Below are 84,487 nucleotides of genomic sequence, written 5' to 3'. Positions count from 1 at the left end.
GGCCGCGTCGAACCGGCGCCCAACCCATTCGCCCCGGAGAATGTGTAAACGATCTCTCCGGTATCAGCTGTAAACCATGTCCCCGGTATGGACCCAGTGGTATTTGGCGCACCCGACAGGATTCGAACCTGTGACCTCTGCCTTCGGAGCTGGTCTAAGGACCTATCCGAATTGCACGATAGGGCACGCCAGAGCACGCTAACTAACTGAAATGGATTGATTTTCAGAATCGGAGCTCCGAAGTCTCTATCCGTGAATACGCCTTGATTTCCGCCCGTGTGCTTGCGTGGTGCTTACTCGAAATCGGGGCTTCCGAGGGACGGGAGCATGACCAAACTGACCAAACGGTTCGTAGAGGCCGTCGGGCCGCAGAGCAAAGGTCACGTCGTCTGGGACGACGAATTGCCGGGCTTCGGTCTTCGCGTCTATCCCTCCGGCAAGCGCAGCTACATCGTCCAGTACCGGTCTCGCGGCCGTTCACGTCGCTACACGATCGGTACTCATGGCGTCTGGACACCCGAGACCGCCCGCCGCGAAGCCAAGGCCCTGCTCGGACAGGTTGCCCATGGCGGGGATCCCGCTGAAGAGCGCGAGGAGGACCGCAAGGCGCTGACCATCAAGCAGCTATGTGAGCAGTATATCGCCGAAATGGAAGCCGGCCTCATCCTAGGGAAAGGCGGCAGGCCGAAGAAGGACACCACCATCGCCACCGATGTCGGCCGTATCCGCAGGCACATCATTCCTCCTCTCGGGACGCGGCGTGTGCGGGACATCACCAAGCCGGACATGAACAACCTGATGAAGGACATCATCGCCGGCAAGACACGCGTGACCATGAAGACCGAAAAGCTGCGCGGAAAGGCCATCGTTCGGGGTGGCCGTGGCACTGCGATACGGACGATGGGTCTGCTTGGTGGCATCTTCTCATACGCAGTCGAGGCTGGGGTGATCGAGCACAATCCCACGCATGGCCTCCGCAAGCCGAAATACCAGGTTCGCGACCGTCGCCTTAGCGAAGCTGAGTATCGTACTTTGGGAGACATCCTTCGACAGGCTCAGCAAAGTGACCGCTACAGGATACATGCCGAGATCCTCAGGCTGATTACGCTGACCGGCTGCCGGCGCGGAGAAATCGTCAACCTCAAATGGAGCGAGGTCGATCTTGAGGGGAGCTGTCTGCGGCTGGTTGACAGCAAGGAAGGCTCCTCGGTTCGCCCGGTCGGCCTGCCGGTCGTGGAATTTCTGGAGAAGGAACGACCGCACAGAACCGGAACCTACGTCTTTCCCGGCCAGGGCATCGACAACGCGGTCGGGAATTTTCCGCAGAGCTGGAAAAAGCTATTCAAGGACACCCCACTCTGGGATGTGACCCCCCATGTGCTTCGGCACAGTTTCGCGAGCATCGCCAATGACTTGGGCTTCACCGAGATCACGATCGCAGCGCTGATTGGCCACGCCAAGGGATCGGTCACGAGCAAATATGTCCATACCCTCGACTCCACGCTGATTATGGCCGCCGACACCGTGTCCGGCTACGTGAAGGCTCTGCTTGAAGGGGCCGAGTTCAGGCGGAACACCTACACGCTGGATCGGCAATCCCGCAAAAGCGCTATCGATCAAATGCTTATCAGTTCAAGACCCGCGAGGTAGACAACCTACCCATAGCTTCGTGGCCACCCGATCTCTGGCCATTTCTGGATGGCATGTGACATGACTGTTCGCAGCGGGGACGGAGCTCAATTTACAGCTTTATCCATTCAACGAAGTCAGATTGCCGCTTCTGAACGGTCATGAGCGCATCTTTCACAACCGATGGCCGCCCTGACACGTTGATGACCAATGTATCCATCGCTCGGGTCAGGGGGATCATCATCCACTGCGCAGCGAAAGCTGCAGCAAGATCCTGCTTGGTTTCAAACAGCCCGCCAAGGTCAGGAGGTGATGCCAGCCATTGATCGTATTTGTAGTCATAGAAATCATCAAAGGCGTAGTTGATCACGGTCCAGCCTTCGAGCCCGCGGCAGGAGTCGTATTGCACGATCCGCAGAGCGTCGCGCTCAGTTGGATAAATTTCCCGGACGTCGGACGATGATGCGTCCCAGACGGCGCCTCCGTTCTGTCGAATAGCCCGTCCCGGAACCGAATAGGTATCTTCTGCATCGTGGACTACCAATGATGGCGGAACGCATGCGAGCAGATCGACAGGATAGTTTCCGAGTTCCGCAGCTTCCTTGAATATCTGATTCAACAACGCAGTTTGACTGGCCATGTCACCCTCAACGATGATGACCCGTCCTCCATTGGCGTCTGGATTTGGTTCGAGGTCCCAGTCCTGAAGGCCGAGGGAATCAGCACAATCGGCTACGAAATGAGCGAGATTTGCCTTCATTCTCAAGCACCGACGCAACCGACGGGGCCGCAACTTCTCTCGTGCAAGTCCCGATGACCAATCCGCTACGGATGCCCGCACATACTGATCGACTCCGTCGGCCACAACAATGCGTTCAGGTTGATAGACTGCCCGTAGGATATCGATTTCATTGGATGGCCAATCCTGCCCTTCATCGACGAAGATTGCGTCCCAGGCGAAATCGTCGGCGTTGTTCTGAAGGACGCTCTCAAGGTCATCACGGGAAAGCGCTCCGCTACGGATGTAGTCCAAGAGAGTTTCCTTGTGCTCCTCATAACGCTCCAAAAAGCTATCGTAAGTCTTGATGATGCCGAGTTCATGCATCAGGCGGCCGACGAACGCATGCACCGTTTCAATCCGAATGCCACCTTTCTCGATCTGGTGAGGTACACCGAGCAGTGCCATCGTGCGTCTCATGTCGGCGACAAGTGCTTTGTTGTAGGTCAGCACGAGCGACCGCATCCGATTACTATCATATGCACGATACGCCATCTGAAGAAGGATGACGGTCTTCCCAACGCCGCCCCTGCCACGGACTACGATTTGCTTATGTGTTAGGTCATCGAGCCATGCGTCGGGCAGTGCAGCCTTAACAATGCGATCCATGCGCCGCCGGTCGAGCGGCGTGGGCTCCATGGTCTGAAGCAAAGTGGTCTCCGGCGAGAAGATTGAAGCGAAGACCTCCTCCGAGCCAAAGCTGAGCGTTACGCGGCGGTTATTATTCGCCGGAGACGACACCTGTCCCAAAATGTTCAGAATGCGTTCGAAGCTCGCATCGATGCCGAAACAGTTGTGCGGCCGTTTGGGTAGGTCGGGTTCACGCAGCCCGGAAAAGAAAATCAGATCCTGGAGATAGATCTTCGGCACACCGTTCCGTGCAAGGTACTTCTTGAGTTCGAATACCTGCTGCCGGGTCTTTTCGGTCACGCACTCCCAGCCTCTGGGATACTTTACCGAAGCAACCTTGTCGTCGAACCTGACACCCGTCGCGTCGTGTGATTTGGCCTCAATGACAAGGGCGAAGCTTCGCACCGAAGCGCGCCGAGGAACGAAAGGCTCACCCTCACGGGGATAGAATTTGAACTCAATGTCAAACTCGCGTGGCTCGGAGAACTGCCCCACCACAAAAAGGTCGATGTCTTCGATCGGATGTCCGTAAAGCTTGAGCCCAACAAAGATCTTCACATGATCGTCGGGATTCTGGCTGAGATCGGGCCATACGGCAAGCAATTGCTTACGCAAATGCAGTGCTGCCTCGTATTCCTTCCCTTCGCCGACGCCAACCAGTTCTATCATCTACTTCAACCGGTGATCTGCTGGTAGATGGTGCGCGTTGCCGTTGGAAGGTTCCCCCGTATGACGAGTTCATTCTCGACAATCACCTGGTACTCAGTGCCGCTGTCGCGAAATTCAGCTATCGCCGGATCAGCGGGATGACCTGTCGTCAAAGGCCCCGAAAGCGCAATGACGAACTTCCGACCTTTGCATTCAGCAAGAATTGGAGCCGTTACTGACTTCCCATTCCCATAGGCGATTTTTGGCCCAGCCTCGAATGTCGCCATCCCCTCGTCGCGCCGGAGGAGATCGTTCAGCAACAAGGCTGTAGACCGCTTGAGGCGTTCAGCACTGAATCCGGGATTCTGTCCTGTCAGCAGATATTCCAGCAGTTCGGCGCCCACATGCCTGTCGAGCAGGCGATGTTCGAATTTGTTCTTGAAGCTCCGCAAACACCGGTAGCACGAAGCGTCACAGTCCTCGGGGCAGGTTTTCAGCAACTGGAGTGCGCGCTGGAACAGCTCAAGTCCGCGATCTGCAAACTGACTCGCAAAGCCCGCGCCGCCAGGAAGCGTGTCATAGAGAAAGATCTCTGCTTCCAACCCGCTCTTGCCCGCAGGAGTGAGCGCAGGTCGATATTCGGCCATCAGTTCGCCAGGCTCGATCTCCAGTATCTGGCATGCCGCCTTGGCAAGTGCTTCGCTGACAGTTCGCAGCGCGACATCCGTTGAGTAGTGCCCCGGCTTCAGTTTGAGCGGTGCGGCCACGCGCATTGAGAACAGCGCGATGTCCGTGATGAAATCGGTCCCAAGCACTAGGTGGCGTGTCGGTCCAATGCCATCACACATGAGTTTGTCGTCATCATCCGGATAAGGCTTGCGGTGGGGCGCCGCCAGGATCGGCGAAGGGGTGTTGCTCGCTTCTATTCGGCCGCATTTGACACAGTAGTTGTATCCTTCTTGCTGCGGACCCGTATTCGACACCAGGAGATGCCGCCGAGTTTTCAGGCTACGGATACGCTCATTGGCTTCGGACCAGCCCTCATCGTCTCCCGGCGTTCCCATCGTCAATTTCGCTCGGGTGGCGTAGCTGGTTTCCGGAATTTCGTCGGGAGACGTCATTTCCTCGACGCCGATTGGGTGAGCAAACCCCGGCGGCCGCATCCAGTAGCGAGCGGGCCCAAATGTGTTTTCGCCACCGCACGCCTCGCAATCAGTCGTGTCATTGCGGACGATTTCACCCGCTTCGAACGTCCTCGCGAAACCACAGTCGCTGCATTCCATGTAGAGACGTTTGCTCTCCCAAGCGTGGAAGCGGTCGTCCTTCATGACCGAATAGATGGCCCCCGAAGTGTAGCACTTGCCCGCAATCCAGACCTGTTTGTCCGGCGCATATTGGGAAAGCGCTATCGGCAAGCCCTGTGAGGGCGCGAATTTCATGATGTGTCTGTGGCGGGACGACCGGTCGCGGTCGAATACGTGGAAGGTCGCAACATCAGTCGGAAATGCGTACCGAGGGAGCTTCCCGCAGTAAAGGAGGCGGTCCAGCATCTTGCCGGGGCTGGAAGCCTGCTGCGGGTGTTCTTCTCCTTCCTCAGCTGCTTCTTCGTCACCGGCGGTATCGTCGTCGTCGTCATCGTCGGTCTCGTCCTCTTCACCGGGACCAGGGGCGATGGCCTCGTCCACAGCTTGAAGGCAATCACTGACGAACTCACCGAGGAGAAGAGCCCGATCGTCTCCGGATAGCTGCTCAGGAATCCACCCGGCTATGCGGGTACGCAACGTCTCCTCATTGTCGGCGAGCCATGCCGCGAAGTCGTCCCGATTCAAGAGTGAATCCGCCTTTCGAAAGCCGGAAACGCTTCCCAGGACTGAAAACAGATCGTGTGGCTGGTCCGGGTCGATGATCGGAAGGCGATCCTGGTGATAGTTCTGCAGGAGGAACGCGCGGATGTGACGGCGCACGATCTCAGGGTTGTCCAATGTCAGTTTCGGGTCGACGACATCACCCCGGATCATCTCGTCAGGTTGGGAGAAATAGTGCTCATCATGGCTGTCTGCGCTCCCAAACGCGACGACTGTTGCTACAGCATTGCCGCGGCGACCTGCACGGCCTGCCCGCTGCTGATAGTTGGCACGCCCGGGCGGCATGTTTCGCAGGGCCACGCCTGACAAGGCTCCGAGGTCGATACCGACTTCCATAGTCGTCGTGCTGGACAAAATGTCGATTGCGGTGGAACGCCCTCCAAGACCGCTCCCACTCAGCGCGATATCCTGGAACAAGAGCTCATTTTCTTCCGCCTTGGAGAACACATCCTCGTTTTGCGGCGCGTTGAGCTGGGCAGTGTGTTCAGCGGCAATGAGAGCCATCGGCTGCCGCGGCGGGTCCTCAAGGGCCTGCGTAACCGGTTTGCGATAAAAACCTTTGCGCGCAAGAAAGACTGGGTCGGCATCTGGATCAAGGGCGGAGACGGTATCACTTCCGCAGTCAAGGCAGCTTTCAATGCCGGGGATAGGACGATGGACCGATTTGCAACTTGAGCAATGCACCCAGGCGCCATCAAACTGGAGCGAAAGCTCGCTGCCGTTCAGGCAACGATACCCACTCTCCACTGATTGCGTGAACCACTTGAGCAGTTCCGGCGACCAGCTATCCCAAAAGACCTTCCTGGCGGCCTTATCGTCGATGACGGATTCAATCGCCTTGATCTTGGCTTTTGGGTTTCGCGGCTTGACCCGAAATCCTTCTGATGGCGGCCGATTAATCCAAGTGCCCGGCATCTGCGCAAGCCTGAAGCCGTTGTTGTTCCAGCACCGTAACCAGTAGCGCGCGATCGCAAGTTTGGCCTCATCGGTCTCAGCGAATCCCGGTATCGGCGGCAAGCCCAATATCTTCTTTGTGTGGCGATCGCTTTCTTTCAACGTTGCGAGCGCCAGGGGCTCCATCCCCCAAAACCTGTCGGTCAAGGTCGTCAGCATGCTGCTAAGCAGCGACTCCGGCGGACGGTGAGCCCGAATTTCCAACAACAAGCTCAACAAGGTCGACGGATCTTCCAGGTCATCCCGGCGGACCGCCTCGTCTACAACTTCTTCAGCATCAAAGTTTTCCCCGCCCCGCATTTCCGGACGCAGGCGCACGTTCAGGCGTTTGGAGGCCAGCAACACACCAAAATATAGGTCGTCGAGGTTCAGGTGCGGGCGAATTGCATCCTGTTCCTTGAGCCAATTGAAGCCGCTGATGATCAGGGGGCGGAGAGAATCTCGCTCGGAATACATCTGCAGATTGGGTGCGAGGCGAGCTGCCACTTGTCGGGAGTCGGAGAAGGCGAGCACTTTGCGGCCGCGCAGAGGAGCAAATGGTGTCGCTTCCTGCGGCCCTGGAGGCTGAATTTGGATTTGTCGAGCGAGTAACGCCTGAAAGGGCTGGTCACCCTTGGTTTGATGGTCTTGCACATAACTGCGCCCAAAGCGTGCCGTCTTGCCGCAAACCGCACACGGAGTGAACTGACCACGTGACTCGAAGCTGTTGTCGTTCTCATTCTCGTCGTCGGCGGTATCGTTGAGCCGATCCTGACGGATGAAGACCGTTCGCATGCGCGGTCCGGGTGTGAGCGGATTCAGTTGCCCTGTTTCCAGATCGTAGTCGGCTGGTTCAGCGCTATCGTCGTGCGCAGGCTGCTCAAGAAGCAAGTCGATGGGTAGCAACGGGCTAGTCTCGCCACTTGCCATGCGCAACTGCTCTCCCGGTTCGGACCAGAGAGCGCGCGGTGAATCGACGTCGTCGGTATAGGCTCGAGCGTAAGCGGTTCCGCAGTTGCGGCAGGTGAACAACTCAAGGACCCGGGCACCACACCCGCATTCTTCCGACGGTTGCGAGTACATCTTCCCGCAGATGCCATCACGTTGATCCTCGGAGAGCTCGCTGCAGTCTGGATCCATACAAACCCAAAGGCCAGGCAAGCCCCGAAAGAAGTTGTGTATGCGGCAGGGCAGCAATCCGGGTAGATTCGGCTCCGGCCTCGCAACGCTACCGAGCGCCATCAGGACAGTAACGGCTTCATCGGCGGTTTTGGCCGGAACATCGCCGGCAAACAGAAAAGTGCCAAGCTCGGCGATGGGCCGGGCTTCCTTCATCGTCGCATTAATTAGTGCGCACATTGCAGGGAACGATTTCAACGCATCGAAGAGCCCACGCTCTGTCGATTCCGCACCCGTAACGCCTCGGTAGTCGAGCAACGGCGTAATCAATGCCAGCTTGGCATCGTCAGAATCCGCCTCGTAGAATGCATTCAGATCAATCCCGGAAAGGGCTTCGGCGTCCTCCAGCGTTCCCTTCCCGGCACCTTCCTTGAGATCGAGTGTGCCTTCGATTGGAACGAAGGTATCAGCCGGGACGCCGGAGAGCTGCGATCCAAACGCGGGGGCATAATCAGCATCTTTGAAACTCGCTGTCGCGCAGATAATCCGGAAACGGTCTTCCGGGACACCGATCCGGTCCCGCAACCGTCTTAGCAGCAAACCCACTTCTGCGCCGGCGGCACCGCGGTAGAGGTGCGCTTCGTCGAGCACTACCAGAAAGGTCTCGTTCGGGTTGTCAGCAAGCCACTCACGTGTCCTGTCAAAGATTGCTCGCTCAATCGGCCGCATGAGCATGTATTCGAGCATCGAGTAGTTCGTGACGAGCAGGTCAGGCGGCGCGGCATGGACTTCGTGTCGCGTCAGAAGTTCGGAGTCGTCAGGTAGCGTAACCGCCCTGACGAACTCTCCCGTCTTCCGGTCTTGCCAGGCGCTGCCCTTTTGCCCGAACCAGGCTTCAAGATCGGGTTTTGCTGGCCATTTGCCGCGATCCTTCAAGGCGGCCAGCAACTCAACAGCTTGTGCTTTTTCTTCGGCATCGTCGCTGTCCGCACGCCTGAGCACGTCGACGTAGAAGCTGTCGAAGGATTGTAGTCGCGACGAATCCTTCTTCGACGTGCGAATGCCTGCATACGGGGTCCGGCTCGTATATCGGGCAAATCGAGGTGGGCGGCCACACCACTCCTTGAAGGAATTGACGAGGCGCGGGTCGCCCAGCAAGGCGCGAAGTCGTCCCAACTGGTCGTTTACGAGCGCATTCATCGGATACATGATCAGCGCCCGCATCGCGGGCTGCTCAGCGAAGACACTGGGACGCGTTTGCGCCTCCTGCGCAAACTTGCCCAGGATCGGAAGAAGGAAAGATTCCGTCTTTCCCGAACCTGTCCCGGTCATGATGACCAGATTCTTTCCGTCGATGAGATTGTGACGAAGCGACTCGGCCTGGTGCTTGTACGGAGGATCGTAGATCAACCGCGGAAGGCCTTCGCTCGGAGAACTCAATCGTGAAAAGAGCGTCTGCGCCGCCGACGGCAGTCCGACCATTGAGCCGAATGTATTGCCCGTTTGGTATTTTGGCGTCGATTCGAGATAAGGGACGCGATGAATGACACCGTCACGTTCAAGAAGGTGTTGCCGCTGCGCAATCAGCGACGGGGCACTGATGTGGTATGTTGCCTCGATATAGTCGCTCAGCGAGCCGTGCAGATTTTCTATAGTTTCCTTAATTGTCTGCATACTTGTCCCCCTCCTGCATTCTTACGCGTCCGTCGGCACCAACCACAAGTTTTCCTGAAGGTTTTTTTCTTCTTCAGCAGCTTCTGCCACGGGAATCTCATACGCGAACAAGCTGCGGCTGTGTGGACGTTCGTGACCGAGAATCATAAGCCGGCGCTGCGCCCAGAGTGGCAGCGGCGAAAAGAATTCGAAGCGGACACCGGCATCTGTGATGCTGCGCCGATATTGCTGTGGATGTCCCGCAATGCGGTCAATCGCCATCTGTAAGTGCCACGCGGCATCGCATCCGCGCCAACGAAAGTGCCTGGGAGGCAAGTCGATGATCCGCTTCAACGTGCCATTGACAAGTTCTGCGAAGCTCCAGAGCGGCGCGCCGAACTCCTGCGGCCGGCGTGCGACGAATGTTCCGGTCTGCCCACGCGGTGCGCCCCATCGACCGCGATAGTAGGTCACCTTGGTGTCTAGATCGAGTATCTCGAGACCGGATACCGGCCCACATGTTGGCTGAGAGCTCAGTTGATTTTCGAAACGTTGGATCAACTGTTCCGGGGTCTGCGTCTTGGGCGATCGGAGCCACACGGACTCAGACAATTGATGTAGTCCGTGCGCGATCAACTGCTCGATCAGATCCTCGCCAGACTCGGGTGCGATAAACTGCGTCACGTGGGAGCGGACCACGCGCCGCGCCAGGTGTTCCGGCAAGAAGATGTCCTGATCGGGGGCGATTCCGGTCAAGAAGATGCTTCCGGTACGGCGAACCACAAAAGCTGGCGGCGCCGCGAATACCCAGGTTCCTTTAACGTCTGGGTCATCGGTCGCGACATCGGATAGCTCCAACAAGTCACCGGCGACGATCATGGCCTCGGTCAGATTGTCCAGCCGATCGGCGAGTGCTCCGAAGTCCGGCTGCAAGTATGCAAGGCTTTCCATGAGGGCGGCGCGAAGCGCGGTCCTTGAACATGGACAGTGTATCCCTGCTGCACGCCGCAGGAGGCCCGCCAACAGAATGTCGTCAAGCCCAGAAGACTCGATCCCCATGCCAAGCGACGTACGGCAGCAGTCCAAAACCTCATCCGGAGTGAGTTCAGTGATCGTCATTCCCACCTCGGCAGTAATTCTATGGGCCGATTTTCCAGGCACGCATGACTGAGCGCGACGATCCGGGCTCCGCGCAGCAACAGAGGTTTCGCCAGAATGCGTTTGAGAAGGTCCGGCAGCCTGTCACGGTAGAGGCGCGGCACCTCGTGCGGACGGCTGGCTATATCGACTGCCAGGGAGCAAAGCGCTAGGTCGGAACAAACGCCATAGCGTGCGGCCAAATCGGCATACCAGCCCACGATCGCCTTTCTTCCACCTTCGATGCTCAGAGCATCACGACGCAGCACGGACGGAAAACCTCCCCTGTAATCAAGCAACGATTGCAAATGATCGAAACCCTTTTCACAATCGCTGCTTCGCATGAAAGCGGCCTCGGCTCGGCCCCAATCTCGACCGGCCAAGGCCCCATAAAGGCGAGTGGTCAGGCCAACCACGACCTGGCGCCGCCGTGCGTTGGCAAGGAAGCCCGCAAGCCGCGCTGACCTCCAGTAGCCCAATATCCGCATATGCTTGATGATGGATTTGGGGCTGTCGGCAATACGGGCGTAGACAGGATGAACACCTAAGCCTTCCAAGCCGCTACCGGATAGCCCGGTGCTGACGATGACCAAGTCCCGGAACTTGCCGTGTTGGACGATAAACAGCCCGCCTGGCGACTGGACATCGAACCCGGCAAGGGCTTCTCCAGCATCGAGGCGCTCGATCCTGGTTGGTGTCTCCATGCTGAAAAAGCGGCATTTCGGTTCCGCGTCTTCTTGCCCTGTATCGTCGACAAGGCGAAGCGCAACGGCTTCGCCTTGATGGCGCAAGACCCAGCGGACCGGCAGTGCATCGTGGTCGAAGCGGACGACGAACCGCCCAAGTTCCTGCCCCTCGATTGTGAGAAGGCCGGAAGCGGCCTCAAGGTATCGCCACTCCGCGTGTTGCCGCTGCAGGAATTCCTGGAACCGCCTTTCCCAAATTTCTGGAAGAATCGGCAGGTCGACTGGTGGGCAGACCTGGGCGCTGTAAATCTCCTCGCCTTTGGCATCCTCAAGGCTCACATGCGGGGTAACCTGTCGACCTTCGGGACCGAAAACCGTTAGGTCCAACTCATTCTCCCAAAACACGTCCAACGTGGCGTCATGCGGATTGCTGGTGACCACAAGGCCTACATGCGAGGTCGTTCCGGGTATCCATGGTTCAGGTTCGCGTATTCTTAGTTCCAGAAAACCTTCATGCGAGGTCCGCGCCGTTTCATCCAGGGCCGCACTTCGGTGCGCTTTGACGTTGAGGCGATATGTCCCCGCGGCCAATTGCGGTAGTTGAATAAAGGTTGGCTGTCCCGGCTTTCCGGCCGAAAAGGTCGCGGTCGCGTCATCATCGAGCGTGACACGATAGGAATCCACGGGATAATCGGGAACGATCCCGATACACGGTTTTTCGGTCGTCAGCCATTCGCTTCGCCCTTCTCCATCCCAGTTCCGGCCGGGCAAACCGGCAGGCCAGACACGGATGGTTCTGGCAATTTCGAGATTTCGTATCCGCAGCCATTGAATATATGCGTCGGACACATCGGAAGGCACCGAAACTCGGATGGCGCGGATATCGCTGCATTCGATGACGCAGCCTGCCATGCCATCTTGCAGGTCTTCAAATTCATCGGGCGACGCCAAGATGTAATCATAACCGGGTCGCATCAAACGGCTGGCAATTTCGCGGGCGATGCCGTCAGCGCCAATCCGGAAGAGCCAGATCGGACCCGGGCTCATCCGGCATTCGCTCTCAAGAAGATGATCGACGACTCCATTCGAGGACTCAAAACTGACCAACGGCCTGGACGGGTCGGGCCAAGCCTTGAGAACCGCACGGCGGTTGCCAGACAGGACCCAGCCCGCCGGCCGCCTGACATCATCGCCGTTCAACTTCGAGCGGGTCTGCCGAAGAAACTGCTGGATACCCGGATTGAGAGCGGCAATTGACTTGAAATTGGGGACGTCGATCACGAGCGTCCAACGCCCGTCGCCGGCATATCGCAGCAGCAGATCGGGCCGAACATCAGGCCTCGCTTCTTGCAGCCTTCGCTCGACTGAATCCTGGCTGTCGCTCATGGTTCGAGGTGCGGTGCCTCGACCAATGCCCTTGAAGCGGTCAGCCACAACGCGACTTGCCTCTCTGAGCCAACCGCGGGCGTGTCGCATCTGCTCGAGATCGGCAACGATTCGATCGAGCGTAGCGGGCAGAAGAGGCTCTTCGCCTTCACGCGGATCCTGGTGCAGAAGCGCAAGGACGATACGGCCGACCAACTCCTCTTGCTGGAGAAACTGCTCGAAACGAGTCGATGCGTAGTAGACATTACTCGCGATCAGACGGCCAATTACGGCAGGCTCGATCGTCGTCAGTCGCGCAAGCGTGAAGCGCAGATCATACAATGTCCGAGCAAATTGCTGCTGCAGATAGCGGGGCAAGACAGCATGGGTGATCGGCCAGGCGATTATGCTGAAGTGCGACGCCCACGGTCCGGAAGGAACTACGCCATTGTAGGTTGACTGGAATTTCGAGAACCACGCCGTAACCCGGTACCGGTCTCGGGAATCCCAGCCGGGTGTAACATCCTCGAAAGACTGCCAATATTCACCGCCTTCGTAAGTATACCCCCTCTCTGCCGCATAGATTGTCCAGAGCAACCAGTGTGGAGCCAGTCTCAGTCCGGTGTTCAGGCGTGCCCGTAGCTGCTCGGCAATCTTCTCCAATTCACCATCATCCAGACCGTGCTCCAGAGCAAAGATAGGAAAGCCGGACGCCGCGCGACGCTCTGCAAGCGCCGCAAAATGCTGCTCCATTCGCTCCTGCCATTGGTCCAAAGGCACAGCCATGACCAACTATGACCCCGAGGCCGTTTCCTTGAACAGATCAGAGCTTTTTAGCTGGTTGCGGAGCATGCGGGTCTGATTCCCAAAGAGATCGACAATGTCGTTTGAGTTCCAGTTCTTGAATTCAGGCATGCGCTCGGCCCGAGGCACCATCCACCGCTCGAGCGCCAACTCGGATATTTCTTTGGCTGAAAGGAGTTCTCCGACGTCAGGCTTCCCCTTGCCGGTGTGCAATATCTTGGCAGCGTTCTTGGCGAGTTCACAAATGAAGACCTCGCGCTGAATTCCGTGTCGCAACATGTCTTCTTTGAAACCGAGCGCTGAAAGTGCTGCCCTTGTAGTTCGCAAACGCCAGTTTGGCCCTTGGCCAAAACGGTGCTGGTCTGCATAGGTGTGGTCGATATCGCGCAGGTAGTCGCGCAATTCCGCGAATAACCGATCCGGTATGTGAAAATGCCCCCATCCTCCCGTGTAACCGATGGATTTCAGATACTGCTGCCCCCCAAGCTTTAAACGATTGTAGACCGACGATCGGCCCATTGAAGACGATGTGGTAACAGCGAGCAGTCGCGCGCTTTTTTCCTCTTTCGAGATTATTCCGGTGGAACCGCCATAGGTGCGCGCAAAATCGTCGTATAAGTCCCGGCTCCGAAGCAAGCAGGCAACGAGTTTCCCGCCCAGCAATTCGTTGTAGGGGGGTATGGCTCCAAGAACGTAAGCATCCATCACGTTGACGAGACGGGCGCTTCTGTCATGGGCGTCCCAGCCAATGAGCCTGTCCCTAACCGCGAGGTTGAATACCGGATCCCCGATGGCAATGAGACCCATCAGCTTACCGTTGCTTTCATCCCAAACGAGATATCGCATCCTCCTGCCGAAGCCATTTGAAACTGGAACCGACCATGTCAGCGACGCGAGGCGAAAGAGGTCGCCTTGCGGAGTCCCCGCTGATACGCGCTCGAGTACCGGCGATATTCTAGTGGGCTCAACTTCCTTGCCAGACGCAAAATGCGTCAACAGCTTCTCGGCCTTGGCGGCAATGAACTCGCGGTTTACCTGGAGCCGCTCTTGCCGTTGCGCGCGGTGTAGCGTGCGAACAATGTCCTTTCCGGACCCTTGAATGCGAAGCGCACCCTCATCAGACTTCTCGAAACCCAGTGCGTGCAGATGTCGGCGCAGCTTTCGTTTAATGTGGGCTTCACGTGAAGCAATGCTAACGACATTTCCCTTGCTTTTTGACATTCAGTTATGCCCCCTGTTTCCAATGTCTTTTGTCTCGTACATATCACGGCATTTCAAAAATCCAGTTTCCCGGCCCGTGAAGCATGCGGCAAGAGGAAGATGGCAAGGTCTTCAACGACAGCCGGTAAATCTACTGAATCCAAGTCTATATCCTCAACGAAAGCTCGCCACTGCTGTTGCTTCTGTGCATCCGTCGCAAATTCCAGCGTAAGCGCATCAGGCAACTCAGTCGGGATCACCGTCTCGCGCCGCGCGAAGGTTGCGGCGATCGCGCGAGCGAGCCTATCATCATCGAAGGTGAACGACCGGCTCAAAACCCAGATATCGTAGTAGTCCTTCATCCGACTGTTGGCACGCCCCAGCGCCACCATCGCCTGGAACTTCTCAGCAATGACCGTCTCCCGCGCATAGGCGCGCAGTCTCGGCGCGGGGAGATCGAGCATTACGGGATAGTCGACGACTTCCGCCCCAGGCTCCAGCGCATCGCCAAAGCCGATGTCGATCGTGAGGTTGATCCGGGCGCCGCCGACCGAAGCGATCGCACGCAGCCGGAGACCGCCATAGTCGAGCTCCTCGCGAATGCGATCGACACGCAGCGTGTCCGGATCGAACACGACGCCGTCTTCGGCGTCCTGAGCGAGGATGTCCCGGAATGTCGCCAGCATCGCGGCTTCGCTCGGGTCACCAAAACCCAGCAGATCGAGATCGCGCGTCCCGCGGTGCGGATCGTCGAACCAACTCATCATCAGCATGGCGCCTTTCAGCACGAAGCGGTCGGCATGGGGTGACTGGCTGAGCCGGAACAGGAGGCGCTCCAGCGCGAAGCGCGTGAGCACCAGATCGAAGCTCTGTCCGTTCGCCTTGGATAGGTTGAGGAGCCGCGCGCGCACCGAGGCGCCAATATTTTTCATCTCCTTAGCCATTGGCGGTCAGCGCCTCCAGATAGGGGCGGATCACCGTGCCGACCCCGCCTGTATCAGCAGCCCTGGCGATGTCGGCCGGCGTGGCTTTACGTTGACGCAGGGCTTCCTGCAGGCCCTCAAGCGCGACAGGAAGACCGATCTTGCCGCGATGCCGGAAGCAGTCAGCAACGGTCTTCGCCACACCAAATATCTTGACCGATACGCCTTCAATCACATGCGTCTCGACGCTTTCAGCAAGCAAATCGTCCGAGAAACGCAGCACACGGATCGGCATATCGCTCGGTTTCGGCGTCCAGTCGTTCCGACCGATCGCCATCCACACCTTCTTGGGAAGCTGATCCGTGAGGCCATGAAAGGCGAGTGCCGAGACGAGGCAAATCACGCCCTTGGGAAAACGCTTGGCCGCTTCGGCGAGGCTATGGTTTGCGTCGAGCTCTGCGTCAGGAAGCTGGTAGAGCCCGCGCGCTAGGCGGATAACCTCGCCATCCTTTTCCATACGGCTGACGGTTGCGGCGGTCACGCCGGCATCCCTGAGTTCCGCTAGGCGCAGAATCCCACGCGCCGCGAGGAGATCGCGGGCTATCTCGCGCTGGGGCCGGGCCTGAGGCATAGATACATACTCTCGCACTTCAACATCCATAGTGCGAGGTTTTGTATCACGTGGGGCCGTAAAGGAAAAGACCAACGAGGTTGTTGGATCGGCTGATGGGAAGCCACCGCGCCGCTGGCTGGAAGCGTATGGACCGCGACGTGGAAAGCCCCGGGAGGGGAAGGCCTTCCCCTGCGGCCGAGCCTGTAGTCTTGCCCGACCCCTTCTGCGGGGACACCCCCCAGGCTGTGCTAAAACCCACCAATCGTGCGAGCGCAGCGAATGATTTTGCCCGCTCTATGGAATATGAGCGTTTGGCTGCTTAAGACCTCTTTGTCGTCATCGGCTATGAGATCGCAAAATCCCGAAAGCTGCCGTTGAGCCGCTGCGGCTGACCGCTGCTTGGCCCTTGTTGGTCCGCCTCGGAGGAACTATTCCGCACCCAAGTCGGACAGCCTCGGCATGTCAGCCTGCTCCTTCCCTTAATGCCTCTGCGATCAGCAGAGCAAGCTCCCCAGGCGGCTGGATACCGGAGATACGCTGATCGCATCCCCATGCCCATCCATCATCCCAACGTCGGATCGGTGAAGCTGGCTTGCACTTCACTCAATAGGTGATGCTAGTCAGAACCACGTAAAGGATCGTGGCGGCCATCCGGGCGAGCAGCCTGACGAGTACCACGCGCTGAAGGTGGGGCGGCTGCGCAAGCTGGAAGCGCTCGGCCTGGCCGATCAGGTCGGTCCCGGCCAATGGATGATCGATGACAACGCCGAGGCGACGCTACGTGAACTCGGCGCGCGCGGCGACATCATCAAGCGCATGCACCGGGCGCTGACCGAGCGCGGCATCGGGCGCGGATCGGCGGATTACGTGCTGGCCGCCGAAAGTCTCGACACGCCGATCGTCGGCCGCCTGGTCGAACGTGGACTCGACGACGAACTGAAGGCCACAGCCTATGCCGTGGTCGACGGCATTGACGGACGGAGCCATCACATCAAACTCGCCGATCTCGATGCCGCCGGCGACAGCGCGCCGGGCTCGATCGTCGAACTGCGCGCCTATGACGATTCCCGCGGCCGGCGCCGCGTCGTGCTCGCGGTGCGTTCCGATCTCGACATCGAACGGCAGGTGACCGCATCGGGGGCGACCTGGCTCGACCGGCAGAACATCGCGCGCGACCCCGCGGCACTGTCAGAAGGCGGCTTCGGCGCGGAAGTTCGCCAAGCCCTGGATCGGCGCGCGGATCACCTGATCGAGGAGGGCTTTGCTGAACGAGAGGGCCGACGCATCATCTTTAGCCGCAATCTACTCGGCACGCTCCGCCAGCGCGAAGTGGAAACGTTGGGCGAGAAAATTGCAGCGCAGACAGGGCAGCCGTTCCAGCGCGCAGGTAGCGGTGAGTATGTCGCCGGCACCTATTGCAAACGCCTGTCGCTCACCTCTGGACGCTTCGCCATGATTGACGACGGCCTCGGCTTCCAACTCGTGCCCTGGACGCCCTCGCTCGAAAAACATCTGGGCCGCCATGTCTCTGGCGTCGCGCGCGGGGACGGTGGGATCGATTGGAGCTTCGGCCGCAAGCGGGGCCTGGGGCGCTGAACTTTGTCAGTGGGTGTAACTAGACCGTTGGCGAAGGACAGCTTCGAGCCCAAGGACGTCCTGCGTTGCCGTGTCGGCTTTTGTAAGCGCTGCGACATCGGACTATTGTTTCGCTAACCCTTTGCAGCGCGGTGCGACGAGTCCATCGTGGGAGCCGATTATGTTGAAAGCGACCGAAGAAGAGATCGAGGAAGTCCGGGAATACTTCGAATGGCAGGCGCCTGACCTCGAAGTGACGTTTATGCAGAAGGTCTACTCGGAGGCCGTTCTGAACACGCGCCACGACGTGTGGGACATCCACACCAACAAGGATCGCTGGTGGGTCATCACGGGCGGCACAAACCTCTATTCTCAAGAGCAGTTCCCCAACATGGACCTTGCTCTGACCTTCCATATTGGCCTGATCCTCCGCATCCCGCGCACGGCTGAGCAGCAGACAGACGATCTACGTATCATCCCGTTCGGTCCCATCTTCGAGAAGATCGAAGAAGCCGGCATCGCCGTGACACAGGCGCACAACCTCGCGGGCTATCAGGCTGTCGGTGTCCGCTGCCGGGAGACGCTACTCGAATTAATCGGCGCCGCGCAGGACGCGGCAACGTGGACCGACACACCGCCGCAGCGCGCGAACTTCCGCGAGTGGGCGGAGATCATCTGCAACGATCTTCTGCCAGGCGACTCCAACAAGGAGCGTCGCGGGGCGCTCAAGGGTGCGCTTGAGTCCGCATGGACCTTTTCCAACTGGCTGACGCACTCAAAGTCGGCCACCTGGATTGATGCAGACATGGCGCACTCGTTGGCCCAACACGCCACCGGTATGGCAATGTCGTTGATCCTTCGTGCGCTGCGCGGTGTGCCTGTGGAGTGCCCGAAATGCGGCTCACCACACCTCGAGCCCGAACAGGGCGAGAACACCGCGGCACCTGGGGTCCTCTGGGAACGCCCGCGGTGCGCCGACTGCGGATGGACCGGCAGGCCGATTCCAATCGTCGACCTCGAAGAGGGACAGCTGATCATCACACGTGAGGGTGAAGAAACCGACGCGTGCAGCATAATGACGGTGCCGCTGCGCACAGTCCTCAAGCCGGGCGATGCCACAATCCCGGCGCTGAAGAAAATAGAGTCCGGGCCACCGGGCCCCGTCGTCTATTTCGCCTATGGGTCCAACATGTCGACCGCCCGGCTGCGCGAACGCATGCCGAGCTGCAAACCGCTCGGCATCGCGACCTTGCCGAGTCATTCGCTCCGTTTTCACAAGCGTAGTGTGGACAACTCCGGTAAGTGCAACGCGTTTGCCAGCGGGAACGACGATAGCGTGATCGGAGTCCTGTTCAGCTTTGATCCTGCCGAGCGAGCGAAGCTAGATAAGGCCGAGGGCTTTGGCAGCGGTTACGAGCACGCAATGGTCGCGGTCATCAATGACAAAGGTCGCAGGCGGAAAGTCCTTACCTATCTCGCCAGCTCGGACTATGTCGACGACAACCTCAAGCCCTATGGTTGGTACAAGGACTTCGTCCTTGCTGGTGCCAGGGAACACGGCCTGCCGCGGGAGTATATTGCCGAATGCATCGAGTCTGTTGAGGCGATCAAAGATCCCAAGAAGGCACGAGAAAAGAAGCAGCGGGCCACGCTCGTAGGTCCCCCGCGGTGAGACTCTGTCGGCGCGAGTTGCCTGTTGAGACTGCGGATCAATCTCCGCTACTGGCGCGGAGCGGGAATACTCCTAGTCTGTCCAAAAACACCGCTTCGTACGGCGTCGCATCCAGCCAATGACGGTTTCGCACATAGTCAGCCCGCCGTTCTCTGACCGTTAGGCACCGTTTTTACGACTGGAGAAATAACGGGCTTGCCGACCCCGTTCATGGTCCCCAACGTACCTATATTTTCTTGGTAAATGTGCCATGTCGGGTACGAAAATTCTCTGGGGTCAGATCGTCATCGTCTTCACGATCGTCCTCACTACCACCTGGGCGGCGACGCAGTGGACAGCTTGGCGCCTTGGCTTCCAGCCCCAGCTAGGTGCACCTTGGTTCGAGTTCGCGGGATGGCCGATCTACTATCCGCCCGCCTTCTTGTGGTGGTGGTACTTCTACGATGCCTATGCACCACCGATCTTCATCGAGGGCGCGGTCATCGCGGCTTCCGGCGGTTTCATTTCAATCGCAGTGGCGATCCTCATGTCCGTCTGGCGCGCACGCGAGGCGCAGAGTGTCGACACTTATGGATCGGCGCGTTGGGCGAAGCCAGATGAGGTGAGGGCCGCCGGCCTGCTCGGACCCGACGGTGTCGTTCTCGGCAAGCTCAGGAACGACTATCTCCGCCATGAGGGGCCGGAGCATGTCCTGTGCTTCGCACCGACCCGTTCGGGCAAGGGCGTCGGTCTCGTCATCCCCTCGCTTCTGACCTGGCCGGGCTCGGCGATCGTCCATGACATCAAGGGGGAGAACTGGCAGCTCACCGCCGGCTTTCGTTCCCGGCATGGCCGCGTGCTGCTGTTCGACCCGACCGATCCGAAATCGTCGGCCTACAATCCGTTGCTCGAGGTTCGCCGCGGCGAGTGGGAGGTGCGCGACGTCCAGAACATCGCCGATATTCTTGTCGATCCCGAAGGCTCCCTCGAGAAACGCAATCACTGGGAGAAGACCAGTCACGCGCTCCTGGTCGGCGCCATCCTCCATGTTCTCTATGCCGAGGAGGACAAAACGCTCGCCGGCGTCGCCGCCTTCCTGTCCGATCCGAAGCGCCCGATTGAATCCACGCTCGCCGCTATGATGAAGACCGCGCATCTCGGCGGAGCCGGTCCACATCCGGTCATCGCCAGTGCAGCGCGCGAGCTCCTCAACAAGTCGGACAACGAACGCAGTGGCGTGCTCTCCACCGCTATGTCGTTCCTCGGCCTTTATCGCGATCCGATCGTCGCCAAGGTCACCCGGCGCTGCGATTGGCGCATCACCGATATGGTCGGCGGCAAACACCCGACGACGCTCTACCTCGTCGTGCCGCCTTCTGACATCAATCGGACCAAGCCACTGATCCGTCTGATCCTTAATCAGATCGGCCGGCGACTGACCGAGGACCTGCAGAAGAAAAGTGACCGGCACCGCTTACTGCTCATGCTCGACGAATTTCCGGCACTCGGACGCCTCGACTTCTTCGAGAGTGCTCTGGCCTTTATGGCGGGCTACGGCCTCAAGAGCTTCCTTATCGCGCAATCGCTGAACCAGATCGAGAAGGCCTACGGTCCGAACAACTCGATCCTCGACAACTGCCATGTCCGCGTCAGCTTCGCCACCAACGACGAGCGCACGGCAAAGCGCGTGTCTGACGCACTCGGTACTGCGACGGAAATGAGGGCGATGAAGAACTATGCCGGGCACCGTTTATCGCCCTGGCTCGGACACTTGATGGTCTCGCGTTCGGAAACCGCCCGTCAACTGCTGACGCCCGGCGAGGTCATGCAGCTCTCACCCACCGACGAGATTGTTTTGGTTGCCGGCATGCCGCCGATCCGGGCGAAGAAGGCGCGCTACTACGAGGATCCGCGCTTCTGCGAACGCATCCTGCCGCCCCCGTCCAAGATTACCGCAACCAAGGCCAGAGGTGATGACTGGTCCACGCTGCCATTGCCACCGAAGCCAGCACACGCGGCAGGAGCCACCTGCAACGCGACCGAGGAGGAAGATTCGACTGATTCCGAACGGCGATACCAACCTGAACTCAGCCGCACTCGACCCTTCGAGCGAAAAGAGCCGATCCAAAACGAGTTCGAGATCGATCCCATCGACGATGATCACGAGGAAACCGCGCGCAACAGCCGGATGACACGGGTCATGCAACGCGTGGCGCGGCAGATCTCGATGGACCCCAAGGACGGAATGGAACTTTAGACCATGGCTGGCCGTAGGAAGAAGACACAGATCTCCGTCTATCTCGATCCGGACGTCATGACGATGCTCCTGGAATATGCCGCGCGCCGCGAGCAGTCCCAGTCGATGATCGCGGAGGCAGCCATCGCTTCCTTCCTGTCGCCGGACGATGCCGAGAGGCGCGAGGCCGCCATCGCAAAGCGGCTAGATCAGATTGATCGCCGCATGATTCGTCTGGAGCGTGACGTCGGCATCTCCGTCGAGACATTGGCCATCTTCGTTCGGTTCTGGCTGGCGACGACGCCGGCGTTGCCGGAGCCGGCAGCACTCGCCGCCCGTGCGAAGGCCAGCGATCGTTACGAGGCGTTCATTACAGCATTGGGACGTCGTCTCGCAAAAGGACCGAAGCTCAGGCAGGAGATTCCTGAGGACATTGACGGATCTGGGAGTTGAACCCTGTTGCCCACCCTTACTTAGCATTGCATGTTCAATAAATCTGCGCCGCCATGGCATTGTTGAACTGGAGCATGTGCAAAATGGGTATGCGTTTTTAGATTTATGACTTGAAACGTCTAGAGGCGCTTCGGGCTAGATTGGTGTGCCCGCCAAATTCTCATCCTTGACATTTTCGCATGGCGTAGACCCGTTTTTGGGGTTGGACAACATTCAAATGGAATTCCCTGGATGCTATCGTCCAACTCCAATGCCAGCCGCATCGCCGGGCTCATGCGCCGCGCCTCTGGGATGCTATCACGCTATGTGCGTGGCAAATTCGATTGTTCTAGGTCTCGGCAAAATTGGTTGCAGAGCCTCAAGCAGGAAGTTGATTGGCTTGCCGCACTTCCGATTAGCAGTTGGGAGGATATTATCGTGCTGAACATAGAAAAAGCCCGGGCCGATACGCCGAGTTGCGAAAACGTTTTGCATTTCAACAACGCGGGCTCGTCTCTGATGCCCACTCCTGTGTTCGACGCACTGCAGCGGGTTTTGCGCGACGAAAACTCCGTGGGAGGCTACGAGGCCGAACGGTGGGCTGAAGAGGATCTCGCTGCGTTCTATACTGAGTTTGCCGCGCTTTTGAATGCTTCGTCAGACGAAATCGCTTACGTCGAAAACGCGACCCGAGCATGGGATATGGCGTTTTATGGCCTCAACCTGAAAGTAGGCGATCGCGTCATTACGCACGCTTCGGAATATGCCTCGAACTACCTTGCTCTTCTCCAGCAGTCGAAGAGAGTTGGTTTCGAGATCGACCTCGCACCCTCGGATGAGTATGGGCAGATCGATGTCGAGGCGTTGGATCGAATGATCCGTCCAAGCACGAGGCTCATCGCGATCACGCACGTGCCTACGCAGGGCGGATTGGTCAACCCTGCCGTAGCTGTAGGAAGTATCGCCAAAAAGCACGGCGTTCGTTATCTGCTCGACGCCTGCCAATCCGTCGGACAGCTCGAAGTGGACGTAAAGGCCATCGGTTGCGACATGTTGTCTGGCACCGGGCGAAAATTCCTGCGCGGACCTCGTGGAACCGGCTTCCTTTATGTGCGCAAAGAAATCATCAACGAGATTGATCCTCCATTTATCGACCTTTTGTCGGCCACCTGGACAGAAGCAAACGGGTACACGTTCGCAGACGGCGCGAAACGCTTTGAGAATTGGGAAAGCTATGTCGCGGGCCGGGTCGGTCTCATGGCGGCTGTTCGCTACGCGCGCGGCGTGGGCCTGAAGAACATTGAGATGCGCGTCGGCAAGCTAGCGCAGGAGTTGCGTGATGCGCTTGCTGACACGCGCGGCGTGACAGTTCATGACCTAGGCCAGAAGAAATGTGGGATCGTTACGTTCAGCAAGGACGGCGTTGAACCCGCAGACATGGCTGAGGAGCTTCGACGCCGAGGAATAAATGTATCCGTCTCGGCGATGCCCTACGCACGACTAGACTTCGAAGACAGAGGGCTAGCCTCCTTGGTCAGAGCGTCAGTGCATTACTTCAACACGGAAGCTGAGGTGGCCCGATTCACAGAAGTCGTGGCAACCATTGGCCGATGAGACGCTTCGACGGATGACACGGCATGCCGTTACTTCCACAACACGGTTCAATTCTGCTCTCGCGGGAGCAGAGAATGGGACAGCCGCCGTTTTCCTGTATTTGTACGCTACGCCACGCCGCCGCTAATTCTTTGTTGAATCAGCCCTAGATCAGGCTCTTTTAATCATCCCCGCATGGGGAACGTCTGTTCGTCCCCGTTGGAATCGGGGATCGGATGGCAGCCTCACATCGCAATTCGGAAGGGATCGCACGCGGCGCGCGAATGCTGCGCACCGCGCTCGGTCCGGCTATCGCGACATTCCTGGAAGATCCCGCCGTTGTCGAGGTGATGCTGAACCCGGACGGGCGGCTCTGGATCGACCGCCTCTCCGAGGGATTGTCGGACACCGGCGAGCGCCTTTCGTCAGAGGATGGCGAGCGGATCATCCGCCTGGTCGCCCACCATGTCGGCGCAGAAGTTCATACCGGCAGCCCCCGCGTCTCGGCGGAGCTACCTGGAACGGGGGAGCGGTTCGAGGGACTTCTGCCGCCAGTCGTGGCTGCGCCGGCTTTCGCGATCCGCAAGCCGGCCGTCGCGGTGTTCACCCTCGATGACTATGTTGCCGCCGGCATCATGACGGTCGCGCAGGCATCGGCGTTGCGGTTCGGCGTCGCCGCGCGCGCCAACATCCTTGTTGCCGGCGGCACTTCCACTGGTAAGACGACGCTGACCAATGCTCTCCTGGCTGAGGTCGCGAAGACATCCGACCGCGTCGTCATCATCGAGGATACGCGCGAACTGCAATGCGCCGCGCCAAACCTCGTCGCCATGCGGACGAAAGACGGCGTCGCGTCGCTCTCCGACCTCGTCCGTTCGTCGCTGCGCTTGCGGCCCGACCGCATTCCCATTGGCGAGGTTCGCGGCAGCGAGGCGCTCGATCTCCTTAAAGCATGGGGCACCGGCCATCCCGGTGGGGTGGGTACGATCCATGCGGGCACGGCGCTGGGTGCGCTGCGCCGTCTTGAGCAACTCATCCAGGAAGCCGTCGTCACCGTCCCGCGCGCCTTGATCGCGGAAACGATCGATCTTGTGGCCGTGCTGTCAGGGCGCGGCTCGGCCCGCCGCCTGTCCGAACTCGCCCGTGTTGAAGGTCTCGGCCTCGATGGCGATTACCGCGTCGTGACCGCTGTCGAGGCTCCCGACACAGCTCTTTCCATCCCAGCCGCAAAGGAACGCTTCCATGAACCAGACCCTGCATAACGCCCGCCAGAGACTGGCGACCGCAATGTCGCTTGCTGTCATGACGTTGATGATGGCGCCCGCTGCACACGCTTCCGGCTCATCGATGCCCTGGGAGGCACCGCTTCAGTCGATCCTCGAATCCATCGAGGGTCCGGTCGCCAAGATCATCGCCGTCATCATCATTATCATCACCGGCCTGACCCTTGCTTTCGGCGACACGTCCGGCGGGTTCCGGCGCCTGATCCAGATCGTGTTCGGCCTGTCGATCGCCTTCGCGGCGAGTTCCTTCTTTCTGTCTTTCTTCTCCTTCGGCGGCGGGGCACTGGTCTGATGGCTGTCACCTCCGACCAGGGCGGCGAACTGCTCGGCTTTTCGGTGCCGGTTCACCGGGCGCTGACCGAGCCGATCCTGCTGGGTGGTGCGCCGCGCGCCATCGCGATCATGAACGGAACCCTCGCCGGCGCGGTGGGACTCGGCCTGCGGCTCTGGCTCGTGGGCATCGCGATCTGGGCGATCGGACATGTCGCCGCAGTCTGGGCCGCCAAGCGTGATCCGCTTTTCGCCGAGGTCGCGCGGCATCACCGCTACGGACTGCAAGGCGACAGACCGCCCTGGCGGCCGGTCTCGGTCTTCGACGACGGGCGGCGGGTCTATATCGTCTTCCCCGTTGGGATCGTGCAGGGCGAGATGCCGCCACTCTTCGTGCTCGGCTGGGATGGGGAGCCGGAAATCGTCAACAGCCGCATCTACCGAAACATCCTGATCGTGGACCGCATCTTTGCGGCCGCCGAGTTGCGCCTCGGCAGCGAAGACCGCCAGCAGACCGTCAGGATTGTGCGAACCGACGGGAGGCCAGGATCATGAGCGATGCCGACGACAACAGGGAAGATGGCGTCCCACTCGAAGCGATGCCGGACGATACCGCCGAACCAATGCGGTTGAGGGGAAATCCGCCGCGCGTGACTCGGCTTTCACGGCGTGTCCTGGCCGGCCTCGGCCTCGTCGCCGCCCTCGGTGTCGGTGGTGCTTTGATCTATGCGCTCCAGACGCCCGAAAATGGCGCGGACAGCGACGAGCTTTACTCGACCGAGAACCGCAACACCGCGGATGGATTGAATGAGTTGCCTAGCGACTACACCGGTCCAGTGCTCGGTCCACCACTGCCCGGCGATCTCGGCCGTCCGATCCTCGATGCTCAGGAACGCGGCCAACCCGTTCCGCCGCCGGCCATCAATACGCCGGCCGTCGATCCGGAGGAGCAGCGGCGCATGGCCGAGGAAGAGGCCGCGCGCACCAGTCAGGTCTTCTTCCAGTCCGCGCCGACTGCGGCGCGAGAGACATCGACACCATCGATCACCGGGCTAAATCTCGGCCACCAACCGGGCGCGGCACAAAACAGCGATCTCGCCTTCCTCAACGGTCCCGTGGACCGGCGCACCGTAGCGCCCGACCGTGTGATGGCGCCGGCATCGCCCTACGTGCTGCAGGCCGGGTCCGTCATTCCGGCCGCGCTCATCACTGGCATTCGCTCCGATCTCCCTGGCCAGATTACGGCGCAAGTCACCCAGCATATCTACGACAGTCCAACGGGAAACACGCTCCTGGTTCCGCAGGGTACGCGCATTATCGGCGAATACAGCAACGACGTCGATTTCGGCGATCGGCGTGTGCTCCTGGTTTGGAACCGGCTGATCTTCCCCAACGGCCGCTCCATCGTTCTCGAACGCCAGCCGGGCGCCGACACGAGAGGATTTGCCGGCCTTGAGGATGGGGTCAACTACCACTGGTGGGATCTCGCCAAGGCAGCTGGTCTCTCCACGCTGCTTTCGGTCGGGGCGGAACTGACGATGGATGATGACGAACGCCTGATCCAGGCGATCCGCAACGGTGCTCAGGACACGATCAACGATGCCGGCCAGCAGATCGTCCAGCGCCAGCTGCAAGTCAGACCGACGCTCACCATCCGGCCGGGCTTCCCGGTGCGCGTCATCGTCACCCGCGATCTCATTCTCGAACCCTATGGAGGCTGACTGTGGTGAAGCTGAAGCTTGGTCCCTTGCCAGACGACAAACCCGTTAAGGTCACCCTTGAGCTCCCGGCCAGCCTGCATCGGGAGCTTGTCGCTTATGCCGATATTCTCGGTCATGAGACGGGGCAGCCGCCCGGCGATCCGTTACGATTGATCGTTCCGATGCTCCAGCGCTTCATGGCGACGGATCGTGCCTTCCAGCGGCTTAGGCGTTCACATCGTGCAGGCGTCTAATGCCAAGTGTCGGCGCAGCCCAATCCGATGTGCCCGGTCTCGCGTGCCCGGACATCATGTGCGCGATGCTGAGAAGCCGGCGTAGCGCTGGATTGTCATTTTGGGCCGACCAAACTGCACTGAACGGAATGACATCGTGTGCGTCCGATAGGGGCCTCAGAACAAGGTCTGGCAACCCGACGGACGCCCAGGCAGCCGAGACAAGGGTAATTCCCTGACCAAGACTCACGAGGTTCATAAGGGTTTCACGACCCGCATTCTTGATCTCGATATTTGGGCGAACGCCACATGTCGATGCACGACGGACGATGTAGTTCTGCACCTCCATTCCAGGAGCGAAGCGACTTACAATAAAACGCTCTTTGCGCAGATCGTCCCAGTCCAGGCAATGGCGCCCGGCGAGATGATGGTCCTTCCAGAGCGCGACATGAACGCGCTCTCGCCAAATCTCAGCACATTCGCAATAGGGAGCGCGTTCGGTTCCCGTAAGAAACGCCACGTCGAGCGCATGCTTCTGGATGGCGGCAAGATGGCTATCACGGCTTCCGTCGTGAACATCGATCTCAACGCCGGGATTGAGCTTGCGATAACCATGAAGCAGCGACCGAAGAAAGCCGCCCGCCAGTGAGGTTAGAACTCCGACTTGAACGATGCCGGTTTCCGCCCGACCAGCAGCTGCGGCTGTGCGTTGAGCCGTTTCGAGTTGTTCGCATGCCGGGAGCACAGCGGACAGAAATCGCTCACCTGCCGCCGTTAGACGGGCGCCCGACCGGTGTCGTACGAAGAGGGAAACCCCGAGTTCGTCTTCAAGCCGGCTAATCGCCCGGCTCACGCTGGACTGTCGTACGCGCAAGACCGTGGCGGCCTCACGGAAGCTCCGCCTGTTTGCTGCTACGATGAAACAGCGCAGATTTGCGTTCTCAAGGCTCATGTCTTCGGATCTGCCGGTCTTGCAATCGCATTAGCACTAATGTAATTGGGTGTCTATGAGTTCGAAAGTGAAACCCGGTTTGGGCGAATTGCTCCGCTACGTCGGCGAGTTGGTCGATCAGGGCGCAGAGGAGCATTACCGCGACATCGGCCTCCAATACCGCCCACGGTACACCCCCGTTCTTCGCGCGATGAGTGCGGGCGCCGAAACGGTGACCGACATAACTGCGCGCAGTACCCTCACGCAGGGCGCGATCAGCCAGACAGTTTCGCTGATGCTGAAAGACGGCATTCTGGCACGTCACCAGTTGGACGACGGGCGCAAGACCGGACTGCACCTGACCCGAACAGGGAAGGATTTGCTGAAGAGACTTGAGCCCCACTGGGCGGTTACGTTTTCGGCCATTGGAGATCTGGAGGCGGAGGTTGGGCATCCGCTTCTTCAGGTTCTCACCGACACCGCGCAAGCGCTCGAGCGACAAGGTTTTGGGGCACGACTCAAAGAGGCCGCCAACCACCAAAAGGATGCCCAATGATGGCTGAACCGAAATCCGCAAGGAACTGGTTTGATCGCGACGGCCGCAGCTATGCTTCGTTCAGACCGGAATATCCGGCTTCCCTGTCCCGTTTCTTGGCGGAGGCGGCACCCGATACGTCGAGAGCCGTAGACGTCGGCTGCGGCACTGGGCAGCTCACCCATCAGCTCGCAGACTTCTTCCAATCCGTGATGGGTGTGGATCCGAGCACTGAACAGATCGGCAACGCCCTGCCTCATGACCGTGTCGAGTATGTTTGCGCACCTGCCGAGAACCTACCGCTGCCCGATTGCAGCGTTACCCTTATTACCGCTGCACAATCCGCCCATTGGTTCGACCTTGCGGATTTCTACGACGAGGTCCGCCGGGTAGCCGTGAACGGGGCTGTGATTGCCTTGGTAAGCTACGGAGTGCCGCGCTTGGCTCCGTCCGACCTGGACGCACGCTTTAGGCGCTTCTATTGGGAAGAAATCGCTTGCTACTGGCCGCCGGAGCGCAAGCTCGTCGAGTCAGGCTATGCCGATCTCGAATTTCCGTTTGAGGAACGACCGACTCCCGGAATGGAAATCGACCGGGCTTGGGATCTGAGCGATTTTCTCGGTTACCTCTCGACATGGTCCGCTGTGCACCGGGTCAATGAGGCTGGCCGAGACGATATCCTCGAAGCTTTTGTGCACGATCTTCACCTCATCTGGGGAGATCGAAGGCGACCCGTGATTTGGCCGATCAACATGCGCGTGGGGATCACATGAACGAGTTCAAAGAGTGCTTGCCACTTGAAGTGGGGGTAGGAGCACGAGAGCGACTCACAGTTGCTCCTTTCCACACCGTGCCGGAGTTGGATGACACTTGGCCCGGCTTTCGCGACATGCCTCCGGTTCTTGCCACCGCGATGATGATCGGCTTCGTTGAACAAACCTGTATCGAAGCGCTTCGTCCTTATCTCCGGCCCCAGCAACGAACCGTCGGCACGCACGTCAACGTCAGCCACCTCGCGCCCACGCCCGTTGGCATGAGCTTTGTGGCTGATGTCAAACTCGTGGAGATCAACAGCAACTCGCTGTTTTTCACGGTCTCTTGCCGAGACGAGGCCGGCTTGATCGGTGAGGGGACCCACACCCGCGCCATTATAGACCTTCAGCGCTTCGCTCAGCGCGCGAACGAAAAGCGCGAACGCTGGAAATACGCGAAAGCCACACGTTCAATTTGACGTTCAGCATCCGCGATTGGACCGGGTCGCTGGCAGGAAACCGCCAAGGGGCATCACATGTTTGAGGGATTTCGGAATGAAGTCGTGCGCGTGGACGGCGTTGACATTGCCTGCGTGATTGGCGGCGACGGCCCTCCAGTTCTTCTGTTGCACGGATTTCCGCAATCAAAGGAGATGTGGGCGAGAGTGGCCCCAAAACTCGCTGCCAATTTCACCGTGGTTTGTTCCGACCTGCGCGGCTACGGCGCATCCTCCAAGCCACACGGCCTTCCCGACAACTCCAACTACAGTTTTCGCGCCATGGCAGACGATCAGGTCGGATTGATGGAGCAACTCGGCATAGAGCGATTCCATTTGATCGGACACGACCGTGGCGGGAGAACGGGGCATCGCATGGCACTCGACCATCCGGACAAGATCCTTTCGTTGGCGGTGCTTGACATCGTGCCAACATTGGCGATGTTCATGGACACAAATCACCGTGTCGCAGGCGCATACTGGCACTGGTACTTCCTCTCGCAGCCCGAGCCGTTTCCCGAGCGGGTAATCGGCGCCAATCCTGATTTCTTCTACGAAACCTGCCTGGTCGGCTGGGGCGCAACGCGCATCGGCGACTTCGATGATGAGATGCTTGCCGCATACCGACGCTCATGGCGGGACCCCCATATGATCCACGGGTCCTGTTCTGATTATCGAGCCGCCGCAACAGTCGACTTGGCGCTGGATCAAGCCGATATCAATCGCAAGATCGGCTGCCCCACCTTGGTCTTCTTTGGTGCTGCCGGCCAGATGGCGCATCTCTTCGATATCCCAGGCGAATGGCGAAAGCGGTGCGAAAATGTTGCGGAAGCTTCGCTGCCCGGGGGGCATTTCTTCGTGGATCAGTATCCCGATGAGACTGCTGACGTACTGATGGATTTCCTCGCCACGGTGGCAGTTTGACCTGGCTGCGACACCCGCGGCGGCATCCTGGGCGCAGGAAGATGGACTGCCGCAGCTGGGCAGGACAGCCCTGGCCGAGCTGGCTAACCAACGTTCGGATACAGCTTTTTCGATGGGGATGGAGTTTCCCGACAACCGCCACCTTGGCCGATAACTCCTACAACAACAGGCAATTCGCCTGTCGATGGATGGGTGCTGGCATAGCGATCGACGGTCTGGTTGCCCCAACAGCGAGGCAACCATGAATTATCTGATCATTTTCATCGGTGCAGGCTTTGGTGGCATGGCGCGCCACGCCATCAACGTCACCGCCCAGCGGCTGTTCATCCCCGGAATTTTTCCCTTCAGCACGCTGTTCATAAACGTTGTTGGCTCATGCCTGATGGGTGTTGTGGTGGGGTACTTCGCAGCGCGTACCGGCTTGCCCCAACAAGCCCGCCTTTTCCTCACTACCGGTGTTCTCGGAGGCTTTACCACCTTTTCCGCCTTTTCAATGGAGACGACGATGCTGATCGAGCGCGGGCTTTGGTTCCTGGCAGGTCTGTACGTCTTTACATCAGTGGCTCTCTCGCTCGGGGCCTTGCTCGGAGCGATTGCCATCACGCGCCACAACCTGGTTTAAAACGCAGCCCGATCGGTGAATGTCCGCCGATAGCCTAAAAACTTGCGAACAGGGCCGCAAAGATCGCCGACACATAAAGGCCGACCGCAAAGTAGAAGTGAGGCAGGAAACTGAAACACCGTGGAGTCTAAGGCTTGGGCAGGTGCGACGCAGCTTATGGCGGTGGCTGCCGGGGGCTCTGAGCTGGTGCCGCTTGATGAGGCAGTTGGCGGCTAAGCTAAGACAGATCGAGTTGTTTCTCCGCCGCCGCCAGTTGCCCCGTCAATTCAGTCCTTTCACAGGCATCGTCGGGCGTCCTGCCGCCGAATGCGGACGCCGCCGATTGTAGTAGTCGACCCTGGAACCGATGCCGTGCGGGCTCTGCTTCCCGTCTCGATTGCGCTTAGGCAGAGCAGTGAATAGACGACGTTCAGTGGTGACAAGTTAGCACCTTTGGCTCTGCTGACACCATTTGGCAACAGACCATGTCATTGTGCCGTTCGCAAACCCGATGGAGATTGTCTCATGCAGAACATACCAATTATTCCTCCCGGCTATGCCTCGGTTGCACCTTGGATCATCGGCAAAGATACGGTCCGGCTGATGAGTTTTCTCTCGGAAGCTTTTGATGCAGAGGATCTCGGCAGCTTCCAAAACCCGGATGGGAGCATCGGCCATGCCGAAATGCGCATCGGCAATACGATCATTCTAATGTTCGACATGCGTGATTGGCCGCCAACCCCAGCATTCCTTCGCCTGTTCGTCGAGGACGCTGAGGAGCTGTTCAAACGAGCGGTCGCCGCCGGCGCGCAGCCAATTACCCAAGTGACGCACCTGGCCTTCGGGGACAAGGTGGGTCGCGTTCGCGATCCCTACGGAAATGTCTGGTGGCTGCAGCAACGGGTTGAGAACGTTTCCGATGAGGAAATTGGGCAGCGCTGGTCCGACCCGAAGTGGTCGACAGCCATGGACTACCTGCAGACAAGCCTGCGGAAGCTTTATCAGTAGAGTACGACATGACCCTCTCAATGGACTTGGCTAGTCCACCCAAGCACGAGTCTCACATCACATTTCCGAGGAAGTGGAAGCCATGAAGGCGTTAAATGGATTGGCACTGGCCACCCTGGTCTGCCTCCTTACTACCTACTCTGCTACAGCCGAACCCGTGGTGATTGGTGGCGACTCGCCGCCGGGCCTTCCGCGCAACGGCCCCGATCAGCCGTCGAGCGCCCCGCCTGACAATCTGCAACGTGGCGAGCGGGTCGTTGGCGGTGCAGGGCAGGGACGCGTCGCCGAACGCGTGACGGAATCGGAAGCGATCGCCGCACTTGCGGAGGAACTGGATCGGCAGACGGCGGCCGACATGTTCGCTGGCGCTGTGATGGTCTCCAGAGACGGGGAGACGATATTTGCGAAGGCCAAAGGTTGCGCTGACATCGAAAGGCAGATCCCCAATGATGTCGACACGGCTTTCGGCATCGGTTCGATGGGCAAGATGTTCACCGGGACCGCCATTCTACAATTGGTGCAGGCCGGCCGGGTTAGCCTCGACGATCCGCTTTCAGCATACCTCCCGGATTATCCGAACGAGGCGATGGCCGCGGCAACCATCCATCAGTTGCTGACTCATACGGCGGGAGCTGGAAACATCTTCGGGCCGGATGAAATCGAGCTCTTCAACGCCAATCGCGAGGACCTGACGGAACCGGAAGACTTCATCGCCCTGTTCGGCGAACGCTCCCCCCGCTTCGAACCGGGGAGCAGTTGGGAATACAGCAACTACGGCTTCATCCTGCTCGGACGCATCATCGAGACAGTAAGCGGGGAAAGCTACTTCGACTATGTCCGCAAGCACATCTTTCAGCCGGCGGGCATGAACTCGACGGACAATTACCCGGTAAGCGAACTGCCGCCGAAAACCGCGATCGGCTACACCCGCGTTCCGCCCGGCGAGAGGCTGAGCGGGCACCCTGTTGGCGGGCAACTGCCGCCGTTGCGGCCGAACACCGATTCCTTGCCATATCGAGGTGGACCAGCAGGTGGCGGGTACTCGACTGTCGGCGATCTCATCCGCTTCGCCACAGCGCTCAGAGAAAATAAGCTGCTGGATGAAGAGCACACAGAGCTTTTAATCGCCGGCAAGGTCGCTTCGATGGGTTCTTCCAGATATGCCTACGGCTTTAGCGACGAGCTTTCGGGGGATGGTGTGAGGGTGGTCGGCCACAATGGTGGCGCCCCGGGCATCTATGGACAGCTGCTGATTTTTCCGGACTCCGGCTACGTGGTCGCCGTGCTTGCCAACCGGGATCCGCAAGGCGCAATTGGTGTGATCCAGTCCATCTCATCTCGTCTACCGGCGAAATGATCGGCGACAGAGCGTTCTCTCGAACGGTTATTCAAGCTGTTCCGCTTGAGTTTGCGCTCTCGGACGACGACGCGGCATTTGATAGCGCCGCGCCTTTATGAATCAACCATGCCGCGCCGGTGAAGCCCGCGCGGCGCCTGACGTCACCGACACGCGACAACAGCGCGTCGTCGACAAAACCGAAACCGGCGACGCAGCGACGTTGATCAATGTTGCCCAACGCATTAGAGGTGCAGTCGGCGCGATTGCGGTGGTGGCTGTCATTGAGCAGGTCGACATCTCGACCCCAGGGTCGGCATACCAAGTTGCGTTTGGGATGCTGGTTGTCGTTTCAGCCTGCGCACTGATCTCTGCAACAAATATGGCAGCGTCAAAACAGGAATAGGCGAGCTGTGCGCCCATCTCTATCCGCGCCCGTTCCGGGAATGGAATTGCGGAAGGCTGGCGAACACCTCGTCTCAGTTGATGCCAAACTCGCAGGAGAGCCGTTGCAGGACATTTCGGGGTTGAACTACGAAAAGCAGCGGATCCTGGCAACGGATTTAGCGGCCTTCCTGAACGAACTGCACTCGATCCCGACCGCCATGGGCTGCTTCGTCCCCTAAATGAGGAATGGAGGTTGCCAAAGAGTTGCCGCGGAACGATGCAGTAACGGAAACATCAATATGGATTCTTGCTCAGGCCGCGCTCACCTCTTTGCCGGAAGGCTTGGACGAGCAGTGTCACAGTAGTTGCACCGAGAGCCAGATCCTGTTTCTACTTGGAAGTATGTTGGAAGAAGAACGTGTTTTGACCCAAGCCCCAATGGCCTGGAAGGAAAAGCTGGCCAGCTACACCTGGACCCAGCAAACAGTCGGCGGCTCGGAAGCGGCGGTATTCCGCGTTGAGGCACCAGGCAGACGGGTTCTGTTCGTGAAAACCGAGCCAGCCGGCTTGTTGAGCGAACTACAAGAAGAGGCAGCGCGGCTGCGCTGGCTGTCAACGACCGGCCTGCCCTGCGCACAGGTGCTTGCTGAGGTCCACCAACAGGAGCGGGATTGGCTGCTGCTGAGCGCGGTGCCCGGCGAAAACCTGCTTTCGGCCTCGATGGGTGCGGAGGAGAAAGTGGCGATGATGGCCGCCGTCTTGCGCCAGCTTCATCAACTCGACCCGACGACCTGCCCGTTTGATCATAGAGCAGAGCACCGCATCGAGCTGGCACGGGCGCGAATGGAGGCCGGCCTGGTAGATCAGGATGATCTCGATGATGAGCATCAGGGTCTTGGGCCGACTGAGCTGTTTGCACGGCTGCAAGCCCGCAAGCCGCTTCGTGAGAACTTGGTAGTCACGCACGGCGACGCTTGTCTGCCAAATGTTATGGTAGAGAGCGGCCGCTTCTCCGGCGTCATCGATTGCGGCCGCCTGGGGTTAGCAGACCGCTGTCAGGATTTAGCATTGACCACACGGGACATCGCCGAGGAGCTCGGTCGCGAATGGGTCAAGCCGTTCCTCGGTCACTATGGCATCAGCGATTTTGATTCCGACCGAGCGGCCTTCTACCGGCTACTTGATGAATTCTACTGAGCACGCACCAGCCGGAGCTTGGGAAACAACCGCTTTGGCTCCCAGGAAGTTGACAGAACACGACGTCGATTAGCCCCCAATGAGCACACGCAGAACCGACACGCCGAAGATGGCGGCTACCGCCGAGATCATCAGCGTGCGCTCGCACAGCGCGTCGGGGTCGCGGACGAAGAGGTTCGTATGGCGAAGTCGGAATAAACCGCGAATGTTAGTCGCAGCATTCAGCATTGAACGCGGGCGTTCGACGTTCATAGTTCTGTTTTAAGTGGCGCACCCGACAGGATTCGAACCTGTGGCCTTCGCCTTCGGAGGGCGACGCTCTATCCAGCTGAGCTACGGGTGCTTACCGGGTCGCAACTGCTTACGCAGTGCTTACGTGAACTTTTCGCGAGTTGAAAGATCAGAATGACGACCTCGCAAATCCTTGTTCTTACAACCTTTTTTCGTCTCCTCTTTGTCGCCAACCCCCTTGACATCAGCCTTCGGAGGGCAGCGCTCTATCCAGCTGAGCTACGGGTGCCCGGGCCGCGCTGCGGCGGCCGACCGCGCCTACATAACCGAAGGCGGGGGTGGCATCAACGGACAATTCCGCCGCGCCGGGCGGCCCGGTCGCGGCGCGCGGCGGGAACGGCATCGGCTGCAAACGGACGCCGCGTCGCCGGGTGCGTCAGCGTCGCCGGGTCAAGCGGGAACCGGTCGGCGCTGCGGATACGCGTCAGAGGATGCCTCGGAGCCGACCGCCGCGTCGCCGAATGTGGCAGGGCGCGCCAGCGTTGCCGGGTCAAGCGGGAGCCGGTCGGCGCTGCGGATATGCGTCAGAGGATGCCTCAGCCGACCGCCACGTCGCCGGGTGTGGCAGGGTGCGCCAGCGTCGCCGGGTGAAGCGGGAGCCGGTCGGCGCTCTTAAGCCGGTCGGCGCTCCGGATACGCGCCGGGCGCTGCCTCGCAGCCGGCCGCCGCGCCTGCGAAAGGCGGGACGGCGCCGGGGCGCGGCGGGGTCTGGTCGACGCGGCGCACGGGTCCTGTCTCCCCGGGCCGCATCGTGGTGCGGAAGGGCGGCGAGCCGGCTTGGCGCGCGGCGCTCGGGCGCCCGTCGGGCATTTGCGTCTGCGCCGGCGCGCGCGGCCGCCGGCATGCCGGGCGGCGGCCTTACGTAGCGTTAAGGCGATGGCAAGAAAGGCCGGACTAACGTTGCGTCACGCACGCATGGCGCCGCGCAGCGGCGCCGCTTGGGGATGTGGCGATGCAGAACCTGGACACGACGCCGTCGGCGGGCGACGGCGGGCTGGCGGCGCTCGCCGGGGCGCTGGCGCGCATGGGGCGGTATGTCGACGACCTGCGCGAGCGCGTCCGACTGCTCGAGGCGGTGATCGAGAACTTTCCCGGCGGCATCTCGCTCTACGACAAGGACCTGCGCATGGTGCTGTGCAACGCGCAGCAGAAGGCGCTGCTCGACTACCCCGACGCGCTGTTCGCCGACGGCTATCCGACGCTCGAGGCGCTGTTCCGCTTCAACGCGCAGCGCGGCGAATACGGCCCGGGCGACGTCGAGGCGCATGTGCGCCGCCGCCTGGCGCTGGCGCGCCAGCGCAGGCCGCACGCCTACGAACGCACGCGGCCGAACGGCACGGTGGTCGAGGTGCGCGGCGTGCCGCTGGCCGGCGGCGGCTTCGTGACCACCTATCTCGACGTCACCGAGCAGCGCCGCAACCAGGCGCTGATCGCGCACATGGCGCATCACGATCCGCTGACCGACCTGCCCAACCGGCTGCTGTTCGCCGACCGGCTGAAGAGCGCCGTCGCGCTCGCCCGGCGCGGCGCGGCGATGGCGGTGCACTATCTCGACATCGACGACTTCAAGCCGGTCAATGACGGCCTCGGCCACAAGGCCGGCGACGAGCTGCTCGTCGGCCTGGCCCGGCGCATGCGCGCCGCGGTGCGCGAAAGCGACACGCTGGCGCGCATCGGCGGCGACGAGTTCGCCATCGTGCAGACCGGCATCCGCGCCGGGCAGGACGCCGGCGTGCTGGCCGGCCGCATCCTGGAGCGGCTTGCCGCGCCGTTCCGTCTCGCCGGCCGCCAGGTGCGCGTCGGCGTGTCGATCGGCATCGCGCTGGCGCCGCGCGACGGGCTCGATTGCGACACGCTGCTCGCCCGCGCCGACGCCGCCCTCTACGCCGCCAAGGGCTCCGGCCGCGGCCGCTTCGCCTTCTTCGCGCCGCAGACGGCGTAGCGCCGGCCGCACGTCCCGCAAGACCGCAGACCGGCTCCGGCGCCGCGTTCCGGCGCGGTTGCGCCCGGCGAACCGGTTGCCGCTTTGCCGCCAGACCGCCGGCGCGGGCTCCGTTACTCCGCCGCCGCCAGCATCTTGCGGTAGCGCGACAGCATGGCGCGCAGCGCGGCCGGCCGCACCGGCTTGTTGAGCACCGGCATGTCGAGCGCCTCGGCGCGCGCGCGCACCTCGTTGGACCGGTCGGCGGTGATCAGCACCGCCGGCACCTCGCGGCCGTAGCGCGCGCGCAGCGCCGCCACCACGGCGATGCCGTTCTCGCCGTCGAGATGGTAGTCGGCGAGGATCACGTCGGGCGGCGTCTCGGGCGGCCTGGCGCCGCCGCGCAGCCCGGCCATGGCGACGACGGTGCAGCCCCAGTCCTGCAGCAGGAGCCGCATGCCCTCCAGGATGCGCCGGTCGTTGTCGATGCACAGCACCGTCAGCCCGTCGAGCAGCACGCTGCGCCCGGCCGCCGCGCGCGCCTCGCCGGCCTGGTCGGCCTGGCCGGCGGCGCTGACCGGCAGCACCACGGAGAAGCGCGTGCCGCGGCCGCGCAGCGAGGCGATCTGGATCTCCAGCCTGAGCACGCGGGCGATGCGGTCGACGATCGACAGGCCGAGGCCCAGCCCCTCGGCCTCGCGCGCGCCCTCGTCGAGGCGGGTGAACTCGCGGAAGACGGTCGACAGCTTGTCCTCGGCGATGCCGATGCCGGTGTCGAAGACCTGCAGCTCGACCAGCCGGCCGCGCCGCCGCGCGCCGATCAGGATGCGGCCGGAGCGGGTGTACTTGATGGCGTTCGACACCAGGTTCTGCACCAGCCGGCGGAACAGGTTGCGGTCGGTGCGCACGGTCAGCGAGGACGGCACGATGGTCAGCGTCAGCCCCTTCTCCGCGGCGAGCGGCTGGAAGTCGGTGCCGATCTGGCGCATCAGCGCGTCGAGCCGGAAGACGCTCGCCGACGGTTTCAGCGCGCCGGTGTCGAGGCGCGAGATGTCGAGCACCGCGCCGAGGATGGTCTCCACCGAATCGAGCGCCGATTCGATGTTGGCGACGCCGTCGCGCACCGGTCCCTGGTCGGTCTTCTCCATCAGCGAGGAGCAGTAGAGCCGTGCGGCGTTGAGCGGCTGCAGGATGTCGTGGCCGGCCGCCGCCAGGAAGCGCGTCTTGCCGAGATTGGCCTCCTCGGCCAGCATCTGCGCCTGGGCGAGCTCCTCGTTGACGCGCGTCAGCTCGGCGGTGCGCCAGGCCACCCGCTGCTCCAGCGTCTCGTTGACGCGCTTGAGCGCCATGTCGGCCGCCACCCGCTGGGTGATGTCGGTGTAGGTCGCCACGATGCCGCCGTCGGGCATCGGGTTGGAGCGCAGCTCGATGATGCGGCCGGAGGTGTGCAGCTCGATCTGCCACGGCGAGCCGAAGCTCGTCAGCCGGTCGAGCGTGGTCACGTCGGCCTCGCGCGGCAGGTCGCCGCGCGCGATCAGGTGCTCGACGATGTGGTCGAGCGACACGCCCACCTGGCCCATCTCGTCGGGCAGGTCGAACAGCGCCCGGTACTGCCGGTTCCAGCAGATCAGCCGGAAGTCCTTGTCGAAGACGGTGATGCCCTGCTCCATCTGGTCGAGCGCCGTCTGCAGCAGGTCGCGGTTGTGCTGCAGCGCCTCCGAGGCGTCGTCGAGCAGGCGCATGGCATCGCGCGAGGACGAATCGTTGCGCTGGAACAGCAGCGACAGGATGAGCCGCGCCGACGACGAGCCGACGGCGCTCGCCAAGAGCTGCTCGGAGTAGCGGATCACCGCCATGCCGGCCTGCTCCTTGCCGTCGAGCGGCCGGCCGTGCGTCTTCTCGAAGGTGACGAAGGAGCGCTCGGTGCGCTCGGCGCCGAGATAGCGCGAGATCGCCTCCTTCAGGTCGTCCACCGTCACCGCGGTGCGGAAGCGCCTGAGATTGGGGATCGGCCCGGCGTCACGCGGCACGAAGATCGCCGCCTGGATGCGCTCCAGCGGCCGGGCGGCGCGTGACAGCGAGCCGAACACGAAGAACAGCGTGTTGAGCGCCAGGCTCCACAGCACGCCGTGGTTGAACGGCTCGGCCACGGTGCCGAACAGCGCCTGCGGGCGCAGCGCGGCGAGCCCGAACGGCCCGTCGGCGATGATGCCGGTGTCGGCCGGCGCCAGCGACGGGAACAGAAGCGTGTAGCCCCACAAGACGAAGCCCGCGCACATGCCGAGCACCGCGCCGCGGCCGTTCGCCCCGCGCCACACCAGGCCGCCGAAGAAGGCGGGCGCGAACTGGGCGATGGCGGCGAACGAGATCAGCCCGATCGCCGCCAGCCGCGTGTTGTTGGTCGTCTCGCGGTAGTAGAGGAAGGCGGCGAACAGGATCAGGAAGATCGCCGCCCGGCGGATGTTGAGGATGACGTTCGACCAGTCCTCCTTCTCGCGGCTGTCGGGCCGCAGCAGCCGGCGCACGAACAGCGGGATCACCAGGTCGTTGGAGATCATGATCGACAGCGCCACGCTGGCCACGATCACCATGGCGGTGGCCGCCGACAGGCCGCCGACGAAGGCCAGGATGGCGAGCAGGTCGTGGCCCTGGAACAGCGGCACCGAAAGCACGTAGAGGTCGGCGTTGGTGCGCGGGCCGACGAAGGCCAGTCCGGCGAAGGCGATCGGCACGACGAACAGGTTGATGAGCACGAGATAGAGCGGGAACAGCGTCGAGGCGGTCTTCAGCTCGTCCTCGCCGCGGTTCTCCACGATGGTGACGTAGAACTGCCGCGGCAGCATGATGATGGCGAAGGCGCTCAGCGTCGTCAGCACCACCCAGGTGGCGAGCGAGGTCGAGTGGTTGAAGGCCTGCTGCACGGCCTCGCTGGCGGCGACCGTGCGCACCAGGTCGAGCGGGCTGCCGAACAGGAAGAAGCTGACCGCGATGCCGGTCGCCAGGAAGGCGGCGAGCTTGACGATCGATTCCACCGCCACCGCCAGCACCAGGCCGTCCTGGTGCTCCGTGGCGTCGGCGTGGCGCGTGCCGAACAGCACGGCGAACAGCGCCAGAAGCATCGCCACGACCAGCGAGATGTCGCCGATCGCCAGCCCGGTGGTCGAGGCCGCGCCGCTGTAGTGCTCGACCATCAGGCTGACGGAATCGGAGATCGCCTTGAGCTGCAGCGCGATGTAGGGGATCGTGCCGAAGGTGGCGATCAGCGTGGCGATCGAGGCGACGGCGAAGCTCTTGCCGTAGCGCGCCGCCAGGAAGTCGGCGATCGAGGTGATCTTCTCCGATTTCGCCAGCCGCACGATGCGCCTGAGCATCGGCCGGGCGAAGACGAAGACGAGCACCGGGCCGATGTAGATCGCCAGGAACTCGAAGCCGCGCTCCGAGGCGAGCCCGACCGAGCCGAAGAAGGTCCAGGAGGTGCAGTAGATCGCCAGGCTGAGCGCGTAGATCAGCGGCCGGGTGCGCGCGGCGTGGCCGCGGGCGGCGCGCCGGTCGCCGATGCTGGCGATGGCGAACAGCATCGTCACATAGGCGATGGCCAGAATCGCGATGCTCCAGCCCTGCACGACGCCGGACCCTCCGCTGGCGGCTCCGGCAGCGCGCGGACCCGCGACAGAACGCGCGGGCCGGCCATGCGCCGGCCGCCGTTCACCGCGAGGCAAGCACAGCCGGCGGGGGGTGTCCAATGCTTCTTTGGGCGAAGACGGCGCCGGCGAGGAGGCGGTCCGGCGGCGACGCGAAAGGCGATTTGCCGGGCCGGCGTCTCTGCTAAGGTGCCGGTCGGGCGCGGCGCGCCGCAGGGCGCGGCCGCCGGTCGTCCGTCGGAGGGAAACTCAGCATGCTCAAGGAATTCCAGGAGTTCGTCGCGCGCGGCAACGTCATGGACCTGGCCGTCGGCGTCATCATCGGCGGCGCCTTCGGGCTGATCGTGACGTCGCTGGTCGACGACATCATCATGCCGATCGTCGGCGCCATCTTCGGTGGCCTCGATTTTTCCAACTACTTCGTGGCGCTGGCGCCGGAGGTGACGGCGACGACGCTCGAGGCGGCGCGCGAGCAGGGTGCCGTGCTCGCCTATGGCAGCTTCCTCACGGTGCTGCTCAACTTCCTGATCCTCGCCTGGATCATCTTCCTTATGGTGCGCGCGGTGAACAATCTGCGCCGCCGCGTGGTGCAGGAGAAGACCGAGGCGCCGACCGAGCCGCCGGCGCCGCCGGCCGACGTCAAGCTGCTGACGGAGATCCGCGACCTGCTGGCCACCCGCCCCGGCGCGGCATGAGCGAGGCGCCGGGCGCGCGGCTTCTGGCGGCGCTGCGGGCAGAGGCGCGCGCCGCGCCCGAAAGCGGCATCGTGGCGGTGGTCAACCACGCCCGCGGCCGCGACGGGCTGATTCCGCTGTGGGTCGGCGAGGGCGACAGCCCGACGCCGGCCTTCATCGTGCGCGCGGCGAGCCGGGCGCTCGAGGCCGGCGAGACCTTCTACACCTGGCAGCGCGGCGTGCCGGAGCTGCGCCGCGCGCTCGCCGACTACCACGCCCGCCACTTCGGCCGGCCGTTCGTGCCCGAGCGTTTCATCGTCACCGGCGGCGGCATGCAGGCGATCCGCCTGGCGCTCGAGGCGGTGGCCGGCGCCGGCGACGAGATCGTCTACCTGTCGCCGGCCTGGCCGAACTTCCCGGCCGCCTTCGCCATTGCCGGCGGCCGGCCCGTCGCGGTCGGCCTGGAGCGCGGCGCGGCCGGCTGGCGGCTCGATCCCGACCGCCTCGCCGCGGCGATCACGCCGCGCACGCGGGCGCTGTTCGTCAACACGCCGTCCAACCCGACCGGCTGGACCGCCGACCGCGCCACGCTCGCGGCGATCCTGACGCTCGCCCGCCGGCACGGCCTGTGGATCATCGCCGACGAGATCTACAGCCGCTTCGTCTACGACGCGCCGCGCGCCGCCTCCTTTCACGACATCGCTGACGACGACGACCGCATCCTCCACGTCAACAGCTTCTCCAAGAACTGGGCGATGACCGGCTGGCGCGTCGGCTGGCTGGAGGTCCATCCGGCCCTGCAGCAGGTGTTCGAGAACCTGGTGCAGTACGCCACCTCGGGCGTCGCCGCCTTCATGCAGCGCGGCGCGGTCGCCGCGCTCGACGAGGGCGACGGCTTCGTCGACGCGCAGGTGGCGCGGGCGGGCGAGGGCCGCGACCGCGTCTGCGCCATCCTCCAGGCGACGGGGCGCGTGCGGCTGGCGCCGCCGGCCGGCGCCTTCTACCTGTTCTTCTCGATCGACGGGGTGGCCGACACGCGCGCTGCCGCGCTGCGCATCGTCGACGAGACCGGCGTCGGCCTGGCGCCCGGCACCGCCTTCGGCCCCGGCGGCGAGGCCTGCTTCCGGCTGTGCTTCAACCGCCGCATCGACCAGCTCGAGGCCGCCGCGCACCGCCTCGCCGCGTGGCTCGGAGACGGCTAGACCGTTTCCAGGCGACGCGGAAACCGGTTCGCCGTCCGCAAGCGCGTCGAGACAACGGCCCGGAGCCGATCTGCGATGCCGCGAGACGCAGATCGGCTCCGGGTCCGCACGCCACAAAGGTTAATGCGGATGTCTCCGTTCCGGCCTAGCGTCGCCGGATGGAGGAGGCGGCGATGCACCAGCTCAGGACCAAGGCGACCACCGAGCAGATCATCGAGCGGGTGGTCATGCAGCGCAGACCCGGCGATCTGCTGTCGATGCGGGCGGCCGTGCGCCGCGTCCGCAGCGAGCTTCCCGCCTGCGAACTGACCGACGCCGAGCTGGTCGAGCCGATCGCCCGGCGCGCCTTGCTGCGCGGTTGCAGCATCAGCTTCGACCTCGAGGCGGGCGGCAACGGGTTCGCGGCGCCGCTGGAGTCGTGACCGCCGATGGTCTAGGGTCGGCCGGGCGCAGCAGGGAAGGGAGACCGAGGCTGCAAACCATGCACCGACCGAGCCCGCTTGTCCGCAAGCTGTCGCACGGCGCGCGCCTGTCGCGCGAGGACTGCGAACGGCTCGCGGCTGTCGAGCGCGACCGCCGGATCGTCGCACCGCGGACCGACCTGATCATCGAGGGCGAAGAGCCCGAGCACGTGCATCTGGTGGTGAGCGGCTACGCCTGCCGCTACAAGACGCTCGACGACGGCTCGCGCTCGATCATGGCGCTGCTCGTGCCCGGCGACTTCTGCGACCTGCACGTCGCCATCCTGGGCCGCATGGACCATTCGATCGCCACCGTGTCGGAATGCGAGATCGTCCGCATCGCGCGGCCGACCATCGAGCGTCTGACCGAGCGCTATCCGACGGTCACCCGGGCGCTCTGGTGGGCGACGCTGGTCGACGAGGCGGTGCTGCGCGAATGGCTCGTCAACATGGGCCGGCGCAAGACCAACCAGCAGATCGCGCACCTGTTCTGCGAGCTCTACGTGCGCATGCGCACCGTCGGGTGCACCGACGGGAACAGCTTCGCCTTTCCGCTGACGCAGGACGAGCTGGCCGACACGCTCGGCATCTCGACGGTCCATCTCAACCGCAGCCTGCAGAAGCTGCGCGAGGACGGTCTCGTCGAATTCCAGGGGCGCGTTGTCACCGTGCCCGATCTCGACCGGCTGAGCCGCTACGCCGGCTTCACGGCGAACTACCTTCACCTGCGCGTCCTGCCCGACGAGCCGCCGGTGGCCGACGAACGGCCGCGCGGCCGGTGCGGCCCCCGATAGCGCCGGCCCTGCGGGCACGACCGGCGATGCGAGGTGGCTGATGCCACGCTTCTATTTCGACATCAACGACGGCCGGCGCGAGACGCACGACGCCGTCGGCCTGCGCTGCGACAGCCGCGACGCGCTGCTCGGCGCCGCGGTCTCGGTGCTGCCGGAGGTGGCGAGCGAGGAACTGCCGGACAACATGCGCCGCGTGTTCACGGTGAAGGTGCGCAACGCCGCGGGCCGCTACGTGCTCTACGCCTCGCTCAGCCTGGCGGCCGACTGGCTGGACGAATCCGCCGAGGCGACGGGCTTCGCTCCGCCCGAGACGTGAAGGGTCGCGCGCTTCGCGGTGCGGCCTCAGCCGCCCGATTTGGCGACGATCAGCGGCACCACGCGGTCGGAGCGCACCACCGGCGGCGCCTCGCTGCCCTGGAAGGGGATGCCGAGCGTCTGCCACGTCTCCATCAGCGCGTCGCGCAGGCCGTTGATCAGCGCGTCGCCGTGGAACGGCGTCGGCGTGATGCGCAGCCGCTCCGTGCCGCGCGGCACGGTCGGATAGTTGATCGGCTGGATGTAGATGCCGTGCACGGTGAGCAGCCGGTCGCTGGCGCGCTTGCACAGCTCGGGATCGCCGACCAGCAGCGGCACGATGTGCGTCTGCGACAGCATCACCGGCAGGCCGGCTTCGTCGAGCACGTCCTTGGTGCGCTGCGCCTGGCGCTGGTGCTTGCGGCGTTCGGCCTGCGAGCGCTTCAGGTGGCGGATCGAGGCGGTCGCGGCACCGGCGATCGCCGGCGGCAGCGCCGTGGTGAAGATGAAGCCCGGCGCGTAGGAGCGCACCGCATCGACCACCGAGCGCGCGCCGGCGATGTAGCCGCCCAGCGTGCCGAACGCCTTGGCGAGCGTGCCCTCGATCACGTCGATGCGCTCGGCCAGCCCCTCGCGCTCGGTGATGCCGCCGCCGCGCTCGCCGTACATGCCGACGGCGTGCACCTCGTCGATGTAGGTCATCGCGTTGTAGCGCTCGGCCAGGTCGGCGATCGCGGCGATCGGCGCGATGTCGCCGTCCATCGAGTAGACGGACTCGAAGACGATCAGCTTGGCGCGCTCGCGGCCGGCCGCCCTGAGCAGGCTTTCCAGATGCGCCATGTCGTTGTGGCGGAAGATCTTCTTCTCCGCGCCCGAGCGCCGCACCCCCTCGATCATCGAGGCATGGTTGAGCTCGTCCGACAGCACCAGGCAGTCGGGCAGGAGCCGCGCGATGGTCGAGATCGACGCCTCGTTGGACACGAAGCCGGAGGTGAAGACGAGCGCGGCCTCCTTGCCGTGCAGGTCGGCGAGCTCGAGTTCCAGCTCGACCAGCGGATGGTTGGTGCCCGAGATGTTGCGCGTGCCGCCGGCGCCCGAGCCCATGCGCGAGGCGGTGTTGCGCATCGCGGCGACGACGTCGGGATGCTGACCCATGCCGAGATAGTCGTTGGAGCACCACACGACGATCTCCTTCGCCGTGCCGTCGGCCCGCCAGATGGCGCGCGGAAACGCGCCGGCGATGCGCTCGAGGTCGGCGAACACCCGGTAGCGCCGCTCCGCGTGGAGCTGGTCGATCGCCTCGTCGAAGAACCGCTGGTAGTTCATGTCGTCCAATCCGCCTTTCCGCGCATGCACATGGGTGCGGGCCGGCCCGAAGTCCACGCCGGCGGGCCGCCGGCCGCACCCTTTCGGCGAGCGGACCACAAAGCGGCCGCGCGCGATTTGATCCACCGCAAGGGCGCGGCCGGCCGGCGGCATTTTTTTCGCGCGGAACGCGAAGGACGCAGGCTCAGCGGCGCGTGCGCGGCAGCGCCGGAGCGGCCTCGTCCGGACGGGCGGGAAGCGCGGCGGTCTCCGCCGCCGGCGCCTCGCGCGCCATCATGTCGGCGAGCTGGCGCGCCGCCTCGACGATCTGCCGCCGGCGCGCCGCCGGCAGCAGGAAGAAGCGCCCGGCGAACGGGTCGCCCAGCGCCTCCGGCGCGCGCGCCACGACGGCGCGGCCGCGCGCCGTCAACCGGGTGTGCACCACGCGCCGGTCGCTCAGCGAGCGGTAGCGGTCGATCAGGCCGCGCTCCTCGAGATTGTCGAGCACGGTGACCACCGTCGCCGGGCTGAGGTCGGCATGCGCCGACAGCGCCGTCGTCGTCACCTCGCCGAGCGCGGCGATGGCGCGCAGGATGAAGAGCTGCGGCGCCGTCAGCCCGACGGTCTTGACCAGCGTGCGCGACTGCAGGTCGCTGGCGCGCACGATGCGGCGGATCGCCTTTTCCACCGCGCGCAGCTCGTCCTGCGGGAACGGATCGTCCTGCCTGGCGTTGTCGTCCCGTGCACTCATGACGACCATGAAAGATTTGACATCAAAACATTAGAACTATAACTAGTTTGCGTGGCCGCGCAACACGCAAATCGCGTTTCGTGCCGGCCGGCGAACGGGATCGACGAAAAAGGATCGACAAAGGAGGGGCTGCCGCTTTCGATGTGCGGAATCTGCGGAGAAGTGAGGTTCGACGGCAGCCAGCCTTCGCCGGCGGTGCTGGCGGCGATGATGGATGCGATGGCGCCGCGCGGACCGGACGGCGCGGGCGCCGTGCTGCACGGCCCGGCCGCCTTCGGCCACCGGCGGCTCAAGATCATCGACCTGTCGGAAAAATCGCGCCAGCCGATGGTCGATTCCGAGCTCGGCCTGACCATCGCCTTCAACGGCTGCATCTACAACTATCCCGAGCTGCGCGCCGAGCTGGAGGAGAAGGGCTACCGCTTCTTCTCGACCGGCGACACCGAGGTCATCCTCAAGGCGTGGCACGCCTGGGGCGAGCAGGCGCTCGGCCGGCTGCACGGCATGTTCGCCTTCGTGCTGCAGGAGCGCGAGTCCGGCCGCGTGGTGATGGCGCGCGACCGCTTCGGCATCAAGCCGCTCTATCTCGCCGAGACGCCGCAGGCGATCCGTTTCGCCTCGTCGCTGCCGGCACTGGTCAAGGCCGGCGGCGTCGACACCGGGATCGACCGTGAGGCGCTGCACACCTACATGACCTTCCACGCCGTGGTGCCGCCGCCGCGCACCATCCTGAAGGGCGTGCGCAAGCTGCCGCCGGCGACCATCCGCATCATCGAGGCCGACGGCCGCCAGCGCGACACGGTCTACTGGGACCCGCCCTTCGCGCGCGATCCGGCGCTCGCCGCGCTGTCGCCCGACGAGTGGCGTGACCGCGTGCTCGACGCGTTGCGGCTCGCCGTCAAGCGGCGCATGGTCGCCGACGTGCCGGTCGGCGTGCTGCTGTCGGGCGGCGTCGATTCCAGCCTCATCGTCGGGCTTCTGGCCGAGGCCGGCCAGAGCGGCCTGATGACCTTCTCCGTCGGCTTCGAGGAGGCGCACGGCGAGAAGGGCGACGAGTTCGACTATTCCGACCTGGTCGCCAAGCGCTTCGGCACCGATCACCACAAGATCTTCGTGCCCTCCGACCAGCTCATGGATGCGCTGCCGGGCACCTTCGCGGCGATGTCGGAGCCGATGGTCTCCTACGACAATGTCGGCTTCTATCTCCTGTCGAAGGAGGTCTCCAAGCACATCAAGGTGGTGCAGTCGGGGCAGGGCGCCGACGAGGTGTTCGGCGGCTACCACTGGTATCCGCCGCTGATGAGCTCGAACGACGTGGTGTCCGACTATGCCCGCGTCTTCTTCGACCGGTCGCACGAGACGCTGAAGACGCAGCTCGCCGACGCGTGGATCGCCGACCGCGACGTCAGCCGCGAGCTGGTCGCCGAGCGCCTGCACCGGCCGGGTGCCGACACGCCGGTGGATGCCGCGCTGCGGCTCGATTCCACCGTCATGCTGGTCGACGACCCGGTCAAGCGCGTCGACAACATGACGATGGCCTGGGGGCTGGAGGCGCGCGTGCCGTTCCTCGATCACGAGCTGGTCGAGCTCGCCGCCCGCATCCCGCCGGAGGAAAAGCTCAAGCAGGGCGGCAAGGGCGTGCTCAAGGAGGCCGCCCGCCTGGTGGTGCCGCACGAGGTGATCGACCGCAAGAAGGGCTACTTCCCCGTGCCGCAGCTCAAATATGTCGGCGGGCCGTATCTCGACATGGTGCGCGATGCGCTGTCCTCGGCGCCGGCGCGCGAGCGCGGCCTGTTCCGGCAGGACTATCTCGACCGGCTGTTCGCCGCGCCCGCCGACCACATCACCCCGCTGCGCGGCTCGGAGCTGTGGCAGGTGGGGCTGCTGGAGATGTGGCTGCAGACGCACGGGATCTGAGCACGAAAGGGCTACGGCCATGGCACGACACGACGACGCCGGCGCGCGCGCCAAGGGCCGCGGCGACAGGGCGATCCGCCATCGCCTGCAGCGCCTGCGCAGCGAATCCATGAAGCCGACCATCGGCGCGCCGCACGAGCGCCCCGACAGCGAGCAGCCGAAGGCGGTGTCGCTCGATCTCGGCTGGGGGCGGCTGCTGTTCGCCCAGACCTTCGAGGACAACGTCTCGATCGCCGAGGCGCTGCACGAGGAGGGACCGCAGCGCCGCGACATCGCCTTCTACATCCGCGACCCGCACGTGCTGCTGTCGCTCGCCCCGCAGGAGCTGTTCCTCGATCCCTCGCACACCTACCGGCTCGATCTCGCCACCTACCGGCCGAGCCGGCGCCAGCCGCGCGGCTTCTTCATCCGCCGGCTGACCTCCGAGGCCGACGCCGAGGCGGTCAACGCCATCTACGCCCAGCGCGGCATGGTGACCGTGCGGCCCGACTTCTTCTGGTCGAAGCGCGACAGCCGCGCCATCACCTATTTCGTCGCCGAGGACGACGCGACGGGCGACATCGTCGGCACCGTCACCGGCGTCGACCACCGGCGCGTCTTCAACGATCCCGAGAACGGCACCTCCCTGTGGTGCCTGGCCGTCGATCCGCAGTGCAGCCACCCCGGCGTCGGCGAACTGCTGGTGCGCCGGCTGGCCGAGCACTTCAAGGCGCGCGGCGCCTCCTATCTCGACCTGTCGGTGCTGCACGACAACCGCCAGGCGATCGCGCTCTACGAGAAGATCGGCTTCCACCGGGTGCCGGTGTTCGCGGTCAAGCGCAAGAACCCGATCAACGAGAAGCTGTTCACCCATCCGCCGCAGGACTACGACCGGCTCAACCCTTATGCCCGCATCATCGTCGACGAGGCGCACCGGCGCGGCGTCGCCGTCGACGTCACCGACGCGGAGGGCGGCTTCTTCCGCCTGTCCTTCGGCGGCCGCTCGATCCACTGCCGCGAGAGCCTGTCGGAGCTCACCTCGGCCGTTGCCATGTCGATCTGCGACGACAAGGCGGTGACCCGCCGCATGGTCGAGCGCGCCGGCATCGCGGTGCCCGAGCAGCTCGAGGCGGGCGACGACCGGGCCGCGCTCGCCGGCTTCCTCGACAAGCACGGCCGCGTCGTCGTCAAGCCGGCGCGCGGCGAGCAGGGCCGCGGCGTCTCGGTCGGCCTCGAGACGGTCGACGAGGTCGAGGCGGCGATCGCCGAGGCGCGCCGCATCTCCGACCGCGTGCTGCTGGAAGCCTGCTTCGAGGGCGAGGATCTGCGCCTGGTGGTGATCGACTATCGCGTGGTGGCGGCCGCCGTGCGCCGCCCGCCGCGCGTCGTCGGCGACGGCCGCGGCACGATCGAGGAGCTGATCGCCCACCTGTCGCGCCGGCGCGCCGCGGCGACCGGCGGCGAGAGCCGCATTCCCGTCGACGACGAGACGCGGCGCTGCCTGTCGGCGGCCGGCTGGGCGCTCGACGACGTGCCGCCGGCCAACGAGGAGGTGGTGGTGCGCAAGACGGCCAACCTGCACACCGGCGGCTCGATCCACGACGTCACCGAGGTCACCCACGCGCGGCTGATCGAGGCGGCCTGCGCGGCCGCCCGGGCGATCGACATCCCGGTCGTCGGCATCGACCTGATGGTGCGCTCGCCGCGCGAGCCGGACTACGTCTTCATCGAGGCGAACGAGCGGCCGGGCCTGGCCAACCACGAGCCGCAGCCGACCGCAGAGCGCTTCGTCGACCTGCTGTTCCCGCGTTCGGGCCAGCAGTCGGCGGCGCGCGCGCTGGCACCGCGAGGGGGAAAGTGAGCAGACTCAGAATCGACGTCGACTATCTGCGCGAGCAGCTTCGCGCGCTGCTTTCGATCGACAGCCCGACCGGCTACACCGACACGATCGTGCGGCACTGCACGCAGGAGCTGGAGCGGCTCGGGCTGGAGCCGGAGCTGACGCGCCGCGGCGCGATCCGCGCGGTGTGGCGCGGCGAGCGGCGCGAGGCCGCCCGCGCCATCATCGCGCATCTCGACACGCTCGGCGCCCAGGTCAAGAACGTCCGCGACAACGGCCGCCTCGAGCTGGTGCCGGTCGGCCACTGGTCGGCTCGCTTCGCCGAGGGCGCGCGGGTGACGATCTACACCGAGAAGGGCAGCTACCGCGGCACCATCCTGCCGCTCAAGGCCTCCGGCCACACCTTCAACGACGCCGTCGACGAGATGGACGTCGGCTGGGAGCATGTCGAGGTGCGCATCGACGCGATCACCTGGAACCGCGCCGACACGCGCGCGCTGGGCATCGAGATCGGCGACTTCGTGGCGGTCGACCCGCAGCCCGAGTTCCTCGACAACGGCTTCATCAACGCCCGCCACCTCGACGACAAGGCCGGCGTCGCCATCGCGCTCGCCGCGCTGCAGGCGATGCGCCGCGAGAAGGCGGTCACCCCGGTCGACACCTACTGGCTGTTCACCATCGCCGAGGAGGTCGGCGTCGGCGCGGCCTCGATCGTCACGCCGGAGATCGCCTCCATGGTGACCATCGACAACGGCACCTCGGCGCCCGGCCAGAACTCCTCGGAGTTCGGCGTCACCGTCGCCATGGCCGACCAGGCGGGACCGTTCGACTACCACCTGACCAAGAAGCTGGTCGACCTGTGCCGCGACGAGGACATCCGCTACCAGAAGGACGTCTTCCGCTACTACCGCTCCGACTCCGCCTCCGCCATCGAGGCCGGCCACGACATCCGCACGGCGCTGATCGCCTTCGGCGTCGACGCCTCGCACGGCTACGAGCGCATCCACACCCATGCGCTGCGCTCGGTCGCCGAGCTGGTGACGGCCTATGTGACGAGCCCGCTGGAGATCGAGCGCGACGTGGAGGAGCTGTCGGACCTGGAGGGTTTCACCGAGCAGCCGACCGAGGCGGCCGAGCAGCCCGAGCGGCCGGCGCGGCTGCCCGATCCGCGCTGAGCCGCCCCGTCTCAGGCCTCGGCCGGCGCGAGCCGGAACGGCGTCCCCTCATAGGCGTCGCAGCCGCGGCCGATGGCCGCGATCGCCGCCATCATGCGGCCGCCGCGGCCGAGCCTTTCGTCGGCGAGCGCAACGAGCCGTGCGTTGGGCGTGGCCGACGGCGCCAGTCGGCGCAGCGTCTCGGCCAGGTCGCGTTCGCAGCACTGCGGCGCCAGTGCGGCGGCGAGGATGTAGGCGGCCGCCGGCGAGCGGCTGATGCCGGCATAGCAGTGCACCACCACCGGCCGCCGCCGGTCCCAGCCGCGCGCGAAGCCGAGCAGCCGGTCGACATGCGCCTGCGCCGGCGCCGTCATGCCGTCGCGCGCCTCGGCGATGTCGTGCATGGTGAGCGCCAGGTGGTCGGCAGGCGCAATAACCTCTGGCCGCGGCACCGCCATGCCTGCGGTCGTCAGCGAGATCAGGTGCCCGGCGCCGCTGCGGCGCACCGTCTCGTCGAGCCGCGACAGCGGGCAGACATGGATCATCGCGCATCCCCCCGGGCCGCCGGCGCCGCGCCGCGCCATCCGGCAAGGCCGGCATCGAGCCGCGCCAGCCCGGCCGCCGAGCCCGGCAGGCCGATGCGCAGCGCCCCCGGCAGCCGTTCGAAGGCGCGCAGCAGGATGCCGCGGCGGCCGAGATGGGCGTGCAGCCGGGCCGCCTGCGGCGTCGCCACGAAGCGGTAGAGGCTGGTGCCGCCGGCGACCGCGAGGCCGTGCGCGCGAAGCCGGGCGTCGAGCGCCGCCGCCTCCGTGGCGAGCCGCCGCCGCATCGCCGCCTGCCAGGCCCGGTCGGCGAGCGCCTCGCCGCCGATGGCGAGTGCGGCGCCCGACACCGCCCACGGGCCGAGCTCGTCCGCCAGCCGGCCGGCGCGCGCCGGTGCGGCGAGCGCGAAGCCGAGCCGCACGCCGGCCAGGCCGAAGAACTTGCCGAACGAGCGCAAGACGACGACCGGCGCCGCGTCGAGCGCCCCGGCCAGGCTCGCCGCGGCGGGCGCGACGTCCATGAACGCCTCGTCGACGACGAGGAGGCCGCCGCGCCTCGCCACCGCCTCGGCGATCGCCATCAGCCGGCCGCGCGGCAATAGCCGGCCGTCCGGATTGTTCGGGTTGACGACGACGGCGAGGTCGGCCGTCGCCAGCGCCTGCGGGTCGTCGGTCTCGACCACCGCGTGACCGGCGAGCGCGGCGGCGCGGCGGTGCTCGGCATAGGTCGGGCCGAGGATGACGGCGCGGCCGGGCCGCACCAGCCGGGCGACCTGCGGCAGCAGGATCTGCGTGCCCGGCGCGGCCGCCACATGGGCCGGCGAGGGGGCGCCGTAGAGGGCCGCCGCCGTCGCCGCCAGGCGCTGCGTCGCCTCCGCGTCCGGCAGCCGCGTCAGCGCGCTGGCGGCGAGCGGCGAATGCGGATAGGAATGCGGGTTGATGCCCGTCGACAGGTCGAGGAAGGGGCGCGGCGCGGCGGCGAAGTCGCGCGCGGCCCGGCCGAGATCGCCGCCGTGATCGGTCACCGGCCGGGCATCGTTGCAGTCAGTTCGCGCCATGGCCTTCCCGCTCGCCTTCCTCTCGCTGCTCGTTGAACGCCTCGTCGGCTACCCGCCGGCGCTGTTCGGCGCGATCGGCCATCCGGTCACCTGGATGGGCCGGCTGCTCGCCGCGCTCGACGGCGGCCTCAACCGCGCGGCCGACACGCCCGGCCGGCGCCGCGCGATGGGCGCGGTCGCGCTGGCGCTGCTGCTCGCCGCCGCCATGGCCGGCGGCCTCGTCCTCGCCGCCCTCTTCGCCGCGCTGCCGGCCGCCCTCGGCCTCGCCGGCGCCGCTCTCGCCGGCTCCAGCCTGCTCGCCCAGCGCAGCCTCTACGCGCATGTCGAGGCCGTCGCCGCCGCGCTCGAGACCGGCGGGCTTGCCGCCGGGCGCCGCGCCGTGGCCGCGATCGTCGGCCGCGACCCCGAGGCGCTCGACGAGGCCGGCGTGGCGCGCGCCGCCATCGAGAGCCTGGCCGAGAACTTCTCCGACGGCGTCGTCGCGCCGGCGCTGTGGCTCGGCCTCGGCGGGCTCGCCGGCGGCGCCGCCTACAAGGCGCTCAACACCGCCGACAGCATGATCGGCCACCGCACGCCGCGCCACGCCGCCTTCGGCTGGGCCGCCGCGCGGCTCGACGATCTCGCCAACCTGCCGGCCTCGCGGCTGTCGGCGCTGCTTCTCGTCGCCGCCGCCCGGCTCGCCCGGGACGGCGACGCCGACGCGGCGTGGCAGGCGGTGCGGCGCGACGCCGGCCGCCACCGCTCGCCCAATGCCGGCTGGCCGGAGGCCGCCATGGCCGGCGCGCTCGGCCTGGCGCTCGCCGGGCCGCGCAGCTACCACGGCATGCCGGTCGAGGACGCCGTGATGGGCGTGGGCGGCCGGCGCCGGGCCGATGCCGCCGACATCCGCCGCGCGCTTCATCTGTGCCGTCTCGCCGGCTGGCTGCTGGTCGGCCTGTTCGCGCTCATCGCGGCGGCCCTTGCGTGAGGGCGAGCAGGCCGTCGAGGTCGAGATGCGCGGCGACATGCGCGGCCAGCGCGTCGAGCGCTGCCTCGACGCCGGCCTCGTGGTCGAGCCCGCCGGCCGCGCCGCCCAGCCTCGCGATCCAGGCCGCGCGCTGGCGGTCGTCGGCGAACAGGCCGTGCACATAGGTCCCGGCCACCAGCCCGTCGGCCGACACCGCGCCGTCGGCGGCGCCGTCGGCGAGCCGGGCGAAGGGGCGCGCCGCGTCCGGCCCGCGCGTGTCGCCGACATGCATCTCGTAGCCGCTCAGGGCGACGCCGTCATGGCTCGTGCCGCGCACCGCGACCAGCCGCTTGGCGCCGGTCAGCCGCGTGTCGACCGAAAGCAGGCCGAGCCCCTCGACGCGCCCCGGCGGCCCCTCGATGCCGTCGGGATCGGCGATCGAGCGGCCGAGCATCTGGTAGCCGCCGCACAGCCCGAGCACGCGGCCGCCGCGCCGCACATGCGCGGTGATGTCGATGTCGAAGCCGGCCGCGCGCAGCGCCGCCAGGTCGGCGATCGTCGCCTTCGATCCCGGCAGCAGCACAAGGTCGGCGTCGCCCGGCAGGGCGCGCCCCGGCCGCACGCGCTCGACCCGGACGTCGGGCTCGGCGTCGAGCGGGTCGAGATCGTCGAAATTGGCGATGTGCGGCAGCACCGGCACGGCGATCCTCACGCGGGCGCCGGGCTTCTGCGCATCCGGCCGGGCGAGCGCCAGCGCGTCCTCGGCCGGCAGCCGCGCGACGTCGGGCAGGAAGGGCAGCAGGCCGATGGCGCGCCAGCCGGTCAGCGCCGCGATGCGCGTCATGCCGTCGGCGAACAGCGCCGGGTCGCCGCGGAACTTGTTGACGACGAAGCCCCTGACGAGCGCCGCGTCGGCCGGGTCGAGAACCGTCCGGGTGCCGACCAGGCTGGCGATCACGCCGCCGCGGTCGATGTCGCCGACGAGCACGACCGGCGTGTCCGTCGCCCGGGCGAAGCCCATATTGGCGATGTCGGCGGCGCGCAGGTTGACCTCGGCCGCGCTGCCGGCGCCCTCGACGATGACCAGATCCGCGTCGCGGCCGATCCGCGCGAAGCTGTCGAGCACGGGGGGCATCAGGTCTGGCTTGCGTGCCTGGTACTCGGCCGCCCGGGCGGTGCCGACGACGCGGCCCTGCACGACGATCTGCGCGCCGGTCTCGCTCTGCGGCTTGAGCAGCACCGGGTTCATGTCGACACAGGCCGGCACGCGCGCGGCGCGCGCCTGCAGCGCCTGGGCACGGCCGATCTCGCCGCCGTCGGCGGTCACCGCGGCGTTGTTCGACATGTTCTGCGGCTTGAACGGCCGCACGGCCAGGCCGCGGTCGGCGAAGGCGCGCGCCAGCCCGGCGACGAGCAGCGACTTGCCGACGTCGGAACCGGTGCCCTGGATCATCAGCGCGCGCGGTTTCCGCCGCATGACCTAGAACTCGATGCCCTGCTGCGCCTTCACGCCGGCGGCGAAATGGTGCTTGGCCGCACCGATCTCGCTCACCAGGTCGGCCGCCTCGACGAGCGCCGGCTTGGCGTTGCGGCCGGTGACGACGACGTGCAGCCCCGGCCGCCGCGCGACGAGCGCGGCGACCACCGCGTCGAGGTCGAGATAGCCGTAGCGCAGCGCGATGTTGAGCTCGTCGAGCACGACGAGGGCGATGCGCGGGTCGGCCATCAGCGCCTGCGCCCGGTCCCAGGCGCGTGCGGCCGCCGCGCGGTCGCGCTCCAGGTCCTGCGTCTCCCAGGTGAAGCCCTCGCCCATGGTGTGCCAGGCCACGCGGTCGCCGAAGACGGCGAAGGCCTCCTTCTCGCCGGTGTGCCAGGCGCCCTTGATGAACTGCACGACGCCGACGCGGCGGCCGTGGCCGAGCATGCGCAGCGCCAGGCCGAAGGCAGCCGTCGTCTTGCCCTTGCCGGGGCCGGTGTTGACGATCAGCAGGCCCTTCTCAATGGTCTTCTCGGCGACCTCCGCGTCCTGCACGGCCTTGCGCCTGGCCATCTTGCTGCGGTGGCGGGCACGGGCGTCGTCGTCGATCTCGGTCATCTCATTTCACCGTCATGGGCAGGCCGGCGACCATGAACAGCACCGAATCGGCGGTCCTCGCCACCTGCTGGTGCAGCCGACCGGCGGCGTCGCGAAAGCGCCGCGACAGCGCGTTGTCGGGCACGATGCCGAGGCCGACCTCGTTCGACACCGCGTACCAGGGGCCGATGGGGGCGGCGAGCGCGGCGGCCAGCCGGTCGCACTCGGCCGCGAGGTCGCTGCCGGCGATCAGATGGTTCGACAGCCACAGCGTCAGGCAGTCGACGAGCACCGCCTCGCCGGGCGGTGCTTCGGCCAGCGCCGCGGCCAGGTCGAGCGGCGCCTCGACCGTGTGCCAGCCGGCGCCGCGGCGGGCGCGGTGCTCCGCGATGCGGTCGGCCATCTCCGCGTCGTGCGCCTGGCCGGTGGCGATGTAGCGCCACCGGCCGGGATGCGCCGCGACCAGCCGCTCGGCATGCGCGCTCTTGCCCGAGCGCGCGCCGCCGAGGAGCAGCGTCAGCCGGCCGGCCTCAGCCAAGGGTCGCGCCGGGCTCCGCCGCCCGGGCGAAGCGGCCGCGCAGCGCGCCGGCCGCAGCCCCCAGCACCAGCCAGAACACCAGGCTGGTGAGCGAGGCGGCGACGACGAAGCGCCGGTGCAGCGCGTCCGGCACGGCGGTGGCGTGGCTGTCGGGCTGCGGCGCGCCGACGACGTGCGGCGCCACGATCAGCGCCACGCCGAGCACGGCCATCGCCACGGAGCCGCGCAAGGCGATCAGCGCCAGCCCGGCCGCGGTCGCCGCCGCGGTGGCGATCCACCAGCCCTGCCGTGCCGGCAGCGCGGCCGCCGGCATGCCGGGCAGCTCCGGCGGCAGGCCGAGGCCCGGCGCCAGGGTGAAGACGGCGAAGCCGGCAAGCCCCCAGAACAGCCCCTGGCGCCAGCCGGCGAGCCCGCCGGCGAGCTCCGAGGCGACGAGCAGGACGAGCGCGAAGCCGGTCGCGGTGACGACGCTGGCGAGGGCCGTGAAGGCGAGGCGCTCGCCGCCGTCGGCCGGCGCCCAGGCGCCGTCACCATGGCCGTGGCCGGCCGCCGCGCCGTCATAGCCGTGCGCGGCCTCTGCGGCGCCGCCTTCATAGGTCTCCGCCTCGAGGATCAGCGGCACGGTGACGAAGGTCTGCATGGCCGCCATCGCCAGCCCGGCGACGAGCCCGGCCAGCGCCGCGACGAACACGACGTTGCGAAACAGGGTCATGATGAAGGCTCTCCCTCAGTGGCAGGGAAAGGCCATCGAATGGCGGTAGTCGTGCGCCGCGTTGTGCACGACGTCGGACTGCGCGAAGCCGGCGAAGCCGACGACGAACAGCCCGAGCAGGCCGGCCGCGCCGAGCTGCACGGCGCGCGAGGCACGCGATGCGCCCGCACCGAGGGTGGATGTGGCAGTGGTCATGATCGGGTCCTTTCCCCCTCCGCCCGAGGGGTGATGGCGTTGCGTTCGGTCGCCGGCAGGTCTCCTGGCTCACGGATCGCTGCCCGCCTCCCGCCTTCCCGGCGCTTGCGCACCAGTGGCGTCGAGGGGAAACGGGCTCACCGCACACAGTTGCGGGGGCAGCCGCGGCTTCGGCGCATCGCGCCTTACCGCATTCCCTCTGGTCCCTTTCGGGAACCGACGACGCGGCGACTATAGGAGAAGAACCCGCCGCTCCGCAAACCCAATCGGCCCGATTGACAGCCGGCGACGACGCGGCATAGGCTTCGCGCCTGACGGTCCTTCTCCGGCAACGGGGAAGGCTAAGAGGGAATGCGGTGCGGGCCTTGCCCAACGCCGCAGCTGTCCCCGCAACTGTGAGCGACGAGCCTGCGCCAGAGGCCACTGGGTCACCCCGCAACGGGGCATGCCCGGGAAGGCGGCGCCAGGCGGTGACCCGCGAGCCAGGAGACCTGCCGTCGACACTGCCATGCCGGCCGCCGGGCGGGGTGCCCCGGAGGCCGTCTATCGACGATCCGCGGCCGCACGTTCGGCGCGCCCGGATCGCGTGCACCCCGTCGGAATTGGCAAGTCCATGCGCCGGGGAGCGCGGCACGCTTGAACGTCGATCACAACCAGCCTCGGGGCGAGGACCGCGCGCAGGCGCGGCCTGACGCCGTCACGCTCTATGTCTGCCGCAGATGCCGCAACGCCGAGGGCGACGACGCCGAGCCGCGGCCCGGCCGGCTGCTCGCCGAGGCGGCCGCGCGCGCGGCCGCCGGCAGCGGCGTCGCGGTGACCACCGTCTCGTGCCTCGGCAACTGCAAGCGCCGGCTGAGCGCGGCGATCGCCCGGCCGGGCGGCTGGAGCTACGTCTTCGGCGGGCTCGACGTCGCGGACGCCGCCGCGCTGGTCGACGGCGCCAGCCTCCATGCCGCGTCCGACAACGGGCTGCTGCCCTGGCGCGGCCGCCCCGAGCCCCTCAAGCGCGGGCTCGTCGCCCGCATCCCGCCCCTCGGTTTTTCGGAAGGCAGCTCATGATCGCCACCCTCGACCGCGTACCCTGCACGGTTGTCACCGGCTTCCTCGGCGCCGGCAAGACGACGCTGGTGCGCCACGTCCTGGAGAATGCCGGCGGCCGCCGGCTCGCCGTCATCGTCAACGAGTTCGGCGACGTCGGCATCGACGGCGACATCCTCAAGGGCTGCGGCATCGACACGTGTCCGGAGGAGAACGTCGTCGAATTGGCCAATGGCTGCCTGTGCTGCACGGTGGCCGACGACTTCGTGCCGGCGCTCGACGCCATCCTGGCGCGCCGGCCGCGCGTCGACCACATCCTGATCGAGACCTCCGGCCTGGCGCTACCCAAGCCGCTGGTGCAGGCCTTCCAGTGGCCGACCGTCAGGAGCCGCGTCACCGTTGACGGCGTCGTCGCCGTGGTCGACGGGGCGGCGCTCGCCGATGGCCGCGTCGCCTCCGATCTCGGCGCGCTGCACGCCCAGCGCCTGGCCGACGAGGCGCTCGACCATGACGACCCGGTCGAGGAGGTGTTCGACGATCAGCTCGCCTGTGCCGACCTGGTGGTGATGACCAAGGCCGACCTGCTCGACGCCGCCGGCGTCGAGCGGGCGCGGGCGCGCGTCGATGCGCACCTGCCGCGCGGCGTGCGCGTCGTGCCGGCGCCGCGGGGCCGCGTCGACCCCTCGGTGCTGCTCGGCCTCGGGCTGGCCGTGGAGGACCACATCGACGGCCGCCGCACGCATCACGACGATGCGGCCGAGCACGACCACGACGACTTCGACAGCTTCGTCGTCGCGGTGCCGCCGGTCGACGATCCGGCGGCGCTGGCCGCCCGCGTGGCGGCCGTCGCGGAGGCGCAGAACGTGCTGCGCGTCAAGGGCTTCGCCGACGTGCCCGGCAAGCCGATGCGGCTTCTGGTCCAGGCGGTCGGTCCGCGCGTCAACCACTATTTCGACCGCGCCTGGGCGCCGGACGAGCCGCGTCGCGGCCGCCTCGTCGTGATCGGCGAGAAGGGTCTCGACCGCGCGCGGATCGAGGCGGCGCTGGCCGGCTGACGCCATGCACATCCTTGCCACCAGCTCCGCCTCGCTCGACGATCTTGTCGAGCCGGTCGACCTCGGCCAGAGCCCGGCCGAGATGGTGGCGCTGTCCTTCACCGACAGCGACCTGGCCGGCATCGCCGCCGCCTGGCGCGCGGCGGCCGGGCCGCAGCGGCCGACGATGCGCCTCGCCAGCCTGCGCGACCTGCGCCACCCCATGTCGGTCGATCTGTGGCTCGAGTCGGTGGCCGCCCATGCGCGCGTCATCCTGGTGCGCGTGCTCGGCGGCTACGACTGGTGGCGCTACGGCTGCGACCGGCTGGCCGCGCTGGCGCAGGCGCGCGGCATCGCGCTGGTGCTGCTGCCGGGCGAGTGCCGCGAGGCCGACGAGCGGCTCGCCGCCGCCTCGACGCTGCCGGCCGGCGAGCGCGCGGCGCTGCTCGCCTGTTTCCGCGAGGGCGGGCCGGGCAACATGCGCGTTCTGGTCGACCGGCTGTCGGTCCTTGCCGGGCGGGCGCTGCCGGTCGCCGAGGCGCGGCCGCTGCCGCGCGCCGGCTTCTACGATCCGGCCCGCGGCATCGTCGGGCGCGAGGCCGCGCTCGCCGCGCTGGCGCCCGGGGCGCCGGTGGTGCCGGTCCTGTTCTACCGCTCGATGCTGCTCGCCGCCGACGTGGCGCCGGTCGACGCGCTCGCCGCCGCGCTCGCCGAGCGCGGCCTGGCGCCGCTGCCGGTCTTCGTGGCGAGCCTCAAGGAGGCCCGCTCGCGCGCCTTCGTCGAAGCGGCGCTGGGAGCCGCACGACCGGCCGCCATCGTCGCGACGACCGCCTTCACCGCCGGGGCGGAGCCGGGCGCCGAAACGCTGTTCGACCGCGCCGGCGTGCCGGTCTTCCAGGCGGTCGTGGCGACCACGCGGCGCGACGCATGGGCAGAGAACGAGCGCGGCCTGGCGCCGGCCGACCTCGCCATGCACGTCGTGCTGCCCGAGCTGGACGGCCGCATCCAGGCCGGCGCCGTCGCCTTCAAGGACGCGCGCGAGGCCGATGCGGCGCTCGGCTTCGGCGGCCTCGTCAACCGGCCGGAGCCCGACCGCGTCGAGGCGGTGGCCGAGCGCGTCGCGCTGCATCTGCGGCTGCGGGCGACGCCGCCGGCCGAGCGCCGCATCGCCGTGCTGCTGCCCGACTATCCCAATGCGCCCGGCCGCACCGGCTATGCCGTCGGCCTCGACGTGCCCGAAAGCGTGCGCGCCATCCTGGCCGACCTGGCGGCGGCCGGCTACCGGGTCGCGGACGTGCCGGCGACGGCGCGCGGGCTGCTCGACCGGCTGGCCCGGGCCGAGGCCCGCTTCGACCTTGCCGACTACCGCCGCGCGGCCGCCGGCCTGCCGGCGGAGGCGGCGGCGCGGCTCGCCGCGGCATGGGGCGCGCCCGACGACGACGCCGATCTCGCCGACGGCGCCTTCGCCTTCCGCGCCGCGACCTTCGGCAATGTCACCGTGGCGCTGGCGCCCGAGCGCGGCCGCGCCGCCGACCGGCGCGCCGACTATCACGATCCCGAGCGGCCGCCGCGCCACGCGCTGGTCGCCTTCGGCCTGTGGCTGCGCCACGCGCTGGGCTGCCACGCCATTGTCCATGTCGGCGCGCACGGCACGCTCGAATGGCTGCCGGGCAAGACCGTGGCGCTGAGTGCGGCCTGCTTTCCCGAGATCGTCACCGGCCGGCTGCCGGTCGTCTATCCCTTCATCGTCTCCAATCCGGGCGAGGCCGCGCATGCCAAGCGGCGCATCGCCGCCGTCACGCTCGGCCATCTGCCGCCGCCGCTCACCGCCGCCGGGCTCGACGCCGACCAGCAGCGCCTCGAGCAGCTCGTCGACGAGTACGCCCAGGCCGACGGGCTCGACCGGCGCCGCCGCGACCGGCTCGCCCGGCTGATCGTCGACACCGCCGCCGAGACCGGGCTGGCCGCCGATGCCGGCGTCGGCGACGACGTCGAGCCGGACGAGGCGCTGCGGCGCATCGACGCCTGGCTGTGCGACCTGAAGGATTTCGCCGTCAAGGACGGCCAGCACGTCTACGGCCGGATCGCGGACGGCGACGACGATGCGCTGCGCCGCGCGAGCGCGACGGCCGAACGCGCCGCGCTGCTGGCCGCCCTCGACGGGCGGCACGTCGTGCCGGGCCCCTCCGGCGCGCCGGCGCGCGGGCGCACAGACGTGCTGCCGACCGGGCGCAACCTGTTCACCGCCGACCCGCGCACCATGCCGACGCCGACCGCCTTCGAGCTCGGCCGCCAGGCGGCCGACGAGGTGCTGCGCCGCTACGCCCAGGAGCATGGCGAGTGGCCGCGCGCCTTGGTCATCGACCTGTGGGGCAGCGCCAGCCTGCGCACCGGCGGCGAGGAGATCGCCCAGGGCCTGGCGCTGATGGGCTGCCGTCCGGTCTGGGATGCCGCGACCGGCCGCGTCACCGGCATCGAGGTGCAGCCGGCCGCGCAGCTCGGGCGGCCGCGCGTCGACGTCACCTTCCGCCTGTCGGGCCTGTTCCGCGACATGTTTCCCGCGCAGATCGCGCTCCTCGACGCGGCGGTCGGCGCCGTTGCCGCGCGCCGCGAGGCGCCCGGCGACAACCCGCTCGCCGAGGCGGCGGCCGGCGCCGGCGACGGCGTGCCGCCGCGCATCTTCGGCTCGGCGCCCGGCACCTATGGCGCCGGCATTGAGGAGCTTCTGGCCGACGGCGCGTGGCACGACCGCGCCGAGCTCGGCCGCGCCTATCTCGACGCCGCCAGCCACGCCTATGGCGGCGCCGACGGCGGCGGCCGGGCGCTGCCCGGCGCCTTCGCCGCGCGCGTCGCCGAGGCCGGCCTCCTGATCCATGCCGGCGACGATCCCGGCCGCGACCTCCTCGAGGGCTCGGCCGACGTCGCCTTCGTCGGCGGCTTCGCCGCCGCCGTCGCCGCGCTCGGCGGCAAGGCCGACCTGGTCGCGCTCGACACCACCGATCCCGCCCGCCCGCGCGCCCGCTCGCTGGCCGAGGCGGTGGCGCGGGTGGTGCGCGCGCGCGCCGTCAACCCGCGCTTCATCGCCGGCCAGATGCGGCACGGGCCGCGCGGCGCCGCCGAGTTCGCCGAGACCGTCGACCGCCTGGTCGGCTTCGCCGAGACCACGCACGCGGTCGCCCCGGCGCTGATCGAGGCGGTGGCAGAGGCCTATCTCGGCGATCCGCGGGTGCGCGCCTTCCTGCTGCGCGAGAGCCCGGCGGCGGCCTGCGCCATTGCCGAGCGCTTCGCCGCCGCGCGCCGCCGCGGCCTGTGGCATCCGCGCCGCAACGCTGTCGACGGCGAGATCGAGGCCTTCCTCGCCGCGGCGCGCGCGGAGCTGACGGTATGAGTGCGGCCTTTCTCGCACGCGGCGCCTGCCCGGCGCTCGACCGGCCGATGCCGACCGGCGATGGCCTTCTGGTGCGGTTGCGGCCGCTCGACGGCGCGCTGGTGCCGGCCGCGCTCGGCCGGTTGGCGGCGCTGGCCGACCGCCACGGCAACGGTATGATGGAGGTGACGGCGCGCGGCAGCCTGCAGCTTCGCGGCCTGAGTGCCGGGAGCGCGCCGCGGCTTGCCGCCGAGGTTGCCGCGCTTGGCCTCGACCTGGCGCCCGCCCCGACGGTCGAGACCGCGCCGCTCGCCGGCCTTGACCCGACGGAGACGGCGGACGCGCGGCCGCTCGCCGCCGCGCTGCGTGCGGCGATCGCACGCTCCGGCCTCGCCGGCGGCCTTGCGCCGAAGCTCGCCGTCACCGTTGACGGCGGCGGTCGGCTCGGCCTGGCCGGGCTTTCCGCCGACATCCGGCTCGCCGCCCTGCCGGGCACGGCGGCCGCGTCCGGCCCGCTCTGGCATGTCGCGCTCGGCGGCGATGCCGCTACCGCGCGCGCCCTCGGCGCCGTGCGCCGCAACGACGCGCCGGCCGCCCTCGTCGCGCTGCTGCGCTTGTTGGCCGCGGCCGGCCCGACGGCGCGCGGCCGCGACCTCGACGCCGGCGCGGCGTGCGTTGCGCTCGCCCCCTTTCTCGCCGCGGCGGATCGGCCGCCGGCCGCCGCCGAGGCTGAACCGGTCGGCCGCTTCGCGCTCGCCGCCGGGCGCCAGGCGCTCGGCCTCGGGCTCGCCTTCGGCAGCGTCGCGGCGGCCACGCTGGTGCGGCTTGCCGAGCGCGCATCGGGCTGCGGCATCGAGGGTTTCCGCCTGGCGCCGGGCCGCGCGCTGCTGGCGGTTGGGCCGGCTGAGGCCTGCACGGCGCTCGCCGCCGCTGCCGGGGCGCTCGGTCTCGTCACCGCGGCCGGCGATCCGCGCCGCGCCGTCGAGGCCTGCCCCGGCGCGCCCGCCTGCGCCTCGGCCGGTCTTGCCACGCGCGACCTCGCCGCCCGGCTCGCGGCGCAAGCGCCGGCGCTGCTCGACGGCTCGGCGGTGCTGCATCTTTCGGGCTGCGCCAAGGGCTGCGCGCGGCCCGCGGCGGCCGGTCTGGCGCTGGTTGGCCGTAACGGCGCCGCCGCGCTGGTCGTCGCCGGCCGTGCCGGTGATCCGCCGGTCGCCGCCGTGCCGGTGGCCGCCGCGCCCGATGCCCTTGCCCGTCTGGCCGCGCTGTGCGGCCGCGAGCGACGCGGCGGCGAGAGCGCGGCCGCCTGTCTCGCCCGGCTCGGTACCGACCGCCTGGCCGCCGCTTTCGAGGACCGCCGATGACCGCCTACGACTACATCCGCGACGGCAACGCCATCTACGAGCGCTCCTTCGCCATCATCCGCGCGGAGGCCGACCTGGCGCGCTTCGACGAGGCGGAGGCCGGCATCGCCGTGCGCATGATCCATGCCTGCGGCCAGGTCGAGGCGGCGCGCCACATCCGCTTCGCGCCGGGCTTCGTCGCCGCCGCCCGCGCCGCGCTCGAGGCCGGCGCGCCGATCCTGTGCGACGCCGCGATGGTGGCCAACGGCATCACCCGTGCGCGGCTGCCGGCCGACAACGAGGTGGTGTGCACGCTGCGCGATCCGCGCACCGCCGCGCTCGCCCGTGAGATCGGCAACACGCGCTCGGCCGCCGCCATGCATCTGTGGGGCGAGCGGCTGTCGGGCGCGCTGGTGGCGATCGGCAACGCGCCGACGGCGCTGTTCCATCTCCTGGAGATGCTCGAGGACGGCGCGCCGCGCCCGGCCGCGATCGTCGGCATGCCGGTCGGCTTCGTCGGTGCGGCCGAATCGAAGGAGGCGCTCAGCCGCTCGGCGCTCGGCATCCCGTGGGCCGTCGTCGACGGCCGGCTCGGCGGCTCGGCCATGACGGCGGCTGCCGTCAACGCGCTGGCGAGGGCCGGCCTGTGAGTGCGGCGCAGGGGCGGCTGATCGGCGTCGGCACCGGTCCGGGCGATCCCGAGCTGCTGACGCTCAAGGCGCTGCGCGTGCTGGCCGAGGCGCCCGTCGTCGCGCATTTCGCCAAGGCCGGGCGCACCGGCAACGCCCGCCGCATCGTCGAGGGGCGCATCGGCGCCGGCGCCGCCGAGCTGCCGCTGCACTATCCGGTGACCACCGAGATCGACCGGCACGACGCGCGCTACCGCAGCGCCATCGCCGGCTTCTTCGACGCCGCGGCGGCGGCCGTGGCGGCGCATCTGGAGGCCGGCCGCGACGTCGCCGTCCTCAGCGAGGGCGACCCGTTCTTCTACGGCTCCTACATGCATCTGCACCTGCGGCTGGCGCCGCGCTTCGCCGCCGAGGTGGTGCCCGGCGTCACCGCCATGTCGGGCGCCTGGTCGGCCGCCGGCCTGCCGCTCGCCCAGGGCGACGACGTGACCGCCATCCTGCCCGGCACGATGGCCGAGGCCGAGCTGGTGCGCCGGCTCGCCGCCTGCGAGGCCGCCGTGGTCATGAAGGTCGGCCGCAACCTGGCCCGCATCCGCCGCGCGCTGGCGACGGCCGGCCGGCTTGCCGGCGCGGTCTATGTCGAGCGCGCCACCATGGCCGAAGCGCGCATCGTGCCGCTGGCCGAGCGCGGCGACGAGCCCGCGCCCTATTTCTCCATCGTGTTGGTGCCGGGCTGGAGCGGGCGGCCGTGAGCGGCCGGCTGATGATCGTCGGGCTGGGGCCGGGCGCGACCGGCCAGGTCACGCCGGAGGCCGCTGCGGCGGTCGCCGAGGCGGAGCTCCTGTTCGGCTACAAGCCCTATCTCGACCGGCTGACGCTCGGCCCCGGCCAGCGCCGGCAGCCGTCGGACAACCGCGAGGAGCTGTCGCGCGCCGAGGCGGCGCTGGCGGCGGCCGCCGCCGGCCGCCGCGCCTGTCTGGTGTCGGGCGGCGACCCCGGCGTGTTCGCCATGGCGGCGGCCGTCTGCGAGGCGGTCGAGCGCGGGCCGGACGCCTGGCGCGCGCTCGACATCGCGGTGCTGCCCGGCGTCACCGCCATGCTCGCCGTGGCGGCCCGCGTCGGCGCGCCGCTCGGTCACGATTTCTGCGCCATCTCGCTGTCGGACAACCTCAAGCCGTGGCCGCTCGTCGAGCGCCGGCTGACGGCGGCCGCCGGCGCCGGCTTCGTCATCGCGCTCTACAACCCGATCAGCCGCGCCCGGCCGTGGCAGCTCGGCCGCGCCTTCGAGCGGCTCGCCGCGGTGCTGCCGGCCAGCACCCCGGTGGTGTTCGGCCGCGCCGCCGGCCGGCTCGACGAGCGCATCGCCATCCGCCGGCTCGCCGAGGCCGATCCGGCGCTCGCCGACATGGCGACCTGCATCATCGTCGGCTCGCCGCATACCCGCTTGGTCGACCGGCCAGACGGCCAGCCGCTGGTCTACACGCCGCGCTTTGCCGCAGCCGGTGCCGACAATGCTGCGGCAGGCGGGGAGGCGAGTGCATGAGCGGCCATCGCCTCCGCCTCCTCGAGGCTTGCCGCGCGCACCGCATCCGGCAGCGCCGGCCGGTCGATCAGGATCACCGGGATGGCGAGCGCGCGCGCGGCCGCGATCTTGCCGTAGCTCGCCGTGCCGCCGGAATTCTTGGCGACGATCGCCTCGATTCCCTCGCCCTCGAGCAGCGCCCGCTCGGCCGCCTCGTCGAACGGGCCGCGGCCGAGCAGATAGCGCGCCTCGGGCACCGCCAGCGGCGGCTCCACCGGGTCGACGCTGCGGATCAAGTAGCGGTGCTGCGGCGCCGCGAGGAAGGGCGCGAGCTCCTGCCGGCCGAGCGTCAGGAAGACGCGCCGCGGCGCCGCGCCGAGCGCGGCCGCGGCCGCCGCGCCGTCGGCCGCCGTCTGCCAGCGGTCGCCGGCGACCGGCTGCCAGGCCGGCCGCACGAGCTGGAAGAAGCCGATACCGCTGGCCGCGGCGGCGGCCGCCGCGTTCGCCGACATGCGCGCGGCATAGGGGTGGGTGGCGTCGATCATCAGCCGCGTGCCCGTGCGCCGGAGGTGTTTTTCCAGGCCGGCGGCGCCGCCGAAGCCGCCGGAGATCACCGGCACCGGCTGGCGCACGGGCCGGCGCGTGCGCCCGGCCAGCGACAGCGTCACCGCCGTATCGGGACGTGCGGCAAGCCGCGCGGCCAGGAGCCGCGCCTCGAGCGTACCGCCGAGGATCAAAATCCGGTTGATGGCCATGCTCCCTGACTCGCGCGCGGAGATTGCACCGGCGGCACCGTGGCTGTCCATCGTCGGCATCGGCGAGGACGGCGCGGCCGGCCTCGGCGCCGAGGCGCGCCGCCTGGTCGGCGCGGCCGAGACGGTGTTCGGCGGCGCCCGCCATCTCGAGCTCGCCGGCGCCCTGATCGCCGGCACCGCGCGGCCCTGGCCGCGCCCCTTCGACGCCGGCATGGCCGCGGTGCTGGCGCTGCGCGGCCGGCCGGTCTGCGTGCTCGCCTCCGGCGATCCCTTCTGCCACGGCGTCGGCGCCACGCTGGCGCGCCATGTGCCGGCGGACGAGATGCGCGTCGTGCCGGCACCCTCGGCCTTCGCGCTCGCCGCCGCGCGGCTTGCCTGGCCGTTGGCCGAGACCGAGACCGTATCGCTGCACGGCCGCGCCCCGGCGCGGCTTCTGCCGCTGCTGCATCCCGGCGCCCGCATCCTGGCGCTGACGTCGGACGGCGACGGCCCGGCGGCGCTCGCCCGGCTCCTGTGCGACACCGGCTTCGGCGCCTCGCGTCTCACCGTTCTGGAGGCGCTGGGCGGCCCGCGCGAGCGCATCCGCGAGACGACGGCCGTGGCGTTCTCGCTCGCCGCGGTCGATCCGCTCAACCTGGTGGCGATCCGGGTCGCGGCCGGGCCGCAAGCGCGCGTGCTGCCGCTCGCGCCCGGTCTCGACGACGCGCTGTTCGCGCATGACGGCCAGCTCACCAAGCGTGAGATCCGCGCCCTCACGCTGGCCGCCCTGGCGCCGCGCCGTGGCGAGCATCTGTGGGACATCGGCGCCGGCGCCGGCTCCGTCGCCATCGAGTGGATGCTGCGCCATCCTTCGCTTGCGGCAACCGCCATCGAGGCGGTGCCCGAGCGCGCCGCCCGCATCCGCGCCAACGCCGCCGCGCTCGGCGTGCCCGATCTCGCCGTGGTCGAGGGCCGGGCGCCGGACGCGCTTGCCGGCCTCGCCGCGCCCGATGCCGTGTTCGTCGGCGGCGGCGGCACGCAGCCCGGCCTGCTCGATGCGGCGCTCGCCGCGCTGGCGCCCGGCGGCCGGCTGGTCGCCAATGCCGTGACGCTCACCATGGAGGCCGAGCTCGCCCGCCGGCAGGCCGCGCTCGGCGGCCGCCTGGTGCGGTTGTCGCTGGCGCGCGCGGCCCCGGTCGGCGGGCTGACCGGCTGGCGCCCGGCGATGCCGGTCACCCAGTGGGCCTGGGTGAAGCCATGATCGTCGCCGGCATCGGCGCCCGCCGCGGCGCGAGTGTCGCGGCGGTGCTGGCCGCCGTGTCGGCCGCCACGCGCGGCCATGGCCTGGCGCCCGGCGATGTGGGCCTTCTCGCCAGCTCGGCGGCCAAGGCGGCCGAGCCCGGCCTTGCCGGCGCCGCCGCCGCGCTCGGCCTGCGCCTCGCCGCCGTCGCCGCCGCCGACCTGCAGCGCGCGGCCGCGCGCACGCTGACGCATTCGCCGCGCGCGCTGGCGGCGACCGGTGTGCCCAGCCTGTCGGAGGCCGCCGCATTGGCGGCGGCCGGACCGCGCGGCCGCCTCATCGGCCCGCGCCACGCCGAAGGGCCGGTGACCTGCGCGCTCGCCACCACGGAGGAGCCATGACGGTTCATTTCATCGGCGCCGGCCCCGGCGCGGCCGATCTCATCACGCTGCGCGGCCGCGACCTGATCGCGCGTGCGCCGGTCTGCCTCTACGCCGGCTCGCTGGTGCCGAAGGCGCTGCTCGCGCACTGCCCGCCCGGCGCGCGCATCGTCGACACCGCGCCGCTGTCGCTCGACGAGATCGAGGCCGAGTTCGCCGCCGCCGACGCGGCCGGCCACGACGTGGCGCGGCTGCATTCGGGCGATCTGTCGGTGTGGAGTGCGGTGGCCGAGCAGATCCGCCGCCTGCAGCGCCGCGGCATCGGCTACACGCTGACGCCGGGCGTGCCGGCTTTCGCCGCCGCCGCCGCCGCGCTCGGCCGCGAGCTCACCCTGCCGGAGGTGGCGCAAAGCCTGGTGCTGACCCGCATTTCGGGCCGCGCCTCGAAGATGCCGCCCGGCGAGACGCTGGCCGGCTTCGGCGCCACCGGCGCCACGCTCGCCATCCATCTGGCGATCCACGCCATCGAGCGCGTGGCGGCCGACCTCGTGCCGCTCTATGGCGCGGCCTGTCCGGTTGCAGTGGTGGCGCGCGCCTCGTGGGACGACGAGCGCGTGGTGCGCGGCACGCTCGCCGACATCGCCGACCGGCTCGCAGCCGAGCCGATCGAGCGCACCGCGATCATCTTCGTCGGGCCGACCCTGGCCGCCGAGGGCTTTGCCGAGAGCGCGCTTTACGATGCCGGCTATCAGCGCCGCTTCCGCGGCCGCGCGGAGCCGGGCACATGAGCGAACGGCGCTTCGCCCCGCAGCCGTCCGGTGCGGTCGAACACCAGCACCTCGAGGCGGATGTCGCTGCCGGCCAGAACGCCGGCCGCCGTGCGCCAGGCGCCGGCCGCCACCGCGTCGCCGAGCGCCAGGCCCTCCGCCTCGGCATGCGCGAAGGCCTCGGCCACCGTGTTCGCCGCGCCGATCGCGGCGGCCAGCGCCGGGCTGCCGCCGGCCGCCTCGGCCAGCGCGGCGAGCGCGGCGAGATCGGCGCGGCCGCGCTTGGAGTGCAGGTCGAGCATGCCTTGCCCGAGCTTGGTCATCTTGGCCACGCCGCCGGCCACCGTGACGCGCGGCAGCGGGTGGCCGCGCAGATATTTCAGCATGCCGCCGGCGAAGTCGCCCATGTCGATCAGCGCCATCTCCGGCAGGCCGTGATGGCGGGCGGCCGCCGCCTCCGAGGTCGCGCCGGTGGCGCCGGCGACATGGTCGAGCCCGGCGGCGCGCGCCACGTCGATGCCGCGATGGATCGAGTGGATCCACGCCGCGCAGGAAAACGGGATCACGATGCCCGTGGTGCCGAGGATCGACAGCCCGCCGAGGATGCCGAGCCGCGGGTTGAGCGTGCGCTCCGCCAGCCTTTCGCCGTCGGCGACCGCCACGGTGACCTCGAAGTCGCCGCCCGGCGCGACGTCGGCCAGCGCCTGCGCGATCATCTGCCGCGGCATCGGGTTGATCGCCGGCTCGCCGGGCGGGACCGGCAGGCCGGCGCGCGTCACCGTGCCGACGCCGGGGCCGGCGCGAAAGGTGATGCCGCTGCCCGGCGCCCCGCGCCGCACCGTGCTTTCGACGAGCGCGCCATGCGTGACGTCGGGGTCGTCGCCGGCGTCCTTGACGATGCCGGCCGTCGCCGCGCCGTCGCCGCTGCGGCTGGTCGCCAGCGCGAAGGCCGGCGCCTGGCCGCCCGGCAGGGTGATCGTCACCGGATCGGGGAAGCGGCCGTAAAGCAGCGCCCGGCAGGCCGCCTTGGCGGCGGCCGCCGCGCAGGCGCCGGTCGTCCAGCCGCGCCGCAGATGGGGGGCCTCCTCGCTCATCGCGCCAGCTATAGCGCATCACGCGCGCAAGCGGGTGCCGGTTTTTCGCCAGCAACGATGCGAGCGCAACGCGACGCAACGGGCGCCCCGCTGCCGCCGGAAGGCCGCGCGCGGAAGCGCGGCCGCGCCGCGAGTCGGTCGAGGTCGAGCGCATGAAAGGTCCCGCCAAGCCGATCCGCCGCCGGCGCCCGCGCGCCCGGCTCGAGCCCGGCCATGTCTGGCTCGCCGGCGCCGGCCCCGGCGACCCCGGCTGCCTGACCCTCGACGTCGCCGACGCGCTCGCCCAGGCCGAGGTGGTGGTCTACGACGCGCTGGTCGACGCCGCCGTGCTCGACATGGCCGAGGGCGCCGAGCGCGTCTTCGCCGGCAAGCGCGGCGGCAAGCCGTCGGCCACCCAGGCCGACATCACCGCCCGGCTGATCGCGCTCGCCCGCGCCGGCCGCCGCGTCGTGCGGCTCAAGGGCGGCGATCCCTACGTCTTCGGCCGCGGCGGCGAGGAGGCGCGCGCGCTGGCCGCCGCCGGCATTCCCTTCCGCGTGCTGCCGGGCGTCAGCTCGGCCTTCGCCGCCGGCGCGGCGGCCGGCATCCCGGCCACCATGCGCGGCATCAACAAGGCGGTGGTGCTGGCGACCGGCCACGCCGTCGGCGCCGACGATGACCTCGACTGGGCCGCGCTCGCCGCCACCGGCCAGCCGATCATCGTCTATATGGGGCTGAAGAATCTGCCGGGCATCGCCGAGCGGCTGATCGCCGGCGGCCTCGCCGCCGCCACGCCGGCCGCCGCCATCGCCGCCGCGACGACGCCCGACCAGCGCGTCGTCGTCGCCACGCTCGCGACGCTCGCCGGCGCGGCGGCCGAGGCCGGGCTGACGGCGCCCGCGCTGGTCATGGTGGGCGACATCGTGGCGATGCGCGACGAGCTCGCCGGCTCGACGGTCGCGGACGGTGCGCCGTGAACGCGCCGCGCGGCCTGATCGTCGGCGCGCCGCGCTCGGGCGCCGGCAAGACCAGCGTCACCATCGGCCTGATGCGCGCGCTGGTGCGCCGCGGCGTGGCGGTCGCCGGCGTCAAGTCGGGGCCCGACTACATCGATCCCGGCTTCCATGCCGCCGCCACCGGCCGGCCGGGCGTCAATCTCGACAGCTGGGCGATGCCGCCGGCGCTCGTCGCGCGCCTGCTCGCCGACGCGGCGGCCGGCGCCGACCTCGTGGTTGCCGAGAGCGCCATGGGCCTGTTCGACGGCATTCCCGGCACGCCGGGCCGCTCGGGGTCGGCCGCCGACCTGGCCCGCCGCTTCGGCCTGCCTGTGCTCTTGGTCCTCGACGTGTCGGGCCAGTCGCAGACCGCGGCCGCCGTCGCCAGGGGCTTCATGGCCTATGACCGCGCGGTGACGATCGGCGGTGCGGTGCTCAACCGGCTGGGCAGCGAACGCCACCGCGCGCTCGCCGGCGCGGCGATCGCCGCGCTCGGCCTGCCGGTGGTCGGCGGCGTGCTGCGCGATCCGACGTTGAGCCTGCCGGAGCGCCATCTCGGTCTCGTGCAAGCCGGCGAGCACCCCGATCTCGCCGCCCATGTCGAGCGGCTCGCCGACGTCATGGAGGACGCCCTCGACCTCGATGCCGTGCTGGCGCTCGCCCGGCCGCTCGCCGGTCTCGACGCCGCGCCGGACGCCGCCGCCGCCGCCTTGCCGCCGCCCGGCCAGCGCATCGCGCTGGCCAGCGACGCCGCCTTCAGCTTCGTCTATCCGCATGTCGCCCGCCACTGGCGCCGCAGCGGCGCCGAGCTCGTCGCCTTCTCGCCGCTCGCCGACGAGCCGCCGCCCGACGACTGCGACGCCTGCTGGCTGCCCGGCGGCTATCCCGAGCTGCATGCCGGCCGGCTGGCCGGCGCGGCGCGCTTTCGCGCCGGGCTGCGCCGCTTCGCCGAGACGCGGCCGGTGCATGGCGAGTGCGGCGGCTTCATGGTGCTCGGCGAGAGCCTCGAGGACGCCGACGGCACCACCCATGCGATGGCCGGTCTGCTCGGCCACCGCACCAGCTTCGCCCGGCGGCGCATGAATCTCGGCTACCGCGCCGCGACGCTGTCCGCCGACGGCGTGCTCGGGCCGCGCGGCGCCACCGTGCGCGGCCACGAGTTCCATTACGCCCGCGTGCTCGACGCCGGCGACGACGCGCCGCTGGCCGAGCTGGCCGACGGCCAGGGCCGTCCGCTCGGCCCGTCCGGCGGCCGCCGCGGGCGCGTCAGCGGCACCTTCTTCCACGCCATCGCGCGGGGCTAGACGATGCGCGAGCGCGACCGCATGGCCGAACTCGTCGCCTGCCTCGGCTTCTACACCCGGCTGCCGGTCGCCGCGCGCGCCCTGCCGCCGGGCGGCTTCGCGGCGGCGCAATGGGCCGCGCCGCTCGCCGGCGCGGCGGTCGGCCTCGCCGGCACGCTCGCCTGGCTGGCTGCCACCCGGCTCGGCCTCGGTGCCTGGCCGGCCGCGCTCGCCGCGCTCGCCGCCACGATGCTCGCCAGCGGCGCGCTGCACGAGGACGGCCTGGCCGATGTCGCCGACGGCTTCGGCGGCGGCGCGACGCCGGCCGACAAGCTGGCCATCATGCGCGACAGCCGCATCGGCAGCTACGGCGTGCTGGCGCTGATTCTGTCGGTGCTGATGCGCGCGGCCGCGCTTGCCGCGCTCGCCGCGGCCGGCGCGGCCGCGGTGACGGCGGCGTTGCTCGCCGCCCACATGGCCGCCCGCGCCGCCATGCCGGCCTTCCTGCGCGCCGTGCCGCCGGCCCGCCGCGACGGCCTGTCGACCGGCCTCGGCGCCGTGCCGCGCGGCGCCGCGCTCACCGCGGCCGCGCTCGGCGGCCTGGCGCTGCTTCCCCTCGGTCTCGGCGCGGCGCTGGCGACCGCCGCCGCGCTCGGCCTTGCCGGCTGGCTGTTCGCCCGCCTGTGCCGGCGCCAGATCGGCGGCCACACCGGCGACTGCCTCGGCGCGCTCGAGCAGGGCGGCGAGGCGCTCGTGCTTCTCGCCGCCGTCGCCGCCTTCACCTGAACCGCGACCCGCCACGGAGACCGCGATGACAGCCTTCGCCACGCTCGCCGATCTGGCCGATGCCTGCCGCGCCCTGCCGGCGGCCGACGCGACGGCGGCCGCCGCCGTGTGGGCGCGTCAGGACACGCTGACCAAGCCGCCGCGCAGCCTTGGCCGGCTCGAGGCGCTGGTCGCCTGGCTCGCCGCCTGGCAGGGCCGTGCCGCGCCGCGCCTCGAGGCCGTCGACGTGCTCGTCTTCGCCGGCTCGCACGGCGTCGCCCGGCGCGGCGTCTCGGCCTTCCCGCCCGAGGTGACGGCGCAGATGGTGGCGAATTTCGACGCCGGCGGCGCGGCGATCAACCAGCTCGCCCGCCTCGCCGGGGCGCGGCTGTCGGTCGTCGCGCTCGAGGTCGAGCGGCCGACCGGCGACTTCACGCGCGGCCCGGCGATGGACGAGCCGGCGTTCCTGGCCGCGGTCGCCGCCGGCTGGAACGCCGTGACGCCGGGCCTCGACCTCGTCTGTCTCGGCGAGATGGGCATCGGCAACACCACCGTCGCCGCCGCGCTCGCGGCGGCGCTGTTCGGCGGTCCGGCGGAGGACTGGGTCGGCCCGGGAACCGGCGTCGACGCCGACGGGCTCAAGCGCAAGGCGGCCGCCGTGCGCGTCGGGCTCGCCCGCCACGCGGACACGGTCGCCGATCCGCTCGCCGCCGCCATGCGGCTCGGCGGCCGCGAGCTCGCCGCCATGCTCGGCGCCGCGCTGGCGGCGCGCCATCACCGCATTCCGCTGCTGCTCGACGGCTACGTGACGACGGCCGCCGTCGCGCCGCTCGCCCGCCTCGCGCCGGACGGCCTGGCGCATGCGCAGGCCGGCCACGTCTCGGCCGAGGCCGGCCACCGGCGGCTGCTCGGCCGGCTCGGGCTCGAACCGCTGCTCGATCTCGGCATGCGGCTCGGCGAGGGCTCCGGCGCCTGCCTCGCCGTGCCGGTGGTGCGCGGCGCGCTCGCCTGCTTTTCCGGCATGGCGAGCTTCGACGAGGCGGGCGTGGCCGCGAAGGGCTGAGGCCGGGCGCGGCCGTCCAGACCGCGGTCGCGGACGGCGGACCGGCGTCCGCTTCGCCTGGAACCGCTCAGCTCTTGCCGAGCTCGACCGAGCGCTTCTTGGCCGCCGCGACGGCCTCGTCGACGAGCTCGAGGAGCCGGTTCTCGCCCATCAGCACGGCGAGCGCGGCCGCGGTCGTGCCGTTCGGGCTGGTCACCTGCTCGCGCAGCCGGCCGGGCGCCTCGCCGCTTTCCCTGGCCAGGCAGGCGGCGCCGTAGACGGTCTGCATGGCGAGCTGGGCGGCGGTCTCGCGCGGCAGGCCGGCCTGCGTGCCGGCCTCCGTCAGGCATTCGATGAAGTGGAAGACATAGGCCGGGCCGGAGCCGGAGACCGCCGTCACCGCGTCCATCAGCGCCTCGTTGTCGATCGTCGCCACCGCGCCGCTGCGCGCCATCAGCGCCTCGACGAAGCCGAAGGTGTCGCCGTCGACATGCCGGTTGGCGAACAGCACCATCATGCCCTTGCCGATCGCCGCCGGCGTGTTCGGCATGCAGCGGATGACCGGCGCCTGGCGGCCGAGCAGCTCCTCGAAGGTGGCGACGCCGATGCCGGCCGCCACGCTGACCACCGTCGCGCCGGCTGCGACATGCGCGCGATAGGCCGGCGCCACCTCACCGATCGCCTGCGGCTTGACGGCGAAGACGACGACGTCGCCGCCGGCCGGCAGCGCGTCGGCCGATGCGACCGCGGTCACGCCGAGCCCGGCCGCGCGCGTGCGCAGCGCCTCGGTCGGCTCCACCACCGCGACGTCGGCGGGTGCCAGCGCGCCGTCGAGCCAGCCCTTCAGCATCGCGTGGCCCATGTTGCCGCAGCCCACGAGGATGACTTTCCTGCCCATTGCAACGCTCCCAATTGCGTTTCCCGGCGCGGCGCGAACCCGTTCGCCCAACAACGCGCCAGGACGATGCGCGGCAGCCGGACTGCGGTCGGGGGACGTGCAGAAAGGCCCGGCGCATCGAGACCCGGGCGCAGCAATGGACGCTGGCGCGCGCCATTGCAACAGCCGCCGGCCGGCCTTCCTCAGGCGCGGCTCTTGATCGGCAGCCGCGCCACCAGGCGCAGGCCGAGCACGGCCATCACCAGGAACAGCCACACCGGGTCGGCGCGCCGGAAGAAGAAGCTCTCGAGGAACGCGTTGAGCAGCGTGAAGACTAGGATCATCATGAAGAAGTCGGCCATCAGCACGTTCTCCTTCAGCCGCGGCACGCGCAGATAGTCGAGCATCGGCACGGCGACGAGGGTGACGAGCGCCACGGCGAGCGCCGGCAGGCCCATATAGGCGGCCAGGTCGAGATAGCTGTTGTGGCCGTGCACGATGCCGCGGATGTCCCAGGCGCGGTCGAAGGGCTGGTCGGTCATGTAGACCGTCTCGGTGCCCCAGAAGCTGGCATAGCCGTAGCCGAACCAGGGCCGCTCGGCGATCATCTCGCGCAGGAACTCCCACAGCGACAGGCGGCCGGTATAGGTGAGATCGGGCGCGATGCGCGCGGCGATGTCGCCGACCGGCTCGATCAGCACGATGCCGACGGTGCCGATCGCCGCGCCGGCGAGCCCGAAGGCGAGCAGCAGCGGCACGGCCGCGCGCATGCCGACGAGGCCCGGCAGCACGACCAGCAGCATGGCGAGCGGCACCGTGCCGGCCGTCGTCTTGGAGCCGGTGTTGGCCATGAAGACCATCGCGGCGAGAAACAGCAGCAGGCCGCCGCGCCGGCCGCGCCGCCACAGATAGAGGCCGGCGAAGGACAGGCTCGCCATCACCGGGCCGGCGATGTTCTTGTGCGTGAAGGCGCCGCGCCAGAAGCCGGCGTGCTGCGGCTCGAGCCCGTCGCCGCCATGCACGGCGACGTCGGGAAACAGCACCAGTCCGGCATAGCTCAGCCCGACGATGGTAAAGCCGGCGACCGCCAGCACCGTGGAGAAGGCCTCCGCGTCGCGCGGCAGCGCCAGCACGGCCGCCATGGTCAGGATGCCGATCAGCGTGAAGGAGGCCGTGCGCATGGCCGCGGCCGGGTCGAGCGCGTTGAGCACCGAAAGGGCGAGAAAGGCGAGCAGCAGCAGCCACCACGGGCTGACCAGGGCGCTCATCGTGCGCCGGTCGGCCAGCGCGCCGAGCCCGGCGATGGCGGCGATGCCGAGCGTGCCGAAGCCGAGCTGGTTGACGATGTCGCCGCCCTCGCCGGAAAGCTCCGCCCCGCCCGGCTGGAAGGGGCGGAAGGTGATCATGATGACGGTCAGCATCAGCGCGGCGAGCGTCGTCGCGATGCCGGCGAGCGGCAGCTGCGCGACGAGGCGCTCAGCCGCCGTCGGGCTGGCGGTATTGCTCATTGGCGTATCCGAACTCGGCGAGCAGCCGTCCGAAGCCGAACCGGAAGGGGTCGATCGCCGCCGAGACCAGGCCGCTGCGCCGGTAGTGCTTGAGGCCGCGCCACGGCGCCAGCGCCAAGAGCGCCAGGCTGCGCGCCACGACGACGGCGCGGCCGAAGGTCTGGCCGCCGCGCCGCTTGCGCTCGACCAGTGCCGAGATCACCCCGTTGCGCAGGCCGCGCTTGCGGATCCAGCCGGCCTCGAGCCGGCCGGCCGGGATCGTCTCCTCGACCGGCGCCTCGGCGCACCAGGCGAGCGTGAAGCCGCGGTCGGCCGCGCGCGCCAGGAAGTCGGAATCGCCGCCGCCCATGAAGTTGAAGCGCAGGTCGAGAAACGGCGGCGCCATCGCCTGCAGCACGGGCCGGCCGATCAACAGGTTGCCGGAGGAAAACAGCCGCGCCACGCGGCCGGTCTCGCGATAGGGCGGCGCGAACACCGGATGCTCGGCCCAGCCCGGCGACGTGCCGGCGGCGAAGCGCGGCACCTGCGGGCCGCCGACGATGGCGGCGCCGAGCGTCTCGCTCGTCCGGCACATCGTCTCCAGCCAGTCGGGCGTGGCGATCTCGTCGTCGTCGATCACCAGCAGGTGGTCGAAGGCGGGGAACGTCAGCAGCGCGGTCTCCCAGCCGGCATTGTAGGCGCAGCAGTTGCCGCGCTCGTGCGCGACGATCACCAGGCCAGCCAGCGTGCCGTCCGAGAACAGCGGCGCGGCGGCCGCCGCGCCGGCGCGCCCCTCGGCGTCGTTCTCCATCACGATCACGGCGAAGCGCCGCGCCGTGCGCTGCGCGGCGAGCGAGCGCAGCGTCGCCACGAGGTGCTCCGGCCGGCGGAAGGTTGGCACGGTGACGACGCACGCCACGGCCTGCGCATCGAGGTCGGGCGAGCGGGCGACGAGCGACACCGCGCTCTGGGTGGGCAGCATGGTCACGTTGCGGGACCCGGTTGCTTGGGACGGTCCTGCCCTCCATGTGCGCCCGCCGCGTTTAAGGATGCGTTAATCACCGCGCCGCGGCGGCCGCGGCAGGGAACCGCGCCGGCGCCCCGCGGGTTCTGCCTGCAGCCATCGTTCGACAGGAGGCAGCCATGGCCAAGAACCACGGAGCGCAGATCAAGGACGACAAGCTCTACGAGGAGCTGCGCGACGACGGCATGAGCAAGGAGAAGGCGGCGCGCATCGCCAATGCCCGCGCGCGCGGCGACCAGCCGTCCAAGAAGGGCGGCGAGGCGCCGGCCTACGAGGACTGGACGGTCGACGAGCTGCAGCACCGGGCCCGCGAGATCGGCATCGAGGGCCGCTCCAAGATGGACAAGGACGAGCTGATCGACGCGCTGCGCAACCATTGAGCCGCGCAGCGGCCGTCCGCGTTGCGGCCGGTTGCCCGATTGCCTCGAATGCGTGCCGTCGGCTTAGCGAAGCGTTAAGCACATCGCCATCGAGCGGCCGTGACGCGGCGTTTTTTGCCCCGCGTGCGGTCGCGTAAGGCGTTACGTAATGAACATTTAGCAGGTGTTGCCTCAGGCTTCGTGCCGGAAGAGAGCGCATGCACCTGGTTTTCGCCACCTCGATCGTGCCCGACGGCGCACCGACCACCGGCTACGAGATCGCCAACGCGGCGATCCTGGCCGGTCTGCGTCGTGCCGGGGTGCGCGTCAGCGTCGTCGGCTTCGCCTGGCCCGAATCGGCGGCCGCCGACCTGGGCGACGCGGTCGTGATCGGCCGCCTCGACGTGCGCAACGAGACCGCCGACCCCGCCACCAAGCTGCGCTGGCTGGCCGCCGCGCTCGCCGGCCGGCTGCCGGTTTCCTGTGCCAAGCTGCGCGCGCTGCCGGCGGCCGCCCTGCGCGATGCGCTCGCCGCCCTCGAGCCCTATGACGGCTACGTGCTCAACGGCGTGCACATGGCCGGCGCCTTCGGCCCGCTGTTCGCCGACCGGCCCGCGCTCTACGTGGCGCACAATGTCGAGCACCGCTCGGCGGCCGAGAACGCGGCTGCCGCGTCGAGCCCGCTCGAGCGGCTGCTGTTCCGCCGCGAGGCGCGGCTGCTCGCCGCCCTCGAGCGGCGGCTGTGCCGCGAGGCCGGCTTCGTCTTCACCCTGTCGGAGGACGACCGCCAGACGCTCGGCCTGGACGAGAGCCGCGCGGCGACGCTGCCGCTCGTCACCCGCGAGACGGCGCCCGGCCGCGGGACGCCGCGCCGCACGCAGTTCGATGCCGCGCTGATCGGCACCTGGACCTGGCAGCCCAACCGCATCGGCCTCGAATGGTTCTTCGACGCCGTGGTGCCGCTGCTCGATCCCGGCTTCACCGTCGCGGTCGCCGGCCGCGTGCCGGCGGGGCTGCGCGCGCCGGCGCCGAACGTGCGGCTCGTCGGCCGCGTCGAGGACGCCGCCGCCTTCGTGCGCTCGGGCCGCGTCGTGCCGCTGGTCAGCCGCGCCGGCACCGGCGTCCAGCTCAAGACCATCGAGACCTTCGAGCAGGGCCTGCCGAGCGTCGCCACCACACGCTCGGTGCGCGGCATCGCCCGCGTGCCCGGCAACTGCACGGTGACCGACGATCCGGCCGCCTTCGCCCGGGCGCTGCAGGCCGCCGCCGCCGCGCCGCACGACGTCGACGGCGCCGCCTTCCACCGCGCCCAGCGGCAGGCGCTCGACGCGGCGATGGCCGCCGGCCTGCGCCGGCTCGGCTTCGCGGCGGCACCGGGCAGGGCCGCGTGATGCTGCAGGCCGCCGCTCCCGCCGATGCCTTCCCGCGTCGCGAGATTCTCGGCTCGGAGGTTGCCGCGCTCGCCTGGGACGACGGCATCGCGCTGCTGCGCCGGCGCCTTGCCGAACGCCGCTTCACCAAGGTGAGCTTCCTCAACGCGCACAATGCCAACATCGCCTGCGCCGATGCGGCGTTCCGCGAGGCGCTGGCCGATTTCCTGGTGCTGCCCGACGGCATCGGCGTCGACATCGCCGCCAGGCTGCTCTACGGCCGGCCGTTTCCGGCCAATCTGAACGGCACCGACCTGGTACCGGCGCTGCTGCGCGCCGAGACGCGGCCGCTGCGGGTCGGCCTGCTCGGCGCCCGGCGGGCCAATGCCGAGCGCGCCGCCGCCGTGCTCGCCGCGCAGGCGCCGCAGCACCGCTTCGAGGTGATCCACGACGGCTATTTCACGGCCGACGAGGAGCCGGCGATCGTCGCGCGCATCGCCGAGATCCGGCCGGACATCCTGCTGGTGGCGATGGGCGTGCCGCGCCAGGAGATGTGGATCGCGGAGAACCTGACGGCCGACCACTGCACCATGCCGATCGCGGTGGGCGCGCTGCTCGATTTCCTCAGCGGCGCGGTGAGCCGCGCGCCGGGCTGGATGCGGCGGCTGCGCATCGAGTGGCTCTACCGGCTGCTGCTCGAGCCGCGCCGGCTGTGGCGGCGCTACGTGCTCGGCAACCCGCTGTTCCTCGCCCGCGTGCTCGGCGTCCTGGCGCGGCGCCGCGGGGCGGACCGGTGAACCGCCGCGTGCCGCCCGAGACGCTCGGCGCCGCCGCGCCGCAGGCCGCCGCCGGCGCGCCGCCGGCCGCCCTGGTGACGCCGAGCTACGCCGCCGACTTCGAGCGCTGCCGGCTGTTGTGCCGCTCGGTCGACCGGCACGTCAGCGGCGCCACGACGCACTATCTGCTGGTCGCCGGCCACGACGTCGCCCGCTTCCGCGCGCTCGAGGGGCCGAACCGCGTGGTGGTCGACGAGCGCGACCTGCTGCCGGCCTGGCTGCACTGCGTGCCCGACCCGAGCGACCTGTTCCGCCGGCGCATCTGGGTCAGCCGGCGCACCATGCCGCTGCGCGGCTGGCACGTGCAGCAGCTTCGCCGGCTCGCCGTCGCCGAGGCGCTGGACGAGCCGACGCTGGTCTATCTCGATTCCGACGTCGTCTTCCTCAAGCCGTTCGACTGCGCCCGCTTCTGGCGCGACGGGGCGTTGCGGCTCTACCGCCGCGACGGCGCCCTGCCGCAGAGCGGCGAGCATCCGGCCTGGGCGCGCAGCGCCGGTCGCCTGCTCGGCCTGCCCGCCGACCGCACGACGACGCACGACTACATCGCCACGCTGATCGCCTGGCGCCGCGACGCGGTCCTCGCCATGCTGCGCCACATCGAGGCGCGCGCCGGGCGCCACTGGGTGGCGGCCGTCGCATCGACCCGCCGCTATTCCGAGTGCATGATCTACGGCCGCTATGTCGACGAGGTGCGCGGCGGCGAGGGCCACTTCCCCGACCCCGACGGCTTCTGCCGCGTCTACTGGTCGGGGCCGGCGCTGTCGGGCGAGGGCATCCGCGCCTTCGCCGCGGGCATGGCGCCGGGCCAGGTGGCTGTCGGCATCCAGTCCTTCGTCGGCAGCGACCTCGCCGCGATCGAGCGCCTCGTCGCCGAGAGCTGAGGCCGCGGCGCCGGCACGGCCCGTCGCACACTGTTCGTGCGCGTACATTAGCCGGCATCGCGATGGCATTCCGGGCCGAATTGGCGCACTACAGCGTCTGCGGCAGCATGGACCGTTGCGATGGGGGCGACGGTCGGGCGCTGCCGTCGGCATGGGGGACAGCGATGGCGGGTGCGGACGGCTACCGGAACAGGCTTCTCGCGAAGCTCTCTGCGACGGATGCCGGCGTGCGGAAAGCCGATCTCGAGCTCGTCGCGCTGCATTCGGGCATGGTGCTGGAAGCGCCCGACACGCCGCTCGAGCATGTCTATTTTCCCGAGGACGGCGTGATCTCGATGATCACCCGCGCCGCCGGCGTGAAGAACGTCGAGATCGGCGTGGTCGGCCGCGAAGGGCTGGCCGGGGTTCCCGCGGTGCTCGGCGACGACCGCTCGGTCAACGAGGCGCTGGTCCAGATCGAGGGCGCGGCGTGGCGCGTCCCCTGCGATGCGCTGCGGCGCGTGGTCGACAGCGATCCGGTGGCGCGCGGCGTGCTGCTTTGCTACGTGCAGAGCTTCTTCATCCAGACCGCCCACACCGCGCTGACCAACGCGCGCGCCCGCGTCGAGCAGCGCCTGGCGCGCTGGCTTCTGATGGTGCACGACCGCGTCGACACGATGCGCCTCGAGCTGACGCACGAGTTCCTCGCCACCATGCTCGGCGTGCGTCGGCCGGGCGTGACGGTGGCGCTGCACCTGCTGGAGGGTCGCGGTGCCATCCGCTCGCGCCGTGGCGAGGTGGTGGTCGTCGACCGCGCCAGCCTGGAGGAGGTGGCCGGCGTCTTCTACGGCGTGCCCGAGGCGCACTACCGGCGCATTCTCGGCTGCGAATGACGGCATTCCCGAGACCGGCAAGCCATTGTTCCCGAGCGGACAGAAGCTGGCGTTTCGACGCCAGGTTGTCGATAGTTCCGGTTCGGCAACGTGCCGGACGAGGAGCCCGCCATGCAACCGCTTCATGTTTCGCGGGGCGCTGCGAGCGCCGCGCGCCAGTACGTGATGACACGCGCCAGACGACAGCAAGTGATCTCGACGTCGCAGGCCGTGCGCGCGCTGCGCATGGTGCTGCCGGATTGCGCGCTGTCCGATCGCGAGCTTGCCGACCTGGTCGCCGAGGCGGCCATCGCGCACGGCGTGAGCGTGAGCTTCGACGGCGACGGCGACAGCACACCGCGGCCGGACGCTGCCTGAGCGGCCGCCGGGGCGCTACACCGGGCGCGGCGCCGGCCGGCGCAGCGCCGTGTAGGTGAGCACGGCCGAGGCGAGATAGAGCACGGCGAACAGCCCGTTGAGCGCGACGACCAGCGCCTGCGTCTCGTGCACCGCGCCGAGCAGGTGGACGAGCAGCAGCGCCTTGGCCGCGCCGAGCAGCGCCAGGTTGATGGCGCGCAGCCCGGTCTGGCCGCGCGCGAACAGAAGCTCGGCCTGATACTCGACCAGGTTGCGCAGCCCCGGCACGAACAGCGCCAGGATGAGCAGCGGCGCGGCCTGCGCCACGTTGCCGCCGAGCAGCGTCGGCCGCACCGCCAGCACCGCGGCGAGCGCCAGCAGCGCCAGCGTGGAGACGGCGAAGATCGTGCCCTCGATGCCGACGCGCAGGCCGAGGCGCGACAGCAGGTCCGGCGCCCGCATCATGCGCTGCACGAGCAGCATCGAGAAGGTGCGGATGGGGATCGCGGTCAGGTCGACGAGCCGCATGATGATGGCGTAGAGGCCGGCGAGCTTGGGGCCGCCGAGCGCCAGCACCAGGAGCTTGTCGAGCTCCATCTGCAGGTAGAACAGCATCTCGGCGCCGGCGACATAGGCCGCGTCGGCCATCCGTCGCCAGTAGAGCGCCGGCCTGAGCCGGAGCCGGCCGCGCGGGTAGAACACCGTCACGGCGACCGCCAGCGTCGCGCCGTTGGCGGCCAGATAGAACATCGTCCAGGTCGACAGGTCGCCGCCCGCCTGGAGCGCGAAGACGACGGCCGCCAGCGCGCGCGCCATGGTGCCGAGGATGACGAGCACGGCACCGCGGCCGAACCGGTTGAGCCCGTTGTTGACGATCACCACCGCCTCCGCCGGCCGCCACAGGAGCGTCTCGGCCGCGACGACCGCGGCGAAGATGCCGAGGCTCAGTTCGCCGGCAAAGAAGATGGCGTGCGTGGCGAGGCCGGCGAGCGCCAGCGCCGGCAGCGACAGCGCCGACCACATCAGGAAGCCGGCGGTGTAGGTGCCGAGCAGCCGCGGCTTGACGGTCGCCACCCGGTAGAGCGTGGCGATGAAGCCGAAGCCGAGCAGGCGCGACAGCATGACGCCGGCCGCCGAGGCGGTGGCGAACAGGCCGAACTCGGCGATCGACAGGGTGTTGGCGAGCACGACGAAGTAGACCAGCGAAAACACCAGCCGGCCGGCCGAGCCGCTGATCGCCTGCAGGTAGGCCTGCATGGCCGCCCGCTCGCCGCTGACCAGTGTGCGCAGAATGCGCGCCGGGCTGCCCATCATCCGCTCCTTTCGGCGTCGGCGGGAGCCTAGCGGGCAAAGCTTAATGGCGGGTTCCGTGGGAACGGCCGCCGCGCGAGCGTCCGGCGGCCGCACAACCGCAGCGCGCGTTTGCGGTTGCGCGTTAACGCTTTGTTTTCCACGTCCCTTTAGCTTGCCTTAAGACCCGCCTGCGCCGATCGGCGCGGGGTTCCACGTATGCGAGAGCTGGCGACGCGATGCACGATTCCGACAGCCAAGACCGGAGCGAGCGCGGCCGTTCGCTGCTAGATGCGGTGCCTGCGGCGCACGGCCGGCCGGCACAGCCGTCGTCGCGCTCGCTGCTCGAGGCCGCGCCGGCGCCGCCGGAGGATGCGGTGGCGCGCCATCGTCTCGCCCGCGCGCGCCGCCGCGCCGCATCCGATCCGCATGCCGATGCGCCGGGCGGCGACATCCCGGCCGGCGAGCCCGCCGCCGAAGCGCCGGCGCGCAAGCCGCTCGGCGCGCGCCTGCGCGGCGGCTTCGAGCGCGTG

At 67.9% G+C, this 84,487-nt stretch carries 72 protein-coding genes, 1 tRNA gene, 1 pseudogene and 3 riboswitches; of the genes and pseudogenes, 49 read left to right on the top strand and 25 right to left on the bottom strand.

What is annotated here, in order from left to right; translation table 11 throughout:
* Nucleotides 1–327 precede the first annotated feature (327 nt).
* Nucleotides 328–1,650 carry a site-specific integrase gene (locus N1F89_RS06690; protein WP_290082726.1) on the top strand — a complete coding sequence of 441 codons (1,323 nt, stop codon included), beginning with the start codon at nt 328–330 and terminating at the stop codon, nt 1,648–1,650.
* 91 nt (nt 1,651–1,741) lie between these two features.
* Here N1F89_RS06690 and N1F89_RS06685 read toward each other — a convergent pair whose 3' ends face one another.
* The 7 genes from N1F89_RS06685 to N1F89_RS06655 are packed head-to-tail and all read right to left on the bottom strand — an operon-like array spanning nt 1,742 to nt 16,001.
* A complete protein-coding gene (locus N1F89_RS06685; RefSeq protein ID WP_290082725.1) occupies nt 1,742–3,706 on the bottom strand; it encodes an AAA family ATPase in 1,965 nt (654 codons plus the stop codon).
* 5 nt (nt 3,707–3,711) lie between these two features.
* Nucleotides 3,712–9,276, bottom strand: coding sequence for a DEAD/DEAH box helicase (locus tag N1F89_RS06680; RefSeq protein ID WP_290082724.1), 5,565 nt, complete (start codon nt 9,274–9,276; stop codon nt 3,712–3,714).
* Between the two features lie 21 nt (nt 9,277–9,297).
* On the bottom strand, nt 9,298–10,374 hold the full coding sequence (locus N1F89_RS06675) for a hypothetical protein (protein WP_290082723.1): 1,077 nt from the start codon (nt 10,372–10,374) through the stop codon (nt 9,298–9,300).
* Nucleotides 10,371–13,196, bottom strand: a complete 2,826-nt coding sequence (locus N1F89_RS06670) for a hypothetical protein (protein WP_290082722.1) — start codon at nt 13,194–13,196, stop codon at nt 10,371–10,373. The genes N1F89_RS06675 and N1F89_RS06670 overlap by 4 nt, the downstream gene beginning before the upstream one ends.
* 39 nt (nt 13,197–13,235) lie before the next feature.
* Nucleotides 13,236–14,468 (bottom strand): Druantia anti-phage system protein DruA, encoded by a 1,233-nt coding sequence (locus N1F89_RS06665; protein WP_290082720.1) that lies wholly within the window; start codon nt 14,466–14,468, stop codon nt 13,236–13,238.
* Nucleotides 14,469–14,521: 53 nt separating this feature from the next.
* Nucleotides 14,522–15,391 carry a nucleotidyl transferase AbiEii/AbiGii toxin family protein gene (locus tag N1F89_RS06660; RefSeq protein ID WP_290082718.1) on the bottom strand — a complete coding sequence of 290 codons (870 nt, stop codon included), beginning with the start codon at nt 15,389–15,391 and terminating at the stop codon, nt 14,522–14,524.
* Entirely contained in the window at nt 15,384–16,001 is a 618-nt protein-coding gene (locus tag N1F89_RS06655) for a type IV toxin-antitoxin system AbiEi family antitoxin domain-containing protein (RefSeq protein WP_290082716.1), read from the bottom strand. Before N1F89_RS06655 ends, N1F89_RS06660 begins: the two co-directional genes overlap by 8 nt.
* Before the next feature lie 642 nt (nt 16,002–16,643).
* On the opposite strand from N1F89_RS06655, the pseudogene N1F89_RS06650 reads away from it, so the two are divergent.
* The 10 genes and pseudogenes from N1F89_RS06650 to N1F89_RS06605 all read left to right on the top strand — a co-directional run.
* Nucleotides 16,644–17,579 (top strand): annotated as a pseudogene (locus tag N1F89_RS06650) (DUF3363 domain-containing protein); the annotation flags it as partial.
* A gap of 160 nt (nt 17,580–17,739) precedes the next feature.
* Nucleotides 17,740–19,230: a gamma-glutamylcyclotransferase family protein gene (locus tag N1F89_RS06645; protein WP_173189763.1), complete on the top strand. Its 1,491-nt coding sequence runs from the start codon at nt 17,740–17,742 to the stop codon at nt 19,228–19,230.
* 250 nt (nt 19,231–19,480) lie between these two features.
* On the top strand, nt 19,481–21,466 hold the full coding sequence (locus N1F89_RS06640; protein WP_173189764.1) for a conjugal transfer protein TraG: 1,986 nt from the start codon (nt 19,481–19,483) through the stop codon (nt 21,464–21,466).
* A gap of 3 nt (nt 21,467–21,469) precedes the next feature.
* Complete coding sequence (locus N1F89_RS06635; protein ID WP_173189766.1) at nt 21,470–21,898, top strand: CopG family transcriptional regulator; 429 nt, start codon at nt 21,470–21,472, stop codon at nt 21,896–21,898.
* A 417-nt stretch (nt 21,899–22,315) separates the two neighbouring features.
* Nucleotides 22,316–23,491 carry an aminotransferase class V-fold PLP-dependent enzyme gene (locus tag N1F89_RS06630; protein WP_173190122.1) on the top strand — a complete coding sequence of 392 codons (1,176 nt, stop codon included), beginning with the start codon at nt 22,316–22,318 and terminating at the stop codon, nt 23,489–23,491.
* Between the two features lie 215 nt (nt 23,492–23,706).
* Entirely contained in the window at nt 23,707–24,732 is a 1,026-nt protein-coding gene (gene trbB / locus N1F89_RS06625) for a P-type conjugative transfer ATPase TrbB (protein ID WP_173189768.1), read from the top strand.
* A gap of 25 nt (nt 24,733–24,757) precedes the next feature.
* The gene (locus tag N1F89_RS06620; RefSeq protein WP_244648875.1) at nt 24,758–25,045 is read left to right on the top strand and encodes a TrbC/VirB2 family protein; all 288 of its coding nucleotides are present in this window, start codon (nt 24,758–24,760) and stop codon (nt 25,043–25,045) included.
* Entirely contained in the window at nt 25,045–25,578 is a 534-nt protein-coding gene (locus N1F89_RS06615) for a TrbG/VirB9 family P-type conjugative transfer protein (RefSeq protein ID WP_290082712.1), read from the top strand. Before N1F89_RS06620 ends, N1F89_RS06615 begins: the two co-directional genes overlap by 1 nt.
* Nucleotides 25,575–26,744 carry a TrbI/VirB10 family protein gene (locus tag N1F89_RS06610; protein ID WP_173189782.1) on the top strand — a complete coding sequence of 390 codons (1,170 nt, stop codon included), beginning with the start codon at nt 25,575–25,577 and terminating at the stop codon, nt 26,742–26,744. The genes N1F89_RS06615 and N1F89_RS06610 overlap by 4 nt, the downstream gene beginning before the upstream one ends.
* A 2-nt stretch (nt 26,745–26,746) precedes the next feature.
* Nucleotides 26,747–26,977 carry a DUF2274 domain-containing protein gene (locus N1F89_RS06605; protein WP_173189784.1) on the top strand — a complete coding sequence of 77 codons (231 nt, stop codon included), beginning with the start codon at nt 26,747–26,749 and terminating at the stop codon, nt 26,975–26,977.
* Here N1F89_RS06605 and N1F89_RS06600 read toward each other — a convergent pair.
* Entirely contained in the window at nt 26,949–27,908 is a 960-nt protein-coding gene (locus N1F89_RS06600; RefSeq protein WP_173189786.1) for a LysR family transcriptional regulator, read from the bottom strand. The genes N1F89_RS06605 and N1F89_RS06600 overlap by 29 nt on opposite strands.
* Before the next feature lie 55 nt (nt 27,909–27,963).
* Here N1F89_RS06600 and N1F89_RS06595 point away from each other — a divergent pair, with 55 nt between their 5' ends.
* The 8 genes from N1F89_RS06595 (at nt 27,964) to N1F89_RS06560 (ending at nt 35,124) form a co-directional block, all read left to right on the top strand.
* Nucleotides 27,964–28,443 (top strand): MarR family transcriptional regulator, encoded by a 480-nt coding sequence (locus tag N1F89_RS06595; protein WP_290082710.1) that lies wholly within the window; start codon nt 27,964–27,966, stop codon nt 28,441–28,443.
* Complete coding sequence (locus tag N1F89_RS06590) at nt 28,443–29,195, top strand: class I SAM-dependent methyltransferase (RefSeq protein ID WP_173190124.1); 753 nt, start codon at nt 28,443–28,445, stop codon at nt 29,193–29,195. The genes N1F89_RS06595 and N1F89_RS06590 overlap by 1 nt, the downstream gene beginning before the upstream one ends.
* Nucleotides 29,192–29,653: a thioesterase family protein gene (locus N1F89_RS06585; protein WP_173189788.1), complete on the top strand. Its 462-nt coding sequence runs from the start codon at nt 29,192–29,194 to the stop codon at nt 29,651–29,653. The genes N1F89_RS06590 and N1F89_RS06585 overlap by 4 nt, the downstream gene beginning before the upstream one ends.
* A gap of 57 nt (nt 29,654–29,710) precedes the next feature.
* Nucleotides 29,711–30,595, top strand: a complete 885-nt coding sequence (locus N1F89_RS06580) for an alpha/beta hydrolase (protein ID WP_290082707.1) — start codon at nt 29,711–29,713, stop codon at nt 30,593–30,595.
* A 105-nt stretch (nt 30,596–30,700) separates the two neighbouring features.
* Nucleotides 30,701–30,762: riboswitch (Fluoride riboswitch) on the top strand.
* Between the two features lie 74 nt (nt 30,763–30,836).
* On the top strand, nt 30,837–31,217 hold the full coding sequence (crcB, locus tag N1F89_RS06575) for a fluoride efflux transporter CrcB (protein ID WP_173189790.1): 381 nt from the start codon (nt 30,837–30,839) through the stop codon (nt 31,215–31,217).
* Between the two features lie 504 nt (nt 31,218–31,721).
* Nucleotides 31,722–32,204 (top strand): VOC family protein, encoded by a 483-nt coding sequence (locus tag N1F89_RS06570; protein ID WP_173189791.1) that lies wholly within the window; start codon nt 31,722–31,724, stop codon nt 32,202–32,204.
* A gap of 100 nt (nt 32,205–32,304) precedes the next feature.
* Nucleotides 32,305–33,561 (top strand): serine hydrolase domain-containing protein, encoded by a 1,257-nt coding sequence (locus N1F89_RS06565; RefSeq protein ID WP_290082705.1) that lies wholly within the window; start codon nt 32,305–32,307, stop codon nt 33,559–33,561.
* Nucleotides 33,562–34,329: 768 nt separating this feature from the next.
* On the top strand, nt 34,330–35,124 hold the full coding sequence (locus tag N1F89_RS06560) for an APH(3')-II family aminoglycoside O-phosphotransferase (protein ID WP_290082731.1): 795 nt from the start codon (nt 34,330–34,332) through the stop codon (nt 35,122–35,124).
* 266 nt (nt 35,125–35,390) lie between these two features.
* Here the strand turns inward: N1F89_RS06560 and N1F89_RS06555 are convergent.
* Nucleotides 35,391–35,467 (bottom strand) — tRNA-Arg (locus tag N1F89_RS06555).
* 900 nt (nt 35,468–36,367) lie between these two features.
* Here N1F89_RS06555 and N1F89_RS06550 point away from each other — a divergent pair.
* The gene (locus N1F89_RS06550) at nt 36,368–37,357 is read left to right on the top strand and encodes a diguanylate cyclase (RefSeq protein ID WP_290082704.1); all 990 of its coding nucleotides are present in this window, start codon (nt 36,368–36,370) and stop codon (nt 37,355–37,357) included.
* Nucleotides 37,358–37,470: 113 nt separating this feature from the next.
* On the opposite strand, the gene N1F89_RS06545 is transcribed toward N1F89_RS06550, so the two are convergent.
* Nucleotides 37,471–40,959, bottom strand: a complete 3,489-nt coding sequence (locus N1F89_RS06545) for a PAS domain-containing hybrid sensor histidine kinase/response regulator (RefSeq protein ID WP_290082702.1) — start codon at nt 40,957–40,959, stop codon at nt 37,471–37,473.
* A gap of 272 nt (nt 40,960–41,231) precedes the next feature.
* Between N1F89_RS06545 and mscL the strand changes: the two genes are divergently transcribed.
* The 5 genes from mscL (at nt 41,232) to N1F89_RS06520 (ending at nt 44,424) form a co-directional block, all read left to right on the top strand.
* On the top strand, nt 41,232–41,672 hold the full coding sequence (gene mscL / locus N1F89_RS06540) for a large conductance mechanosensitive channel protein MscL (RefSeq protein ID WP_290082700.1): 441 nt from the start codon (nt 41,232–41,234) through the stop codon (nt 41,670–41,672).
* Nucleotides 41,669–42,853 carry a pyridoxal phosphate-dependent aminotransferase gene (locus tag N1F89_RS06535; RefSeq protein WP_290082698.1) on the top strand — a complete coding sequence of 395 codons (1,185 nt, stop codon included), beginning with the start codon at nt 41,669–41,671 and terminating at the stop codon, nt 42,851–42,853. The genes mscL and N1F89_RS06535 overlap by 4 nt, the downstream gene beginning before the upstream one ends.
* A 173-nt stretch (nt 42,854–43,026) precedes the next feature.
* The gene (locus N1F89_RS06530) at nt 43,027–43,275 is read left to right on the top strand and encodes a hypothetical protein (RefSeq protein WP_290082696.1); all 249 of its coding nucleotides are present in this window, start codon (nt 43,027–43,029) and stop codon (nt 43,273–43,275) included.
* Between the two features lie 59 nt (nt 43,276–43,334).
* Nucleotides 43,335–44,108, top strand: coding sequence for a Crp/Fnr family transcriptional regulator (locus N1F89_RS06525; protein ID WP_290082695.1), 774 nt, complete (start codon nt 43,335–43,337; stop codon nt 44,106–44,108).
* 40 nt (nt 44,109–44,148) lie between these two features.
* Nucleotides 44,149–44,424 (top strand): hypothetical protein, encoded by a 276-nt coding sequence (locus N1F89_RS06520; protein ID WP_290082692.1) that lies wholly within the window; start codon nt 44,149–44,151, stop codon nt 44,422–44,424.
* A 26-nt stretch (nt 44,425–44,450) separates the two neighbouring features.
* Here the strand turns inward: N1F89_RS06520 and hemA are convergent, their stop codons facing one another.
* Nucleotides 44,451–45,728 carry a 5-aminolevulinate synthase gene (hemA, locus tag N1F89_RS06515; RefSeq protein ID WP_290082690.1) on the bottom strand — a complete coding sequence of 426 codons (1,278 nt, stop codon included), beginning with the start codon at nt 45,726–45,728 and terminating at the stop codon, nt 44,451–44,453.
* Between the two features lie 184 nt (nt 45,729–45,912).
* Complete coding sequence (locus tag N1F89_RS06510; protein WP_290082688.1) at nt 45,913–46,458, bottom strand: MarR family transcriptional regulator; 546 nt, start codon at nt 46,456–46,458, stop codon at nt 45,913–45,915.
* A 141-nt stretch (nt 46,459–46,599) separates the two neighbouring features.
* Between N1F89_RS06510 and N1F89_RS06505 the strand changes: the two genes are divergently transcribed.
* The 3 genes from N1F89_RS06505 to N1F89_RS06495 are packed head-to-tail and all read left to right on the top strand — an operon-like array spanning nt 46,600 to nt 51,369.
* The gene (locus N1F89_RS06505; RefSeq protein WP_290082687.1) at nt 46,600–48,375 is read left to right on the top strand and encodes an N-acetylglutaminylglutamine amidotransferase; all 1,776 of its coding nucleotides are present in this window, start codon (nt 46,600–46,602) and stop codon (nt 48,373–48,375) included.
* Between the two features lie 19 nt (nt 48,376–48,394).
* On the top strand, nt 48,395–50,215 hold the full coding sequence (gene ngg / locus N1F89_RS06500; RefSeq protein WP_290082685.1) for an N-acetylglutaminylglutamine synthetase: 1,821 nt from the start codon (nt 48,395–48,397) through the stop codon (nt 50,213–50,215).
* The gene (locus N1F89_RS06495; RefSeq protein ID WP_290082683.1) at nt 50,212–51,369 is read left to right on the top strand and encodes an osmoprotectant NAGGN system M42 family peptidase; all 1,158 of its coding nucleotides are present in this window, start codon (nt 50,212–50,214) and stop codon (nt 51,367–51,369) included. Before ngg ends, N1F89_RS06495 begins: the two co-directional genes overlap by 4 nt.
* 11 nt (nt 51,370–51,380) lie before the next feature.
* On the opposite strand, the gene N1F89_RS06490 is transcribed toward N1F89_RS06495, so the two are convergent.
* Nucleotides 51,381–51,893, bottom strand: coding sequence for a protein tyrosine phosphatase (locus N1F89_RS06490; RefSeq protein WP_290082680.1), 513 nt, complete (start codon nt 51,891–51,893; stop codon nt 51,381–51,383).
* Nucleotides 51,890–52,948 (bottom strand): threonine-phosphate decarboxylase CobD, encoded by a 1,059-nt coding sequence (cobD, locus tag N1F89_RS06485; protein ID WP_290082678.1) that lies wholly within the window; start codon nt 52,946–52,948, stop codon nt 51,890–51,892. Before cobD ends, N1F89_RS06490 begins: the two co-directional genes overlap by 4 nt.
* On the opposite strand from cobD, the gene cbiB reads away from it, so the two are divergent.
* Complete coding sequence (gene cbiB / locus N1F89_RS06480) at nt 52,947–53,915, top strand: adenosylcobinamide-phosphate synthase CbiB (RefSeq protein WP_290082676.1); 969 nt, start codon at nt 52,947–52,949, stop codon at nt 53,913–53,915. The two genes, cobD and cbiB, sit on opposite strands and share 2 nt — an antisense overlap.
* Here the strand turns inward: cbiB and N1F89_RS06475 are convergent.
* Genes N1F89_RS06475 through N1F89_RS06455 form a run of 5 tightly spaced genes read right to left on the bottom strand, consistent with a single transcriptional unit; the run spans nt 53,893 to nt 57,413 of the window.
* Nucleotides 53,893–55,347 carry a cobyric acid synthase gene (locus N1F89_RS06475; RefSeq protein ID WP_290082730.1) on the bottom strand — a complete coding sequence of 485 codons (1,455 nt, stop codon included), beginning with the start codon at nt 55,345–55,347 and terminating at the stop codon, nt 53,893–53,895. The genes cbiB and N1F89_RS06475 overlap by 23 nt on opposite strands.
* Nucleotides 55,348–55,374: 27 nt before the next feature.
* Nucleotides 55,375–55,989: a cob(I)yrinic acid a,c-diamide adenosyltransferase gene (gene cobO, locus N1F89_RS06470; RefSeq protein ID WP_290082674.1), complete on the bottom strand. Its 615-nt coding sequence runs from the start codon at nt 55,987–55,989 to the stop codon at nt 55,375–55,377.
* A gap of 1 nt (nt 55,990) precedes the next feature.
* A complete protein-coding gene (cobU, locus tag N1F89_RS06465) occupies nt 55,991–56,506 on the bottom strand; it encodes a bifunctional adenosylcobinamide kinase/adenosylcobinamide-phosphate guanylyltransferase (protein ID WP_290082672.1) in 516 nt (171 codons plus the stop codon).
* Complete coding sequence (locus N1F89_RS06460; RefSeq protein WP_290082670.1) at nt 56,499–57,218, bottom strand: CbtA family protein; 720 nt, start codon at nt 57,216–57,218, stop codon at nt 56,499–56,501. Before N1F89_RS06460 ends, cobU begins: the two co-directional genes overlap by 8 nt.
* A gap of 15 nt (nt 57,219–57,233) precedes the next feature.
* The gene (locus N1F89_RS06455; protein ID WP_290082668.1) at nt 57,234–57,413 is read right to left on the bottom strand and encodes a CbtB-domain containing protein; all 180 of its coding nucleotides are present in this window, start codon (nt 57,411–57,413) and stop codon (nt 57,234–57,236) included.
* Nucleotides 57,414–57,449: 36 nt separating this feature from the next.
* A riboswitch (cobalamin riboswitch) is annotated at nt 57,450–57,649 on the bottom strand.
* A gap of 62 nt (nt 57,650–57,711) precedes the next feature.
* Nucleotides 57,712–57,927, top strand: a riboswitch (cobalamin riboswitch).
* A gap of 122 nt (nt 57,928–58,049) precedes the next feature.
* On the opposite strand from N1F89_RS06455, the gene N1F89_RS06450 reads away from it, so the two are divergent.
* From N1F89_RS06450 to N1F89_RS06420, 7 genes are read left to right on the top strand one after another with little or no spacing between them, the layout of a single operon-like run.
* Nucleotides 58,050–58,472 (top strand): DUF1636 family protein, encoded by a 423-nt coding sequence (locus N1F89_RS06450; protein WP_290082666.1) that lies wholly within the window; start codon nt 58,050–58,052, stop codon nt 58,470–58,472.
* Entirely contained in the window at nt 58,469–59,506 is a 1,038-nt protein-coding gene (cobW, locus tag N1F89_RS06445) for a cobalamin biosynthesis protein CobW (RefSeq protein ID WP_290082665.1), read from the top strand. Before N1F89_RS06450 ends, cobW begins: the two co-directional genes overlap by 4 nt.
* Nucleotides 59,507–59,510: 4 nt before the next feature.
* Nucleotides 59,511–62,873: a cobaltochelatase subunit CobN gene (cobN, locus tag N1F89_RS06440; protein ID WP_290082662.1), complete on the top strand. Its 3,363-nt coding sequence runs from the start codon at nt 59,511–59,513 to the stop codon at nt 62,871–62,873.
* Nucleotides 62,870–64,213 carry a precorrin-3B synthase gene (gene cobG, locus N1F89_RS06435; RefSeq protein WP_290082661.1) on the top strand — a complete coding sequence of 448 codons (1,344 nt, stop codon included), beginning with the start codon at nt 62,870–62,872 and terminating at the stop codon, nt 64,211–64,213. The genes cobN and cobG overlap by 4 nt, the downstream gene beginning before the upstream one ends.
* A complete protein-coding gene (locus N1F89_RS06430) occupies nt 64,210–64,842 on the top strand; it encodes a precorrin-8X methylmutase (protein ID WP_290082660.1) in 633 nt (210 codons plus the stop codon). The genes cobG and N1F89_RS06430 overlap by 4 nt, the downstream gene beginning before the upstream one ends.
* Nucleotides 64,839–65,573 carry a precorrin-2 C(20)-methyltransferase gene (locus N1F89_RS06425; RefSeq protein WP_290082658.1) on the top strand — a complete coding sequence of 245 codons (735 nt, stop codon included), beginning with the start codon at nt 64,839–64,841 and terminating at the stop codon, nt 65,571–65,573. The genes N1F89_RS06430 and N1F89_RS06425 overlap by 4 nt, the downstream gene beginning before the upstream one ends.
* A complete protein-coding gene (locus tag N1F89_RS06420) occupies nt 65,570–66,364 on the top strand; it encodes a precorrin-3B C(17)-methyltransferase (RefSeq protein ID WP_290082656.1) in 795 nt (264 codons plus the stop codon). The genes N1F89_RS06425 and N1F89_RS06420 overlap by 4 nt, the downstream gene beginning before the upstream one ends.
* Here the strand turns inward: N1F89_RS06420 and N1F89_RS06415 are convergent.
* Nucleotides 66,298–67,098 carry a cobalt-precorrin-6A reductase gene (locus N1F89_RS06415; protein WP_290082654.1) on the bottom strand — a complete coding sequence of 267 codons (801 nt, stop codon included), beginning with the start codon at nt 67,096–67,098 and terminating at the stop codon, nt 66,298–66,300. The two genes, N1F89_RS06420 and N1F89_RS06415, sit on opposite strands and share 67 nt — an antisense overlap.
* On the opposite strand from N1F89_RS06415, the gene cbiE reads away from it, so the two are divergent.
* From cbiE to cobM, 3 genes are read left to right on the top strand one after another with little or no spacing between them, the layout of a single operon-like run.
* Entirely contained in the window at nt 67,097–68,338 is a 1,242-nt protein-coding gene (gene cbiE, locus N1F89_RS06410) for a precorrin-6y C5,15-methyltransferase (decarboxylating) subunit CbiE (protein ID WP_290082729.1), read from the top strand. The two genes, N1F89_RS06415 and cbiE, sit on opposite strands and share 2 nt — an antisense overlap.
* Nucleotides 68,335–68,718: a cobalamin biosynthesis protein gene (locus tag N1F89_RS06405; protein ID WP_290082652.1), complete on the top strand. Its 384-nt coding sequence runs from the start codon at nt 68,335–68,337 to the stop codon at nt 68,716–68,718. Before cbiE ends, N1F89_RS06405 begins: the two co-directional genes overlap by 4 nt.
* Nucleotides 68,715–69,485: a precorrin-4 C(11)-methyltransferase gene (gene cobM, locus N1F89_RS06400; RefSeq protein ID WP_290082651.1), complete on the top strand. Its 771-nt coding sequence runs from the start codon at nt 68,715–68,717 to the stop codon at nt 69,483–69,485. Before N1F89_RS06405 ends, cobM begins: the two co-directional genes overlap by 4 nt.
* On the opposite strand, the gene N1F89_RS06395 is transcribed toward cobM, so the two are convergent.
* On the bottom strand, nt 69,446–70,558 hold the full coding sequence (locus tag N1F89_RS06395) for a cobalt-precorrin-5B (C(1))-methyltransferase (protein ID WP_290082650.1): 1,113 nt from the start codon (nt 70,556–70,558) through the stop codon (nt 69,446–69,448). The two genes, cobM and N1F89_RS06395, sit on opposite strands and share 40 nt — an antisense overlap.
* A 152-nt stretch (nt 70,559–70,710) precedes the next feature.
* Here N1F89_RS06395 and cobA point away from each other — a divergent pair, with 152 nt between their 5' ends.
* The 4 genes from cobA to cobT are packed head-to-tail and all read left to right on the top strand — an operon-like array spanning nt 70,711 to nt 74,643.
* The gene (gene cobA / locus N1F89_RS06390; protein WP_290082649.1) at nt 70,711–71,514 is read left to right on the top strand and encodes a uroporphyrinogen-III C-methyltransferase; all 804 of its coding nucleotides are present in this window, start codon (nt 70,711–70,713) and stop codon (nt 71,512–71,514) included.
* Nucleotides 71,511–72,836: a cobyrinate a,c-diamide synthase gene (locus N1F89_RS06385; RefSeq protein ID WP_290082647.1), complete on the top strand. Its 1,326-nt coding sequence runs from the start codon at nt 71,511–71,513 to the stop codon at nt 72,834–72,836. The genes cobA and N1F89_RS06385 overlap by 4 nt, the downstream gene beginning before the upstream one ends.
* A gap of 3 nt (nt 72,837–72,839) precedes the next feature.
* Complete coding sequence (locus N1F89_RS06380; protein WP_290082645.1) at nt 72,840–73,601, top strand: adenosylcobinamide-GDP ribazoletransferase; 762 nt, start codon at nt 72,840–72,842, stop codon at nt 73,599–73,601.
* Between the two features lie 25 nt (nt 73,602–73,626).
* Nucleotides 73,627–74,643 (top strand): nicotinate-nucleotide--dimethylbenzimidazole phosphoribosyltransferase, encoded by a 1,017-nt coding sequence (gene cobT, locus N1F89_RS06375; RefSeq protein WP_290082643.1) that lies wholly within the window; start codon nt 73,627–73,629, stop codon nt 74,641–74,643.
* 67 nt (nt 74,644–74,710) lie between these two features.
* Here the strand turns inward: cobT and proC are convergent, their stop codons facing one another.
* The 3 genes from proC to N1F89_RS06360 form a co-directional block, all read right to left on the bottom strand.
* A complete protein-coding gene (gene proC / locus N1F89_RS06370; RefSeq protein WP_290082641.1) occupies nt 74,711–75,520 on the bottom strand; it encodes a pyrroline-5-carboxylate reductase in 810 nt (269 codons plus the stop codon).
* A gap of 182 nt (nt 75,521–75,702) precedes the next feature.
* Nucleotides 75,703–77,007, bottom strand: a complete 1,305-nt coding sequence (locus N1F89_RS06365) for an O-antigen ligase (RefSeq protein ID WP_290082639.1) — start codon at nt 77,005–77,007, stop codon at nt 75,703–75,705.
* Nucleotides 76,976–77,974 carry a glycosyltransferase gene (locus tag N1F89_RS06360; protein WP_290082637.1) on the bottom strand — a complete coding sequence of 333 codons (999 nt, stop codon included), beginning with the start codon at nt 77,972–77,974 and terminating at the stop codon, nt 76,976–76,978. The genes N1F89_RS06365 and N1F89_RS06360 overlap by 32 nt, the downstream gene beginning before the upstream one ends.
* 155 nt (nt 77,975–78,129) lie before the next feature.
* Here N1F89_RS06360 and N1F89_RS06355 point away from each other — a divergent pair, with 155 nt between their 5' ends.
* From N1F89_RS06355 to N1F89_RS06330, 6 genes are all read left to right on the top strand, one after another.
* Nucleotides 78,130–78,390: a Rho termination factor N-terminal domain-containing protein gene (locus N1F89_RS06355; protein WP_290082634.1), complete on the top strand. Its 261-nt coding sequence runs from the start codon at nt 78,130–78,132 to the stop codon at nt 78,388–78,390.
* Between the two features lie 197 nt (nt 78,391–78,587).
* Nucleotides 78,588–79,760, top strand: coding sequence for a glycosyltransferase family 4 protein (locus tag N1F89_RS06350; RefSeq protein WP_290082632.1), 1,173 nt, complete (start codon nt 78,588–78,590; stop codon nt 79,758–79,760).
* Nucleotides 79,760–80,536 (top strand): WecB/TagA/CpsF family glycosyltransferase, encoded by a 777-nt coding sequence (locus tag N1F89_RS06345; RefSeq protein WP_290082630.1) that lies wholly within the window; start codon nt 79,760–79,762, stop codon nt 80,534–80,536. Before N1F89_RS06350 ends, N1F89_RS06345 begins: the two co-directional genes overlap by 1 nt.
* A gap of 71 nt (nt 80,537–80,607) precedes the next feature.
* Entirely contained in the window at nt 80,608–81,456 is an 849-nt protein-coding gene (locus N1F89_RS06340; protein ID WP_290082728.1) for a DUF6492 family protein, read from the top strand.
* 227 nt (nt 81,457–81,683) lie between these two features.
* Nucleotides 81,684–82,328: a Crp/Fnr family transcriptional regulator gene (locus N1F89_RS06335; RefSeq protein WP_290082629.1), complete on the top strand. Its 645-nt coding sequence runs from the start codon at nt 81,684–81,686 to the stop codon at nt 82,326–82,328.
* A 111-nt stretch (nt 82,329–82,439) separates the two neighbouring features.
* Nucleotides 82,440–82,685, top strand: a complete 246-nt coding sequence (locus N1F89_RS06330) for a hypothetical protein (protein WP_290082628.1) — start codon at nt 82,440–82,442, stop codon at nt 82,683–82,685.
* Nucleotides 82,686–82,700: 15 nt separating this feature from the next.
* On the opposite strand, the gene N1F89_RS06325 is transcribed toward N1F89_RS06330, so the two are convergent.
* On the bottom strand, nt 82,701–83,921 hold the full coding sequence (locus N1F89_RS06325) for a lipopolysaccharide biosynthesis protein (RefSeq protein ID WP_290082727.1): 1,221 nt from the start codon (nt 83,919–83,921) through the stop codon (nt 82,701–82,703).
* Between the last annotated feature and the right edge of the window lie 566 nt (nt 83,922–84,487).

Source organism: Aquibium sp. A9E412, assembly GCF_030398335.1.
Lineage (GTDB): Bacteria > Pseudomonadota > Alphaproteobacteria > Rhizobiales > Rhizobiaceae > A9E412.
Note: the sequence above shows the minus strand (reverse complement) of the source record. Positions and strands in the feature narration are given on the sequence as shown.

Coding starts and splice junctions, on each gene's coding strand:
- N1F89_RS06615 (WP_290082712.1), top strand. CDS start 25,045: ATGGCTGTCACCTCCGACCAGGGCGGCGAACTGCTCGGCTTTTCGGTG.
- cobD (WP_290082678.1), bottom strand. CDS start 52,948: ATGGCGCGAACTGACTGCAACGATGCCCGGCCGGTGACCGATCACGGC.
- N1F89_RS06520 (WP_290082692.1), top strand. CDS start 44,149: ATGCCACGCTTCTATTTCGACATCAACGACGGCCGGCGCGAGACGCAC.
- N1F89_RS06460 (WP_290082670.1), bottom strand. CDS start 57,218: ATGACCCTGTTTCGCAACGTCGTGTTCGTCGCGGCGCTGGCCGGGCTC.
- N1F89_RS06350 (WP_290082632.1), top strand. CDS start 78,588: ATGCACCTGGTTTTCGCCACCTCGATCGTGCCCGACGGCGCACCGACC.
- cbiB (WP_290082676.1), top strand. CDS start 52,947: ATGGCCTTCCCGCTCGCCTTCCTCTCGCTGCTCGTTGAACGCCTCGTC.
- N1F89_RS06580 (WP_290082707.1), top strand. CDS start 29,711: ATGTTTGAGGGATTTCGGAATGAAGTCGTGCGCGTGGACGGCGTTGAC.
- N1F89_RS06355 (WP_290082634.1), top strand. CDS start 78,130: ATGGCCAAGAACCACGGAGCGCAGATCAAGGACGACAAGCTCTACGAG.
- N1F89_RS06660 (WP_290082718.1), bottom strand. CDS start 15,391: ATGGCTAAGGAGATGAAAAATATTGGCGCCTCGGTGCGCGCGCGGCTC.
- N1F89_RS06415 (WP_290082654.1), bottom strand. CDS start 67,098: ATGGCCATCAACCGGATTTTGATCCTCGGCGGTACGCTCGAGGCGCGG.
- N1F89_RS06590 (WP_173190124.1), top strand. CDS start 28,443: ATGGCTGAACCGAAATCCGCAAGGAACTGGTTTGATCGCGACGGCCGC.
- N1F89_RS06535 (WP_290082698.1), top strand. CDS start 41,669: ATGAGCGAGGCGCCGGGCGCGCGGCTTCTGGCGGCGCTGCGGGCAGAG.
- N1F89_RS06430 (WP_290082660.1), top strand. CDS start 64,210: ATGACCGCCTACGACTACATCCGCGACGGCAACGCCATCTACGAGCGC.
- ngg (WP_290082685.1), top strand. CDS start 48,395: ATGGCACGACACGACGACGCCGGCGCGCGCGCCAAGGGCCGCGGCGAC.
- N1F89_RS06490 (WP_290082680.1), bottom strand. CDS start 51,893: ATGATCCATGTCTGCCCGCTGTCGCGGCTCGACGAGACGGTGCGCCGC.
- N1F89_RS06570 (WP_173189791.1), top strand. CDS start 31,722: ATGCAGAACATACCAATTATTCCTCCCGGCTATGCCTCGGTTGCACCT.
- N1F89_RS06330 (WP_290082628.1), top strand. CDS start 82,440: ATGCAACCGCTTCATGTTTCGCGGGGCGCTGCGAGCGCCGCGCGCCAG.
- N1F89_RS06680 (WP_290082724.1), bottom strand. CDS start 9,276: ATGCAGACAATTAAGGAAACTATAGAAAATCTGCACGGCTCGCTGAGC.
- N1F89_RS06685 (WP_290082725.1), bottom strand. CDS start 3,706: ATGATAGAACTGGTTGGCGTCGGCGAAGGGAAGGAATACGAGGCAGCA.
- N1F89_RS06665 (WP_290082720.1), bottom strand. CDS start 14,468: ATGTCAAAAAGCAAGGGAAATGTCGTTAGCATTGCTTCACGTGAAGCC.
- N1F89_RS06380 (WP_290082645.1), top strand. CDS start 72,840: ATGCGCGAGCGCGACCGCATGGCCGAACTCGTCGCCTGCCTCGGCTTC.
- cobN (WP_290082662.1), top strand. CDS start 59,511: ATGCACATCCTTGCCACCAGCTCCGCCTCGCTCGACGATCTTGTCGAG.
- N1F89_RS06670 (WP_290082722.1), bottom strand. CDS start 13,196: ATGGAGCAGCATTTTGCGGCGCTTGCAGAGCGTCGCGCGGCGTCCGGC.
- N1F89_RS06595 (WP_290082710.1), top strand. CDS start 27,964: ATGAGTTCGAAAGTGAAACCCGGTTTGGGCGAATTGCTCCGCTACGTC.
- N1F89_RS06525 (WP_290082695.1), top strand. CDS start 43,335: ATGCACCGACCGAGCCCGCTTGTCCGCAAGCTGTCGCACGGCGCGCGC.
- proC (WP_290082641.1), bottom strand. CDS start 75,520: ATGGGCAGGAAAGTCATCCTCGTGGGCTGCGGCAACATGGGCCACGCG.
- N1F89_RS06550 (WP_290082704.1), top strand. CDS start 36,368: ATGCAGAACCTGGACACGACGCCGTCGGCGGGCGACGGCGGGCTGGCG.
- hemA (WP_290082690.1), bottom strand. CDS start 45,728: ATGAACTACCAGCGGTTCTTCGACGAGGCGATCGACCAGCTCCACGCG.
- N1F89_RS06475 (WP_290082730.1), bottom strand. CDS start 55,347: ATGATCCAGGGCACCGGTTCCGACGTCGGCAAGTCGCTGCTCGTCGCC.
- N1F89_RS06395 (WP_290082650.1), bottom strand. CDS start 70,558: ATGAGCGAGGAGGCCCCCCATCTGCGGCGCGGCTGGACGACCGGCGCC.
- N1F89_RS06510 (WP_290082688.1), bottom strand. CDS start 46,458: ATGAGTGCACGGGACGACAACGCCAGGCAGGACGATCCGTTCCCGCAG.
- N1F89_RS06560 (WP_290082731.1), top strand. CDS start 34,330: ATGTTGGAAGAAGAACGTGTTTTGACCCAAGCCCCAATGGCCTGGAAG.
- cobM (WP_290082651.1), top strand. CDS start 68,715: ATGACGGTTCATTTCATCGGCGCCGGCCCCGGCGCGGCCGATCTCATC.
- cbiE (WP_290082729.1), top strand. CDS start 67,097: ATGCTCCCTGACTCGCGCGCGGAGATTGCACCGGCGGCACCGTGGCTG.
- N1F89_RS06505 (WP_290082687.1), top strand. CDS start 46,600: ATGTGCGGAATCTGCGGAGAAGTGAGGTTCGACGGCAGCCAGCCTTCG.
- N1F89_RS06600 (WP_173189786.1), bottom strand. CDS start 27,908: ATGAGCCTTGAGAACGCAAATCTGCGCTGTTTCATCGTAGCAGCAAAC.
- N1F89_RS06635 (WP_173189766.1), top strand. CDS start 21,470: ATGGCTGGCCGTAGGAAGAAGACACAGATCTCCGTCTATCTCGATCCG.
- mscL (WP_290082700.1), top strand. CDS start 41,232: ATGCTCAAGGAATTCCAGGAGTTCGTCGCGCGCGGCAACGTCATGGAC.
- N1F89_RS06405 (WP_290082652.1), top strand. CDS start 68,335: ATGATCGTCGCCGGCATCGGCGCCCGCCGCGGCGCGAGTGTCGCGGCG.
- N1F89_RS06345 (WP_290082630.1), top strand. CDS start 79,760: ATGCTGCAGGCCGCCGCTCCCGCCGATGCCTTCCCGCGTCGCGAGATT.
- N1F89_RS06675 (WP_290082723.1), bottom strand. CDS start 10,374: ATGACGATCACTGAACTCACTCCGGATGAGGTTTTGGACTGCTGCCGT.
- N1F89_RS06325 (WP_290082727.1), bottom strand. CDS start 83,921: ATGCAGGCCTACCTGCAGGCGATCAGCGGCTCGGCCGGCCGGCTGGTG.
- N1F89_RS06530 (WP_290082696.1), top strand. CDS start 43,027: ATGCACCAGCTCAGGACCAAGGCGACCACCGAGCAGATCATCGAGCGG.
- N1F89_RS06645 (WP_173189763.1), top strand. CDS start 17,740: ATGTTGAAAGCGACCGAAGAAGAGATCGAGGAAGTCCGGGAATACTTC.
- cobT (WP_290082643.1), top strand. CDS start 73,627: ATGACAGCCTTCGCCACGCTCGCCGATCTGGCCGATGCCTGCCGCGCC.
- N1F89_RS06585 (WP_173189788.1), top strand. CDS start 29,192: ATGAACGAGTTCAAAGAGTGCTTGCCACTTGAAGTGGGGGTAGGAGCA.
- cobG (WP_290082661.1), top strand. CDS start 62,870: ATGAGTGCGGCCTTTCTCGCACGCGGCGCCTGCCCGGCGCTCGACCGG.
- N1F89_RS06620 (WP_244648875.1), top strand. CDS start 24,758: ATGTCGCTTGCTGTCATGACGTTGATGATGGCGCCCGCTGCACACGCT.
- cobW (WP_290082665.1), top strand. CDS start 58,469: ATGATCGCCACCCTCGACCGCGTACCCTGCACGGTTGTCACCGGCTTC.
- N1F89_RS06655 (WP_290082716.1), bottom strand. CDS start 16,001: ATGCCTCAGGCCCGGCCCCAGCGCGAGATAGCCCGCGATCTCCTCGCG.
- cobO (WP_290082674.1), bottom strand. CDS start 55,989: ATGACCGAGATCGACGACGACGCCCGTGCCCGCCACCGCAGCAAGATG.
- crcB (WP_173189790.1), top strand. CDS start 30,837: ATGAATTATCTGATCATTTTCATCGGTGCAGGCTTTGGTGGCATGGCG.
- cobA (WP_290082649.1), top strand. CDS start 70,711: ATGAAAGGTCCCGCCAAGCCGATCCGCCGCCGGCGCCCGCGCGCCCGG.
- N1F89_RS06610 (WP_173189782.1), top strand. CDS start 25,575: ATGAGCGATGCCGACGACAACAGGGAAGATGGCGTCCCACTCGAAGCG.
- trbB (WP_173189768.1), top strand. CDS start 23,707: ATGGCAGCCTCACATCGCAATTCGGAAGGGATCGCACGCGGCGCGCGA.
- N1F89_RS06690 (WP_290082726.1), top strand. CDS start 328: ATGACCAAACTGACCAAACGGTTCGTAGAGGCCGTCGGGCCGCAGAGC.
- N1F89_RS06365 (WP_290082639.1), bottom strand. CDS start 77,007: ATGAGCAATACCGCCAGCCCGACGGCGGCTGAGCGCCTCGTCGCGCAG.
- N1F89_RS06640 (WP_173189764.1), top strand. CDS start 19,481: ATGTCGGGTACGAAAATTCTCTGGGGTCAGATCGTCATCGTCTTCACG.
- N1F89_RS06455 (WP_290082668.1), bottom strand. CDS start 57,413: ATGACCACTGCCACATCCACCCTCGGTGCGGGCGCATCGCGTGCCTCG.